Raw genomic sequence first — 115,343 nt, forward strand, 5'->3', positions numbered from 1 at the left:
AAAACAATCAGAATATTAGAATACCTTTGTACCTAACAAATTTACAGGACCGGAGACAATAAGATGGCTAAACAACTCAGTGGCGCAGGATTACGTGGTCAAGTTGCAGGTAAAACTGCGTTATCAACCGTAGGTGTTTCAGGGTCTGGCCTGACGTACCGTGGATACGACGTAAAAGACTTGGCAGAAAACTGTCAATTTGAAGAAGTGGCTTATCTTATTTTGAAAGGCAAGCTGCCTACTCAAACTGAGCTCAATGAATACAAAGCATTGCTCAAGGGCATGCGCGGCCTACCCGACGCACTCAAAGACGTGCTAGAGCGCATTCCAAAAGACGCTCACCCTATGGATGTACTGCGCACCGGTTGTTCCATGCTTGGTAATCTTGAAATGGAGACTGACTTCGCTCAACAAGGTGATGTTACTGACCGCATGCTTGCTTGCTTCCCTAGCATCATTTGTTACTGGTACCGTTACAGCCACGACGGTATTCGTGTGAACGTAGAAACAGACGACGACTCTATCGGCGCGCACTTCTTACATATGCTTCACGGTGAAAAGCCCAACGAACTTCACGAACAAGTGATGCACGTGTCGCTAATTTTGTATGCTGAGCACGAATTCAATGCTTCGACTTTTACCGCACGTGTTTGTGCTTCAACCCTATCAGATATGCACTCTTGCGTAACTGGTGCTATTGGTTCATTGCGCGGCCCACTGCACGGTGGTGCTAACGAGGCAGCCATGGAAATGATCCAAGGCTTCACTTCTGCAGATGACGCCGAAGAAAAAATGATGGGTATGCTAGAGCGCAAAGAAAAAATCATGGGCTTTGGTCACGCTATATATTCTGAGTCAGATCCGCGTAATGAAATCATTAAAGGCTGGTCAGAAAAACTGGCAGCAGATGTGGGCGACGAAGTGCTTTATCCGGTATCGGTTCGTTGTGAAGAAGTCATGTGGCGCGAGAAGAAACTCTTCTGTAATGCCGACTTTTTCCATGCCTCTGCCTACAACTTCATGGGCATTCCAACTAAGTTGTTCACTCCAATTTTCGTTATGTCTCGCCTAACAGGTTGGGCAGCTCATGTGATGGAGCAGCGCGCTGACAACCGTATTATTCGCCCATCAGCCGAATACACGGGTGAAGACTTACGTTCAGTCCCCCCTATTGCTGAGCGCGGTTAGTGAGCAATGACAATGAATAACGATTTCAGAAAACCACTACCTGGAGCGGGGATCGACTTTTTTGACACCCGTGAAGCCGTAGATGCGATTGAGGCTGGTGCTTACGCCAAATTGCCATATACATCACGCGTATTAGCGGAAAATCTTGTACGCCGCTGCAATCCAGACACATTGAACGATTCGCTCAAACAACTGATTTACCGTAAACGGGACCTAGACTTCCCGTGGTTCCCTGCTCGAGTGGTGTGTCACGACATTTTAGGGCAAACCGCTTTGGTTGATTTGGCAGGTCTTCGAGATGCTATCGCCGCCAAAGGTGGTGACCCAGCGAAAGTGAATCCAGTGGTTCCCACCCAATTGATTGTTGACCATTCACTCGCCGTTGAACACGCAGGCTTTGAAAAAGATGCCTTCGAGAAAAACCGTGCGATTGAAGATCGCAGAAATGACGACCGATTCCACTTTATCAACTGGACAAAAACAGCCTTTAAAAATGTGGATGTAATACCGCCTGGCAATGGCATCATGCACCAAATCAACCTTGAGCGCATGTCTCCAGTCATTCAAGCCAGAGATGGGGTTGCGTTTCCCGATACGCTTGTTGGCACCGACAGTCATACACCACATGTTGATGCTTTAGGTGTTATCGCCATTGGTGTCGGAGGCCTAGAAGCAGAAAGTGTTATGCTTGGGCGTGCCTCTTATATGCGCCTGCCTGATATTATTGGTGTTGAGTTAACCGGCAAACCCCAGCCGGGAATTACTGCCACTGATATCGTACTCGCACTCACTGAGTTCTTACGCAAAGAAAGAGTAATCTCTTCCTATCTGGAATTTTATGGCGAAGGTGCCTCGCACCTTACATTGGGAGATCGTGCAACCATATCCAACATGACTCCGGAATACGGTGCTACTGCCGCCATGTTCTACATCGACCAGCAAACCATAGACTATCTGCGTTTAACGGGTCGAGAAGAAAAACAGATTTCATTGGTTGAGCAATACGCGAAGCACACGGGTTTGTGGGCAGATGATTTACACACCGCGGAATACGAAAGAGTACTCACTTTTGATTTATCTTCGGTAGGAAGAAATATGGCGGGGCCATCGAATCCTCACGCGAGATTAGCAACGAGTGATTTAGCCGCCAAAGGCATCGCTGGTGAATGGCAAGAAGAAGCGGGTAAGATGCCAGATGGCGCTGTCATAATCGCGGCCATTACCAGTTGTACTAATACCTCTAACCCACGAAATGTTATCGCTGCAGGGTTACTAGCCCGCAATGCCAACAAGCTCGGATTAACTCGAAAACCTTGGGTAAAATCATCACTCGCACCAGGCTCGAAAGCCGTTAAGTTGTACCTCGAAGATGCCAATCTCATGAGTGAACTTGAGCAACTTGGTTTTGGCGTAGTAGCCTTTGCCTGTACTACGTGTAATGGTATGAGTGGTGCTTTAGATCCTATGATTCAGCAGGAAATCATAGACCGCGATCTTTATTCAACGGCGGTACTTTCGGGTAACCGTAACTTCGATGGACGTATTCACCCATATGCCAAGCAAGCATTTCTTGCATCACCAGCATTAGTAGTGGCCTACGCTATTGCAGGCACCGTGCGTTTTGATATCGAGAAAGACGTGCTAGGTACCGATGCAAACGGCAACTCTGTTACCCTAAAAGATATCTGGCCTAGCGACGAAGAAATCGACGCCATTGTTGCGCAAAGTGTCAAACCAGAGCACTTTAGAAAAGTGTACGAGCCAATGTTTGATATTCGAGTTGACGAAGGCACCGCACTTAATCCGCTATACGACTGGCGCGGAATGAGTACTTATATCCGTCGCCCGCCCTACTGGGAAGGTGCTATGGACAAACCACGTACGTTACACGGTATGCGGCCACTGGCGATTTTGGGTGACAATATCACTACCGATCACCTTTCGCCATCCAATGCAATTTTAGCGTCTAGCGCCGCAGGCGAATACCTCGCAAAAATGGGCTTACCAGAAGAGGACTTCAACTCATACGCTACCCACCGTGGTGACCATTTAACTGCCCAGCGTGCGACACTCGCCAACCCTAAACTGTTCAACGAAATGGTTGTAGAAAATGGCGAAGTGAAGCAAGGTTCACTGGCTCGCGTAGAGCCAGAGGGCAAAGTGGTTCGTATGTGGGAAGCTATTGAAACCTACATGAACCGTGCACAACCACTGATTGTGGTTGCGGGTGCAGATTACGGTCAGGGCTCGTCGCGAGACTGGGCAGCTAAAGGTGTCCGTTTAGCAGGTGTTGAGGTGATTGTAGCTGAAGGTTTTGAGCGCATTCACCGTACTAACTTAATAGGTATGGGCGTATTACCATTGGAATTTGTTAATGGTATGACTCGTATCACATTAGGTTTGGATGGCACAGAAACCTATGATGTAAAAGGCACGCCATCACCAAGCGCAGAACTGACACTTGTGATCAATCGCACGGATGGCACTACAGAAGAGGTAGTCGTCAAGTGTCGACTAGATACCGCAGAAGAAGTGTCTATCTACAGTGCTGGCGGCGTTCTTCAACGCTTTGCCAAAGACTTTTTGGAAGCTGAAGCCTAATGAGTAAGCACAAACCCCAACTTCGAATTCCCGCTACCTACATGCGTGGCGGCACCAGTAAGGGTGTTTTTTTCAGTCTTACTGATTTGCCAGAGGCTGCTCAGCAGCCAGGCGAAGTCAGAGATGCTTTGCTCCTTCGAGTCATTGGTAGCCCAGACCCGTATGGCAAACAAACCGACGGCATGGGCGGAGCGACGTCTAGTACCAGCAAAACAGTGATCATTAGCAAAAGTGAACGAGTAGGTTTTGACGTTGATTACCTGTTCGGTCAAGTTGCTATTGATAAAGCTTTTGTGGATTGGAGTGGTAACTGCGGTAACCTCACCGCTGCCGTTGGCGCTTTTGCCATAAACAATGGCTTGGTCGACCGTGAAAAACTTCCCGAAAACGGTATTGCTGAGGTAACTATTTGGCAAGCCAATATCGGTAAAACCATCATTGCGAAAGTGCCAATCACCGATGGTGAAGTGCAAGAGACAGGCGATTTTGAGCTCGATGGAGTTACTTTTCCAGCGGCAGAAGTGGAAGTAGCATTCGTTGACCCGGCTGATGGCGAAGGCGATATTTTCCCTACGGGTAATAAAGTAGATGCCTTGGAAGTCCCAGGCGTAGGTACGCTAAACGCCACCATGATAAACGCAGGTATTCCTACCATATTCGTCAACGCAGACGATATAGGTTTTAGCGGCACCGAACTACAAGATGATATCAATAGTAACCCTGACACCCTAGCGATGTTTGAGGCAATCCGTGCTCACGGCGCCGTGGCAATGGGATTGATAAATCATGTAGACGAAGCCGCGAATCGCCAACACACCCCAAAAGTTGCCATGGTTGCTGCGCCGCAAAATTACGCAGCTTCAAGTGGTAAGGTGATTAGCACTAAAGATACAGACATACTGGTTCGCGCTATGTCTATGGGTAAGTTACACCATGCCATGATGGGTACAGCGGCTGTAGCCATTGCAGCAGCATCAGCGATTCCTGGCACACTGGTAAACCTTGCCGCCGGCGGTAAAGAGCGCGATGCTGTGACCTTTGGACACCCTTCAGGCACGTTGCGTGTAGGTGCTAAAGCCAATCAAGCAAGCGGCGCATGGAAAATCGAACAAGCGGTTATGAGCCGAAGCGCTCGCATCTTAATGGAAGGCTGGGTTCGAATTCCAACACTCTGATTTAAGAGGGGTTCTTTCCCCTCTCGTTTCTCTCACATTTTATATCGTTCTGATTTTACTGAGAAAGCGCTTCCTTCACGTTTACATACAATCCCCACCTTAGACATAGGTTTAAATTTGCCCCCGTACTAAAGCAATCTAGAACTTTTTTTTGTATTCTTTGATGAAACGCAGTAGTTGAAACCTAAAAATGCAAAAAGTTTTGGTCATTGAAGACAGTTCCACTGTCCGCAAAGTACTCACAAAATTGATCGGGGACAACCCCAATCTTCACTGTGTTGCTTGTGCGAATTTAGCCGAAGCGAAGGAACAAATTGCCAAGGATAAAGACTTTTTGGTAGCCATCGCGGATCTAAATCTACCCGACGCTCCAAACGGCGAGAGTGTGGAATTAATGTTGAGTCATGAAATTCCTACCATAGTACTTACGGGTAACTTTGATGAGAATCTCCGTACGTCATTGCTCAACAAAGGTGTTATTGACTACATTACTAAAGAGTCTCGCTATTCCTACACACAAGTAGTCAACCTAGCGGACCGACTACGCAAAAACCTCACTACAAAAGTGCTTGTGGTTGAAGACTCTAAAACCACCAGCGCGTACATCTGTAATTTGCTCAAGAAGTTTCATTTTCAGGTCATCTCAACCACTGACGGCTTAGAGGCACTAGACCAGCTAAAACAACACCCTGATGTAAAACTTGTCATATCCGACTACCTCATGCCTAACATGGATGGATGTGAACTAATTAAAGCCATTAGACAAAATAGAAATCTGCAAGATTTGGTGTTTATAGGTCTATCTGCTGCAGGTGACAGCGTACTATCAGCCAAATTTATTAAAAGCGGTGCAAACGACTTCCTCACTAAGCCTTTCTATCACGAGGAATTTTTCTGCCGAGTGCTAAAGAATTTAGAATCACAGGAAATGATAGAAACAATAAGAAAATCTGCGTATCTAGACCCGCTAACTCATATATACAATCGGCGTTTTCTTTTTGAAGAGGGCGAGCGAATTCAAAGAACGCATAGCACTAGTGACAACTTTATGGTCGCAATGTTTGACGTTGATAACTTCAAGTCAGTTAATGATACTTACGGCCATAAAATTGGAGATCACGTTCTCCAAGAAATGGCTGCAATTATGCAACAAAAATTTCCAAATGACCTCGTTGCACGGTATGGTGGCGAAGAGTTTACCGTGTTATCCACGCGTGATGAATCGGCGTTCTACGATGATCTAATATTGTTCATGGAAAAGGTAAGAACAACTCCATTTACACAAGAGCAACTAGCGTTAACCTGTAGCGTGGGTGTATCTGGTGAATCAGCAGATCAACTAGATCATATTATTGATACTGCTGATAAGCACCTTTACACAGCTAAAAACACAGGTAAAGACAGAGTCATATTCAACGGCGAAGAAGATTGAAAAGCCGCTAAATTTACATCCACGAGCGGCGTGTGGATTCAACACTGTACGCCGTCTTGTTGATGAGCGACCATACATAGTCCTCGGGTAAAAAAGGCACAGTGATCGCACCAGACGCCATGATAAACTTCACACTTGCCAGTCCCCTTCGTTTCATGAACCAGCTCTGTCTAATCACCACTTGTTGCACTTTAAAGCGTTGGAAGCACTTGTAGTCTATGCCCACTCTTCCACTTCGAACATAAATGTAGTCACCGTCCTCAGCAATACCCCAACGCCACCATCGCAAGACTATAATCCCCGCAATGGCCGCAGTTACCGCTAACGTACCTGCAATCACGTCCCAATGTTGTCCAACAATGCCAATAGTCATTGCGATAGCAAATGGAGCGAGTAACCCAACAAGAAAACAATGCCATATATATCTTCGGTTTATGCTTCTGTAGTCGTCTCTGTAGAGGTTACAGTCTGGTAGTACTTCTTGAGCTAATGTGGCAGTTTCTTCTACCGTTACCGACGGTACAATGAGCCTATTCGATGACATCAGCTCTGGAGCGCCGTGATCCAAGCTGGCGTTTTGCTCAAAATACAAATTCACTCGTTTGAGAATTTTATCCAACCAATCTTGTTTTGCTGAAACCACTTGTATGCGCGTTGCACGCATACTGACTTCTTGCTTATTCAACAAGCCACTACGGCGGATATAGCGATCAGCGGTTTTCGACAAGGTATAACCGTAAAAAGTAAACAGTGCCCCACCAACGCTAAGCAATGCGAGTAAGGCCATCAGCATCATCACAATGGCAAATGCATAAAGACCGAACTGCCACCATGCAATGGTTTGCTCACCGACAAGCTGATCGAGCTGTAAACCTTTTGAAGTAAGCCAACCTCCAACGCGCTCCACAAGCGTATCGTAAAATGGCGCTGCCGCGCCAAGTAAAATCCATACGCGATTATTGGTAAAACCGTGGATAACAATATCGCCAATACTGCGGCGATTGATGACAGTTTCGTCCAAAGTATTTAGGTGCGAAGTGTCGTTTTTTTCGACCTCTACCGCTTCACTCGTCGCAGTATTGCTTGTCTCAGATTTTTGATGGCTCAATACCTGGCTTTTGAGCGCTTCTGCATATTCTGTGGTGACTGCGACAATATTAGCTTCCTCTTTCGCACTTCCCGCGGTATCAAGCACCACAACTGAATAGCCGAAAGGCCGATAATAAAAAGGGTGTTCAATCTTAACGTTTTGAATACGCCAAAAAGGCAAATTGATATGCGCGCGCTGGAAAACACCGCTTCGAATCTCTACATGTTCATTGTGTATCCGAAAGCGATACATCAAAAAACTCACCAAGCCACTCACACTCAATACGGTCACTGCGCCAAAGAGCACTAAATACGAGAGTGGTGACGCGAGCATGTCGGTGACGTTTGCCGTGATAGCTAATGCAGGTACTGCATAAATAAGTGTTTGCGCTGTTTTAAATATATTCTTAATGGAAAAGTAACAATCGCGATGTAAGACAGCATCCGCCACTCACTGCCCGTCTCAACCGCTACAGTTTGCACTTGTGGAGACATGGGCTCGGTGCCTTGGGAAGACATTAAAACTGCCCTTCGCTTAGTGCTTTGTGATCAAGAATAAACTGACGTAACTGCTGAGCAGTATCATCTTCAAGCCCTGGAATTTGAAACGTATGCAATGCGCCGCCAGCAGAGAAAACATGCAGGGCACTCAATCCAGCAAGACGCATTAAGGGACCGCGCTTAACTTCAACATGTTGGATGCGCAAAATAGGCTGACAAGAAAGACTTCTGAAGATGAGCCCTTTCTTCAAACTAATGTCTTGTTCTCGCAAACAATAGCCTATCAGTGGGTCAGCAAAAAAATGATAAACAAAAGACCATACCCCCAAGGCGAATACAATGGAGACGCTGAAGGGATAGGCTAATATTAATCCATGGTTGAGCTCAAAAAATGGTTGGAATCGAATCGCACTGAGAATACCTATGATGACGACAACTGCAATGCTAGTCACCAACAGGTTTAGTCGTCGATATTTGGGTGATATATCCACCATAGGCTGGGACTCTAACTTAGGTAAATCAGCAACGCTCTGATTGCTAAAATCTTCATTCAATTCCATAAATAAACTCCTTTTTGAAATTGTTGTTCCCAGCCCCCTGGAGGACTATGACCTATCTTTAGTCATCAACACGCTGTTGATTAAGCCATTGGTGTAGAGACTTCATATCGGTCTCAACAGCCATCTGTAACTCTTCAACCCAGTCATGCACATTCTGCCACCAAGCAGGGTGATCGCCTTGTTGAATCTGATTTGCGATGCGCTGCACCCTCGCTAAACCAACAGAACTCGCCGCACCTTTAATTTTATGGGCCTGTGAGCAAACTTCTGATTTTTCGTCAGCGCTCAAGCTCAGTTGAAGAATTTCCATATACTCAGGCATTTTTTCTTGGAATACCTTCACACTGGCACGCACCATTTCATCCCCTATGGTATCTATCAACATCTGCAACAAGTCCATATCTAAAATGTTACTTAATGTTTTACTCGGTTCTGAACGTTGTATTTCGCCGTCGATTTCTAGCGGTGCCGGAGGTGCATGGAAGAGCTCATTGAACACTTCAATCACGCGAGACTTTTTGACAGGTTTAGCAATAACGTCATCCATACCATTCTCAAGGTATTCATCGCGTTTTTTAATAACGTTTGCTGTTAACGCAACAATCGGCGTTTGCATCACAAGGTCTTCCTCATGTAGCGTGCTTGCCACGTCGAAGCCTGTCATGTCAGGTAATTGAATATCGAGTAATATCAGGTCGTATTGTGTCTCTCTCGCTTTATCTATGGCTTCTTGACCTGTCATCGCAACATCGACTTTCTGACCAAGCTTTTCCAATAATGCTTTAGCTACCATTACGTTGAGTTCGATGTCTTCAACGAGCAAGATGTTCAACCCTGTGACTTGCAGCTGCGCCACTTGCATAGGTTGCTTCGAGATTTGCAACGGAAGGTCAATTTCAAATCGGGTTCCCTTGCCTACCTGACTAGCCACTTTAATTTCACCATCCATGAGATCCACCATCTGCTTGCAGATAGCAAGTCCGATACCGGTGCCAGTTGCAGACTGATGGTCTGGGTGATCAACTTGGTAATACATGGCGAAGATTTTGTCGATGTCGTCTTGTGGGATCCCTACTCCCGTATCTTCAATCACAAAACGCACCATGCATAGATCATTGTCCGTTTGCTTTGAAGACACCGTTAAGCTCACGTACCCTTTTTGCGTAAACTTCACTGCATTAAACAAAATATTCCAAAGAATCTGACGCAAACGGGTTCCATCGACTTCAATAAGACGAGGCAAGGGCTCTTCAATGGTCGTTTTCAGTTCTAACTGCTTATCAACAGCGAGTAACCTGATAATACTGCTGAGTTCCTCAGTGAAGTCTTTCAACGATACCGTCTTCAAGCTGAGCTCGAGCTTATCACGGTCGAGCTTATCAAGGTCGATAATATCGTTGAAAATATTACCTAACGTAATTGCACTGGCGTAAATCGTACTTACCCAGTTGAACTGTTCTTCACTAAGCTCTGTGTCACGTAGCATGCGGCTTAAGCCAACAATGCCATTAAGTGGCGTTCGCAACTCGTGGCTAATAGTAGCGATAAAACGAGTTTTATCTGTGCTCGCTTTCGCCGCTGCATTTTCAGCTTGTTTGCGTTCAGTCATATCACGACCAAATGATAGCAAGCCCAAACGATTACCATCTCTGTCGAAAAACGGTACACGTTTCATTTCAAAGTAACGCCTGCGACCGTCGGCAAAGCGCAGCCACATTTCTTCTGTAATGCTAGCGTTCGTTTCTAACACTTCGTGATCACTAGCGACAATTTGACGCGCGATATCTTCTTCATAAACGTCTTGCGGGGTCAGCCCAAGTAACTCTTGTTCCGACTTACCCGTCATTAGCTCTGCGATTCGATTACAACCAGCAAAACGACCTTCTTCATTTCTGTAGTAAATAAGATCTGGCGACGCATCAATAATGGATCGTAGTAACGTAGATAGGCGTCTCGCTTGAGACTCTTTTTCAGACTTGTCTTGGATCTCTTTTTCTAAATCCTTAAACAACGCTTCTCGCTCTTCTTGCGCTAGTTTGCGTTGCTCAATCTCATGATTCAATTGACGAATATTAGTTTGCAACTCGCGGTTCAAGAACACATCCTCTTCCCGCAAACGTTCTAGCTGATTAACCACTTCTTTTAAATTGGTACGCGAATTTTCTAGCTGCTTTATTAGCTCACTAAAAAAGTACAACACCCAGGGTGCTGAAAGCATAGTAAGCACAACGGCGCTAATAAAGTCATCGGGCTGCACTTGGCTTCCCATACTTACCCGTATGACGTAAGAACCGCCAAGAGTAAATACGAGTGAAAGTACAACGAATAGAATACTGAGTTTTAAGGTACCAAAACGCTGCACAAATTGTGCGAAGCGGATAGCCCAAGAATCATTTGGAGAATCTGAATGCATTAACATTGAATTGTATTGTTATTTTAACAGTATCCTAACAGGCTTTACCGCTATAACAAAAGTCCAATCTGTTGCGCATAATTCATCATATTAATGACTAAATTTTGGGATTTTATTCTCCTAGAACCTAGACCGCATGGTCAGTTTTAGTGAATTTCTAACAAAGAGACTTCATCTTACCCCCCACAAATACTAGGGGAATTGTACATTTGTGCTCATGTGAGTTAAAAAACCATCTACACGCCGATTGTTCCAAATGATTATCAATAAGAACCAAAATAGAATATTATTTCATTTTGACAGCATCATTATTCATCCAAACAGAGCTACTTTATACTAAAGAGGGATTTACCAGAGTTTGTAATTACGAAAAGCCTTTCATTTCTTCAAAAATAACATTTTTATTACAACTCACCACCAACAACCCTAACTCATTGATTGTTATATATTATTTAAAATTTTTAATAATTTAAAAATCACAAAGCCAGATTACTGTTTGATTTTACAAACCAATGTGGGTATTTTGTACGGCCCGCAAGTTATCAATGCATAAAAATGCGGTAATCGACTGGAATCCTCTAATAATAATATAACGACAAGAAAAGACGCATGGAGTAAGGTAATTCTGCCTACTCAAAACAAGACGTCTACTTATGTTGTGATACGCATATCCTAAGCGCATCTACACACACAACAGGTACTACCTTGCCCCAGTCAAAGGTTGAAGGAGTTAAGAGATGAGTTTATATAATCCCAATGATTCTCGGGACAACTGTGGGTTTGGCTTAATTGCGCATACCCATGGCGAAGCTAGTCATGAACTGGTGACTACCGCTATTCACGGTTTAGACCGTATGCAACACCGTGGTGGTATCGCTGCCGATGGAAAAACCGGTGATGGTTGCGGCTTATTGCTGCAAAAACCCGATGCATTTTTCCAAGCAATTGCTGACGAAAACGGCTGGAAATTGGCCAAAAAGTACGGCGTTGGCATGGTGTTTCTCAATCAGGACAAAGCACTTGCACAAGCAGCAAGAGAGATCGTCAACGAAGAGTTAGAAAGAGAAACGCTAACAGTCGTTGGCTGGCGAGAAGTGCCTGTTGATAACAGTGTTCTTGGCGAATTAGCGTTAACGGGCGTACCACAGATAGAGCAAGTATTCGTTAATGCTCCTGCCGGTTGGCGTAAGCGCGACCTAGAGCGCCGCCTATACATGGTTCGTCGTCGCGTAGAAAAACGCTTAGAAAGTGACCCAGATTTTTATATTGCTTGTTTGTCTAACTTGGTTACTATTTACAAAGGCTTGGTCATGCCTAAAGACCTGCCTGCGTTTTATCTAGACCTCGCGGATGAGCGTCTTAAAAGCTCTATTTGTGTATTCCACCAACGTTTTTCTACCAACACTTTGCCTCGTTGGCCGTTGGCTCAACCGTTCCGCTTCCTTGCACATAACGGTGAAATTAACACAATTAAAGGTAACCGCGACTGGGCGATGGCTCGTGCTGCGAAGTTCGCTACTCCGCTTATCCCTGATCTCAAAGACGCAGCGCCTTTCGTCAATACGGAAGGTTCTGACTCTTCATCGTTAGATAACATGCTGGAACTGTTCCTTGCTGGCGGCATGGATTTATTCCGCGCCATGCGTTTGTTAGTTCCACCAGCCTATCAAAACAATGAAACCATGGATGACGAACTCCGTTCATTCTATGAGTTTAACTCCATGCACATGGAACCATGGGATGGCCCAGCGGGTATCGTTTTAACTAACGGCCGTCACGTTGCATGTAACCTTGACCGCAATGGCTTGCGCCCTGCTCGCTACGTAATTACCAAGAACGGTTTCATCACGCTTGCTTCTGAAGTAGGTATTTGGGATTACGAGCAAGAAGACGTTATCGAAAAAGGACGTGTAGGTCCGGGTGAAATGTTAGCGGTTGATACCTATACCGGCAAAATCTGGCGTTCAAACGAAATCGATGAAGATTTAAAAGCCCGTCACCCCTATAAAGAGTGGTTAGATAAGCACATTCGTCGTTTAACGCCCATCGAGAAGCTCGATGCATCCTTAATTGGTCAGCGCGTTTTCAATGACGACACAATGGCGGTCTACCACAAGCTATTTAACTACAGCTACGAAGAAATTCAGCAAGTAGTTAAAGTACTCGCAAAAGATGGGCAAGAAGCCGTGGGTTCGATGGGTGACGATACGCCAATGGCGGTAATGTCATCTAAACAGCGCACAGTTTATGACTACTTCCGTCAACAGTTTGCACAGGTAACCAATCCGCCAATCGATCCATTGCGTGAAAACCACGTTATGTCGCTAGCAACCTGTATTGGTCGCGAACAAAACGTATTTAGCGAAACTTCTGGTTACGCCGATCGTGTACTGTTCGATTCACCAATACTCATGTATACCGACCTCAAACAGCTTCGCGAATTCAACCCTGAGAGTTATTACTCAGAAGTCGTTGAGTTGCAATATAAGCAAGAAGAAGGTCTTAAGTCTGCCATTGAGCGCGTGTGTAACGAAGTCGAGGACTTGGTTAAGCACAAAAATGCGGCATTCGTGATTCTTTCCGACCGTCAAATTGACAGTGATAGCCTGCCTATTCCGGCGGCTATGGCGGTAGGTGCGGTTCAACGTCGTTTGATTGACAAAGCGCTGCGTTGTGACGCTAACATCGTGGTTGAAACTGCTTCTGCTCGTGACCCGCATCACTTTGCGGTGCTGATTGGTCTGGGTGCTACTGCGATCTATCCTTTCTTGGCATACGAAACTATCGAACAACTTGCATCGAATGGAGAGCTAGACATCACTCCTATGCAAGCCATGTTGAATTACCGCAAAGGTATCAACAAGGGTCTATTCAAGATCATGTCGAAAATGGGTATCAGCACTATTGCCAGTTACCGTAGCTCTAAACTCTTCGAAGCCGTGGGTGTCAACAGTGACGTTATGGAACTGTGCTTTAAAGGTGTTACCTCGCGAATTCAAGGCGCTGGTTTTGAAGACTTCGAACAAGACATTATTAACTCAAGCCGCGTAGCGTGGCTAAAACGCAAGCCAGTTCAACACGGTGGTTTACTGAAATACGTTCACGGTGGTGAATATCACGCCTACAACCCTGATGTAGTTAAAACGCTACAAACAGCGGTAGTCACTGGCGAATATAGCGACTATCAAGAATACGCTAAATTAGTTAATGATCGTGCGCCATCACATATCCGTGACTTACTTGCACTTAACCCTGCTTGTGACCCGGTAGATGTGAGTGAAGTTGAAAGCGCTGATAAGTTGTTCCCCCGCTTTGACACCGCGGCAATGTCTATCGGTGCATTGAGCCCAGAAGCTCACGAAGCACTGGCCATTGCGATGAACCGCTTGGGCGGTCAATCTAACTCTGGTGAAGGTGGTGAGCATCCTTCTCGTTTTGGTACTGAGAAGAATTCAAAAATTAAGCAAGTCGCCTCTGGCCGTTTTGGTGTTACGCCACACTACCTTGTGAATGCTAGCGTCATTCAAATTAAGGTAGCTCAAGGTGCTAAGCCTGGTGAGGGTGGTCAGTTGCCTGGTGATAAAGTTAACAAGTACATTGCTCAGCTTCGCTTCTCTGTGCCTGGTGTAACGCTAATTTCACCACCACCACACCACGATATTTATTCTATCGAAGATTTAGCACAGCTGATTTTCGACTTGAAGCAAGTCAATCCAAAAGCGTTGATATCGGTTAAGCTCGTCTCTGAGCCTGGCGTTGGTACCATTGCCACAGGTGTTGCGAAAGCTTATGCCGACTTGATTACCGTATCGGGTTACGACGGTGGTACAGGTGCTAGCCCGCTTACGTCGGTAAAATATGCAGGTAGTCCGTTCGAGCTAGGCTTGTCTGAAACGCAACAAGCGCTGATTGAGAACGGCCTACGTCACAAAGTACGCGTTCAAACCGATGGTGGTTTGAAAACTGGCCTAGACGTTATCAAAGCAGCCCTTTTAGGTGCAGAGAGTTTTGGTTTTGGTACCGGCCCAATGGTTGCATTGGGTTGTAAATACCTACGAATTTGTCACTTGAACAACTGTGCAACAGGTGTTGCAACTCAGGATCAAAAGCTACGTGATGATCACTTTATTGGGCTGCCAGAAATGGTAATGAACTACTTTAAGTTCATTGCACAAGAAGTACGTGAACTCATGGCTGCACTTGGTGTAACTAAGTTCGATGACTTGGTAGGTCGTACCGACCTGCTTAAAGTCGTTGAAGGTATTAGTGCCAAGCAAAATCGCTTAGATTTATCGCCGCTATTGGTACGTCCAGAAGCGGGTGATCATACTAAGCTGTTCTGTTCGCAAACCACCAATGAACCAGTTGATAAAGGTGAGTTGAACGCACAAATTCTTGCAGACGCTAAGTCGTTTGTGGCGAGCAGCAAGTCAACTACACTGCGCTACCCAGTGCGCAACACAGACCGTTCTGTGGGTGCATTGCTTTCTGGTGAGATTGCGAAGCATCACGGTAACCATGATTTTGAAGACACTCCAATTAAACTCGAGCTTACCGGTACCGCCGGACAAAGCTTTGGTGTTTGGAATGCAGGCGGCCTTCACATGCACTTGATTGGTGATGCCAACGATTACGTAGGTAAGGGTATGACTGGCGGTAAGCTAGTGATTAATCCACCTAAGAACATCACGTTCAACGCCCACGACAGCGCTATTATGGGTAACACCTGTTTGTATGGTGCTACAGGCGGTAAATTGTTTGCTGCGGGTCGTGCAGGTGAGCGTTTTGGCGTTCGTAACTCAGGTGCAATTGCAGTGGTTGAAGGCATTGGTGACAACGGTTGTGAATACATGACTGGTGGTATTGTTGCAGTACTTGGCCCTGTAGGCGTTAACTTTGGTGCCGGTATGACAGGTGGTTTTGCCTACCTAATGGACGACAATGACGACCTAGACCAACGTGTGAACGCCGAGCTTGTTGAAGTTATGTCTATTGAAGACAAAGTGATTCTAGCCGAACACCTCCGTGGTTTGATTAACCAGCACTATGAAGAAACAGGTAGCGAACACTCACTATCACTTCTTACCAACTTCACCGACACGTTGAAGCGCGTTAAGTTAATAAAACCAAAAACCAGTGATGTGAAGAACCTTCTAGGCCACATCAGCCGCTCTAGCGCTGAATTGCGCGTTCAAGCGCAATAATAGGAGGACGTAGTAAATGGCAAAGAATGTATACCAATTTGTTGATGTAGAGCGTATCGATCCGCCTAAAAAGCCGATTATGGTGCGTAAGCAAGAGTTTGCTGAAATCTATCAACCCCTTTCACAGTCGCAAACCGAAGGACAAGCTGACCGCTGTCTAGACTGTGGTAACCCCTACTGTGAATGGAAGTGTCCAGTACACAACTATATTCCTCAGTGGTTAAGCCTCGCTAATGAAGGGCGTATTTTAGAAGCAGCTGAACTGTCGCACAAAACCAACAGCCTTCCAGAGGTGTGTGGTCGCGTATGTCCACAAGACCGCTTATGCGAAGGCGCTTGCACATTGAACGACGATTTTGGCGCGGTCACCATTGGTAGTATTGAAAAATACATCACAGATACCGCCTTCAAAATGGGTTGGCGCCCAGACATGTCTGACGTTGTGTGGACTGACAAAAAAGTCGCTATCGTTGGTGCCGGACCTGCTGGCTTAGCATGTGCTGATATTCTGGTACGTAATGGTGTTAAGCCTGTTGTTTTTGATAAGTACGAAGAAATTGGCGGTCTACTAACGTTCGGTATCCCGTCGTTCAAACTAGAGAAAGACGTTATCAAACTACGCCGCGAAATTTTCACTGAGATGGGTGTTGAGTTTGTACTTAACACGGATATCGGTAAAGACATCGCATTCCAAACCTTAATCGATGAGTACGATGCTGTCTTCTTAGGCATGGGTACGTACAAATCAATGCAAGGTGGGTTTGAAAACGAAAACGTTCACGGTGTTCACGAAGCGTTGCCGTTTCTCGTAGCGAACACCAACCGCGTGATGGGTCTAGAAAAAGATCCAGCAGACTTCATTGATATGAAAGGTAAACGAGTAGTCGTGCTTGGCGGTGGTGATACCACTATGGACTGTGTTCGTACTTCTATTCGTCAAGGTGCAGATCGCGTAATTTGTGCGTACCGTCGTGACGAAGAGAGCATGCCGGGCTCACGCCGTGAAGTCGTTAATGCCAAAGAGGAAGGGGTAGAGTTCATGTTCAACCTACAACCTCTAGACATTGCCGTGGATGAAAACGGTAAAGCCTGTGGGGTTAAGCTCGTGAAAACCGAAATGGGACCACCAGACGCACAAGGTCGTCGTCGTCCTGTTGAAGTGGAAGGCTCTGAGCACGTGTTAAAAGCAGACGCAGTAATTATTGCGTTCGGTTTCTCACCAAGCCCTGCACCATGGTTTGGCGAGTTTGGCATTATGCTAGATGAAAAAGGTCGTGTTCGCGCGCCTGCCAATGGTAACTTTGCGTATCAAACCTCCAACCCTAAGATTTTTGCTGGCGGCGACATGGTTCGCGGCAGTGACTTAGTGGTTACCGCTATCGATGAGGGCCGTAAGGCTGCCGATGGCATTATGGATTATATTGGCGTTTAAGCCTTATATTCCAATATGTTGAAGATTCAGCCCGCTATTTTAGCGGGCTTTTTTGTATTTAAAGCAGCATACCTTCATCCCATACCATATACCCAACCGAACGTTTTCCGTATTGAGCTTAGTAGTTCCTAACACTACACTGAAACTAGGTACTGCAGCCAACTGGGAAACTAATCGTGACGTACAATGTTGCTAATTGGCACAAAAAATACGTAACTCTGGTGTTGATAACGTTTTTATCTACCGTGTCATTTGCCGATACACTAGACGTTGCCAAAGATGCATCGTATTCGGAAACAAGGGCATGTACAGAAAATTTTCATGGGGTGCCCATTGCCCCTGATGCAAAATATTGCCAGTCTTTCGACGGTAATCAACCGGTAAGCCTAGTGTACTTTTCGCCCAACCCAGTAACCGAAGTTGTAAGTTTTTACCGAGATACTGGCGGCAACTATACCGAAACAACAACGGTTCAATCGCGTATAGTGCTTACGCCATCTGACGCGAATCACCGCCTCATCGTCTCGCAAGATAACACTGGAACTCAGGTGGATATTTTAGTTTTTAACTAAAAAAGATCCCTTAATCTCTGTTGGCATTACCTTTGCAAAATCGTTAGTACGTTTTGATAAGTGTCAAAAGTCCGTCACTTGAGGCGTAGTAATTTTTGACCAGACTTTGCGAGGGAACCCATGGAATTTGCCATCGTACTGATGATGTTACTCATCGTTGTAGCATTAGGCGCCATAAAATTGTCAGATAGTGGCGTCGCTTTTCCGTTTCGTAGAAAACCACAATTGTTCACCCCTGTTGAACACTCGTTTTTAAACTTAATCGAACAAGCAATGGGACATGAGTTCCGTATTGTCAGCCGCGTTCGACTAAACGATATTGTTTCCGTTCGTCAGTCTGCGAACAAGAAAACTGCCAGTCAGGCGTTATCACGAGCATCTGCGAGGCAACTCGATTTTGTTTTAGTCGATAAGCGAGATATGACACCAGTATTGGCCATCGATCTTGTTCACAACAAAGGGCAAGACGGTTACAAAGCGCAGAAAGACTGGTTTGTTACAGGTGCGCTAGACGCAGCTGGAGTGCCGCATGCGCGTATCAAAGTAAAATCAGGCTACAGCGTTGACGAAATTAGAGAGTGCTTAGAGAACAAGCTAATACCACTGCGTCGTCTTCAGCAGCGCAAAGCATCTATGCCCACACTTAATCCAGAGCCACCTAAACGCCCAACACGCCCGGTGCGCTCAAGCCGACCTGCGGCTGCATAAGGTTTATCACTTACCCCGCCTTTGCTGCTATCCAACCCGGTAGCAAAGGCTTTTTCCTATGCGTTTTATCGGTTTGTCGCTACAATCTAGCCATCTCTACATTCAAAGTCACAATGCCCTATGTTAATTGGCTTGTGCCTCTCTACTTACAATCACTACAGTAGATATTGTTGGAACATCATAGACTATGAAAAAACTCGGTATTTTAGGTGCAATGGACGAAGAAGTTGCCCTGTTAAAAGCTTCACTATCATCACTCAAAGAAACCCAATATAAACACCTTACGTTTTACGAAGGCTCACTTCATGGATTAGATATAGTCTTAGTGAAGTGTGGTATCGGTAAAGTGGCGGCAGCATTGGCAACAACGGTATTAATAGAAAAGTTTTTACCTGACGCTGTGGTCAATACGGGCTCGGCTGGCGGATTTGATAAGCAGCTAACCATAGGTGACCTAGTTATTGGCGACCGCCTCATTCATCACGACGCTGACTTGACTCACTTCGGTTATGCCTTAGGGCAATGTGCAGGAATGCCGGAGCATTATGCAAGCGATGTGGCATTGATAGAAGCTGCAAACGCTGCGGCACTAACCATGCCTCAGCTACAGTCAACCACCGGACTTATTTGTACGGGTGATGCATTTATCGGATCCGACGAAGCAGTAGCAGAACTACGTGAAAAATTCCCAGATATGAAAGCGGTTGAAATGGAAGGCGCAGCCATTGGGCAAACCTGCTTTATGTTGGGTGTGCCTTTCTTGGTTATTCGCTCGCTCTCTGACATTGCGGGTAAAACGTCTACTGTTTCTTTTACCGAATACTTAGAAACAGCGGCGAAAAACTCTGCACAGCTAGTTATGGCAGTGGCCAAGCACCTAGCTAACTAATCAAGGTGGACTTTCTTTTATCCCAACCAGCGTTTGGTGCTTTACTGGTACTCTGGCTCGCCGTACTCGTTGACGTAAGTTGGCAATGGCCCCTTCGGAGTCACCCGTTAACCTTAATGCGCTATCTGGTTAAACAAATGGGGAAGAAAGTCCTACCGTCAACAGACTACGGTCCATCTCAACACTATATTTCCGGCGCGTTAGCAGGTTTGGTACTTCTGTCCCCACTGGTAGTTTGCTTAGGTATTTTGATATATATGGCAGAATACCCGATATTTTTTGAAGGTATTTTACTCGTCGCTTTGTTGGATTTTGGCTATCAACGGCGGCAATATAAAAAAGTGCTGAGCACCGTTGGTAAGAATAAAAAAGTACTTACTCGAGAATGGGTAGCCAAACTCGTCGCCAGAGACTGCAGTACGCTCACAGACGTTGGTGTCGCAAAAGCTGCAATAGAGTCATTATGGTTAAAGTTCGTATACCTATTTTGCGGCGTGTTACTGTACTTTGTATTGTTTGGTCCTATTGTCGCCTTGATATACAGACTCGTACTACTAACTTCATGGGAATGGCATTACCGAGACCCTAAAATGCGCTATTTTTCCCGTCCTGCCCGACTGCTTTGTTCTTTGTTTCTATGGTTGCCTACACTCTTTGCTGGACTAGTATTAATGCTGGTATCAAATCCACTTAACACCATAAAGTCAGCAATACAAAGCCCCGCAAAAGACAGAACATCACGCTTGCTCGCGATGTTTGGTAACGCATTAGATATTCAGCTTGGTGGGCCGGCCATTTATCATTCGATAAAGTATCGATACCCCAGAGTAGGTGGCAGTAAACAAGTCAAATTTTCCGATATGGTATATAGCTACCAACGTATTTCTAGTGCTATGGCAGTGGCAGTCGCTCTATTTTCAATTTTACTTATCGCTGTTTCTCAACCCACTTAAATTTTGACTCACAAAACGCTTTCGGTCTGATAGACTCTGTTTTTTCTGTTGTTCAAGAACCACCATGATTATTGATATCGCCACGCCTGCAATGCTGTTCCCTGCAATTTCATTATTGCTTTTGGCTTACACAAACCGATTTTTAACACTGGCTACGGTGATCCGAAACTTCTCTAAAGAAGAGCGAGACGAGAACACACAAGCGCAAATTAAAAACCTCAGGCAACGTATTCAGCTCATCAAACGAATGCAAATTGCGGGGGTGGGAAGTTTTTTTCTATGCGTAGTTTCTATGCTAGCGATTTACCTCACCTATCAACACGTGGGTAATTGGATTTTTGCTGCTAGTTTGGTCTCATTGTTATATTCATTGTGGATGTCAGTAAGAGAGATCCTAATTTCGGTGGAAGCATTGGACGTTCACCTTGACGGAATGAAAGAAAGTGATGACAACGATTAAACCCAGCGATATTGTCTATACGACGTTCCAACCACGTCACTTTCACCAGGTAATATCCTTAGGTAACCAAGTGCATGGTGATAACTATCTTTCCCCGACTACGCTACAAGACATCTACAACAAAGGATGGAAAGACGGTATCAACTGTAGTTTTGTCGCTTTACTGAACAATAAGATCGTAGGCTTTCGGTTAACTTATGCACCTGAGCAATGGCACAGTGATAAATGGGTGACTCCATCCTTATGGCCTGTCAGTAAGTCTCAGATGGCTTATTTCAAATGCAATACCGTAGCACCAGAAATGCAAGGCTTGGGCATTGGCAGTCAGTTACTGAAGCATTCAGTGAAGAAATCCAAAAAACAAGGCGCTAAAGCTGGTTTAGCACATATATGGTTAGCCAGCCCGGGCAATAGCGCATATAAGTATTTCACTAAAAATGGTGGAATACTGTTAAAGATACACCCTAATAAGTGGCAAGGCCTTGCACTTTACGAAGGCTATGTGTGCCCCGTGTGCCCGGGAATTTGCGAATGTGCCGCTGGTGAAATGATGCTAACCATAGATTAAGTACTTTCACGTAATGAGCGAGCATAACTACGATCCTCTAGTACAAACAGGAATTACTCCTTCTCTAGAAACACCTCAAACCTATTGGCACTCGACCCACCGGTGCAAAAGTCAGCCCTCACTTTCTCAACAACACACTTGTAACTACCTTGTGATCGGTGGTGGCTACACTGGACTGTCAGCTGCCATAACCCTTGCCGAGCATGGTAAAGACGTTACCTTAATTGATAGCCACCAGCCTGGCTTTGGATGTGCGGGGAGAAATGCAGGTTTTATTTTGTCAGGCAGTGGAAGACTCTCACTTTCTGCGATTGAAGACAAATGGGGTAAAGCCATTGCCCAAGGTATGAGTAATGAATTCGAAGCGGCGGTATCACTACTGAGAAATCGAATTGATCAGTACGATATGCAGGTAGATCTTGCTACTGGACCATACGTCAAACTTGCTCATTCAACCAAGCACGCTCGTCAATTATTAAAAAGCGCTGCAATGGCACAGGACAATTACGGTATACCCTTCACACCATTAACTCAGGGTACAGTAGAATCGCGATTCGGCATAGAGGGTATGTTTGGTGGAGTAGAGGTTAGCGGGGCATGCCTTCATCCGCTGAAACTCGTGGACGAATACACTAAAGTTGCAACCTCGGCCGGAGCAAACTTGTTTTACAACACACCGGCATTATCCTTATCTGAACCAACGCAAAAAAACGCACCTTCAATGTTGTAACGCCAAACGGCGAAATAAATGCGCAAAACATATTAATTGCTTCCAACGCCTACACCCCAATGGGTTTTCACCATTCAGTAAATGAGCGTCAATTCCCAGTACAATCCAGTATTTTCGTTACCGCACCATTAACCGACGAACAGATAGCCCGCACTGAGCTATGCTCCCCGGTGAGTTTTATGGACACACGAATGATGAAATACTACTACCGCGTGTTACCTGACGGCAGGCTACTGTTTGGTGGCAGAGGTGCAGTGGCAGGTAAGAACGCCAACAGCAGTAGTGAAAAACAACGACTGTATAAAGCGATGCTTCAGAGCTTTCCGGCACTTAAAAATATCGACGTTGAGTATTTTTGGAGTGGCTGGGTTAGCGTGTCTCTAGATTCGCTACCACGTATCTTCACGCAAATCGACAACCGAATAGGTTATGCCATGGGCTACTGTGGTTCAGGGGTAAGTTTTGCAGCATATGCAGGCCATCAACTCGCAAAGCGAATGCTCGACCAACCCGTTAACGACCAACTCCCAATCTATAAAACGCCCTTACCAAAATACCCATTCCCACAGTTAAGAAGAACCGCATTGCGCGCACTATACCAATGGGCAAGGGTATTCGAATAACCCGCAAATACAAAAGCGCCCCAGTAGCCAAAGAATGCGCTAACAAGTTTGTAACGACATCGATGAGGGAAAGCGAGGCACTTTTACGGCACGCCGCAAGCCCATCCATGGGGGCTCGGCTTCGGCATCCATGCCTCAGACGGCCTTAAAAAGTGCCTCACTGTCCCTCGTGTGTCACAAACTTCTCAGCTGGCTGGTACTATTCAGCTAAGGGGACGTTTCGGGCTGTATTTGCCGTATATCTTTTTAACCTAGCGTAATGCGAGCAAACTTACGTTTACCTACTTGATAAACGTTGGTGCCAGCTTCAGTAAGCGTAAGACGAGTATCTTCTACTTTTTCGCCGTTAATCTTTACTGCGCCTTGCTTAATCATACGCATAGCGTCAGAAGTAGAGCCTACTAACTTTGCTTCTTTGAGTAAGTTACCAATCGCAATACCTTCATCACCCAATGCAACATCAAGTTCTGGCATGTCGTCAGGAATAGCGTTCTTTTGGAAGCGCTGAATAAAGTCTTGATGCGCTGCTTCTGCGGCGGCTTCGTCGTGGAAACGTGCGATAATTTCTTTCGCTAGCAGGATCTTGATATCACGAGGATTTTCACCCGCTTCCATACGCGCTTTTAACGACGCAATTTCTTCAAGTGGGCGGAAGCTTACTAGGTCATAGTAACGCCACATCAAGTCGTCAGAGATTGACATCACTTTACCGAACATTTCAGTAGGCGAGTCAGTAATACCAATGTAGTTGTTGAGTGACTTAGACATTTTTTGCACGCCGTCCAAGCCTTCAAGTAACGGCACCATCACGATAGATTGCTGCTTTTGACCTTGGTCTTTTTGTAACTCGCGGCCCATTAACAGGTTGAAGCGTTGGTCAGTTCCACCCAGTTCTACGTCAGATTCTAGGGCTACCGAGTCCCAACCTTGTACCAATGGGTACAAGAACTCGTGAATTGCTATGGGCTGGCCATTTGAATAGCGTTTTTTAAAGTCATCACGCTCTAGCATACGCGCAACGGTTTGGCTGGCAGCTAACTTGATCATGCCTGCAGCGCCCAGTTGCTCCATCCATTCTGAATTGAAGCGGATCTGAGTTTTTTCTGGATCAAGAATTTTGAATACCTGCTCTTGGTAGGTTTTCGCATTCTCGAGTACCTGCTCTTTACTAAGCGGCTTACGAGTAACATTTTTACCGGTTGGGTCACCAATAAGGCCCGTAAAATCGCCAATAAGAAAGACCACATTGTGACCTAACTGTTGGAAGGTACGGAGCTTATTGATAAGCACTGTATGACCTAAATGAAGATCTGGCGCGGTTGGGTCAAACCCAGCTTTTACAGTTAAAGGTTTGCCCGACTTTAGCTTTTCAATTAAATCGTCTTCGGGGAGTATCTCATCAGTGCCCCGTTTAATTTCAGCTAGCGCTGTTTGCCAATCTTTCATTAGTTCGTTAACACTCTCAATTTTATAACCAATTTCTGGGTCAGCATTCTATAACAAACCAGGTGGATAAGTAATCACTTATCATGGACCTAGCCGTTTTTATGGGTTTCAGATGAACCAAACTCACAAACAAGGGTCGAAACTCGCGCTACAATAGGTTATGTTTAGGCCAATGTTGTAGATAAATTTCGCACTAAGACGAAAATTTACTCGGGCAATGCCCAACTGATGTAATCAATGCGCTAAATCACCTGAGTTACATTAGCATTCAACCAGAGCATAGGATTCTGGCTGGACAGCTTTGCGCTTAGGTTAGGTAGTCTTATGAATATTAGAAATAAAGCTAAAGAAACCATAAATTTATTCAAACAATTACCGAAGCATCATCAAACTGGTCTTGCGGTGGCTAGTGCATTTATTTGTGGCCTACTACTATTTCCTTCAGAGTCCGTCGAGGCTAGCCGTCACAGTGACGTATCAATGCTAACCCCTGGTGTTCGTCACGCGCTTGATATAGAGATTTCGCCATCCAGCGAAATTATTGACTTTGAAGATACCTCTCAGTGGAAAACCTTTACCGTACGTAGTGGCGATACACTGGCAAAAGTTTTCAGCCGCGCAGGATTGTCCGCTCGAGATGTATATAACGTAACGCAATTAGGAGACGTAGCTAAACCTCTCATTGCATTGCGCCCAGGGGATGAAATTGCCTTCTTAACGGGCGAGGATAATGCCTTTGACGAACTTAGATACAAACTCTCTTCCACTGACACGCTGATTGTTCGTGCGTCAGGCGTGAACGGCGCTTTGGAAGCCGCCATCGATACTAGAGATATTGATATTCGTCACAATTTTGCTCAGGGTGAAATTGACTCAAGTTTCTGGAATGCTGCAACAAAAGCAGGTTTAACCAGCAACCAAATCATGAATCTAGCCGGTATTTTCGGTTGGGATATCGACTTCGCCATGGAAATACGCGAAGGCGATACCTTCAATGTAGTTTTTGAAGAGCAATACATTGAAGGTGAATTTGTTGGCTATGGTGACATAGTCGCCGCAGAGTTCGTTAACCAAAACGAGACCTTTCAAGCGGTGCTTCATGAAGACGGTAACTATTACACACCTGAAGGTCGCAGTATGCGCAAGAGCTTCTTGCGTGCACCAATTAATTTCAAGTATGTAAGTTCTAACTTTACCAAAGCGCGTTTCCACCCTGTTCAAAAACGTTGGAAAGCACACCGAGGTACTGACTATGTGGCTGCGGTTGGCACCCCTGTCATGGCTGCGGGTGATGGCAAAGTGATTAAATCAGGCTACGACAGATTTAACGGACATCACGTGTTTGTTCAACACGGTGAAACGTACACCACCAAATATCTTCACTTCAAGAGTCGTGCAGTTCGTGTTGGTGAAACCGTTCGTCAAGGACAAACCATTGGTTATCTTGGTAGCACTGGTATGGTTACTGGTGCCCACCTGCACTATGAATTCTTAGTCGATGGTGTACACAGAAACCCCCGAACTGTAGAGCTGCCGAACCCACTGCCAATAGCTGAAGAAGAACGAGCAGCCTTTATGGCCATTGCGGAAGTTCGTGTAGCACAATTGAACAACAACAAGCGTATTATGCTAGCGATGCGTTAAAGCTATGGCGTATTACATTGGCCTTATGTCAGGAACCAGTATGGACGGCGTTGATGCCGTACTTTGTGACATAGGGCCGGACTATTGCCACACGCTAGAAGCTTACACAGAACACTACTCAGCCGAACTTTTAGAAAGACTTCACAGCCTTTGTCGCGCAGGACACAATGAAGTTAACTTGGTCGGTAGCGCAGAACGTGCAGTCGCCCAATATTTTGCCAAAGCCACCCATGGTGTGCTGGAAAAATCCGGTGTCGATGCTAGCCAAATTAAAGGGTTGGGCTCTCACGGTCAAACGATTAGGCACTTTCCCGATGGGCTTTCAAAGACGGTTGACAAACCCAACTCTCGTTCAGAATTAGACCTTGGATTTACCACACAAATCGGCTGCCCACACACATTAGCAGTGTTGACGGGCATTGATGTTGTAAGCGATTTTAGACGCAAAGATGTTGCTTTAGGCGGTCAAGGAGCACCTTTAGTGCCGGCCTACCACAACGCTGTTTTTGCTCACAACGACGCCGCTCGCATTATTGTTAACTTAGGCGGTATTGCAAACATTTCAATACTATCACCGACTAATGCCTGCAAAGCTCCCTTGGGTTATGACACAGGTCCAAGCAATACCTTGATGGACGCTTGGTGCAAACTGCATACGGGGAAAAGCTACGATACTAACGGTGAGTTTGCCCAAAAAGGCACCGTGCTCAAAGCGCTATTAAATGCCTGTCTAAACGACCCATATTTCACTTTACCATACCCTAAAAGTACGGGCAGAGAATATTTCAACCTTGCATGGCTCGCTAGCAAGGGCGAATCACCTCTTGAGAACTATAAGCCTGAAGATGTACAAGCTACCCTATTACAACTCACCGCAAAAAGTGTGTGCAATGCAATAGTGCAACACAAGTTACTCCCTAATACAGATGTGATTCTTTGTGGTGGAGGGGTGTTTAATTCTGTATTGGTTGATGCCATTAGAGAGCAGCTACCTAACTTCAATGTGTTTAGCAGCCAAGTATTAGGACAACACCCTCAACATATTGAAGGCGCAGCCTTTGCCTGGTTAGCTTACGCTTATGACAATAGTATCCCCGGCAATGTCCCCGCCGTGACAGGAGCAAGCCGCTCCTGCGTGTTGGGTACTAAAACGCTGGCAACTTAGTTGACAACTTCAGGACGAAATGAGAGTTGAGCGAGCTTTTCTAGACAAGACATCCAACCGTATTGATGTTGGTCTCGCTCTTGCTCATTCATAAAACCCGAATGAACAAGAGTAACCTCTACTGATTCCTCGTTCACCTCTTTAAAAGTGATATCCACGTGAGTCATTATCGATTCTTCTTGGTTGTCTTCCCACGCCCAGCTAAACACTAGCTTTTCATCTTCAGCAATAGCAACATACTCTCCAGTGAGTGACATCTCGCCCCCGGTAGGTTCGAGCATTTTAATGCGATAGCGGCCACCCTCAGCAAAATTATTTACGACTTGCGATACCATACAATCGCCCGGTGCCATCCACTCAAAGAGTAATTCAGGATCGTGAAACGCAGCATAAGCAATAGTCGTAGGCATGTTTAAAACAAAGTTAAGCGTGAACTGGTGCATGGTAAAACCTCAAAAGTAAGTGGCCAAATAACGCCATTGTTTTATTTTATCGGCCACTTCAGAGATTTACTTAAATCAGATCCTATTTGGAGTTTGTCCCTAATTCATCCAGTTCATGCTTAATCTTCATTGCCGAGTAGCGTTGACAAACTAGGCGTGCTTGAGAAGTGCTGAGCACAGACCTTTTCAGTAATACTAGTGTAAAGTTTATCTAGCTCGTCACTGTTCATAAATGCATTACAAAATCCCGGCTCATGAGGCTCGATAATCGCTTTGGCTGCTAGTACAAATTGAGCGATTAAGGTTTTCACGTCGTCGGTGCCCATGGCAATACGCATTGTTGTTAGCGTGATCCCTGCCTTTTCTTGCTCTCCAGTACTCAACTCAGAATGAGACGTCAACGCAGGACAAAGAATAATGGTGTTGTTTTGCCCAATACTGACTTGATGACTAAACGCAGGCTCAAGCGCATCAAAAAAACGAGTAAATACATCTCGAGACAGGTTTGCAGGTGCCATATCTACCGTAAACAAATTACATGGCCAACCATGAGTGTGCTGCTTTTCTCGAAGCGCTGCGTTGTCATGATGCGGCAATGCGTGACAATTCACTCGAACCTTGGGATGAGACGCCAAAAACGCAGTAAATACCTGTGTGTTGATAACCTTATTCATCATGCGTTGCGACAGGGTTTTCATTCCATTAAGTACGTCGAAGGCTTTTTCTGAGTCGAGAAAAGCACCTTTGATGTAGTACACATCCCAAAACAAAGTGCGGGACCAATCTACACCATCAACGCTACTACCCTTGGGTTGAAACATTCGGTGCATTTCTCCGATCACCACACCCGCTGTGGTTGCCCCGCTTCCACATATATCTTTAGTGTAGCTATGAACGACATAGTCAGGTCGACAGGCTTTTTCGGTATGTTGCAAAGGCGTATGGAGCACAGGAGTGGCTAAGGTAGAGTCCAGCATCACTAACGCTCCGTCATTGTGCGCAAGCTGGCAAATTCCCGGTACGTCTAGTACAAAGCCATGGGGGTTACAGGGTGATTCAAGGTAAACATGCAGATTAGCGCCACCGGCCAGCCTTTCTGCATGTTTTTGTTTAGTCTCTTCAAGGAAGACGTCAAACTCAGTAGTCTCGTATCCATCGAACCACGCGATTTGAATGTCCATTCGGTGTGACTTGGCAAAGTAATCATGCAGTAGCTGGTACACTCCCCCGTAGACATTTCGAGAAACGATAAGCACATCACCATGATGCAAAACGTTCGACAACAAAGCATCTATTGCGGCCATACCAGAGTTAAAATTCCACGCCATGTAATCGGCTGCATAGGGGCCAGCTTCCATATCTACAATGGCATTTGCCAGAGAAATATTAGTGGGGTTCAACAAGCGCGAGTATATCTGATGAGTAAATTCTTTACCTTGAAACGCATCGTCTACCCATTCTGTACAGGCATAAACATAAGTGGCAGTGCGGACGATAACAGGCGTAGCCGAAAACAGCGCAGTAACATTGTCAAACAACGGATAATGCGCTTGCGTGCCGCTTCCCCCTGATAGGCTCTGATAGGTCGCTCTAAAGGGGTTTTGTAACGTATCGAGTATTTTTGCTATTTGGAAAGAGAGAAACTTCTTAGCGTTGAAATAAGCTAATTTATCCTCTTTGCTCAGCGTTTTCAGCGTGCTGCTGGTGATGTCCCAAAGCTGCATCATATCTGTCTGTGCGTGATATAAGTGATTCGCTGTATTGGCGAGTGCTGAGCCATACTCAGAGTCTTGCTCAATACCAAAATGGCTCAACTGCTCTGCAACGAGATCCTCGATGTTTTCAGCATTCGAGGTATTTCGTCGTGGTGAAAGACGTTTAGCATGTTCTATTGAACCGTTATTGTGTAGGGTATTACTCATGGAATACTTCTCCTCTTTTGTTACGAAAATGTAAATTCAATCGATACGCTTTTGAATACCTAGGGCAATGACAAGCACCTAAACAAGAGGAAAGAAATGTTTACTAACAGCGAAGTTTATGAGCGAATTCGACACATCAAATAGCACACTGACCATTCTAAGCAGAGATGCCAAAGCCCTAGAGCATTGGATTAATGCGCATGAAAGCCATAGCGTAGCGAGTAGTCTGCCGATAGTGCAATGCACTGATAACCCTAATGCAATCGACAAACAGCGAGTGAGTGTGCTTCTTTCTGATCCTGATCTTGCCGTTCAAATTATTCCACAATGCAAAAATCTACAGTGGTGCCAATCCACGTGGGCGGGGAATGCGCCCCTACTCGCCCTTGAAAAAAACGACTATCAACTCACGGGTATCAAAGGCATTTTCGGCAAGTTAATGCGGGAATATGTGTTTGCCCATTTACTTTATTTTTCGCGAAATATTCCAACCTTTCAGGCAAACCAAGCACAATCCCCGCCTGTCTGGTGTGGATCTACACGGTCCCCTCTTATCGGTAAAACACTGGGCGTACTTGGTGCCGGAGATATAGCGAAAAGCCTTATCCCCGTAGCACAAAGTTTTGATATGAAACTTGTTGGACTAACTCGCTCAGGAGCACAACAAGCAGGATATGAGCGAATCTATTCAGTAGATGAGCTAGAGCGGTTTGCATCGCGATGTGACGCTGTTGTTAACCTAATGCCCGACACGCCTGGGACTCGGGGAATACTAAATCGAGTATTTTTCAGGGCGTTGCCTGAAAATGCCATATTGATAAACGCTGGAAGAGGCAGTGCAATTGTTGAGTCAGCACTACTTGAGGCATTGGATTGTGGCAGGTTGAAAGCAGCCATTTTAGATGTATTTGATATTGAACCTTTGCCCAGTAATCACACTTTTTGGCATCATCCCAATATTATGATCACTGCTCACACAGCTGCCGAATCTAGCCCAGAGGACGTTGCTTCAGTGTTTTGCACTAACGCGAAACGCTTTTTAAACAACGAACCTCTGATGTACCAGTTTGATTTTGCTAAAGGCTACTGACGAGGATCGGTAGCAGTTAGCTCTATACGATCCTGATGCTTCTCATGAAACTCTAACAGTGTTGGATAGGAAGCGAAGTCGTGTAACTCTCGGAAAATACACCAATCCACCATAGTGTATAAACATATCTCTGGATAACTCCATCCAGAAAAGCCACCCTCTAACAACTGAGCTTCCAATGTAGAAAGCACCGCTTCAATACGTTCATTCTGTAAACGGAAATACAACTTCTCATCGTTAATATCGAACTCAGAACGCTGTAATATGAGAAGCTGTACAAAAGAGTCGTTAGCAGCATCGATTAAGGTGAGTAGATTTTCTTCTTCCCATGTCAGCGGGTCAAGATTGAGCTTTTCAGACAAGTAGCTGTGAATAACTCGAGAATCGAAAATCATCTCCCCTTCATCTTCTAAACAGGGGACTTTTAATGTGGGGTTTCTTGAGGCGAGTAACTCTCGATCTTTACCCCCAAAAATCTGTAGGTCAATAAACTCATGGGGAGTTTGTGCCAAGACAATCCGAATGCGTCGAACATATGGCGATGTGGTAGAACCGTATAGTTTCATGACTACTTCCCTTCTTTGTATGAATATGTGCCAGTGTAGGCATAAAGCGACTTACAAAGAAAGGGAAATAGAAAGTACTGATATAACCGAGAGCTAGATGCTAAAGCTGGAACCGCAACCGCAGGTTGTCGTCGCATTTGGGTTTTCCACCAAAAAACGAGCGCCTTCTAGGCCGTCAACATAATCAACAACACCACCAACGAGGTATTGAAGGCTCATAGGATCTACGACCAAGGTAACGCTGTCTTTCTCAATGGTCATGTCACCTTCGTTAACTTTCTCGTCAAACGTGAAGCCATATTGAAAACCAGAGCAACCGCCACCCGTTACATAAACCCGTAACTTTAACTCTGGGTTTTCCTCTTCCGTGATGAGCGCTTTCACTTTACTTGCCGCAGCATCTGAAAATTCGATGGGCAACGCTGTTTCTACAGACATACCTTCCTCTCGCACTACACGTGCTATCAAACAAAACTGCGGAGATTATCTAATACCTGAGTAAATCAATCAAGTATAGCGAAAGGAAAGCGGCATAGTTTAATGGGGCAAGTGGCTAACTTCGCCATTAGTCTAAATTTGTTTAAAAAAAGCTGCATAAAACCACTCAACTATTTACCCTCCAAAAACAATTAAAACAAATCATTAACAATCTTTAACAACTAAAAATAATCAAAATAACGCAGAATTGCGCCCATACATGGCCAAAAACCTTGAGTGACTGGTCGAATAAAGAGGAAATAGGAGAACGTATGAAAGTTAAAACACCAGCAAAGCTATTCAACACAGTAGTCAGTATGGCTGCTGCGGTAGCATTGAGTTTTGGTCTTTCAGGTAACGCGACAGCAACAGAAAATAGTTGTACCGCTAACCCATTTAATCCGGCAAGTGGAGATGTTGCAGGCTTGGTACAAGCACTACAACGCGCAACCAACACAGGACAGGCCGTGACAATAACAGGGACGTTCACTATTGATGAGCCTATTAAAATCGTTGTACGACGAGATTTGACGGTAGATGCTACAGGTGCGTCATTTCGTGCAGCCGAAGGACTCAATGGCGATATGTTCAGTCTAGACGTAGTTGAAACTAGTTCTGATACTTGCCGTTACAGTGATGGGCGTAACGCTAATGTGACTTGGACCGGGGGTAACTTTGAGTTTTCAAAGGCACTGAACTCTACCACCGTCCCCATTCAAAGCAGAGTACCAGCATCAAGACAAGGTACTGAAGCCACTGCAGATGCTTTATCTATCAGAGGGGCCTGGAATAACGGACCTCAGCGTATTGATAATGCCATAGTTAATAACGTGCTCATGAGAGGTACCATTGGTGCGGGGAAAACGGCTTTTGACGCTGGTGGTGACAGTGGAGTGTTCATGAGTTCGGTTAAACGTGGAGAGGTGAATAATAGCCAATTCTACGGAATTAGAGATGCCGCAATATACGTGTCTGCAAATAATTCTGACGCAACCATGCGAAGTGAATTTCACCTTGTTAACAACATTATTAAACGCGTGTATGACGGGATCTCGAGCAAGCGAGGTGCTGACGGTATTGTAATGCGACTTAACTATGTTGAAGACAGTGCTGTGGCATTAAGCATTAAGGAAAATATTTCCGGTCGATTAGCGTCTAATATCACTATTGACGAAAATCAAATTGTTCGCTCAGTGCGCGGGATTTTGTTAGAAAACACGCGCAACACTCGTGTAACGAATAATACACTGCGAAGCTTAGGCGGATTGGTTGCAGGTTCAGAATCTCCATTAGGTGGTGGAGGTAAATATCGTGGTGTCATTTTTGAGGGTTTAGGCGGCACTGACAATGAATTAATTGACAATACGTTTAATGGTGATGGCTCAACCGCTGCACGCCAAGCAAAAACCGTAATAGCAGTATCCAATACATCGCTAAACGGAAAAACGAACGCGCCGTATGTTAGTTCTGGAAACACCTTTAATACATACATCGACCAGCAACTTATAAATGAATAAGGCATACTACTTTTTAGCTGCAACCCTAACCGCAAGCCTCGTGCTTGCGGTTAGATTTGTTATTCAGCTTGAAGTTGAAGCTCCGCGCACATCGCTTAATAACAACTCAACACACTCTGAAGAAAAAAATGAAGCCGAATTTGCTACTAGCCTATATCTAACGCAGAGTGCTTCAAAGGTACCTGTATCATTAAATTCTTCCACTTCTACACACGTCATTCACCCCGCTCAAAGAGCTCAGAGTGTAGAACAATGGCTAGACATATTGGCTGGTGAATTAACAGAAGATACTATTGCCAACTTTCCTAGTGCTGCAAGTCATACCCTTGCTGAAGCAGCTGCTAACAGCGATAGTGTCTATTACCAAGTCTTGCGATTGTTTACAGAAGCTAAGGCTGGTGAAAAGAAGTATTTTCTTCAAGCAATTCTAATGCAAGGCAATTCATTACAACGAATCGTTGCAATCGACAGCTTGCTTTATAGCGAACAACAAAGCGACATCAACGCTGCGATTGATCTGACGTTTTCACTAGAAAACCATCAACTTCTGGCTGATTACGTCAACGATATTTTTACGTTGGATTTGAGGGCGATGCACTACGAACGGCTTTTTAAACACTTATCAAAAACAGAGCATAAAAACTTAGCACAACATTTTTCTGATGATATTTTTCGGGTTTATCAAATGTCAGACAACAATACCTTGCAATATCAAGCGCTCAAGGTATTACTTAAAAACACAGATGCTCGAAGTATAAATATTCAACAACTACTTCTAGAAGCGCCTGCCGCTAACATCGCCTCTTTACTGAAGTTGATTCGAAGGTTGTTCTTTTCTGACAAGAGAAAACTTGGTGATATTTCTCTGCTAGCATCTACCATCAATAGAATTGCACAAAACCAAAACCTATCAGGCGACGAACAAGCACTAGCAGAAGAGCTAATTTCTATCCTCAAGTTGCCGTAAGATCTTCGGCAATGTTAAAAAAACCACTTTGATGTAGCACAAAGTTTTGCCAATGGATGCTTGTACCTGACCAGTGGAATAAGCTACAACCATAATTTGTATTATGAATTACTCTGTATTTGCCTATGTTTGAACACGCGGTTTCCTCCATTGAGATAAATTCAACTCCCCTGATGCTCCCTCAGAGTGGAAGCGCGCCAAAGATTGCTGATAAGAAGCAATACCGCAGTGAGCTAAAAATATGGCAAGAACAACTCCTTCACGTACAGCAAGCGTATTATCATCAAAATCGAAGGGCTATCATTGTATTTGAAGGGTGGGATGCAGCAGGTAAGGGCGGAGCGATTCGCCGCGTTACAGAGCGTTTAGACCCAAGGGGAGTTAGAGTGTATCCCATTGGCCCACCTACCGAAGACGAACAAAGCCGACATTACCTCTATCGATTTCAGAACAAACTGCCCCCTGCAGGTACACTCGCCATTTTTGATCGCTCATATTACGGCCGAGTCTTGGTAGAGCGTGTCGAGGGATTAGCAAGTGATAAAGAATGGCAAAGGGCCTATCAAGAGATTAATGAATTTGAACGCTTGTTAATTGACGATGGTGTGAGGGTTATCAAGATTTTCCTCAACATCTCTCAGGAAGAGCAGCGTAATCGTTTTGAGGAGCGACTACACAACCCTTACAAACGATGGAAGCTTACCGAGGCCGACTTGCGCAATAGAGCCATGCGCCCGCACTACGAGCTAGCGATTAACGATATGTTCAAATACACTCATACCGAACAAGCGCCTTGGCAACTGATTAATGGCGAACACAAGTGGTACGCAAGAGTAGCGGTTCTCAGAACTTTAGTAGCTCAACTTAGCGAAGGGGTTGACGTTAGCCCTCCCCCCATAGACGAGTCTTTAATAGCGTTAGCTGAGCAACAATTAGGGATTACCGCTATACAAACAGCAACAAAAAACAGCTGACCTAGCTCTCTGGTAATGTAACGTTTAACTCCAAAACACTGCAATCGTCGCTATTTTCCAACTGTACTGAGACCTGATCATCTGCAATGCTGACGTACTTTCGAATCACTTGGATGATTTCTTGTTGCATCATTGGCAAATAATCAGGTTCCTGGCGCTTGCGTCGCTCATGGGCAACAATAATCTGTAAGCGCTCTTTAGCAACAGAGGCAGTACTCGGTTTTTCTTTCTTTTTTAGGTAATCAAAAATACCCATTATTTACCTCCAAGCAAACGCTTAAAGAAACCTTTTTTCTCAGCTTCTAAGAAGCGGTGTTCTACCTCGTCACCCAATAGTCGCGCTACAGCATCAGAGTAGGCTTGTCCCGCATTGGCTTCGTCATCAAGAATGACGGGTAACCCTTGGTTGGACGCCTTGAGTACCGATTCTGACTCTGGTATTACCCCAAGCAATGGTATCGCAAGAATTTCCTCAACATCAGCGACACTTAACATTTCAGCATTTTCTACGCGCTCTGGGTTGTAACGGGTAAGTAGCAAATGCTCCTTCACCGCTTTACCTTGCTCCGCTCGTAAAGATTTGCTTTGTAAAATGCCTAAGATTCGATCCGAGTCACGTACCGAAGAAACTTCTGGGTTTGTCACCACAATAGCTTCATCAGCAAAGTATAGTGCCATTTGCGCTCCCTGCTCGATACCTGCCGGAGAATCACAAATGATAAAATCAAATTCTTGCTTTAACTCTTCTAATACCGCTTGGACGCCCTCAATTGTCAGTGCGTCTTTGTCGCGAGTTTGAGACGCAGGTAAGATAAACAAGTTGTCTGTGCGTTTGTCTTTAATTAGCGCTTGCTTCAGCGTAGCTTCTTTATTGATTACGTTGACGAAGTCGTACACTACTCGTCGCTCGCAACCCATAATAAGGTCGAGGTTACGCAGGCCCACATCAAAATCGATAACGACCGTTTTGTTGCCCTTAAGTGCTAGTCCCGTACTTATTGCAGCACTTGAAGTAGTTTTTCCTACTCCGCCTTTACCTGAAGTTACAACGATAATTTTTGCCATGTTTTTTCCTCAATGAAGATAATCAGTTATGCAAGAGCTTCTATCTGCAGAGTGTCATCTTCTAAATAGATTTGTGCGGGTTGTTTCCAACATTTACTTTTGATGGTGTCGTGCATGACGAACTGACCAGCAATAGAGATAAGTTCAGCGTCTAACGAATGGCAAAAAACGCGCGCATTCGTGTTTCCTTTAGCGCCGGCGAGCGCACGTCCGCGCAGAGTGCCGTATACGTGAATATTGCCATCAGCAAGTACTTCTGCTCCCTCGCTCACGGCTGCAGTAATGACCAAGTCACATCCGTCTGCATATATCTGCTGACCAGAGCGAACAGGACGGTTAACTACCTTTGCAGGCTTTAGTGTTTCCACAGTTACCGTTTTCACTACTTCTTGAGGTTCTGGCTGAGGTGCAGTTTTTTGCGCTGGCTTTTGTGGGCTTTTTAACGCACTGTCGGTGAATTTACTTTGACTGACATCCGCCAAACCCAAGTCATTAATAATACCTTTCAGGCCCTGAGTTTCGCCCTTTACGGCCATAGGCTGTAGTTCGAATTGGCGACATAAAGCAACAAGTAATTCAAACTCAGTGGCAGAAAGTGGTACTGCTAAGTGAAGAATTAATGAGGAGCGCGTAAAAAATTGTGGTGCGCTTTGCACCTTATCAGAGAGCTGTTGTTTGAACTCGTCTGGCGCAAAACGATGCACCTCGACAACAATACTGGTGAGTGTTGTCCCTTTCATGCGAAAGCATGGATCTGTCATTGCTGTTACCTGCAAGAATGTGTTAGCGCGATTGCCCAGCTTTTTACTGAGTCTTGTAATTCAACTGTATCAAATTACGCTCTTACAGCAATAGATATGTGAGTTAAACCTGAGTATGTGAGTAAATATCAAACATCTATGTGATAGGGATGAATGGCGTGAGTGAAAACAACGCCAGAAAGTCCCCTTTCCAGCGTTGTTGATATTATTTAGGCAAGCTCACTTTTGGGGTTTGGCCCAAAATTATTACCTTCATCTTTACTGTCTTGAGCAAAGAAGATAATGAGAATAATCGGTCCCAACAGTGGAATAAGCACTAATAACAACCACCAGCCAGAACGCGCTGTGTCATGTAGTCTTCTGACACCCACCGCAATAGATGGCAACAATAACGCCAGACCATACACAAGGCCAAGAACTGCGGTTCCTGCAACGGTATCAACAACGGTTAGTGCGATACTAATTAGCGTATTAATCAGAAAAAACATCCAATATTCTTTACGGCGCGCTCGTCCAGAAAAACCAACGTAGTTTTTTACTACCTTTAAATACCAATCCATTTTCTTATCCTTATTTCCCCACTAAACTAATCAGGCAGCTTAGGAGAAGTTCAGCTGCAAGATATCAAAAGCACCCACTCTCTAACAATTTGATGTTACATAAAATTAACAATGATGCAAGTGACTATTATTGTGAGTCTAACAGTGCTTCATTCCAATCATATGACACCTCATAGACTCCAACACGGCGTTGATATTGATAGACGGTCGTTGAGAATTTTATCTCATCAATAACAGCGCCGTCGGGAAGAGTAAACTCGAGATTCACCGCCTGAAAGTATCTAAATCGATATGCTATCGGTGATTCCACAAAGTCAGCATCTCCTGTGGTCAAATCGAAGGTTTCGCCATCATTTGTACCTTTCAGCGTTACAGACAGGTTGCCATTTACAACGGCGCGATTTTGTTTTTGTTGAAGCAAAACAAACCTCAGCCCAAAGGCACCGTTGGGAGTATTTTCAACCAACACGTCATCAACAATAAAACCTTCTTGAGATTTTTCTGGTGAGACTACACGCTGATAAAACGCGTTTTGTTGCTCAAGTTCTACCATTTCCCCTTTGAGCATTGTGATTTCACTGAGTAAACTTTCTTTTTCCATGCTAACGACAGATAAGGCAACCTCTAACTGGTTTACCTGTGTAGTGAGTTCACTATTTTCTTGATCAAGCAGCGCTAAGGTTGTCTCGGCCGCATCCAAAGCTTGCAATTGATAACGTTCCTCTAAGTGCGCAAGCTTATATCCAAAGCCCAACATTAAAATCATAGATATACCCACGAGCAATGACCATTTGTGATTGCCGAGGAAGTGTTTTAACTGATCTGTCGTCATGCCTTTACTGCCTGATGGTTGAACCACTCAATATATATTTTAGTTAACGTTATGAAATGCAAGTGATTGTGATAAGCTGGTAGCTAGAATTGGACTACTCTATCACATCATGCGCACGCAAGCTCTACGACAGGAAGTTGCCACTCCCAGAACATCTATACAATTGTGTTTACTGGGCATTGTTGGTGGTACTTGCGCCGCACTTCTTATCATTCTGTTTCGTCTTTGCGTGGAATGGCTACAGTCTTCTGGGTTCGGTAGCCTTAAAGCTTGGTTTAACAATGAATGGCCTGCTTGGTTGCTTATGCCCCTTATTAGCGTCATGGTTATTCTTGTTATTGCCTACCTAACAGGGTTTAAGCACTATCGCATGGGTATCCCTTTTGTTATTCATCGCGTTAAGTATCACTACGGTCATATTCCTATTCGCACCACAATTAATCAGTTTTTTGGTGGCATGTTGGCGTTAGCTGGCGGCTTTGTAGTAGGTCGTGAGGGGCCTTCTGTGCATTTAGGAGCTTCAGGAAGTAGTTTCTTAGGTCAATGGTTACGCCTTCCCTACAACAGCATTAGAATTCTAGCAGGGTGCGGTATTGCAGCCGGTATTTCTGCTTCATTTAACACGCCTTTTGCAGCGGTAATTTTTGTCATGGAGGTGGTGTTGCGAGAATACAAGATTCACATCTTTGTCCCTATCATGCTCGCTGCGGCCTGTGGGTCTGTGCTCACCCGTATGGTGTTTGGCGAAGGTAATGAACTAGCGTTTCTGTCGTTTAACGCGTTCAGTGAATGGATGTATTTGTACCTTATCTTGTTGGGTGTATTGCTTGGGATGCTAGCAACCCTTTTTAATAACCAACTTATGCGAGTAATGACCTTGTTTAGGCCAGTTCCTATGATTTGGCGTCTCATTCTCGCAGCATTGATTACAGGTACAGTGGGTACCATTTTACCCGAAGCGCTCGGCGCTCAATTTATCGATGTAGAGGCTCTGTTTAACAGCGATCCAGGTACTTTACTACTCGTGGCAGTATTAGTGTGTAAAGTAGGACTAGCCGTGTGTGCTATTGGATTGGGTGTTCCCGGTGGTATTATTGGGCCAGTAATGGTGATAGGTATGCTAGCAGGTGCCGTACTATTATTGCCATTGTCGATGTTTGTTGATGTTCCTGAATTTACCAGCAGCTTTGCACTACTCGGTATTGCAGGAATGCTGACTGCAGTATTACACGCACCGTTAGCAGCACTTTCTGCGGTAATGGAGCTTTCGTACAGTCCAGAGATCATATTACCGGCCATGCTGGTTATTGTTCCCGCTTATGTAACCTCTACTCAATTTTTTGGTAATCGCTCTATATTCATCCGGCAGCTGGATTATCAAAACCTGCCCTATGCCATATCTTCGATTAGAGAAGCTCTTGAGAAAACCGGCGTGCTGGCTGCAATGCAAACCGACTACAAAATCTTCTATGACGCTCCAGAGAAAGCAATGGAAGAGTATTTATCTCACAACCCAACCCATATCGTAGTTCAAGCTTCGGTATTTGAAATAGGTGTGCAATATCGCCTAGTGCAGTACAATGTGAGTCTTGAGCACGACGCTCACCCTCTGATTTATCACGAAATGGAAGGCTTGAACTCTCAGTCGACCTTGCATGAAGTTCATGAACAACTAAAGCGCTCTCGACTAGGGGCAGTTTATATTTATGACCAGGAACCCCAGGACATCATAGGGGTGGTTACCTGGAGTACGTTACAGAGTTATTTGCAAAAGGCACATTACTAACAATGGCTATTCTTTGGTTTAAAGCACTACACATTTTTTTCATGGTTGCTTGGATGGCAGGCATATTTTACTTGCCTCGGTTGTTTGTTTATCACGCCTCAACTGACTCTCAAGACGTCAAAAATGAATTTAAAGTAATGGAGCGTCGTTTGTGGTTTTTTGTAACGCCCTTTGCAGTGTTAACCCTTGTTTTTGGTGGACTATTAATTCACAGCTACGGGTTGGCATGGTTTAAAGCATCTCACTGGCTACATGTAAAGTTGGTCCTGCTACTTGCAGTTTACGGGTATCACTTCTATTTATTTAAGTTGTTAAAGCAGTTTGAAAGAGACGAAAACACACACAGCTCAAAATTCTATCGCTTTTTAAATGAAGCCCCTGTATTGGTTTTACTTGCGATAGTCGTTTTGGCCGTTGTAAAACCCATGTAAATCGATATATATTTGCAGTTCAAGGACGTTATCGGTTTAACCGAAAGGAAAAGGAAAGGATATGGAGAACAGTAATATCCATTTAAAGTCGTTACTGTTAAAAACGGATATAGCATTCAAGGCGCTCATGCAAGAGCCCAGTTCAGTTGAGCTTAACGAAGCTTACGAACAAGCCAAAACAGAACTTGATACCTACATGGTATCTCTGCGCAACTCACTAACTCAGCGGCAAAAATTACGTTAGTTACTGTGTCTAACTTTGAGTAAAAGACTCAAATTGATTGGGCAGTGCCTGAGCAAGGTCTCCTGCCAACGACACATAGTCTTTCAATATCGAAGGTAGTTGTTTCCAAAGTAATGGAACATTTTGTTGCAACGCTGCAGCATTGCTCTCAGACCTTTGAGCCAACGCTAAGTCCAAATCAGCCAATGTAGAGAACAACTTCAAACATCGAGCCAATCGGTCCTCTGGCGCTTCAACACCGGCGAGGACTTTTTCCTTTTTTGCTCCAACTTGGCACACCGCTCCCAAGCATTTTTCCAAACGGGTTCTAAATGTTTATGTCCAATTAACAGGCCATTGAGCCAGTGGGCTAGTGAATTTGGTAATTCGACTTGTCCTTCAATAAAAACACAAGGATTAGGTAGTGCAACTTTGTCATCCCGCATCCATTGAAGATGCCCACGTAAACCATTCATTAAACAATCTGCAAGTTCGTTCACTTGATGGTTAACTAAACGATTTGCGCTATTGCGGATAACCCATGGCATCCATTGCTCGGGCATGGGAATTTCAGGTGATGCTGCCACTGCAAAAATGATCCCATCCATCTCAAATTGATCGGGCAGTAAAGACGACAGCGCTCTATCTTCATAGAGCGCATTAAAAACAGCGATGGGGAGGGTATCACCTGTCATATTAATCAATCACTGTTGTTTAGCTATGCTGACAGGCGAGACAAAATCTGCTGCAACATCGCTTCACTGCAACCGCAATTAATACGGAAGTGGTCTTTTTGTTGGAAGTCTACACCCGGTGAAGGACCAACACCTTTAGATTCAGCCCACTCCATGACATTTTCCACACCCAGTTTACTTGCGTCTATCCAAGCTAGGAAGGTTGCTTCTGGTTTCAACATACTTAAACCTTCAATACTATTAATAGCGTCAAAGACCATATCGCGATTGTCTCGCAAATAAGCCAGTTCTGCGTCGTGCCAATCATCACATACCGTAAATGCAGCTTCTGTCGCCACCAACCCCAAAATAGTTACCCAAGGAACAATACCCGCAGAGGCTTGTGTAAATTCAGCGCGCAACTTGCGATCAGGTATAATGGCGAAGGAGGTTCCCAAACCAGCGATGTTGAATGTTTTACTCGCCGCCATCAGAGTGATGCTATTGTTTGCTAACGCATCTTCTCTTCCAGCGGGAAGGTGCTTAACGCCAGGCTCCAAAATCAAGTCACAATGAATTTCGTCAGAGCACAGCACCACGTCATTCTCGTTACAAATACTAGCGATGCGATCTAACTCATCTTGAGTCAACACTGAACCTACTGGATTCATCGGGTTGCACAAAATAAGCAAGGTACATTTAGGGTCGGCTGCATTACGCTCTAGGGCATCAAAATCAAGGGTGTAACGCCCGTTTTCGATAACGGTGCCAATATCCACACGTTCCATTCCGTTAATTTTAGGTGCAGCCAATAGCGGCGGATAATTAGGGGTTTGTACAATCACTTTATCACCGGGCTTACAGTTGGCTTTTATTGCCACGTTAAAAGCAGGAACAACACCAGGCGTCCAGACTATCCATTCCTTCTCTATCTGCCAATCGTGCTTGTCTTTCAACCAACGTTGTACCGCGTCATTCGCAGGCTGGTAAGCAGACGGCAAGTAATAACCTAAATTACCGTGGGCTGTACGGGCTCCCACAGCATCAAGAATAGGCTGGGCCACTTTAAACTCAGTGTCAGCCACCCAAGCGGGAATAATGTCTTTGCCTTTGTATTTTTCCCACTTCAGTGAAAACGTCCCTTCCCTATCGGGGGTTTGATCAAAGTTAAAACTCACGATGGCATCCTATTTAGCCTTTGTTTCATGGGCTTACTCTAATCAATTGCACCTTACTGCACCAGTGCAAACACAGAATAATTTAGAACGTTTCTGCCTTTATCATTACCGAGTAGAGCCGCTAGCTAATGAACACACTGAAGATACTTTGTCTACCAACTCGCTCATTACGAGTGGTTTGGCCAAGAAGCCGCTAACGCCAAACTTTCGAGCAGACATCACCAGCGCTTTGTTAGGGTCTGCCGTAATCATTAAAAAACGGCACACTAAGCTTGGCATAAAAGCAGGTTTGGAGAAGACTAATGCCGTCAAAATCCGGCATGATTTGGTCGCTGATAATCAATTGAAGAGAGTCTGAATTTTGTTGCAGTAAAAACTCTCGCGCTACCTTACTACGGTTGAAAGGGTATACCGTTGCACCGAGCGTGTTTTCCAAGGTATTTGTAATCATATCAAGGGTAATAACATCATCTTCAATCACGGCTACCGAAAACACGTTCTTCTCCATTTTGTATTCGCGTCATTTGATAATAGTGTGACCTCAAACACATCGCCACTATGTACATTTATTCCACGCACAAAAAAGCCAGCTAATTAGCTGGCTTTTTGAATATACATCGATTGTTCGATATTACTTTTTCTCGCGTGACGCTCGCTTACGCTCGTTTTCAGTAAGAAGCTTCTTACGAATTCGAATTGACTCAGGTGTTACTTCTACCAATTCATCATCATCGATAAACTCAAGGGCTTGCTCAAGAGACATCACGATCGGTGGTACAAGACTTTGCGCTTCATCAGTACCGGATGCACGTACGTTAGTCAGTTGCTTACCTTTAAGTGCATTTACCGTTAGGTCATTATCACGACTGTGAATACCAATCACCATACCTTCATAAACTTCAACACCATGACCAATAAACAAACGACCGCGTTCTTGAAGGTTAAACAATGCGTTAGTTAACGCCTTACCATTTGCATTGGCGATAAGTACGCCATTTTTACGCTTTCCAATAATGCCACCTTTATAGGGACCGTAGTGGTCGAATGTATGGTAAAGCAAGCCAGAACCAGACGTTAGTGTCATAAAGTCAGTTTGGAAACCAATTAGGCCACGGCTTGGGATGATGAAATCAATACGCACTCGACCTTTGCCGTCTGGCGACATATCTGTCATTTCAGCTTTACGAAGACCAAGCTGCTCCATGATAGAACCCTGATGCTGCTCTTCACAGTCAACAGTAAGCGTTTCGAATGGCTCGAGCGTTTCACCGTCTTCTTCCTTTAAGATTACTTCTGGGCGAGATACCGCTAACTCGTAACCTTCACGTCGCATGTTTTCAATTAAGATACCTAAGTGAAGTTCACCACGTCCAGATACACGGAACTTATCTGGGTCAGGCATTTCTTCTACACGCAGAGCAACGTTATGAACGAGCTCGTCATTTAGACGATCTAAGATGTTACGTGAGGTAACATACTTACCTTCTTTACCTGCGAACGGCGACGTATTTACCTGGAACGTCATGGTTACGGTAGGCTCATCAACCGAAAGCGGAGGTAGTGCTTCTACTGTGTTGATATCGCAGATAGTGTCTGAAATTTTAAGTTCGCCCAAACCTGTAATCGCAATAATGTCGCCAGCGTTAGCCTGTTCAACTTCGTGACGTTCAAGCCCAAGATAGCCATATACCAAGCCAACTTTACCCGTGCGTGTTTTTCCGTCGGCAGTTGCAACAGTCACTTGCTGGTTAGGTTTAACCGACCCGCGGCTAACTCGACCTACACCAATTACACCCACATATGAGTTGTAATCAAGCTGAGAGATTTGCATTTGGAACGCACCATCTACGTCAGCATCTGGCGGAGATACTTGGTCCACAATAGTTTGGAACAACGCATTCATGTCTGTGGTTTCTTCGTCAGCGTCTAGTGACGCCCAGCCGTTAATCGCTGATGCGTAAACCACTTGGAAGTCCAGCTGTTCATCGGTTGCACCAAGGTTGTCGAACAGGTCGAAAACTTGATCCATTACCCAATCAGGACGCGCGCCTGGTTTGTCGATTTTGTTGATAACAACAATTGGCTTCAATCCCTGAGCGAATGCTTTTTGCGTTACAAAGCGAGTTTGTGGCATCGGACCTTCTTGCGCATCTACGAGCAGCAATACTGAGTCAGCCATTGACATTACACGCTCTACTTCACCACCAAAATCGGCGTGTCCTGGGGTATCTACGATATTAATACGGTAGTCATTCCAGTTAATTGCTGTGTTCTTAGCAAGAATGGTAATACCACGTTCTTTCTCGATGTCGTTCGAGTCCATTACACGGTCTTCGTGCTCACCGCGCGTCTCAAGAGTACCGGATTGCTGTAACAGTTTATCAACCAGGGTTGTCTTACCGTGGTCAACGTGGGCGATAATTGCGATATTACGCAATTTACTAATATCAGTGGTATTCATGCTTATAGCCTGTGTCATTCGCTACTTGATGTAGCGCCTTGCAACTAAGAATGATGCAAAAAGTCGATAAAAATTTGCGCGGATTGTACAGGGTATTTAGCCCTTTAGCGAGTGGCAATTGCGGTGAGCTTGCTCAAAAAGCAATCAAGGCTTAGTTTTCTGGTGTGCAACAGACATTTATGACAGAGATATTATCAAGAGCCCAGCGATTTAGTGCGTTCTCAATGAGTCTATCGCTGATAGTGTCTGACGCAGTATTTGCCAATTCGAAGACTATTGATGGATCTTCCATCACATCATTGAGTCCGTCGGAAGTGAGAATAAACTGATCAGTGTTGTGCCAGTCAACCGTGATATGCTCAAGTTGCAAGGACGCATTCGTACCTACCGCCCGAGTGATAAGTCTGGAACCTGGGTGACTGTTAGCTTTTGACCGTGCTAACAATCCATGAGCAACTAACTCTTCGGCTTGATTGTGATCTCGTGTTAAGCACTCTAGCGCACCGTTGGAATATCGATACACTCGGCTGTCACCCGCCCACAAAATATGCGCACAATCATCTTCAATAAACAATACAACAACCGTACTGCCGACCTTTTCTTTGAGTTGCTTGGAAAGTTCAATAACTTCGGTATTGGCTTCCTGTATGGCCGAAGTAATTGACGCGACGGATAACGATCGCTGATTGTGTATAATCGAGGCCAATTTTTCCACAATCAAAGCGCTCGCCACATCTCCTTTTGAGTGACCGCCCATACCGTCTGCCACACACCAAAGCCTAGCGTTTGGCTCGCTGAGAAATGCATCCTCATTAACTGCGCGTATACTGCCGCGATGACTAGCTGCGGTGGAAGTCCAAGCGAGGGGTTTCATTACAAATCATCCGATGTTAGCTTCAATACGTACAAGGTTTTTTACGGGGTAATATATAAACAACTTCATGATAACACGCTATTTCTTGTGTGAAACATGCAATGTTGTTTTGTTTTACGCTAGACTCACAAAAAACATCAATAAGACATAAATGTAATGCTTAAATTTCAGCAACCTTCTAAAGAATATAGCAACATTTATTTGGACGATACCGATCGCCCGTTACCTGAAACACTGAACCCAAATACGCGCTATATGTTTTTGGGTAACATAGCCATGGGCGGAAAGTCAGAAATACGCAGCTGCAAAGATCTGCATTTGTCTCGTATTGTCGTGTACAAAACCCTTCGAAAAGAGTTTAAAAACGACCCCATTGAGCAACGCAGATTACTCCGCGAGGCACGAGTATCGGCGCTGTTACAGCACCCTAACACAGTACCTACCTACGAAATTGGCCGCGATAGAGAGGGCAACTACTACTTCACAATGAAGCTGGTGCATGGGTATACGCTTAGAGAGATCATGGATTATCGTGATCGCTACGATTTAACTCAGTTAATACATGTGATTGAACAAGTAGCGCAAGCACTAAGTTATGCCCACGCTCACGGTGTAGCTCACCGAGACATTAAGCCCGAGAATATTCTTTGCGGCCCTTATGGTGAAGTGCTCCTTTTGGACTGGGGATTAGCAAAAGTATGGCGCAAGGATGGGTCTGTCGAGGATGACATTGATGACTCACTGATTATCAATAAAAATCAGATGATGAACAAGGCCAACAAATCTGTTACCGGCCTTGGTCAACTGCAGGGCACGCTGTGCTATATGTCACCCGAACAAATACGTCGTGATCCTGACATCAGCTTTAGCACCGATATATATAGCCTAGGTTCAGTACTCTACGAGTTACTCACTGGACAAACACCTTTTGACGGTGAAAGAGCGTATGAAATCTTAGATGCAGTTGAAAACGACACGCCACCAAAACCATCAGACGTTAGTAAGTATCCCGTTCCAAAGTTACTTCAAGAGTTAGTACTGGCTTGTTTAGAGAAGGACCCAAGCAACCGGCCCGCAAATTTTCACGAGTTTTTAGGTGTGCTTCAAGAAGACTGGGCGAGTGATTTGGCAAAATAACAAATCAGCACTACACTTTGCACCATTATCGTGCGATAAATTAAAGCATTACAGCAAAATGCACCAAAACAAAGCGAGAGCATAAGCTATTTTGAATGCTCAATGCTGTTACAGTACTGGTATTCATCATTGCCTGTACAATTTTCAATCAGTGTAACTTACTGAAAAATTTGAGTCTTTTTTCAAAAAGAAAAATTAAGCAACTGATTTATATAGCTTTAATAAAGGCATATTTGGGTAAAAATATTATTTTTCTGCATATTTTCCCAAAACGCATTAGTTAAAACAAAAGAAACTTTTCACATTTCCCGACATGGCATGAAATGTGTTTACAATCTTTCTACATATTATTCCGCTAGTTAAAATCGGCATTAACCCTGGAAGTGATGCCTTAACTTTTTCACATGATTGGAGAACTAAAAGAATGAAGAGTAAGTTGGAATACATCTGGCTAGACGGCTACAAGCCTACTCAGAGCCTTCGCAGCAAAACTATGGTACGCAGTGACTTTAGCGGTAAGCTAGAAGATTGCCCAATGTGGTCTTTTGACGGTAGCTCTACAGAGCAAGCAGAAGGCAACGCGTCAGATTGTCTTTTGAAGCCTGTTGCAATCATTCCTGATCCAGGTCGTTTGAACGCATACCTAGTAATGACTGAAGTGCTAAACGCTGACGGCACTGCTCACGAGTCTAACGGTCGTGCAACTATCGATGACGATGATGATGATTTCTGGTTCGGTTTCGAGCAAGAGTACTTCCTATGGGATCCAGAAACAAATCGCCCACCGGGCTTCCCAGCTGGCGGTTACCCTGAGCCACAAGGTCCTTATTACTGTTCTGTTGGCGCGAAAAACGCTTTCTGTCGCGACCTAATCGAAGAGCACCTAGACCTATGTCTTGAAGCTGGCCTTAACGTTGAAGGTATCAACGCTGAAGTTGCTGCTGGTCAATGGGAATTCCAAGTATTCGCTAAGAGCGCAGCACGCGCTGGTGATGAAATCTGGTTGGCTCGCTACCTACTAGAACGTACTGCTGAGAAGTATGGTCTTGCTATTGAGTATCATCCGAAGCCTCTAGGCGACACTGACTGGAACGGTTCTGGTATGCACGCTAACTTCTCTAACGGCGCTATGCGTGAAGCAGGCGAAGAAGCAGTATTTACTAAGATCTGTGAAGAGTTTGGTAAAAATGTTGGCGCATGTATCGACGTATACGGTGCTCACAACGAACAGCGTCTAACTGGTAAGCACGAAACTCAGTCTATCGACCAGTACAGCTATGGTGTTTCTGACCGTGGTGCATCTATCCGTATCCCAATCAGCACTGTAGAAGATGGTTGGAAAGGCCGTCTAGAAGACCGTCGTACTTCTTCTAACGCTGATCCGTACAAAGTAGCGTCTATTATCATCAAGATTACTAAGCAAGCACTTGCTTAAGATTTAATGTTAATCTTGCCAAAAAAGGGAAACATAACGTTTCCCTTTTTTATACCCTAAATTTTAACGCAGCAGTATCTTACTCAATACTACTCACCTAATTCCTACCATCCACCAGTATACTTCTACGGCAGATATCACTATAAACGGCAAGTTGCAAAGTAGGTATCAGCTTTTATACATCACTGTTAGTAACCCACTTTTATTCCATAGCTCGATTACCTATTATTTAATCCATAAAGTAAACGCAGGACCAACTCAAGTAGAGGATGTAAACTCGTGAAGTCAAAAGCAAGCCGTGCTCTCTCACTACTTTACCTTACGGTTTCTACTGCATCGGTGTGCGTAGCTCAGGACAAAACCATATATGAAGTTGTCAATGACGACGGCACAATTATCTATACTGATGTACATCCAAACTCCAGCGCTGTCTCCGTATTTGAAGCGAGCAGCAATACAGCCAATCAATCGGCTCCACTGTCCGCCCCTCAGGTATCCTCGGCACCGATACAAAGCACTGAACGGCAATACTCACCTTTAGAAATTGCCTATCCTGCACCAGAAGCAACCATTCGAAGTAATCAAGGAGATATATCTATTCGCGTAAAACCCGTGGAAACAGTTTCAAACCCTAGTTATGGATTGCTATTCGACGGAAACATGGTGCAAAAAAACACCACGGGAATTTTTACGCTATCCGGTGTAGACCGCGGCACGCATACTTATCTAGTTATACTTATGGACAATAAGGGCAAGACTCTTGCATCTAGTCCTGAACAAACACTGTTTTTACACAAAGCATCAGTGTTAATTAACAATAACTAACGTTCTATCGTAGCGCAGCCCTCGCACCAACGCAGTTCACGACAAAAGTGACATGTAAATTACAGTGCGCCCGTTTGCGCAAGATAGGGTACAATGCACCATTATCGTGCAACGGAGTAGTGCTCGGCATGCAGCCAACCGAGTCTGAAACTAAATATTTGCTCAACAGCCTTAATACCGCACTTGTTGCCGTAGACGAAAAACTCAATATTGTTTACGCCAACCACGCAGGAGAGGCACTATTCGAAACAGGGTATAAACAACTCTGCGGACATCCGCTGAGCGATTTCTTCTTGCCTACCGCCATAGATACTAATCGTCTTAGAGCCGCACTTCGCCTTGGTGAAGACTTTACCGAGAATGAGATTCGACTCAACTTTCGCGATCACAGATCGGTGCTTGTAGATTTAACTGTGACTAACCTTCAAACAATCTCTGGTCCGCAATTAATGTTTGAAGTTAAAAAAATAGATCAGCAAAAGCGTATCTCCAGAGAAAACCTTCAGAATGCTCAGCATTACGCCGCTAGAGAGCTAGTACGTGGATTGGCTCATGAGATCAAGAATCCACTCGGCGGTATTCGAGGTGCAGCACAGCTGCTAGACAAAGAACTCGATGAACAACACCGCGAATTTACGCGCATGATTATCGAACAGTCTGACAGGTTGCGGAGCCTAGTAGATAGACTTTTAGGCCCCAATGCGTTGCCAAGGTTTCAACAGTGCAATGTTCATCAGGCATTGGAAGCTGTGCGAGGTTTAATGCGAGTTGATTCAGATACACCGGTCACTATAGTTAAAGACTACGACCCAAGCATCCCCGATGTATTTATCGACCCAGATATGATTCAACAGGCCGTGTTGAATATTGCTCGCAATAGTATTCAGGCCTTGGTTGAGAGCAACACGCCAAACCCCAAAATAACACTGATGACGCGGGTTGAGCGACAAATGACCATTCAATCGAAGCGCCACGCATTGGTCGTGAAAATCACTATTGTCGATAATGGTCCTGGTATACCAGCAGAAATCAAAGACACATTGTTTTATCCCATGGTGAGTACGAAACAGAACGGTAGTGGATTAGGCCTGTCTATTTCACAAACACTGATTAACCACCATGGCGGAAAAATTGGCGTAGATAGCCACCCCGGGCATACAGAATTTACTATATTTCTACCTATTGATCGTAAGGAGTCGAGCAATGACGAATGAATCGGTATGGATTGTCGACGACGACAGTTCTATTCGTTGGGTGCTTCAAAAAGCCTTACAAGCAGCTGATATTGGTTGCTGCTGTTTTGAAAACCCTCAAGACTTATTATTACAGCTTCAAAGAGGTCAACCACCAGAAGTCATTATTTCAGATATTCGTATGCCCCAAATGGACGGCATGACCTTGCTCAATGAGGTGCACGCAAGTTATCCAATGATACCGGTGATCATTATGACTGCGCATTCTGATTTAGATAGTGCGGTCAATGCCTATCAGAAAGGTGCTTTTGAGTACTTACCAAAGCCGTTCGATATTGATGAGGCAGTGGCATTAACACAAAGAGCACTGGCCCACTCCCGTGAGCAATCTAAGAGCTCTCAAGTGCCTGTGGAAGAAAATGTAACCGAAATCATCGGTGAGGCGCCAGCGATGCAGGAGGTGTTCAGAGCCATTGGCCGCCTCTCACGCTCGTCTATTAGTGTACTCATCAATGGGCAATCTGGTACGGGTAAAGAATTGGTCGCTCAGGCGCTTCATCGCCACAGCCCTCGTTCTAGCCAGACATTTATAGCGTTGAACATGGCGGCTATTCCAGCAGACTTGGTAGAATCTGAACTGTTTGGTCATGAAAAAGGCGCCTTTACTGGGGCACAAAATGCCCGACAAGGGCGATTTGAACAAGCCGATGGCGGTACGCTCTTTCTCGATGAAATCGGAGATATGCCCCTAGACGTTCAAACTCGATTATTGAGAGTGTTGGCCGATGGACAGTTTTATCGGGTTGGCGGACACCAGTCGGTATCAGTGGATGTGCGTATTATTGCTGCAACTCACCAAAACCTAGAGCAACGGGTAGCGGAAGGAAAGTTTAGGGAAGATTTATTTCATCGTCTGAATGTTATTCGTGTTCACTTACCTTCGCTAGCAGAACGCAGAGAAGATATACCACTACTTGCCAGACACTTCTTACGTCGTGCAGCGACAGAACTCGATGTGGAAGCAAAGACATTGAGTAAAGAAGCTGAAAAAGTCATGGCACAGCTAGCGTGGCCGGGAAATGTGCGCCAGTTAGAAAACGTATGTCGTTGGCTAACCGTAATGGCGAGCGGCCAAGAAGTGCTTCCAGGTGACTTACCCCCCTGAGATCCACAACACGGCGAGTGTAGACACACCAATTACTGAGCAAGGTGATTGGCCCGAACTGTTGGCGAGTTGGACCGACAAACAGTTACGAGATGGTCGTCAGAATATTCTCAATGACGCTATTCTAACTTTTGAAAAAATCATGTTGGAGCGAGCGCTACATCATACTCACGGCCATAAACAAGACGCTGCAAAGCGTTTGGGCTGGGGGAGAAATACCCTTACCCGCAAGTTAAAAGAACTGGGTATCAATTAAAAGAACAGGGATGGCCACAGCTGCCATCCCCATTCCCTACTCACTCTTTAAATAACCCCACCAATTGGCTATTAAAACGCTGCAAAAACCAACCCCAGTAAAGTCAATTGGGTAAGCAATCCAACCATGTAAAAGTAGCTTCGTGGACTGGGGTTTTTATTCGTAGCTATGGCATAAAACAGCACCATATGAATCGCTCTAGCACCAGTGAAAACTGCTGTTGACCAGAAAAGTGCCTCCGCACCAACGCCCGCCGCCATTGCCAACATGGCAGTTAATATGAATACAGGAACATTTTCCAAAGAGTTTAAGAAGGTGCGGTGACTTCTAAACACAAATGAGTGGTGATCTAGTTCGCTAGCTACCACACCCGGAATGTACTGAGTTTGCTTTCTGTGAGCCCCCGTTGCAATAATAGCTTGAATAACCACCATAGTTAGCAACAAGGTTAGGGTAAATAATGTGCCTGAATATTCTACCATCTTTCCACTCTCTCAATTCAATATAGTTTGTACACAAAATAATATAAACAAAAAATACTTTGCACGCAATATAAATTACACACTTATCTTATGGGTTGAGTCTTGTAAGAAGCTCAGCCACAATGCTGTCATCATAAGAAATCCTCAACAATAAGAAGAGCCTATGAACGACGTTAGTACCCACACCGCAGCGCAAGACGATCGCAACGATCATATAAAAATTTACGTCAACGGCGACATTGTCCCTAGAGCCCAAGCCAAAGTGTCTGTTTACGACAGTGGGTTTATGTTGGGGGATGGTATTTGGGAAGGTCTGCGTTTGTACAACGGTAAGTGGGCCTTTTTAGATGAGCATATGGATCGCTTATTCGAAGCTTCTCTTGCCGTAGATATGGATCTTCAAATGTCTAAAGCGCAGGTTATCGACGCCCTTGAGCAGACTCGTCTAGCTAACGATATGCACACCGATGTACACGCGCGCTTAATGTTTACTCGAGGAATAAAAAGTAAACCTTTTCAACATCCTGCGTTGTCTCAGCAAGGGCCAACATTAGTTATCATTTGTGAGCACTCAAAAGCTTCCATTGCCCGCCCAATCAAGCTGGCTACTGTGCCTCACCTGCGCGGATTACCAATGACTCAAGACCCTAAGCTCAATAGCCATAGCAAACTCAATTGTATATTAGCGTGTATTGCCGCAGAGAAATGTGGTGCAGATGAAGCCCTAATGCTCGACATCAATGGCTTTGTGAATACAACCAATGCCTGTAACTTTTTTATTGTTCGAAAAGGTGAAGTCTGGACGTCAACGGGCGATTACTGCATGAACGGAATAACGCGACAAAAAGTTATTGATGTTTGCCGAGCTAATGGCGTGGTTGTCAGAGAAAAAAATTACTCACTAGTCGATACTTACGGCGCCGATGAAGCTTTTCTCACCGGGACATTTGGTGCTCAAACACCAGTCTCTCATATTGATGGTCGTAAAATTGGTGCTGATTATCCTGGGCCTATGACTCAGAAGATTCGCCAGTGGTACTTTGACTTGGTTAAAGGAGCACAATAATGCGTATCGCCATGTGGTCTGGACCTAGAAACTTATCAACAGCCATGATGTATGCCTTTGCTGCGCGTACTGATTGTGCCGTGGTAGATGAGCCGTTTTACGCCGCGTATCTTACCGCTACAGGTTTAGAGCATCCTATGCAAGAAGAGATACTCAACGCACAGCCCAGCGAGGCTAGCACCGTTATACAGCAGTGTTTAGGCGATACACCCAACGGAAAGTCACTGTTTTATCAAAAGCAAATGACCCACCATATGGTCGAAACTTTCCCACTCGACTGGTTATCTTCGCTCACCAATGTATTTTTAATCAGGCACCCTGCCCGTGTGGTGGCAAGTTACCAGCAGAAACGTGAAAACCCAACGCTCAAAGATATTGGATTTGTCCGCCAATGGGAGCTTTTGCATTATGTAAAAAACACCTTGGGCAAAACTCCTATTGTGATTGATAGTGATGATGTTTTGGAAAAACCTGCTGCCAAGCTAGAGGCATTGTGTGAAGCCATTGGAATAGCCTATCAACCAGACATGCTACACTGGCCATCTGGCGGTAACAAAGACGATGGTGTATGGGCTCCACATTGGTATGGTTCTGTTTGGAAAAGTACGGGACTGGAAGCGACACCTAAAAAGCCTCTTCCCTCTCTACCATCAGACCTTGAAGCTGTTGTAAATCAAGCCATGCCCTATTATGAAGAAATGGCAGCCTTGAAACTGTAGCTAGAATAAAAACGGCGATAGATCATCGCCGCTTTTACTTTAATTAAGCTTACCCTGCCGCAGGGTAAACATAGCTAGACTGCAGACCCAAAGGTAAACCTAAGCCCCAGTACAATAACAGGAATGCCGTCCAGATAATCAAAATAGTCACAGTGAAAGGCAGCATCAACGACAACAAGGTGCCAATGCCTGTGCTCGTTACATAGCGTTGGCAGTAAACCACTACCAATGGGAAATACGGCATTAGCGGTGTGACAATATTAGATGATGAATCTCCCAAACGGTAGGCCGCCTGTGTTAAGTCAGGCGAGATACCTAGTTGCATAAGCATGGGTACAAAAATTGGTCCTAACAGCGCCCATTTTGCCGACGATGAACCTACAAAAAGATTCACAAATGCCGTTAGAAAAATAAGCCCAACAATAGTCACCATACTCGGTAGTTGTAACACTTTAAGGAACTGTGCTCCTTCAATGGCAAGTAAGGCTCCCAAATTAGACTTACCGAAAGCATCAATAAACAAAGCACAGAAGAACGCCATTACGATGTAATAACTCATGCCTTGCATAGCTTTCGTCATGCTATCTATCATGTCTTTACTGGTAGAATAGGCACCCGACATAAAGCCGTAAATCACACCAGGGAGCAAGAACAGTAAGAAGATTAGCGGTACTATTGACTGCATAACGGGCGCTGCAAAAGACGTTAATTGTCCGTCAGGTGCGCGCATGGGTGAACTATCGGGGACCAAAATAGCAATAAGTGCTGCAATCCCCAACAGCATGACGATAGTGGCTACTCGCAACGCTTTAGTTTGCTTTGGATTCAGTTCTTCAAACTTAGGAATATCGGCAGGGTCACCGTCGACCTCTACATCTTTTAAACGGGGCTCAATGACTTTATCGGTTAGATACCAAGCGATTGAAATAATAACTAAGCTAGACGCTGAATTAAAAAACCAGTTATTTAAAGGGTTAATTTGAATATCAGGGTCGATGATCTGTGCCGCCGACTGAGTAAAGGATTGCAATAATGGATCTATGGCTGAGGGAATAAAGTTGGCGCAAAAGCCCCCGGATACACCAGCAAACGCCGCCGCTATGCCCGCCAATGGATGACGACCCATGGCGTAAAATATCACCCCAGCTAACGGGATCACCAAGACATATCCAGCATCGGTAGCAGTGTGGCTAACGATAGCCACAAGCACAACCACTGGCGTTAACAACGCTTTGGGAGTCCAGTCTAGCATGCGTTTTAAACCCGCACTAATAAAGCCGGAATGCTCAGCAACCCCAACACCTAACATAGCGACTAACACTACACCCAACGGTGCAAAACCAGTGAATATTTTTACCATGCGAGAAAGAAAGTCAGCGAGTGAATCGCCAGTAAGCAAATTATTTACAACGACTGCCTCACCTGTCCGCGGGTCAATCGTGTCAAAGGACACTTGTGAAAGCGCCGCAGATAACCCCCACACCACGAGCAAGCACACGAAAAATATAATCGCCGGATCGGGGAGTTTGTTCCCGATTCGCTCTACTTTATCCAAGGCTCTGGTAGCCCAAGACGATTGGTTGACTGTCATAGGTATCCTTTATTTCTTGTAATTATGAATATGATTTAATTCCCAATAGTAGAGTGTGACACTACAACGCGCTAATCAAGTGCAGAATTAAAAATTCAAAAAGTTAGTGTAAAGAGGATGAGATTAAATGGCGACTTTAGCTATTTACAAACCTTTTACACCCTGATACTTTGTTAACAATTAACCAAATAAATAATTTTCAATGAAACGAAAACTGCTGTTTCTGTTGAGCTGCCTACTCGTTCATATTCCATTTGCTCTGGCACAATCAGAGGCTAAAACGACTCGTATTGTTCGCTGGGCACACGTGTATGAACAATCGCACCCTCTACATAAATGGGCGCTTTGGGCGAGCGACGAAATTTATTCACAAACCAATGGTCGTTATAAAATAAAGGTTTTTCCGTCCTCGTCTTTAGGTAAAGAAGCTCAGATTAACCAAAGCATCAGTATTGGTTCGATAGACATTATTTATACGGGAGTTAGTTTTGCTGCACAGGCCCACCCGCCACTTGGGTTGTCGGAGATGCCGTATATTTTTGAAGACTATTCCCATTGGCAGCGTTTTGTCGCTTCAGAATTGTTTACCCAGCTCAGCAAGGAATATCATGAGAAGTCCCACGGTAATCACATCATGGGGTCAAGCTATTACGGTGAACGGCATTTAACCGCCAACCGGCCTGTGCTGTCCCCAGAAAATATCGAAGGTCTTAAAATAAGAGTTCCCGGTGCGGCAATTTATCAAATATTCCCTCTTGCGCTTGGTGCCAAACCTAGTCCTATTGCTTTTTCAGAAGTCTACTTAGCTATTCAACAAGGTGTTGTTGATTCTCAAGAAAATCCATTGGTAACTATACAAGCCAAGCGTTTTTACGAAGTGCAAGAGCACATCAACCTTACTGGGCACATACTGGGCTCAATCTTAACGGTTATGAGCGATGACTTATTAACAGCCTTGTCTTCCGACGACAAAAATACCTTTTCTGAGGTATTGAAACAGGCAGCACAGCAGGCTTCGCAAGAAACAAGAGAATACGAAGCTAAACTGTCGCAATGGTTTGAAGAGCAAAACATTTCCGTGAATTCTGTCGACCGCGCTGCATTCAGAAACAACGTCTTACGTTTTACCCAAAATATCATTCCACTCGAGAGCAGAGCCACTTATGACCGCATCCAAACGCTCTAATACCGACACTAAAAATACTCAAGAAATTGATTGGGACGATGTCGAAGACAACACGCCGGTTTGCTTACATACAGAGGACTACTTTGCTATTGCTCTGTTCTATTTACTTGCCAGTACATTGGTTTTGCAGGTACTTAGTCGATATCTACTCAATGCGCCTCTTGGCTGGACTGAAGAAGTCGCTCGATATCAGTTGATTATCTTCACCTTTGTGGGTGCCAGTATGGGGTTCAGAAAGCACTCTCACATTGGATTTATCTACTTTCAGCAAAAATTGCCAACCCAACTTCGAAAGTGGGCTGAGCTAGGGGTAAAACTCGTGAGCGCCTACTTCTTAGTGTTTCTCATCGTTTCCACCATAGCTATCTTACCTCACCTGACTACACACAAAATGACATCTATCGATTTGTCACTCACCGCGCTTTACGGTGCAGTAGGCTTGGCCTTGTGCGCTTGTTTATTGCGAACACTCCAATCTCTTTTAATCACTTACCACAACTCTCAATAAAGGCCGAAACATGGTTATCTTGGTACTTTTTGTCGCACTGTTTATTCTTGTTGTCTTGGGAGTGCCCATTGCTTTGTCACTTGCCATTGCGTCGCTTCTCGCAATATTGGTGGAGGGCAGCATTCCCAGTCTTGTGGTGCTTCATCAAATGGTAAGTGGCATGGACAGCTTTCCATTACTTTCCATTCCGTTTTTCATTCTTGCCGGTGCCCTCATGAATCAAGGTGGCATTACCAAACGTATCTTTGATTTTGCAGAGGCACTTTCTGGATGGATGCGAGGTGGGTTGGGTCACGTAAATGTTGGCGCGTCTATCCTATTTTCTGGCATGTCCGGTGCTGCTGTTGCCGATGCAGGAGGACTCGGCGCCATCGAAATTAAAGCAATGCGAAGTCGAGGATACGATGTAGGGTTTTCTGTGGGGTTAACGGCGGCGTCATCCACCATTGGGCCAATTATTCCCCCGAGTTTACCCATGATCATATATGCTGTCTTGGCTGGTGTCTCCATCGGTCAACTCTTTGCCGCAGGCCTAATTCCAGGGTTGCTGATGGCAGTATCGCTTTCGCTCATGGTGGCTTACTTTGCACGCAAGCGCGATTACCCCAAAGACGCTTCATTTTCCCTCAAGCGAATTGTAGTTACCTTCAACAAAGCCTTCTTATCACTCATGGCCCCTGTCATTATCGTCGGCGGTATTTTAACGGGGTGGTTTACTGCCACCGAAGCTGCTGTTGTGGCGTGTGTTTACGCATTCATTCTGAGCGCGGTGGTGTATAAAACACTTACTATTAAAAAACCTATTGAAAGTGTCTTCTGAAACCGTCGAAACCACCAGCATGATCATGCTGATTATTGGCGCGCCGCGGTGTTTTCTTGGGTACTCACCAGTCAAGGCGTAAACGACGTTGTGGCTAATGCATTAACTACTGTGGGAGCAACTAAATTTGGTTTAATGGTAGCCATTACCCTCGTACTATTTGTGATCGGGTGCTTTATGGAAACCATTGCCGCTATCACTATTCTAACGCCAATATTACTTCCGGTTGCCACTGCCGCAGGTATTGATCCGATTCAGTTTGGCGTGATTATGTTGTTGAATCTAATGTTGGGATTGCTGACACCTCCTTTAGGTATGGTGTTGTTTGTGTTGTCGAGAGTGTCCAAGATGTCAGTCGAGCAATGTGCTAAAGCAACACTGCCCTTTCTGTTGCCCTTGGGTATTGTTTTGGTACTCATCATGATGGTGCCAGCATTAACCCTGTGGCTGCCTAGCGTACTCTACTAATCATGAATAAAGTTGCCTCCCAAACACTAGCTACCTATGGTAGTTAATATAGGAACCTCTATTATGGAAGTGATAAATAAAATGAACCAACGCCGCTTAACATTTGTTATTTCTTTGATATTCCTGTGCTTTTCGTTTGCCTCAAAGGGCTCACAAAACGCAGAAGATACTTTCGAACAACTGTGCGCATCATGCCACGGTAAAAATCTTTCTGGTGGAATGGCCGGTTCACTACTTGATGATCAATGGATTGTTGATGGCTCGCCAGATGCTTTAACAAAGATCATCGCTGAGGGCCTAATTTCCCGGGGTATGCCAGCGTGGCAAGATGCGCTGTCGGCTGAGCAGATTCGCGCACTGGTTATTTATATTAATGAACAACGATTTAAAGCTAGCCGTAGAGTTGTCCCTGACGAAACGCAGCCATCAAGAGTAACGTCCCTCGGACATACCTTCGATATTACTGAGGTTTATATAGCGCCAAGTATTTTGTGGGCGTTGGAATTTCTACCTGATGGTAGCTTTATCACCACACAAAGAGACGGTGCGCTTTATCACCTATCTGCCGACGGCGAATTAATTGGCGACATACAAGGGCTTCCTGAAGTATGGCAACAAGGGCAAGGTGGATTGCTCGACGTTGCCCTTCACCCAAACTATCACAACAACGGTTGGGTATATTTGGCCTATTCTTACTCAACCGACGGTGAAGTCGGTGGCTTAGCCATTGCACGGGGAAAAATAAATAATCACCGGTGGGAAGATCACCATGTACTCTTCGCATCAGATCCCGCTTCACACTCTAAATCAGGCCGCCATTTTGGCTCTCGTATTGTGTTTAACGACGGCTACCTATTCTTCACTATGGGTGAACGGGGTATTCGCCCAAGTGCACAAGACATGACAATTCCTAACGGAAAAGTCTTGAGGTTACACGACGATGGCCGTGTTCCAACCGACAATCCATTTGTGAATACCCCTGACACGCTAAGTGCAATTTGGTCATTTGGCCACAGAAATCCACAAGGCATGGATGTTGACCCAACCACGGGACTCATTTGGGAAGCAGAGCACGGCCCTAGAGGTGGCGACGAATTAAATGTAGTAACAAAAGCGCGCAACTATGGTTGGCCGATCATCACTTACGGTATGAATTATGATGGCACACCCATGACGCATTTAACTGCAAAGGATGGCATGGAACAGCCAAAACACTATTGGGTTCCGTCAATCGCGCCAGCAGGTATTAGCTTCTACAACGGCGACATGTTTAGCGAATGGAATGGCAAACTATTAGTGGGTGGTATGGCTATTCAAGACTTGCAACTTTTCACCATAGATGGAGACACAATAACAGCAAAGGAAATCGTACTGTCAGACAGAGGCAGAATCCGCGAGGTTAAAGTAGCACCTGATGGAAGCATTTATCTCATTGTTACCATCGATGGCAAAGGGCATGTATTGCGTTTGTCTATCAGTGATAAGACAACTTAAATAGATGCTTACATTTAAAACAATGCGCTGAAAATGGATATTTGTATGATGAACAAAACCAACATTGGAGAGTTTGGGCTCATTTATGTTCAAAGCAGTATTTGTGAAGCTATGGTTGGCAATAGCACTTTGGGGTGCGTTCGTCTGTCAAACCTTTGCCGAAAATAGCACAGAAGATATTTTTCCCGAAGAAGTTTGGTCTCGCTATGAGCAGATGGAACAAGCTGGGTTTATACCCCATCGTTTAAATAGAGTCAGAAAATTTTATGACCGGAAACGTTTTGCTGGGCTTTTGGTAGTAAAAAACGGCGCGGTTGTTGTTGATTGGGGAGAAAATGATCGTCGTTTCCTCGTACATTCAATTCGAAAAAGTATGTTAAGTACGCTTTATGGCATCCACTATTCTAATATTGATCTCACTGCATCATTGGCTGAATTGAATGTTACCGAAGGTGAGCTACTCACCGCTTCAGAACTATCAGCAACTCTGTCCGATATATTGGCATCTCGATCCGGGATCTACTTGCCTGCAGCTGCTGAGGGAGGGCAAATGATTAGTAGCCGACCTGAACGTGGCAGTCACTTGCCTGGCACCCATTGGTGGTATAACAACTGGGACTTTAATGTCGCGGGCAGTATTTTTACTCAGCTAACTAATGAAGAAATCGCAGAAGCATTCAAGCGCCATATTGCCGAGCCCATACAGATGCAAGATTTCAGAGAATTTGATAGTTACTCAGTAAGCGGAGATTCAGAGCATCAGGCTGTGCAATTTCGCATGTCTTCGCGTGACCTAGCGCGATTGGGGTTACTCTATGAGAGAAACGGAAATTGGCAAGGCCATCAACTTATTCCTAGCGAATGGGTATCAAAAAGCACCCAAGCAATGAGTGAAACCAATATGGGCGACAAATATCCGCCTTTTTATGGCTATATGTGGTGGGTTGAGGAAGACGGTAGCTACAGTGCTCGCGGGGCCGGGGGACATATTCTAGCAGTCTACCCTGAACGCGACTTAGTTATCGTTTTACGCGTCAATACCTACTTGGAACATTCAGTTTCAGCTAAAGCTATTAAAAAAATACTTGAGGGTATTATCTCAGCTTCTGAAGGTGAGGTTTCATTATCTCCAGAATTGACTCAGTATGAAGAGAACCAAGCCGCTAAAGATAACCTACCGATTTGGTATCAAGATAAAACATTTGCATTGTCTTTGAGTGATGGTCAGATAGTGACTTTGCAATCTACTGGCAGTGCAATGTTTGTTAATTTGGGCTCTGGTGAACTTGAGTTGAGTTACGAGAAAGAAAACCAGTTCACCATTATCGACCGCAAAGAGCCTTTGGAGATTACACTTGGCGATAATGGAGAAGTGACAGCGCTAAGAACTCCGCGCTTGTTCTATCTATACGCCGCAGATGCGGCTCAAAATGGAGAGCTGAACGAGGCGCTTCAGTGGGTTAAAGAAGTCATTGCTATGCAGCCTGATTCAGCTATGGCATATACCAATATGGCTAAAATCTACATCGCTCAGAATGATATTAAAAACGCAAAAATAATGCTTGATGAAGCATTACATTTCGATCCCAAAAACAAACAAGCCAACGCATTAACGCAGACTCTTTTTGTTAAGCAATGGTTGTTACCAGTAGTTTTTACAATTGGGTTAGCCATTTTCTTATTTGCATTTCTAATAGTTAAAAAGCGTAAAAATAAGAAATAGTGATTTACAGAGGGACTATTAGTGGATTCAGATAGTCCCAATACTCAATTTAATCACGCAATTCACCAGTCATTCTTACTGTAATCTGGGTGCCTGCTTGCTCTTGATTCCCACTCTCAATAGTCAATGCCCAACCTTGATGTTCACACAAGCGCTTTACAATAGATAACCCGAAACCAAAACCTGTGCTTTGCTTACCTTGAACACTAGGCTCAGTGACCTTGTCAGTTATATCTGATTGTATACCCGGGCCGGTATCAGACACGGTTAATTTGCCATGTTCATAGTTGACGCTAACCTCACCCTGCTCTGTGTACTGAAACGCATTGCTCAGAAGGTTGTCTAGCAAGACTTTGAGCATACCTTCTCTTACCTCAATTTGTGAGTTACAGCTATCGCTTATTACAACCTCAATGGGCTTACCTTTGAGTAACCCACCGTTGTCGATAACTGCTCGTTCTACAATGCTCAATAAGTTCACTACCACTTTAGGGCTTTGTGCACTTTCCTCTCTGGCTAAGGTCAACAGTGTATGTACAGTTTTGTCCATGCGCTCGGCGGCATCTTCAATACGTTTTACTATCTCTTCGGACTGCGCTTTTGATATGTCTATGCTCCGGTGCAACTCAGCAGCATTTTTTATTACGGCAAGTGGCGACCGCAATTCATGACTTACGTCTCGGGTGAACGCAGCTTCGCGAGAAAGCGCTTGGTTAATGCGAGAGAATGTATGTTCAAGTGCATGGGATAACACACCAATTTCATTCCTAGGGTATTGATGAGCAAATTTAGACGGTATTTGGTTAGGCGCTACGCCATCAACCTTATCCGCTAATTGTCTTAATGGTTTTGTCATTCTGCGACTTATTAACCATGCGACAAAACACGAAATCGCAGTTAATACTGCGGCAATAATACCAAGAAACTGCATCAAACCAGTGCGTACTGGACGGATCATAAGGTCATTACTGACTTCAGCTAATAAGTAGGTGTCGTTGAATTCTGGGAAGGTGTATAAGTGATAATGCCTGCCACTATCACCATAGAACTCTACTCTTTTCGGTTCAGTGAGTGACACATTGCGCATATCATCTGGAAAAGTCGACTTACTAAAATGCAGACTCATTGAGCCTTGTCTCGGCACTGGCCACTGTCCTGATTTTTGATAGCCCTCCTTTAAAAACTGAGCTTCTTGTTGAATGTTGCGTTCAATAAAACCGTCTTCTAGGTTGTACATCAACATAAACGACACAAAACCATATGCCGCAGAAAGTAATAATGTGAACGCGCAAAATTGAATAACAATACGACGGCTTAAACTGTGAAAGCCTTTGGGTTTGTTCCATCGACTCATGACGTTTTTTCACCTTTATCATCGTGATCGAGCGCGATCGTAAATCCCACTCCAAAGACGGTCTTAATAACGGGATAAGAAAAAGGCTTATCAATTACAGTACGCAACTGATAAATATGCGAACGCATGGCATCAGACTCTGTAGGCTCATCTCCCCATAATTTGCGGCTAAGCTCCGACCGACTCACCACCTGCGGATAGGCTTCTATCAGTATATTGAGAATTTTAAAACCCATAGTACTGAGAGAAAGTACTTGTCCATCACGAACGACGGTTTTTCGTTGCTTGTCGATAACTAACGGGCCAAGGGTTTGAGTCGTTTCTGCCTGCAATCGGTGTCGACGAGACAAAGCAAGGCAGCGTACTTCCAATTCTTGTAGCGAGAATGGTTTAGTTAAGTAGTCATCTGCTCCCACACCAAAACCAGCTACTTTATCTTCGATACTGTCTCTGGCAGTTAACATCAAAATAGGAATATGCCGTTCAGCCTTCTCTCGAAGTTGCTGACATACCTCGATGCCATCCATAGTAGGCAAATTTAAGTCCAGAATGATGAGATCGTAGTAGTTTTCTAACGCGAGGTCACGCCCTTGAATACCCTTGCTAGCAAAATCAAAAACATGGCCTTTGGCTTCCATATATTCAGCAATGTTCGCTGCGATACTTTGCTGATCTTCCACTAACAGCACGTGTAACGAGGCTGAATTATCCATACATCGCCTTTTATTGTTCTGTTGACATGATTAAATCATATTACTTCATTTCAGCACGGCTTCTGACGCTTGCGAAGCTCAACTGTTCGACTGTGAGCAAATAATACATTGATAACTACCACAGAGGGCAATTATCAATGCAAGCTAACTTACAGAGTCAGCGACTGCAACAATGCCCGCGCTGGTTCAAAATCCGGATTGGCTGCAATAGTCTGCTTCAACAACGCCAATGCATTCTCCGAATCCCCCAGCTCATGTTGAGTTTTGGCAATTTGCACATCTAACAAAGGATTGCCAATGGCTTCACGCCCAACCTGCATGAGCGTTAATGCGTGTTGCATAGATTCTGGTGTTTGTGCAGTCTGTAGATAATAGTAACCATACATTCCTACTAGGTCTTGTTGATAGTACTCTGCATCGGAAAGCAAGGTTCGTGCTGCGCTGTCATCTCCAGCCAATACTTCTGCAACAAGTGCAAGTGTTCTGTCATCGCGATATGACGCTGCTGGTTTTGGTGTAATTCCCATCGACTCAACTAGCGCAACCGCTACAGCTACTGTTGATGATGGATTTTGCCCGGTGACTAAACGAGAATCTACCGTTACGTGAGACAGCATCATCGCGCTTGATTCAAATCGACCACCACGCTCAATGAGTTTGTCTTCCAGCATAAAATCAAAATCGCTAAGCCACTTAGAAGCAAACAAGTTTTCTTCAATATTGGTGAAACCATTAACCGCTTTACCAGCCACAAGGTAACTACCGTCGTCAAGTTTTACATCAATCAACGCAGCAGGGCCATGACAAACCGCAGCGACACTTCCTTCGCTCTGATAAACATTGGCAATAATAGATTGAAGAGCAGTGTCTTTAGGTAGGTCGAACATAGCTCCTTTTCCACCCACGATGAAAACACCTTGGTAATTTCTCGCGTCCACATCCGCTGTAGATAGGGTATCATTAAGCATTGCCATAGCTTGCGGGTCATTTAGCACCGCTTGATTAAAATCTCGATTTGGATCGTACTCGTCAGCCACAACCACACCGCCCTCAGGGCTAGCAATATCCACGGCTAAGCCATTTTGTTTGAAAACCACATAAGCTTTCGAAAACTCATCAAACTCAAAGCCCGGAGCTGTTTTACCACCGTCCTCTCCGTAGCCGCTGAGTACCATAAGTATTCGCTGTTGTTCTGACACATTCGCCATGGCCGATAAAGTGAAAAACAATGCCATGTAGCTGGCAACGATCAGTGTATAGCGGGTAAGTTGTTTCATAGGTCATCCTCCTGAATGTTTCATGAAGAATGACCTACAGAGTGTGAAATAGATGTGAAAGACTAGGGGCTGTCGACCTTTGCGGTACACTTTTTGTTCACTCCAAGCGAGTCTCAGACAATAAACGAGGCGCGTAGTTTGGTTATTCCAAAAGAGCAACGAGTGAAGCAGTATGAGGTTCGCTTGGATGAACCTTTCAGGCAGCGATTGTTTGTCATTTATACGGCGTCAACGCTCACTTGTGTAGATGACTACACGGCGTGAGCATTTCCTTGTCTAAATGACAAACACTTCGCTGCAAAAACGTACTGCAAAGGTCGACAGCCCCTAATCTGCCAATAAATGACGCAGTGACTGAGAGAGACTTTTTTTACTCCCATATACACCCAGTGTACCAACAAACGTCATTATCAGTAATAAAGTGCCTAGCAACCAAAGAATGTCTGGCCGATATACTAAAGAGAACTGGGATTGGTAGATAAGAACTCCAGCAATGTAAGTGCTTACTATTGCACCTAATGCTGCAATACCTCCAGTCACAAGCCATTCGATAATATTCAGCTTTAGACACAATTTACGGTCAAAACCAAAGCTTAGAATGATACTGTTTTTCTTTTTCTCATCAGCTTCAAAACCGCGAATTGACGACAGAATCACAATGACCGCCAATACGATAATGAGTATTGAAATACCACTGACTACTTGTGTAACCAAGGCCAAAATGGTGTCAAACCGCTGTGCCATTTCACTTAAAGACACCATGCGAATGGAAGGATGCTGCTGCCATAAATCTCCAAGTCTACCGAATTGCTCCTCTGAGAGTTCAATACTTGCCATAGAATAATGAGGCGCGTCGATATGCGCTATGGCAGAAGCAGGCATTTGTACCCAAAAGGTAATTGATCCGCCACCTGCTCGGTAAACGTGAGACGCAACAATCTCAAACTGCACTGGTTTATCATTGATGTAGAAAACGAGTGTATCTCCCAACGCCAACCCCAAGTCAGTCATCACTTCATCTTCAACAGATACCTGTTGCCAGTGTTGTGTGTCACGCTCCCACCATTGTCCTTCAACCACACGATTATTTGTGGGAACGTCATTACTCCAATGCAAGCGAATTGATTTTTGCAGGGTTTGTAAACTCTCGCTGGGTGAATCATCGTATTGGTCTAGCGACAGTCCGTTAACCTTAACGAGCTGTGCGTACATAAACGATTTATGTTGGCGTACCTCGGCACCTTGTGTTTTTGTCCATGCTCTAATGTCTTGCCATTGAGCCTCACTAGCTTGACTCACTAGCAAGTTTCCGTTGTGCTCTCGGGTATATGAAGTCATTGATGCACCAATGTCTTTGAGCAACATTAATGTGAACAAAAGTAAAAATGTGCACAGTCCAACACCGAGGATCTGGGTACTCTTTACCAGTACTCGCTGACGCATCATATATAAAGCAAATGGGAATATACCCGACAAATTTTGTGTAGCTCGTTCACCCAAATACAACGATAACCAGCTGAGAAAAAGTATCAGTGCAACACAAATCAGCAAGCTGACCAATACCATACCGGTCAGCAATGCATTGTCAGAATATACAAAGGCCACCGCACAAATAACTGAGACGATACATAGCTTTAACAAGCCATTTTTGCTACTGATTTGAAGAGGATGAGTTAAAGCGCGTATTGAGCTTTGTGCAACTGCTACCCAAATTGGTAATTGAAATACACATGCGCCTGCTACTAAACAACACCAGACCTTAACCCACTCCACGCCATGCCATTCCCAAGATAGATCATTGAAGGTAGAGCCTAGCCAATACACCACACCTAAATGGAATAGCATTGATATTACTAATACAATGGGCGTCAGTTTAACTATATGCAACGCCCACTTAACTACAGACACCAAAAGTGCGTTTTGATGAGTTAATCCCAAACTTATACATATGGCGCTAAATACTTGCTCTTTTTTTCTTTGTACTTGCGATAGTTGCTCTATGCCAATGGCTGCCATAAAAAACAGAATAATGGAAGTTAACCCCATGAAGTTTTCTGTGCGTTTCCAGAATAAGGCAAGGGGATGAGCTCCCTGCTTATGAAATACACTAGCGGCGGGTAAATTCGCTTTCTGCCAATCAATAAGCGTTGTTATTTGTTGATTACTTGCTGCAACTAAATAGCGATACGCCATATGTTCGGGGGGTAAACTCAACAGTTTCATAGTGTCGAGATTTATTAAACCGCGCATCTCTACCGTATGACCTTCCATCAGTCGGTCGGGTTCATGAATCAAAACCTTACTTATCTTTAGCGATTCACCAGCCATTGTGACAGTGTCACCAACGACCATATGTAAGCTTGCCAGCGTTCGCCCATCCAGCCAAATTTCACCTATTGAAGGCCCAGATAGGACATGTTCAGTGCTCCCCCCCAAACTAGAAGCTACCACTAACGCGCCTTCAAGCGGGTAGTTTTGTCCAACGGCTTTGAGTTTCACTTGCTGAAAGTGAGAGCCATTGGACAAGGTTGTAGTAGCGCTTTGCGTCGCAACAACGGCTGAACTATGCTGCTCAAGAAATTGAATATGTTCAGCAGAAAGTGACTTTGTATGGCTTACTACAAGGTCAGCCCCTAATAAATTTTCCAGATTCTGCTCAAGATAGTGTTGTACTGACAGACTGCTTTGACTCAGAGTTAGCACAAACACCATGAGTAGACCGAGTACCCAGTGTAAGTAGCGATGATGGGTCTGACGACTTTCTTCCCGTGCCAACTGCCAGGCCAATTGGATAGTATTCTGCATTAAAGACCACTCCTCTTGGTATCGAACTGGCATTGTCCCCGTGACAATACAACCCTGTACTGTGCTCGTGCAGCAAGTGCTTCACTGTGAGTTACCACGACCAATCCTGCTCCCTGGTCTTCGCAGCAACGAAACAACACGTCAGCAATGTCATCAGCGTTATTGCTATCTAAATTACCAGTGGGCTCATCGGCAAAGATAAAAGCGGGCTCAAACACAAGCGCACGTGCAATGGCTACGCGCTGCTGTTCTCCGCCACTCAATTGCGCGGGTTTATGATTTTTCCGATGTGCCAGCCCCACGTTTTCAAGCCAAGCTAAGGCTTTTTCATCCGCGAGTTTTTCGCCCCGAAGTTTAAGTGGTAGCGCCACGTTGTGAAGAGCGGTTAGTTCAGGTAACAAGTGAAACTGTTGGAAGACAAACCCCGTTAAATGACGCATTTTGTTCATTTCATAGGCTTTGTTCTGTTCGAAGAATTGTAAGGTCCCGCTAGTTGGGCTCTCTAGCCCAGCCATCAGCATTAGCAGGCTCGATTTACCAGCGCCAGAAGGGCCAGTAATAGCGTATGAATTCCCTTGCTCAATAGTAAAAGATGCGTCAGTAAACAGCGTCGTCTTTTCATTGTTCAGGCTAAAAGACTGTTCAACACCACACAGCTGTATAAGGCGGCTTAAATTAGAAGACATGGCATTACTCGTTTTATCTACGGTAATGCCAGAATATTGGGGTCCTTGTGAAATAGGTGTGAAATAACTAAGTTACAAATGCCCTTTAGTTAAAAGCGTAGTCATAGCCTGATTAAACAAACGCACCCACTTCATACTGAATTGCCCTTTCGCGGTTTTGTTGATTTCGATAACCGCCTGCTTCTTAGAGTACTGAGTAACGTTGGCATTCGCCCGCGAGTGAGTCATAGCGTCATAAGTATCAGCAATAGCGAGTAGCTTGGCGCCGTCACAGATGTCGTCTTCCTTCAATCCAAGGGGATAACCAGTGCCGTCAGTACGCTCGTGATGTTGCATCACAATTTTGCGCGCCATATCCCACTGGTCAAGATGTTCCAATAGTCGCGAGCTTTTGTACACATGCGAGCGCATCAAATTAAACTCGATATCACTGAGTGAATCTTGCTTGTGCAGTAATTTTATTGGCATAAATGCCATACCAAAATCATGCACATAACAGGCAACCGCCAGTTGGTCTTCTTCTATGGGGTTACCCGCAAGATCGTTGATATACATGGCTAATTTTGCAATACGGTCTCCTCGACCGCCCCAATATAAAGAGCGCTTTTCGATACTTTGCATCATGTCACGGAAGAACAAAATATCGAGCTTCTTCTCGTCACTCACATCTTTAGGAATACCTATAGTAGCGAGTTTGGGTGCTTTGGCAGCGGTATTGGCCTCGTCGTGAGATTCACCACCATCAAAATCAGGGTTTAAGATACGTACCGCATTGACCAGTAGACGTTCATGTTCATCAGAGTTATCAGGCGTGATTTGCGCAATAGCGTCGACGAGATCCGCATTAAAAGCTTCATCAAACTCTGCAGAGCCCTGCCTCATGATGCCTTCGACAAAGGCTTTTACTTTATCCATGGTGAGAAGAACCAAGTCACTCATGGTACTGGTATAAGCAATCTGTCCTTTGCGAAGAAAATCCAACAAGTCTTCAACATGCTGAAGCAGTGGGATCATCGGTGTGAAGTTTACTAGCCCCAAATCACCTTTAATCGTATGAATAGAGCGAAACAGTGCCCGCTGTAGCTCATTGTCTTCAGGCCGTAATTCCAGCTCAATTAACGTTTGCTCACTCGACTCATAAAGCTCGTTAATCTCTTCCATTAAATCGGTAAGAATGTCATCTTCGAGCTCTTCTGGAACAAATGTTTGCATGCTAAATACCTAGCCTGTAATAAAAAACGATGTAGTCATAGTGTAACCACCAATCGGCAACTTTTCCTCATACTAAAGTTAGTATTCTCAAATCACTGTCATAGCCTGCGGTTTTTCGTAACTCCTATGACCACTATTTCTCTAATGAAACTGGATGGGGAATCGGGTACACTCGCCGCACACGTGTACGCTGAAATTTAATCGGCGCACCCATATTTTGTTTTGAGGATACTTTTTTGATTGCGTTAGTTCGCGCGCCTGCGCTGTTGTTAGCCTTTTTAATCATTAACTTTGTGCTACTTATTGTTTGTTTAGCGCGCCCATTTCACCGAGACAATGTACATATCGCAGGAAAGCTCTATGGATTAATGTCTCGAGTAATGGGAATGAAGGTTATTGTTCGCAAAGATCCGAGCGTTGACGTAACAACTCCCTACGTATTTATTGCCAATCACCAAAATAGTTACGACATCATGACTATTTGCAAAGCAGCATTGCCGGGAGTAGTAACGATTGGCAAAAAAAGCCTTAAGTGGATCCCTATTTTTGGCCAAATTTACTGGTTGTCAGGCAATATCCTTATTGACCGTAAAAACTCTGGTCGAGCGCGCGATACCCTAGACGTCGCCGCAAAGCGAATTACAGAAAAACGCGCTTCAGTATGGATGTTCCCCGAGGGTACACGTAGCTATGGACGAGGTTTACTTCCTTTCAAACAGGGGGCTTTTCGCTTGGCAAAAGCGACCAATGAACCTGTGGTAATGGTGACGGCAAGCGACTTACATCAAAAAGTAAAATGGAATCGCTGGAACAATGGCGTTGTGATCATTGATATTGCCGCTCCTCAAGCTATGACTGACGATAAATCAATGAAAGAGTGGATGGCACACTTTCATACACAAATGGAAGAAAAGCTTCGGGAACTTGATTCCCAAGTCGCCGAATTAGAAAAAACACGTTAAACTTGCGAAAAATTTCTTAGAGGCCTTGAGTTGATGAAGCAAATTGACGAAAAAGACGAGTGGTACGCGTTCAATCAGGAAACCATTGACGCATTACTAGAAGATGGTAGCCAAGCAGACGCCGACTACACCATCGAACATCACTTTGCATCAACTGACTTTGACGCGCTAGAAAAAGCCGCTGTTGATGCGTTCAAAGCAGGTTTCGAAGTCACAGATGCAGAAGAACTCGAACTCGATGACGGTGGTGAAGTTTTCTGTTTCGACGCCATCGCAGAACGTAAGCTCTCTCGCGACCCCCTCGACAAAGACGTAGACACACTGTTAGTCATTGCTGACAAACATAACGTTTTTTACGAGGGTTGGGGAACGTACTTCATGCCACGCGGTGAAGACATCGATGATGAAGGCGAGTTCCTAGAAGATTAATCCCCCGCTTATCTGAAGCGAGATTAAGTCTCGCTTCAGCATTGGTTCATCTCTTTCCGTCAACAATGACATTGTCATTTACACTGGAAAGGAAGATAACCATGTTTTACACACCATCTTTACGTTCGCTGGCAGGTATCGCTTTAACGCTTATTGCGAACGCCAGTTTTGCAAACACAACAGACAGCCAAACCCCGCTCGTTCAAAGCAAAGAATTTCGTTATGAAGAGCCATATCAAGCTGCAGTACAAAACTCAGGAAATTCTGACCAGACAGACATCGCTGCGCGACAGTCCACTAGCGTATTACAAGGGTTGAGTGTTGAACAAAAGCAAGAACACCGTGAAGCGAAGTACAACGGTACGTCAAAGCAGCTTGCATCGACCAGTCTAGTCACCACCTCTGATTTTTGGATTTACGACAGCTGGCTGAGCCTTGACCTCGATTTAGATTACGACGGCTATTTTTCAAAATTCACCTTAGAATTTGATGCCGACACCATTTACGCAGATGCACCTGTATACGCCGTAATCTATCTTGGTACTAACGAGCAATACGAATCGATACATGTAACCTCTGAATTCTACATTTATGGTGAAGATGGTTCTGATAGCTTTGTTATTGAAAGTGAGCTTATTCGAGGTTTTCCACCCAGAGATTACGACGTGCTAATAGAGTTGTACGATGCATATTCAGAGGAACTCGTTGCTGTAGCTGATTACTATGCGGATGCAGACCTTTCTTATGTATCGTTAGAAAGTGAAAACTACGAAAGTGTATATGAAGAAACTGTTGTCATTGTAGAGGAACATGGCGGAAGCACAGCGTGGTATTCACTGATAGCATTGCTTGGAATTGTTGCCCTAAAACGTTTTGGCAAATCTGCTTAGCTGATAAATTTCACTTCACTGCGCAACTTCCCTTGCGCAGTGACCATTTCCCCTCCTAAACTCTTAGTAAGCTCTGTGTTCTGTGAACTACGCAAGGGACTGTTCTCATTCCGTTTCGATATTTGTATTCCCCACTTTGATTGAGAACTGACACAAACGTACGCTAAGGGAAAACTATGATTAAGCTTGATCGTCAAGCTATCCGTATCAACATCATTGGACTGATATTAATTACCTTTGCGTTGTTTTATGGCGCATTTTCATATTTCCTCACTGACTTTTTGAATAATGTTGAGGAAAACCTCGGTGTTAAGCTTATTCGTCAGCAGGCCAGTATTACCAAGCAACGGGCACTAAGCTATTTTACTAACGATAAAAGCCTTATTGATCAGAGCTTATTCAACCAGCATTTCCAGCGCTGGATGATAGACCCGACCAACGCTGCTTACCAAGCAGAGGCTATAGATGCTATTGAATCAACGTGCGCTATCATTCAGTGTGAAGGTTGGTTTTTGTACTCTCATGGCACATTGCGAGGATTCGATTGGAACGATACCACGCAAATTATTGAAGATACTCAGATAGTTCTCGAGCGAGACACCTGGTACACCGATATCATCGCTACGGGAAAGCCCTACTTTATTGATGCTAGCGTTCATCCGTTTAATGGAAACGCATATGTATACTTTGATTATTTTGTTCGCCAAAAGGACGAACTCATTGGGCTGGTAGGTACTTATGTATCTACAGATATTGCATTTAACTCTATTCTGGATTACCCATCCGAAGACGTATCCAATATTTTGTTAGACAACAACCAAATTGTGAGAGGCATTGATACGTCGAAAAATAGTGATCTTCACCAAGCACTCGTTGACTACGTAAACGAAAAAAACTGGCAAGTTCTTCTACCAGCACATGTTATCGACGAGTTAGAAAAGCCCATTCCTCCGGGATCCGTTGCCCCCATAATGGTAGAACCACTAGAGATTAATGGAAGAGAGTACATCAGTGCCATTGTTTATATTGAAGAACTCGAATGGTATGCGGTCAGTCTATTAGATAGAGAAATTCTGAACGCAAAAATTGATACCACGCCTTTTTTGATTATCGCTAGTGTCATTCTTTTAGCGATGATGGTGATCACGGTTTACGTTATCAATACCCAGCTAATTGATTCTACGATGCACATGCTAGACGTGGTTACGCGGGTTGCCAAAGGAAGTTACGACGAGAAGGTGAAAGTCAGAAAAAACGACGAACTCGGTGCTCTCGGTCAAGGTATCAATCAAATGACAGAAACCTTGTCTAGTGCACTGGTGAAACTAGAAAACCAAAACGATGCATTAAACAACGCCATTTTTGAAGCTGAAGAAGCAAGCTTAGCCAAATCTCAATTTTTATCCAATATGAGTCACGAGCTAAGAACACCAATGAATGCGGTATTGGGATTTGCGCAAGTAGGTATAGAAGCAAAAGGAGAACATCAAAAAAATGAGTATCTCAGAAAGATTGGTCAATCAGGAGAGCACCTGCTTTCAGTAATTAATGACATCCTCGATTTTAATAAAATAGAGTCCAATACCTTCACACTAGAATCGACATCATTTCGAATTAATCGCTCCCTGCGAAGGGTCTTAGATATGTGCTTAGTTCGTGCAGATGAAAAAGGGCTCAAGGTAAAAGTTCAACTCGACAAAGCAATACCAAAACATCTCATTGGCGATCCATTCCGACTCGAGCAAATCCTGATTAACTTGTTAGGTAATGCAATTAAGTTTACTGATGATGGTTCGGTGTCGATAAAAGTCGACCTTCAGGACAAAACGGATAACGGAGTCACACTAAAAATTGCCGTCACGGATACAGGTATAGGTATCGCTGAAGCCCATTTAGCCCAACTTTTTAGCGAATTTACCCAAGCGGACAATTCCATTACCCGCAAATACGGCGGAACGGGATTAGGGTTAACGATCACCAAGCAACTTGTGGAAAGAATGCACGGGAATATTCATGTTGAAAGTCAACTGGGAAAGGGATCTACATTCAGCTTCACTGCCAAGTTCGAGTTTTCCGACGAGCCTATGATCGAACCTGTAAAAACAGACAATGTTGACCCCTCGCAACTAGTGAATGCTCTGGCGGGTAAATCAGTACTGCTGGTAGAAGATAACGAGATAAACCGCCTCGTTGTAGAGAGAATGCTGGAACCTATCGCTCTTAATCTAGACGTGGCGGTAAATGGGGAAGAAGCCGTCGCAATGGTGAAAAAGAATAAATACGGTTTGGTGCTCATGGACGTACAAATGCCAGTACTTGACGGTATTGACGCCACCCGCGCCATACGCCAATTTAATACCTCGATGGCTATCATAGGACTGTCGGCCCACGCCAATACCGAACACACTAATGTTGCACTAAACGCGGGTATGAATGACTATCTCACCAAACCAGTTGATAAAGACAAGCTCTTTCAAATGCTCTACAAGTTTTTATCAGGGTAGCCTTTTCAGCTTACTCGTCAGCTTGATCTTTGAGTTCTACATCCGTCACTACTTTTTCAACCAACTTAATACGGCCTTGCTTAAGCAAGGCCTCTCGTAATACAAACTCTATTTGTGCATTAGCACTTCGAAGTTCATCATCAGCCCACCGCTGCATTGCTGCCAGCACATTGGCATTTATACGCAGTGGATAGGCCTTTTTCTTTGTCGACATAGTGGACCTCGCTAGTACAAGCTACCGGTGTTTACGATAGGTTGTGGTGCTTTGTCTCCACACAGTGTCACCATTAAGTTGCCGACCATAGCCGCTTTGCGCTCACTGTCTAATTCAAGCATTTCGGCCTCATCAAGACGTTCCAGCGCCATTTCAACCATTCCTACTGCGCCCTCTACAATTTGACTACGTGCTGCAATAACTGCGGCTGCTTGTTGTCTTTGCAGCATGGCGCTAGCTATTTCAGGAGCATAGGCCAAGTGACTGATACGGGCCTCATGAACGGTAATACCTGCTTTGTTTAAACGCGCTTGGATCTCTTCCTGCAAACGGTTAGAAATTTCTACCGGATGACTGCGCAAAGCCACTTCGGCTTGCTCATCGTCACGGGGGTCATACGGGAAGCTACTCGCCATATTACGCAGCGCAGATTCACTTTGAATCAATACAAAACTTTCATAGTCATCAACCTCAAACACAGCTTCAGCGGTATCGGTGACAGACCACACAATAATAGCGGCTATTTCAATAGGGTTACCTTGGTTGTCGTTTACCTTAATACGCCCACTTTCAAAGTTACGAATACGCAACGATACTGTTTTTCGCATAAACAGTGGAATTGTCCAACGCAGCCCATCGCGCTTTTCAGTGCCCACGTAACTTCCAAACAATGTAAGTACCTTACCTTGATTAGGTTGAACCATAAAAAAGCCCGGCCAAAGCACAGCAACCAAAATTACAGCCAACAGTGGAAGCAATCCACCTTGAGCATGCCACCAATACAGCGTAGCTAATTGCGACAGAGGTAGAACCAACAACCCCATGACATAACCACTTATTGAAAATCCTTGTTTCTCTTCCATAATCATCACCTTTTGATATCACTTTGATATCACTATATGCGCACTTTGAATTTTGATCAAGATGAGAGCTGGTTGAGGTTGTTACAAAGTGTGATCGAGACTACTCAATTATACGTCTGTGAATCAATGATTGATGGGAGAGCGCTATTGAGCGAACTTCTCCGCTCAATAGGCTACAAGGTAAATGGTATGAGAGGTAAAAGATGCAGTTCTACAAATAAACCGTTGATGGAACTCTTTACTGAATTAAGTCGTCCATACGATTCTGTGCTATTTCAAAAATACTAAATTGAGTACCTTCTGTGCCTTCAACGAGCACTCTACATTGCCCCCAAGAATCGGGAATTGTCCATAAATGATTTTCAGCAACTGTGTATTTTTCTCTGTGTGAATCACAGCGGACTTCCACAGTATTTAACTGCCCTTGAATGTTGTCGAACAAGAACTGCTGGCGGCTTAAACTGTGAAACTGAGTCGTACGCCCTGACAAATCCATCGCAACCTGAATGTGCTCATCTGAAGCGATAAACGCTTTAACCCGTTCAACGGAATCAGCAACACCTTGATATACTTGCGATTGACTGGTGATACTTTCTAACGATTCAGCTGCCTCAAGCGCTTCTACGTAGTAACCAAAATAGGCGTTAATCTGGAACTGCCTTGAATAAATTTGCGCCATAAAATCATCTTTAAACGTAGCGTATTCTGATGAATGACGGCTGCTACTTGCCACAGCTCTATTCCAACTTGCTAATTCTCGGCGGTAATCTTGCAATTTACCCGCAACTTGGGCGTCAAGACTCCACAACCAAGCGTTTTCGTAGCGATTGTTTGTATCTCGTTCGTGAAGCTCAGCAAGGCCTTCTTGTGCTAGCACCAAATCACCTTCTTGCATGAGCTGATCAATCTCCTTGTATTTGCGCACGAAAGACCTGGCTGCACCAGTCTTACCTTCCAATACAAAGTCCATTTGAATGGATTGACGGCACTGCTGTGTAGGCTTTCCGTCTATCATTGCTGGCTCATACTTCCACTTTTTAATGGCGTTTAACGCAGGATTTCTGAAGTAGCGACTACCGCCAGCGTCTTCAATCACAGGGTCGACTACATTACCCTCTTCATCGATGACATAACTCATCTTTACCCAGCCTTCCGCACCGATTTTCGCAGCCATGACGGGAAATCGAGGATTTGCTCTTTCGATAGGTTTTGCTGGAACAAAAGAACTTAAATGATGGACTTGCTCTAGAGTATTAGCATCAGCTACTGACAGCTCGCTACTATTACATGGAGCATCAGCGTCTTGAGCACTGCCACTAAATGCAACAAGTAATGCAGTAAGCGTAGGAACTAAGGTGAATTTGGTCATTTTTATCTTCCTGATATTATAAAAATCCTCAATTGGCTAATGTAGTTCAAACTGAGGTTCGACGCAAAAAAATCCCCGCCAGTTGGCAGGGATTTTCTAGTTTAAACAATCACGTTGGGGTTAAAGGGCAGCGATAGTATCGTACTGTTCTTTAAGCTTTTCTAACTGCTTTTCGCCTTCGGCAAGCTTAGTGCGCTCTTTTTCAATAACCGCTTCAGGAGCTTTGCCAACAAACTTCTCATTACCTAGCTTACCTCGAGTGCGAGCAACGTCTTTCTCGACTTTGTCCATCGCTTTGGTAATACGGGCCAGTTCGGCTTCTTTATCGATAAGACCCGCCATTGGAATGAGTACTTCCATTTCGCCTACAAGAGCTGTTGCTGATGCAGGAGCTTGTTCACCGTCTTTAAGCACAGTTACCGATTCAAGTTTGGACAACTTATCAAGGAAGGCTTTAGCGTCATCTAACAAACGAGCGTCTTCATCACTCACGTTTTTAAGCAATGCATTAAGCGGCTTATTGGGTGAAATATCCATTTCGCCACGAATGTTACGAATGCCCACAATGAAGGTCTTCACCCATTCAATATCTGATAGTACCTGAGCATCTTGCTTCGCTGCTTCCACCGCAGGGAACGCCTGAGTCATAATGCTAGCATTATCTTCAACTGTCATGGCACTTAGCAGAACCACACGTTGCCAAATGGTATCGGTAATAAACGGCATTAACGGGTGAAGCAAACGCAACAAGTGTTCAAGCACGTTAATTAGCGTATGACGGGTTCCGCGCTTCTGCGCTTCTGTGCTGTTATCGTTGTTAAGTACTGGCTTAGTTAATTCTAAGTACCAGTCACAGAACTGATTCCATGTGAACTCATAAACCGTTTGAGCTGCAATATCGAAACGGTAGTCGGCTAATGCTTTTTCAAATTCAACTAGTGTTTGTTGGAACTTAGCCCAGATCCAACGATCTGCCATACTCAGCTCTAATTCGCCGCCGTCTTTGCCCGTATCGTGTTCTTCCGTATTCATCAGTACGAAACGTGATGCATTCCAAATCTTGTTACAGAAGTTACGGTAGCCTTCTACCCTAGCCATATCAAAGTTGATATCACGGCTGGTCGACGCCATGGCTGCAAAGGTAAAGCGCAGTGCATCAGTACCGTAGGCGTGGATACCTTCTGGGAATTGCTTGCGAGTGCGCTTTGCAATCTTCTCAGCCAGTTGAGGCTGCATCATCCCTGCAGTACGCTTAGCGACAAGTGATTCCAAGTCAATACCATCAATCAAGTCGATAGGGTCAAGCACGTTACCCTTAGACTTAGACATCTTGTCACCATTCTCATCTCGAATAAGACCAGTGATATAAATATCTTTGAATGGGATCTTGCCAGTGAACTTCTTGGTCATCATGATCATACGAGCAACCCAGAAGAAAATAATATCAAAACCAGTAACCAATACTGAAGATGGTAAGAAGGTTTCTAGTTCTGGTGTTTCTTCAGGCCATCCCATAGTGGCGAATGGCCACAAGGCTGACGAGAACCATGTATCAAGCACGTCGTTGTCTTGGCTTAACGCTACGTCAGCGGCTAAACCGTTCTTTTCACGAACTTCAGCTTCTGTGCGACCTACGTAAACCTTGCCGTTTTCGTCGTACCACGCAGGGATGCGGTGTCCCCACCACAACTGACGTGAGATACACCAGTCTTGAATGTTGTGCATCCACTGGTAGTAGGTTTTGTTCCAGTTTTCAGGCACAAAACGAATGTCACCACTTTCAACCGCTTCAATGGCTGGCTTTGCCAGTGATTCAACGGCAACGTACCATTGGTCGGTAAGATAAGGTTCGATTACCGCACCGGTTCTGTCGCCTCGTGGTACTTTGAGTTTGTGTGGCTCTATTTTCACTAGGAAACCAGAATCATCGAGGTCAGCAACAATTTGCTTACGGGCGTCGAAACGATCCATGCCACGATATGCTTCTGGGGCGTCGTCGTTTATCTTGGCATCGTCTGTCAAAATGTTGATCATCGGCAAGTCATGACGCTTACCCATGTCGTAATCGTTGAAGTCGTGGGCAGGCGTGATCTTCACACATCCTGTTCCAAATTCTTGGTCTACATAATCGTCGGCAATGACCGGGATCAATCGGCCGGTAATTGGCAATTTAATTTCTTTGCCAATAAACGCCTGATAGCGCTCATCATCTGGATGAACAGCAACAGCGGTATCACCTAGCATGGTTTCAGGGCGAGTGGTTGCAACAACAAGCTCTCCGCTGCCATCAGCCAGTGGATAGCGCATATGCCACATGCTGCCGTCTTCTTCTTCGTTCAGCACTTCTAGGTCAGAAACCGCGGTGTGCAGTACTGGGTCCCAGTTAACTAAACGCTTACCGCGATAAATGAGTCCTTCTTCATGCAGTTTTACAAATACTTCAGTCACCGCAGCCGAGAGGTTCTCGTCCATGGTAAACATTTCACGAGACCAATCTGGCGAAGTACCTAAACGGCGCATCTGACCTGTGATAGTGCCACCACTATGCTCTTTCCACTCCCACACTTTTTCAACAAAGGCTTCGCGGCCTAGGTCGTGGCGGGTTTTACCCTGAGCGTTCAATTGGCGTTCAACCACCATCTGAGTAGCAATACCCGCGTGGTCTGTACCCACTTGCCAAAGCGTATTGTCGCCTTTCATACGACGATAACGCGTCAGCGCATCCATAATAGTTTGCTGGAAGCCGTGCCCCATGTGCAAGCTACCCGTTACATTAGGTGGCGGAAGAAGAATACAATACGGGTCGCCAGTGCCAGACGCTTTAAATAGGCCGGCTTGTTCCCATTTTTCGTAGCACTGCTGCTCGATGGATTGTGGTTCGAAGGTTTTATCCATTGTTACTCTCAAAAAAGTAGGCGGTGGTTATTCACATTAGTCAGCAGATTTAAACTGCATTTGGCAACCCGCCTGCTGGTATTGTTTATATCGTACCCGAGCTGCTTGTTTAGCATCTTCATCAAGGGGTACAAAATCGATGATTTGTTTATGTTGATGGGCGTTTGGCACCATACCCGAGCCAACATTCACCACCATAGGGCGGCGACTCACTTGCTCGGGGTGCCAGCATATTTCAACCGGCGTGCCTGTTGACGGGCCTTCTCCGAACATATTGTGCGGAACAAAGCGCTTTGCAGGCAATTGCCACAGGTATTCGTCAACACTTTCTGCCTGAGATTGTGTATCGCACAACACACTGACTTTCGCTTTATTCGCATAAGCGTCGGCAATCAATGCACTTGCTCTTGCGGCTATGCTGTCGTCATTGGCAGTAAGCTGGTAAAAAACAACCTGTGGCATATCGTCTTAGTCCTCTTGCTTAACACCAGCTCGGTTCATGATGAACTGAGATAGCATTGGTACCGGGCGACCAGTGGCACCTTTATTTTTGCCACTGCGCCATGCAGTACCCGCAATATCAAGGTGAGCCCAGTTGTATTTCTTAGTAAAACGAGACAAGAAACAGCCCGCAGTGATACTTCCCGCAGGGCGACCTCCAAGGTTGGTCATGTCGGCAAATGGACTTTCAAGCTGCTCTTGATAATCATCCCACAACGGCAAGCGCCATGCGCGGTCTGAACTTTGCTCAGACGCATTCAATAGCTCGTGCGCTAATGGGTTGTGAGTACTCATTAACCCCGTAGCGTGGTAACCAAGGGCAATGATACAAGCGCCAGTAAGGGTTGCTACATCAATAACCACGTCTGGTTCGTAACGTTCAACATAGGTTAACGCATCGCACAGTACCAGACGGCCTTCAGCATCGGTATTCAAAACCTCAACAGTTTGACCCGACATAGTCGTCAGGATATCGCCCGGACGATACGCGTTGCCGTCAGGCATGTTTTCACAGCCCGCAAGAATACCAATCACATTGATAGGCAAGTTAAGTTCAGCAACCGTGTGCATAGTGCCTAGAACACCTGCGGCTCCCCCCATGTCGTATTTCATTTCGTCCATGGCTTCGCCTGGCTTAATCGAAATACCACCTGAATCAAAGGTGAGTCCTTTACCCACCAATACAATAGGTGCTTGGTCTTCTGGCCCACCTTTGTGGTGCATGATACTCATCATAGACTCGTTGTCAGAGCCGCGGCCTACCGCCAAGTAAGAATTCATTCCTAACTCAGCCATCTTTGCTTCGTCAACAACTTCCACGGTGACAGAATCGTATTCTTCACCCACCGCTTTGGCTTGTTCCCAAAGGTAAGCTGGATTACAGATGTTTGGTGGCATGTTTGCCACATCTTTAGTTACCTTAGCGCCTTTAGCTACGGCTAAACCGTGCTCAACAGCGCGCTCACCCACAGGTAACTCACGGCGCGTGGGCACGTTAAAAACAATTTTACGCAAAGGACGACGTGGCTCGCCTTTTTTAGTTTTCAGTTGCATGAAGGTATAAAGCGAGTCTTGCGTTGCTTCAACTGCCTGACGTACCTTCCAATAGGTATCACAACCTTTCACATGTAGTTCGGTTAAGAAGCATACCGCTTCCATAGAGCCCGTTTCGTTCAGTGTCTTGATGGTTTTAGCAATAATCTGCTTGTACTGGCGCTCATCTAATTCACGCTCTTTACCACATCCAACCAACAACACGCGCTCACTCAGTACATTAGGTACATGGTGAAGAAGTAGCATTTGGCCAGCTTTACCTTCCAAATCACCACGGCGCAATAAATTGCTGATATAGCCTTCACTGATTTCGTCTAGTTGCTCAGCCACCGCCGTTAAGCGTCGTGGCTCAAAAACACCTACAACAATACAGGCACTGCGTTGCTTTTCTGGGCTGCCACTTTTTACACTGAACTCCACGATATCACCTCGCTTTTTCGTCGTTTAAGGTTTGCACGATGTATAAATTCACATAACGTTTTGCACTGCTTTGTGTTTTAATACGCAGCCATGACTTGCATGCTCGCTGCGAATGGCGCAATGTAGGCGCTAAAATAGCCTAATGCGACGTAACATCATGCAACCAGTTGTTATTGATTACAGGCAAAACGTGTAAAAACGATAAGTTTACTCAAAATTGTGCTTTCTTTCACTAAAATTCCAAATTTTCAGAAAGGACTGAGATGCTGATATTCCGCTATTTACTTAAGGAAACGCTAAAGTCTCAGTTCGCTATTTTTTTCATTTTAATGGCGATTTTCGTCACTTTGCGTTTTGTTCGCGTGTTAGGTGATGCCTCAGACGGTGACATACCCGCCAGTTTGGTTCTTGGCTTCCTTGGTTTATACACACCTGCACTTGCTTCCTTGGTGCTTCCCATCAGTGCTTATTTGGGCATTATGTTAGCCCATGGTCGATTGTACGTAGACAGTGAAATGAGTGTATTGCGGGCCTGTGGCGTCAGTGAGTGGTACGTCACTCGAGTAATGCTGTTTTTGTCCGTACTAATAATGGTAGTTACCGGTGCCATTACCTTGTACTTCGCCCCCATGGCAGCAGAGAACGAATATCAACTCAGAGAAAAAGCCCGCAGTGAAGCGGGAATATCGTCAATTATCCCTGGTAGATTCCAACAGACCGGTAATGATAAAGCCGTTATCTTTGTACACGACATAGATACAGACGATAAACTTCGACGGGTGTTTTTGTCGCAAAATCAGTCTGATGGCACTAATAACCATGTTCGAGTGGTATATGCGCAAAGTGGTGAAGTCGCCAACAATCCAGACGGAACGCGCAACCTTATTTTGAATGAAGGGGTTCAATACGAGGGGCTGCAATCGCAGAGACAGTATCGCAAAATCGAGTTTGATGAGTATCACATTCAAATTGCTGATAAACCTGCAGAGGCTTCACGCAAAAAGGTGAGCGTACTGCCTACTTCAACCCTTTGGGAAAGTGACGACATTGAGTATCGCGCAGAGCTTCAGTGGCGTATCGCCATTCCGTTGTCGATTCCTTTTTTGGTACTTATTGCCGTGCCGTTGAGTGCCGTTGACCCTAGGCAAGGGCGCTTCGGCAAAATGTTCCCAGCCATTCTTCTATACCTAGGTTACTTCCTGTTGTTACTTGCTAGTCGCAGGGTGCTGGAAGACGGGAAGATGCCGTCTTTCCTCGGTCTGTGGTGGGTACATACGGTGATGCTGATTATTGGTATTACGCTCATAGCCCGCGACCGAAAATCAGGCACCCAGTTTAGAGCATGGATCAGAGGGAGAACCTAGATGTTTAAGATCCTCGACCTTTACATTGCTCGAACACTACTGGGTACCGTATCCGTTACCCTGTCCGTGCTTATTGGCTTGAGTGCGCTAATTAAGTTTGTAGAGCAGCTTCGTAAAATTGGCGAAGGCGACTACGACATGATGGTCGCCTTTTTGTACGTGCTACTCAGCCTACCTAGAGATCTAGAACAGTTCTTCCCTATGGCGACACTGTTAGGCGGACTCATTGGCATGGGTCTACTCGCCAGTAATAGTGAACTGGTTGTCATGCAAGCCGCAGGAATGAGTCGTTGGAATATCATATCTTCAGCAATGAAATCATCAGTGCTGATGATTCTGTTGGTGATGGCTGTGGGCGAATGGGTAACGCCATTCAGCGAATCAAAAGCCAAAGAGATAAGAACAGAAGCCATTACTGGTGGTAGCTTGTTCTCTTCCGACCAACTGGTTTGGGCGAAAGATGGTGAGCAGTTCGTGAGTATTGGGCAAGTTGTCAGTCGAGATAGTTTACAAGATGTAAGCGTGTTCGATTTTAACGACGACCTCTCGCTTAAATCACTCACCTTTGCAGAATCAGCCGCCTTTGACGGCACAGGTTGGTCACTTCAAGACGTAGACATTACCCACTTTTCACCAGAGAGTGTTGAGGTAGAAAACGCAGAAGCGATGCACTGGGATTCAACGCTAACACCGGATAAGCTCGGTATAGTGGCAGTCAAACCAGAAGCTCTTTCAATCACTGGCTTACTGGACTATGTGGCTTACTTGGAGAACAATAACCAAGATCCAGCGCGTTATGAACTCGCACTATGGCGCAAAATACTACAACCCGTCTCAGTGTGTGTAATGCTGCTAATGGCTTTGTCATTCGTATTTGGCCCGCTTCGCAGCGTATCCATGGGCGCTCGTATCATCATGGGCGTACTCACTGGATTTAGTTTCTTCATTCTAAACGAAGTATTTGGTCCGCTGAGCTTAGTGTATCAACTCCCCGCCTTTGCGGGAGCGCTATTACCTAGCATGCTATTTGCCGGAATAGCAGCCTTTCTGTTGCGAAAGTAAAAGCACATTGAGCGAGCTACCACTGCTTGTGGTCGTTCGCTTCTTTAGAAAGCTTTACCACTTCGGTTTGAGCAATGCGATCTTGAAGGGATTGTTTGTTTTTTATATCAAACAACACTAACAAAGTGCCCAATCCACCCAAAGATGAAATCAAGCGTAATACCAAACGAGACCATGTCATCGGCTTATCAACGGTGCTGAAAATACGCAAGCGCCATGCACGCATGCCCAACGTTTGACCGCCTTTTTTCCAAAACCACAAAAAGAATCCAGCAACCCAAGTCCCCACCCAAATTTGGATGAGTAATTTATATTGCCAAGATGATTGAATAAGCTCTGAAGGAGTTTCGAAGCCCTGCATACTGAGCACATCGTTCGACAACAAAATCATTAAAACAACAATGATAACCATAGCACTGCACATGCCCACGGCTACTGCAACGAGCGTATCGTAAATCATCGCGAGTAAACGTTTAAAGAAACTCGCTCGCTCGTGCAAAGGAGTGTTGTCTACTGTATTTTCGCTTTCAACATTGCTCGGTTTATTCTTGGCTCGTGAACCACGAGAGGACTTTTTATTTTGCTTGCTCACAAAACTACCAACGACATGAATACAAAACTCTAATGGCCGTAGTTTGACACAAGATTAAGATACCTCAAGGCAAATCCTTACACTCAAGCTTGTCATTTGATTAAGAATTCCCCATTCAATTACCTTACTGTAATAAATCCGAAAAAAAGACTTGTACCGCGCTGTTTCATCGCTATAATGCGCTCTCACTGATAGCACATCTATCGAAGCCAGAGTGGCGGAATTGGTAGACGCAGCGGATTCAAAATCCGCCGCCTTTGCGGGTGTGCCGGTTCAAGTCCGGCCTCTGGTACCATATCTTCAATACCAATTGTGAAGATATACACAAACCGACGAAAGTCGGTTTTTTGTGCCTGTAGGAAAGCAAATCGGCTCTTTTTCTATTGCCTCGAGCTACTCATCAACTGGCTTCATTCAAATGCTGAAAATGAATCCATTCGCTGGTGCAATATTCTGGCGATCTCTATCCCGGATTCGCTTTGCCAATAATATACAATGTGCTTTTGCGCTGGGAAGCTCTTTGCCTTTTCAAACAATTCAGGTCTATTCCTACCAATATCCGGATTGTTAGCAATTTGAAGGAGCGTCTCGTGCAGAAGTAAAACATATTTCTCAGCTTGAGAGCGCCCCCAATCTTTAATAGTTTTGGCAGAGATTAGTCGTATGTCATCTTAAGCAAGCTCTGATAATCTATAGCTTGCCATCGATTTCCTGGCTCACTTCAGCAAAAATAGCCAGCGCAGACTTATCAGAAGTTTGCCCATTAGACAATTGCTGAAAACCTTTACCAACCTCTTCTCTTAGTATTTCTAGTTGCTGCTGCTTCGATACATCTTTCTCAAACAGCAACCGCAAACCATCCCTGATCACTTCGCTTGCAGAAGTGTAAAGACCTGAAGCAACTTTCTCATTTATACGTTTTTCAAATTCTGAACCTAGTGTGACATTCATAAACACCTCCACATGATATGCCCATATTATGCGCACATTGTGTTCATATTGCTAATCCAAAATTAGTATAAACGGAGTTAGAATCGGGTAAATTTGAACTAAGAATTTTCTATTTGACAGCCGTCAGTCATGAAAAAAATTTATAACGTGTCTTTTTTACTTGCAACCTATTGATTATAAAATGCCAAAGCAGACGCGTACTTTTCAAAATCCTCCGCCTTTTTGTGCCTGAAAATAAGCTAACTACACACCCGAGGTGCGCCGTCCGAGTGTCGGCCCAGTCAAAGCTCGACCTCTGGAGGACATCTATGTTTTACCGATTAAAAACCAACTTTCTGCCAGTATGTATGAGCTTATATATTTACTAATCTGAAAATCAAAATTAAGAGCTCAATATAAGTAAATCCTAGATTAAGATTTTACTTCCTTAAGACCTATAGTCGATACCACACGATAGGAATTAATACCAAATCACGAAGTAACCGGAATTACTATATCTTCATCGTTTACCAAGGAAGTCTGAACATGCCTAGAAAAAGTTCGTCGTTTGTAGACCTTTTATTTGATGCTCCTTGGTGGGTTTCGTTGATAGTGGCAGCTGTTGTTTATTTGATGATTGGCCACTTATTGCCTTATATCGAAACCAACAATCAACTTATCAATATGATGTTTAACGCTTTTGCTATTAACGCACCATACTTCGCGATTTTCATATTACTCATCGCTCCATTTTCTTTTATCAATACTCGACGTAAGGCAAAACAATTAGACAACCAGAAAAGCATTGAAACGATTCGACAACTTCATTGGCGTAATTTTGAAGAGCTAGTTGCCGAAGCCTATCGCAGACAAGGGTATCGAGTAACGGAAGGTGGATATGGTGCCGACGGGGGCATAGATCTGGAATTGAGGAAAGATAGCGAAGTTACACTCGTTCAATGTAAACAATGGAAAACGCAAAAGGTCGGTGTAAATGTGGTTCGAGAAATGTTTGGCGTTTTAACGGCTAGCGATGCAGACACAGTCACAATCATATGCTCGGGTAGATTTACCCAGCAGGCTGAAGATTTTGCATCGAATAAATCCATCCAGCTAATTGCTGGAAATGAATTATTGTCGCTTGTTAAGGATGTACAAACATCACCAAAGATAGATTCTAACAAAGAGACATTATGTCCAAGGTGCGGCAGTGAATTAGTCGAACGACAAGCCAAGCGCGGCAACAATGCAGGTAACACTTTTATAGGGTGCTCAAGCTTCCCCAACTGTCGCTATACCGAAGATTGATGCTAAAAAATGGCGACTCAAGTTATTTCTAACAGCACATGAGATGTCGGCCCAGTCAAAGCCCAGCCTCTGGTACCATCTACTTTATACCCATTGAATTAAAAATATAAGCTCGCGTAAAATCTGCGCGACTTTTTCAGTATTACGGATCCAAACTATGTCGATAGAAAGAATTGAAACCAAACAACGTATGAGCCGTATTGTTAAGCACAACGGCGTAATTTATCTATGCGGACAAGTTTGTGCCGACGCCACTAAAGGCATTACCGAACAGACTCAAACCATGCTAGACAAGGTTGATGCCTTACTTGCCCAAGCAGGCAGTGATCGAGAACATATTCTCTCCGCTACCATCTACTTGAAAGACATGCAGTACTTCGCAGAAATGAATGAAGTATGGGATAACTGGGTGCCCGAAGGTCATGCTCCAGCACGAGCTTGTGTCACCGCCAACATGGCAAGAAACGCTTTGCTAGTTGAGATATCTGTAGTGGCAGCGGAAAAAAATACGTAGTAGGTGTCGAGCGAGTAGATTATATAAAAAGAAAAGCAGCACACATGTGCTGCTTTCTAATTCATCATAAAGACAAAAACTACAAGCTATCTAAATCATAGCTTCCGCTTTCAGCCAACGCTTTGTTCACAGGAGCCACTTGCTCGCCAAACAAAGACTCCAATTGCAGTTTGTATTGCTGCCAAGTACCTTCTAAGTCAGACAATCGCTCTAGCGCTCCGCTTTGTGCCGGTGCGCCGGTACGGTCAAAGTTATCCATTAAAAAGCGTACTTGTCTATCAAGCATATTTGGCCAGTTAATATCATCTTCAAAGGTTTGATGCTTGGGCTGAACCACCAATGCTTCCCATTCATCAATTGCGGCAATAATTTGATCTATTGATTCTGATACGTCGCTGTCCAGCATCACATTATCGCTGGTAATTTGGCTGAGCCTACTGCGAACATTGCGCGCTTTTTGAAGATGCGAGAACAAGTCGTTCAACAGGTTTTCGCTTGCCTGTATGCTTTGTTCAACTATCAAAAGCTGTTCAATTTCGGCGACTTCTCGAGGATCAGCAAGCACTTGGAATCGACGACTCTGCTTGTGCTCACCCACAGTGATAGTCGCTTTGTACTCACCAGGCATCACTCGTGCACCATTCCATCCACCAAACAGCTTCACGTCTTCAATACAGTTGAGCGGCACTCGACGAAGGTCCCATACAAATTCATTGTACCCCTCGTCGGTTGAAGGATGCTTAAAGGTCAACGGACTACGAGGGTCCTCATTCCCTTTAGCACATTGTTCAAACTCCCCTGCTTCGGAAGAAAGCGTGCGTACAAGCTGGTCGTTACTGTCAAAAATATCAATACGCAAACTCTGTTCTTCGTCAGATTCCCCCAGGAAGTAACGGAAGGTCGCGCCGCGTTTTGGGTTGCTTGCTTGAGGTTGGCCATTAGCACCGCCACCAGCGAGTAATCTAATGCCGTCGATAGGGCTATACTGGAACAGGACTTCATCTTCAAGCGATTGAGTCACCTCTCTCAGAGGGGCAATATCATCGAGGATCCAAAAGCCTCTTCCCTGTGTGGCTACCACTAAATCGTTACCTTTAACCTGCATATCAGTGATCGGCACCGGTGGTAGATTGAGACGGAGTGCTTGCCAATGCTCACCGTCATCAAAGCTGACAAACATGCCACTCTCGGTCCCCGCATAGAGCATGCCTTCACGCTCGGTATCTTCACGGACCACTCGAACAAATGCATCTTCTGGTAAACCATCATCTATGCGTTTCCAACGCTTACCGTAGTTTTCCGTTTTGTAAATGTAAGGCTGGTAGTCGTTCAGCTTGTAGCCTGTCACAGCTACATACGCCTTGCCCTCTGCGTGCACGCTAAGCTCGATGGCGTTAACCTGCGCTTCTTCGTCATGAGGGGTTATATCTTTCCAATTTTGGCCTTCATCTCGGGTGAGGTGTAACTTACCATCATCAGCGCCAACCCATAGCTCACCTTGATTTTTGGGTGATTCAGCAATGTAGAAAACAGTGTTGTAGTATTCTGCGCCCGCCTGCTCATTAGTGATTGGGCCGCCATTTAGGCCTTGTTTTTCAGGGTCGTTACGCGTGAGGTCTGGACTGATTTCTTGCCAGTTAACTCCGCGATCTGTGGTTTTTAAAATAAGTTGAGTGCCGTAGTACACGGTATTAGCATCGTGTTGCGACACCAACACAGGAGCGTTCCAGTTAGTACGGTAACGTTGATCTCTCACATTACGACCAAAGACATACTCTGGATAAGGCATAATAGGGCGAGTCAACCCTGTGCTGCGTGTGTACTCAGTTAACGTGCCATTGATTGTGGTCGCATAAATAAGCTCTGGATTGTCAGCATCAAAGGCAATATGCGCGCTTTCACCACCGCCCACTGCAAACTGTTCTTGTATGCCAATACCGCTATCCCATGTGGATGAGGGCGTAGCCATAGTTGTGTTGTCTTGCTGCCCGCCATACAGGTAGTAAGGGGTAAGATTGTCGGTGCTAACGCGATAAAATTGCGCGGTTGGCTGGTTGTAAATACTCGACCACGACTTACCGCCATCAAAGGTTATCGTGGCACCACCGTCATTAGCATTAATCATATTTAAGCTATTGTCGGGGTTGATCCACATATCGTGGGTGTCGCCATGGGGAAGTTTCTTTATCTCAAAGGTTTTACCGCCATCAATCGACTTGTGTAACTGTACGTTCATTACATACAGAGTGTTTTCATCATTAGGATCTACTTTGAGGTGGTTGTAATACCACGCACGCGCCTTAAGAATGTTATCGCCATTCATTAACTTCCAAGATTTACCGGCATCGTCGCTTCGATAAACACCGCCTTTCTCCGCTTCAACTATGGCATACAAGCGCTTCGGGTTAGTAGCAGAAACATCAATGCCCACTTTACCGATTAAATCAGGTAAACCACCTTCTAGTTTGTTCCACGTTTCGCCGGCGTCAGTAGACTTATATATGCCGCCGCCTTCACCGCCAGATTTAACAAACCAAGGCGTTCTTCCATGATGCCACATGCTGGCATAAAGCACTCTGGGGTTTGATGGGTCTAGTACTAAGTCAGCAGCACCTGTGTCACCATTAACTTTTAATACATGCTGCCAAGTTTCGCCGCCATCTGTTGTTTTAAACACACCGCGCTCATCGTTTGGTGCCCAAATATTGCCTTGCACTGCCACCCAAGCAATATCGGGGTTGGTGGGGTGAATTCGAATTTTAGGTATTTGACCTCTGGTATCTAACCCAACGAGTTGCCAGGTTTCACCCGCATCTGTTGATTTATAAACCCCTTTACCGTGGCTTGTAGTAACACCGCGAATTGGCCCTTCCCCAGTTCCCACATAAATCACATTAGGATCTGATGGAGCAACGGCAATAGCACCAATGCTGCCAACGGCAAAGTCTTTGTCTGACAATGGCTCCCATGACAATCCCGCGTTAAGGGTTCGCCACACACCACCGCCTGTCGCGCCCATGTAATACAAATTTGGGTTCCCTTCTACACCAGCGACCGCTACCGAACGACCACCTCTATATGGCCCTACGAAACGGTATTCCATTCCGTCAAAGAGTTCTGGGTTAATCGTATCTTCCAAAGCGTGAGTGGGAAGGGAAGGAAGTAGCAAAGTGCTAACCGTCATGATCAACGCTGTGAGTGAGCGCAGTGATCTCATAATTAAATCCTTGTCGTTGTTAGAGCGAACTCTTGGACGTGTGTTTTTTTGAAGTTGTGGTTTTAGTATATTGATAAACAAAACATAAATTAACAACGAATGACGCAAAATTAAGGCGTTTTAACGTCAATGCTAGACGAGCTTTTTGTCCTGTTATCACAAGGTTACCGTGCGAAATGTAATCTCGACGGTAACCTGTAATGCAGACTCAAAGCTCTATTCTGCTCTCATAAGCATTGATTGCCTCTAATGCTTGAAGGGTTCTTCCAATCTTATCAACTCCGTTCATCAAATTTTGTTTGTGATGAACTTCAATGGAAAAAGTAGCTTCGATGCTTCCACAACTGACCGTTTGTGTGTCTAAATTCACCTCTACCTTTTGGCTCGGGTTGTCACTACATGCTTTCGCTATTTCATCAACGATATTCCCCGGCAAACTTACGGGCAATATTTGATTATTGAGGCAGTTACCGTAAAAGATATCTGCAAAGCCCTTGGCAATAACAACTTTAAAACCAAAATCGGCAATAGCCCATGGTGCGTGCTCTCTACTTGAACCACAACCAAAGTTTTCTCCCGATAACAGTATTTCGGCACCGTCATAGGCTGTGTCATTTAACACACAACTCGGGTTGGATACTTGCTCCTTGTCATCAAGGTAACGCTGATCGTGGAGAAGATGTTTGCCAAATCCAACTCGCGAGATTTCAGTCAAAAATTGTTTCGGCAACAACTGGTCCGTATCGATGTTGTTGTTCATTAGCGGAATGGCTTTTGCGACTATCTTTATAATAGGTTCCATACTTCTTCCCCTCAAAACTGTCGAATATCAACAAAGTGACCTGCTAATGCGGCACCGGCAGCCATGGCGGGGCTGACTAAATGGGTTCTAGAGCCTCTGCCTTGACGACCTTCAAAGTTTCTATTGCTAGTAGACGCACAGCGGTCACCCATACCTAACACATCATCATTCATGCCCAAACACATAGAACAGCCAGGTAAACGCCATTCAAAACCTGCGGCTCTGAATATTTCATCAAGCCCCTCACTTTCTGCTTGTTCTTTTACTTTCACCGACCCTGGAACAACAATAGCTTTAACGCCCTTTGCAACTTTACCCTGTTTCGCAATAGTTGCTGCGGCGCGCAGATCTTCTATTCTGCTATTGGTGCACGACCCCACAAACACATGGGAGATAGGCAGACTGTCTAATGTGGTCCCCTCTTTTACATCCATATATGCCAACGCTTTTTCAGCAGCCTGTTTTTGGTTTTCATTGGCAAAGCTGGAAAGCGCCGGAATCGGGTCTACTACATTGATTACTTGCCCGGGGTTTGTTCCCCAAGTGACTTGAGGTGCCAAATCAGACACATCTAGGATGACTTCTTTATCAAACGTGGCGTTGTCGTCAGTATAGAGCTGTTTCCATTGCGCTACCTTGTCGGTAAATTGTTGTCCCGACGGCACACTTTTTCTTCCTTTGAGATACTCAAAGGTAACCGCATCAGGAGCAACTATACCTGCTTTAGCGCCAGCTTCTATGCTCATGTTACAAATGGTCATTCGACCTTCCATGGAAATAGCAGACATCGCACTTCCCGCATATTCAATAACATGGCCTGTTGCGCCGTCGTGCCCAATCTTACCAATCAGGGCCAAAATCAGATCCTTGGCGTAAATGCCTTTGGGCAATTCGCCTTCAAAAAGTACTCGCATGTTTTTTGCTTTTGTCTGCCTGATAGTTTGCGTTGCTAGCACATGCTCGACGTCGGATGTGCCAATGCCAAAAGCAAGTGTACCCAACGCGCCATGTGTCGCTGTATGTGAGTCACCGCATACCACTGTCATTCCCGGTTGAATAAGCCCTTGTTCGGGCCCCATAACGTGCACAATGCCTTGGTTGCTATCACCCACCGGATACAACACAACGCCGTGTTGACGACAGTTTTCAATCAAGGTTTTTAGTTGAAGCGCATTTTTCGGACCACACGCATCAAGAGACGTTGATTGGGTCGAGATACTATGATCCATTGTAGCCAGCGTAAGGTCCGGTCGGCGTACTCTGCGATTTTTTTGATTCAATCCATCGAATGCTTGTGGTGATGTGACTTCATGAATTAAGTGTTGGTCGATATACAGTAAGCCTTCACCGTCAATGTCGGTAACAAAATGAGAATCCCACAATTTGTCGTAGAGGGTTTTAGTCATTGCGCTTCCTTTAATTACGTAATTAAGGATACAAGAAAGCCTCTCTAGCTATTTACATCATTTGATGTGTAACCCCAGAGAAAAGCTGCTTGGATGTTGTGAGTTATAAAGGGTAGTAACGTCGGTAAAACTACTTACCGTGTTCTAGTACCCGTTTTTTCAGTCGTTAAGTAGAAAGGTATTCATAGGCATCTTCTTTACTTACCACGTATGCATACTTGGCGTGCATGTCGTGTAAATTTGCGTTGTGAGCACTGAGATTCCTGTCGCCACACGCGTCTTTGACAACCCAAGTAGGGTAATCAAACTGTAGGGCATCTATAACGCTAGCACGCACGCAACCACTGGTAGTTAGGCCACAAACCATCAAACTATCAACGTTTTGTGCTCGGAGTTGATGGTCTAAATCAGTGTTAAAAAAAACCACTCGGCCCTGTTTTTTCGAGCACACTCGCCTGTTGTCCCATGGGAAGCCTTGGATCGATTTTAATCCACTCACTGTCGGGTGTGAGAATGTTTAAATCGGGTAGACGGCTTCTGAACACGTGCTGTACGTTGTCGTTGTGGTAAACCACTGTGGAAAATACAACGGGGAACCCATTGTTATAAAAACCTTCCACAAGATCCTTCGTCACCGAAACCTGCGAATCGAAGTTTCCACCCAAAGGACTCTCAGGCGAGGTAAAGCCCAACGACATATCAACCACAATTAGCGCAGGGCGCGTGCCAAATGGCACGTCTCCCTGCGGTAGGTCTTGGTCTTTCACGCTCACTTCGCGCTTCCCACAAAGGTAGGGGATACGGGAGCAGGTAGGCCTGTCTCTTCCAGTGCTCGGGCTTTGATTTCCTCAATAGTGCCACCCCGATTAAACAAGGACACTTCGCCACGCTCAGCTGTTAGCTTCTCACGTAGTGAGGCGGTTGCCGTTTCATCAATTTCACCGCCTTCTACCACTACACCGTAGCGCAGCGCACCAGATTGTGTAATTAAGCCACGTTCAAGATCTTGCAGTACCGCTTCCGGAGATCGAGCATAGGGGTCACCCCAACCGCCACCACCCCAAGTATCAAAGTACAGCAGGTCACCCGCTTTCACTTCAACGCCTTCACACTTGGCTGGCAATACTTCTTCTGTGCCGTCAGCGCGGACTAATCGCTTAGTTGAACGCTTACCTGGCTCTCCGCCATTGACACCCCAAGGGTAAGTGAGCCAACGATCATCGTGAATTGCGATAGCGCCATCACACAAGAATCGATAAGCCACCGACAACCCATTACCACCGCGATGCAAACCTGCGCCGCCCGAATCTGCAATAGTCTCGTAGCTTTCTACACGTAATGGGAAATATGCTTCGACGAATTCGTTGGGCACATTAGTAAATCCGGGCCACAAAGAATGACCGTCTGGACCATCACCCGCTGGACGTCCAGGAATACCGCCAAAGCCAATTTGGAACAACTGGAACCATTCACCTTTGTCGTCGTAACCTGAATAAAACAGGTGTGGCGAGTCAGAGAATCCAGCAGCGTTCATTGCTTCTGGTGCACTTTGTCCCAGCAGGCCACCCATCACATCAAAAATGCGGCCCAAGGCATGGGTTCGACCCGACAGTGCCGCAGGGAAGTTCGGTTTTAATAGACTTCCTTGAGGTATACGCACGTCCACTAAGTCATAAAAACCATCATTAAAGAGTATTTGAGGGTCGACTAGGTTAATCGTGAAAGACCCGAAGAACATCTTGAACATGTCTTCGTTTAAGTAGAAATTGATCGAGCTTTTCGCTTGTGGATCTGTGCCTTCAAAGTCAAAGATGGCTTTGGTGCCTTCGCGCCACATTTTACAGCGAATTTTGTACGGCCCCATGCCAACGCCATCATCACACAAGTAGTCCTCAAACACACGGGGCTCTTCTGGTACTATCATGTTGATAATGGCAGACATAGCAACATGATTACGCTCAAGCATGATTTCCATGGTTGAATAAAACACATCGTCACCAAAGCGTTCTGCGATTTCTTCACAGCGCTTTGCCGCCGTTTTACACGAGGCCACTAAGGCATTTAAGTCAAAACGGTTCCACTGAGGCGTGCGCACATTGTGTAGTATCAATTCCAAAATATCGGCTTGTAGTACACCTTTTTTGTAAAGCTTAGTCGGCGGAATACGAATACCTTCTTGGTAGATAGACTCTGCTTTAATAGGTATTGAACCAGGTACCATACCGCCATTGTCTGACATGTGACCAAACATGGCAGACCATGCGATGTGTCGGCCTTCTTTGAAAATAGGCACAAGCACGATCCAATCAGGCAAATGGGATACTGCGGCATTGGTCATGTAAGGGTCGTTGGTGAGAATAATATCTCCTTCTTCCAATTCACCTTCGTACGCGTCTAAAAAGCCATGAATAAATGAGCCAAATTGTCCCACGACCATTTTGCCGTCTTTATTCGCGATCATGGGGAAACAATCGCCCTGCTCTCGAATACCCGGGCTCATGGCCGTTCTGAATAGCACCGCGTCCATTTCTTCACGGGCATTTCTCAATGCATTTTCAATAATGTCTACAGTTACCGTATCCACGTCAACACGGTTGAGCGGAGCGTTATTAGTTTGCTTAATCTTATTGTTCATCACGTTCCCCTCAAGCCTGTGTTTCTGGTGTTATCAACAAATTCCCTACACTGTCTACATTGGCAACAAAGCCAGGTAGCACCACAGTGGTTGAGTCCATTTCACACACAATCGCAGGGCCAGTTACCACTAAGTCGGAATGCAACTTACTTCGGTCATAAATGACCGCCTCGTGGTATTGTCCCTCGTAGTAAATCTTACTGTGGGTGATTTCGCAGTCTGCGAGAGTGTAGCTACCATCAGGTTGAGGAGGCGTTGGCAATGGTGTACTTTTCGCAGTTGCAATGGCACGAACCATGACCACTTCATGACCTTCTTCAAGGGCAAAAGTGAACAACTGGGTATGCTCTGCATCGAATTGTGCTTTCAGTAAATCAAGCCCTTGTTCATCAAGGTCATTCATAGTGAAAGGCACACACAGCTGGAAGGCTTGGCCGGTATAACGAATGTCTGCTTGGAAGGTAATTTCTTGCTCACTAGCATCTATACCGTCAGCAATGAGCGTAGAAGACGCTTTCTCTGCCAAACTTTGTAGCGTGTCTTTAAATTTATCAATAGACACATCGCTCAATAGTGATACCAATGTTTGCGAGGCTTCGTTGCGCACCTGTGTAGTGGCATCACCATAGGCACATAACACACCTGGACCCGGAGGAATAATCGCAGGCCAGGCTTGCGTAAGAATACCTAGCGCATTGGCATGCAGCGGGCCTGCCCCCCCAAAGCCAACAAGGGCAAATTCACGTGGGTCAAAACCTTGCTCAACAGACACCAAGCGAAGTGCACCAAACATGGCTTCGTTGGCAATTTTAATAATGCCTTCGGCCGCTTCTTCCACGCTGATTTCCATGGCATCAGCCACTTTTTTCACAGCAGCAACAGCGGCATCTCGGTTGATAGACATCTTCCCACCAAGCTGAACATCAGCAGGTAGATAGCCAAGCACAACGTTGGCATCGCAAACGGTGGGCTCTTCTCCCCCCTTCATATATGCCGCAGGCCCTGGTTTTGCGCCCGCTGATTCAGGACCAACACGCAGTGCTTTTGTCAACTCAGGTACAAAGGCCAATGACCCTCCACCCGCACCAACGGTTCTTACGTCTACCGATGGCGCCCGCACGGTGACATCACCCACGCGTGTTTCTCGGCGTACTCTGGCTGTGGCGTTTTGAATCAAAGCCACATCGGTAGATGTTCCCCCCATGTCAAAGGTAAGAATGTCGTCAAAGCCCCCTTGTTTGCAGAAGTGAATAGCACCTGCCACTCCACCTGCGGGGCCAGACATCAATAGGTTTACTGGGCTGTCTGCCGCCGAACGGGCAGACGCTAAGCCACCGTCTGAACGCAATATGGATAAATGCAGGTTATCGCCCATTTTTTCGGTGAGAGCGCCGTATAAGTTATCAACGTATTTGGCCACCTCTGGGCGAACATAACTGTTCACCACTGTCGTTTCGGTGCGTTCATACTCTTGTAGCTCGGGTACCACTTCACACGAAATAGAGATGGGCATATCAGGGAATATCGTCTTGGCCACTTCTCTTGCGCGTTGCTCATTTACACCATTTACGTAGGCGTTGATAAAAGAGATTGTCAGTGCAGTAAAGCCACCCTTTTCCTTGAGTGATTTCAAGGTTTCAATCAGTGCAGCTTCGTCTAGTGACTTTACCACATCGCCTTTCGCATCAATACGCTCATCGGCTTCTACGGTGAGTTCTAATGGTGCCAGCAAGGGCTTTTTAACATAGCTCACCCAACCGCCCAGACCACCGGGGCAAAATGAACGCGCCACCTGAAGGACTTGTTTGTATCCTTTGGTGGTAACCAAGGCGACTTTAGCACCTTTACCCGTTAACACCGCATTAGTGGCTACCGTGGTGCCGTGCATTACACGATGGATATTGGACACAGGCACACCGGATTCTTCACAAATACGATCGATACCGTTTAATACGCCCACCGATGAGTCGTGTGGTGTAGAAGGTACTTTTGCAGTGTAGGTCTGCCCAGTATCCTCATTAATCAGTAGTAGGTCAGTGAACGTACCGCCTACATCAACACCGAGTCTATAAGACATGGTTTTCCCCTTCTCTATTTTTGTTGTTTTAACCAAGCCTTTGCGTGTCCGCCCCGCGCTGTGCCTGTTAATTCTGTCGCTAAGTCAGAGGCTTCGAGCAACTTGCTCATATTGATACCTGTTTCGAAGCCCATTTGTTCAATAAGTAGCACGATATCTTCAGTGGCTACATTTCCTGTTGCGCCTGGAGCGAAAGGACATCCACCTAAGCCTCCAATCGATGCGTCGAATTGTCGAATACCCGCCTCAATAGCCGCATAAACGTTAGCGACGCCCATGGCGCGAGTATCGTGAAAATGACACGACAACTTATCAGCGCCAAATTCCGCCGCCAGCTTACTCATTAAGCTGTGCACCGCGTCAGGGGCAGCCGCACCAATGGTGTCAGCCACAACAATGTGAGACGCACCAGCCTTGATAAGCCCATCAGTTACTTTTAGCACTTCGTCTTGTTGCACAATCCCCTCAAATGGGCACTCCCAAGCAGTCGCCACATATGCCTGAACGTTTCTATTGAGTTCTTTTGCCATGCCAAGAACATCTGACGACATCGACATTGATTGCGCTGTCGTCATCCGGATATTCTTTTCATTCATGGTCGAACTTGCCGCTACCACTAATGACATGAGAGGCACGTTCAATTTAACGCCAGTTTCGAACCCCCGAGCATTGGGGATCAGCGCTGAATAATTTACGCCTTTATCTTTTGGTAATTGCGCAAAAACTTCATCAGTCCCTGCCATTGCCGGCACTGCTTTCGGCGATACAAAGGCACCTACTTCAATAGCCGGTAGTCCCGCCTCAACTAACGCTGTAATTAACGAAACTCGTTCTTCGATACTCAGCGTTTTTGGCTGATTCTGAAGCCCGTCACGAGGACCTACATCATTGATAACAATTTGGTTAGTCATTAGCCCACCACCTTGCTATCAATCAGTTTTTGTATGGCATCATCGCTTAACCCTGCCACCGAACTCAGAACATCTTTCGTGTGTTCACCTAGCTTAGGCGCAGGGCTGTAGCTTTCTTCGCTACTGCGAGACAGCTTGATAGGATTGCCCGGACCTTTAGTGGTGTTTCCATCACCAGAGGTTAGCTCAACCACCATATTTCTGTGCTGTACTTGTTCGTCGCTTAGCGCTTGGGAGAAGCTATTTACCGGTGCACATGGAATGCGTGCGGCTTCCAGCTTATCGATCCAATAGGCCGATGTTTGCTTCTGAAGAACGGTATTTAACGTACTGTCGATAAAGTCTTTCTTCGCCCATCGACCGGGTTGCGTGTCGAACTCTGGTAGGTCAAGAGATGGCTCATTAACCACGCCTTTCAGGTTTTGCCAGAAATTGTCAGTGATCACTGCAATAACAATAAAACCGTCAGAGGTTTTAAAGGTGTTATAAGGCACATGCACAAAATGCGAATTTCCAATAGGGAATGGGTCTTTCCCAGATAGAAAGTACATAGTGGCCATGTAATTGAGTAGAGATATCTGACAATCGAGCATCGAGATGTCTACGTCTTGGCCCTTGCCGCTTTTTGCCCGTTCTAGAAGTGCCGCTTGAATGCCCATGACAGCAAACATACCGCCACCTAAGTCGCCGATAGGGATCCCTGCGCGCACCGGGTTTTCGGGGTCAGTACCGGTAATGGACATACCGCCACCGGTTGCTTGTGCAACTTGGTCGAATGCGGGGCGTTTGTATTTAGGCCCTTCGTTTCCAAAACCTGTAATTGAACAGGTAATAATTGCAGGGTTTATTTTACTTAAATGTTCGTAGTCAATGCGAAGCCGTGTGGGTACACCTGCACCGAAATTATTCACTACCACATCCGCACTTTTGACTAATTCGTAGAACACCTCTAACCCTTCGTCTGACTTGAGGTCGATACATACGCTTTTCTTGTTTCGATTAAGCGTAATAAAATACGCGCCCATACCATCAATGGAATTCTCTGGGTCGGTAGCAAGAAGCTTTCTTGTACCCTCGCCGTGCAGAGGCTCCACCTTGATCGTCTCAGCCCCTAAATCAGCCAATATCATTCCGCAATACGGCCCAGATAACATGTGGGTTAAGTCGATGACTGTTATGCCTGCCAATGGTTTATTCATTTGTACTCTCTAAATTTCAGAAATTACTTAATTCAATTAGCGTTAGAAACTAACGCTAATATCAATACCGTATGCGCGTAGCGCCGATGGATGAATGAATGAGCCACCGAATTCTGGTGCTGGGATAACTTCCTGTAAAAACTGCTCATCGGTTAAGTTTCTTCCCCACAGTGCAACGCTCCACATTTCACCGGCTAACGTAATACGGGCATTCACAGTGCTGTATGCATCACGCGTAGCGTTGGAGAAATTCTGAGGATGTGGACCAGGAGGTACACCGCCACCTAAAGTGCCAAAGAAGTCCCATATGGTAGGTGTTTCTTCACCTTGCAGCGTGTGAAATGGCGTTTCGCCGACATATTGATAGTCAACACGTGTTGATAGTAGTAAATCGTCATTCACCTCGTATTCGTGATTGAAGCCAAAGGTGTATGATTTGTCTGGGGTTTGCGGCGCTTCGTTACCTACAGAGAGAGGTCTATTTCTATTTTCTTTGATTTCACTATCAATAAAGCCAGCTCCACCAAATACGGTGAGATTGTCGGTAGCTCGGTAGTTAAAATCGATCTCAAAGCCCTGTATTTCTAATTCATCAATAGTGGTTACCGCGCGCAACAACCCAAACGGACCGGCAAAGAATTCGAAGAATTGATTGTCATCAACCTGGGTATTGAAAAATGCAGTATTCAGTTTCAGACGGTTATCGAGCAATGTTGCTTTGCTTCCTAGTTCAAAGCTAGTGGTCACTTCTTTTTCGTAGTCATCAGGCACGATCAGTTGTGCGTTAACCGCATCACCTGGCGTACCGTTGCCAGAGGCATTGAACCAAAAATCAAGGGTCGCTTCTGTACCAATAGAGTTAAAACCACCACTTCTGAAACCCACGCCATAGCTGCCGTAGAGGTTTAAGTTATCACTTGCTTCATAGCTAACAGTTACTTTAGGTTGAAACTGACTAAAACTAGCATCTCTATCCGGTATACCATCAGGAGTTACCCCAAATGCTGGGTTAATAGGCCCTACAACACCGTTAACAATGGTATTTACGTTAAGTCCCGAAGCACTCACATTGGGTACATTGTTTGAAACTTCTCGTGATTCATTGTCGTAACGCAACGCCACCGACAATTCCCATGCATCGTTTAAGTCATATTCAATTTGACCAAAGGCTGATAGCACCGTGGTATCGAAGGTATCATTAAACAGCAAGTCAGTAGGGTTTGGTCCCGTAGGTGGAACGTAAGGTTGGCGTAAGAAGCCTTGACCTTGATCGGCACCATAGGCAACCACGACATCACGTTCGATTTGTGCAAAATAAGCACCTGCGATCCAACGCAAGTCTGCGTCAGTATCATTCGAGGTAAAGCGAATTTCGCCACTAAAGTCTCTCTGGCTACGCTCCTGATACTGATAACCGTCACATGAAGACGGGGTATAAGGGCCGTATACCCCAGCAAAATCCTGCCCTGGTGGAAGCACGACGAATGGCGACAGGAAATCACCAAATAAATCACTTCTTCCAGCACCGCCAAGGTCAGTTGGCAGGTTGTTTAACGTTTGACGATCGGTCTGACATTGCGGTGTAACTTCGTAACCATAAAACGACGCGCTAGTACCATCAGACAATAAATACTCTTCTAAGTCGTTGTAAGCCAGCACACCAGTGACATCAAAACTGTCGCCGCTCCAGTCAGCTTTTAACGACAGTTCTGTGGTGTCTTGCTCGTTCTCGCCTGGTACGTTAAACGCGAAGATAAACTCATGGTCATTCACGTCTTTAAAGAATGCACTTTGTCCAAACGCAGTTTCAAAACTAGGTAGTGCGAACACCGCGTTAAAGTTGATTGCGCCGCCCTCTACTGTGCTGTGAGACGCACGAAAATCGAGTGTAAGGTCATCTGTTGCTTCCCAAATTAAACGCCCTTTCACGTTGGTGTCTTCTAAAAAGTCCACAACATCATCACGGCCCAAGAACACGTTCTCGTAGAAGCCGTCGGTTGTTGAATGTGCAACAACTAATCGACCAAATACGTTGTCACTCAGTGGGCCAGTAACCATGCCGCTGTATCGCTGAGTATTGTTGTTTCCCACTCCGGCTTCAAAGCGCGCTTCAAAAATATCTGATGGCGTTTTGGTGGTTACGAGAATGGCACCCGCCACAGCGTTACGCCCGTAAAGCGCACCCTGTGGCCCTTTAAGTACTTCAATCTGCGCAACATCAGTAAGAGTCTCGTTAAAACTATTCGGGTTGGTCTGCAACACACCATCTACGACATAGGCAAAGGTTGATTCAGCATCACGAGTTGAAATAATCCCGCGGATGTTTACTTGAGTATCACCCACGTTAGCTGAGTCTACTATGCTTACATTTGGGATGAGACCAATGAAATCACCCGAGCGTTCAACCCCTGCAGCTTCCAGCTCGTTAGCAGATAATGCAGTGACTGCAATAGGTACTTCCTGAATACTTTCTGGTCGTTTTCGAGAAATACTGATCACTTCGATCAGTTCCTCAGCTGGCGCTGCGGACTCGTCTTGAGCATGCGCATTAGAGACTGCGATGCTGGAACAACCAAATGTGAGCGCTAAAGCGATTTGCTTAGCAAGGTAGTGCCTATTCTTTGTGTGCATAGTTTCCTCCGAACCTTTGTTCGCTATTTTTGTCGTATGGTTTTTAACCTTCGCCACAGTGTGGTGTGGCTGATACCCAATTCTTGGGCGGCCTTGTGCTTATCACCTTGCCACTTGTTTATAGCCGCAAGTATGAGTTCTTCTTCTTGAGTTTTAAGTTGGCCTTCACCACGGTAAGACTGCGTTTGGGTGGGGGCAGAAAACAGTTCTGGTGTAATTTGGTGGAGCATATGTGGAAGACGTTCAATATCGTCCACCGTATGCAAATAGGCGACAATGCGCTCGAGTACATTCTCTAACTCACGAATGTTACCGGGCCAGCGATGGCCATTGAGATAACGCTCTATGCTGTTAAATAGGTCATGGACGCTAATTTCCACTTTGTATCGCTGAATCAGCTTTTTAAGCTTAAAAATCGCAATGTGCTTGATATCTTCTGGGCGCTCGCGCAGTGGCGGCACAGTGATGTTAAAAACGTTAAGACGGTAAAACAGGTCTTCTCTAAATTCGCCACTGGCAGCCATTTCAGACAGTGATCGGTTAGAAGCTGCAATCAGTTTTAGATCAACATCTTTTTCCTGATTACCGCCGAGTGGTCTGAAGCTTCGCTCTTGCAAAAATCGCAATAACTTCGCTTGTTGGTCGAGGGCTAGCTCACTGATCTCATCGAGAAACAGCGCGCCATTCTGCGCTTCTTCAATCAGTCCTTTTCTACCGCCGCGTTTTGACCCGGTGTAAGCACCGTCTTGATGTCCAAACAGTTCGCCTTCAAAAAGTTCTGAGGGGATCGCACTGCAATTCAGCGCAACGAACTTTCCGTCGGCATAGGGGCTTTGCTTATGAATTTGTCGAGCGACGAGCTCTTTACCCGTTCCTGACTCGCCAAACAACAAAACGTTACTCGGCGACGATGCATAGGCTTTGACTTGTTGGGTAACATTTTCGATTGCTTTAGAGACATAAACCAATTCGTGTTTATCACTCTTATGAGTGGCTGTAGGTAAGCTCTGCTTTACTTTTTTGCGATACAGCTGATACACGTACATGGGTTTAAACCCTTGGCCGTGATCAATAGTGTCGAGGTGGAACCACCATTCATTACCATTGATCTCACATTCACCATCGGTCTCTCGCTTCTCGCCAATGGGGTGAATAAGTGCGTCTAAGTCAATTTCAGCTCTGGAACTTAAATTTAAGTGCTCTCTCGCAGCGTTATTTAACGTAAGAGAGTCACCTTTTTCATCAACCATGATGATGGGGGTCTGAGACTGCATCAGTAACCAAGATAGCAGCGCTTGATCTTTTTCTTGTTTACGCCACGCCTTACCTTGCTGAATAGCCTCTTTGATGGTGTCACGGCAAGACTGCTCAGAATAAATCATGAAAGAGGGGATATTTCGACTATTAGCTAAGCCGCAAACCAAACTCGCCCCCACAATCGCGATGTTTTCTCTTTGACTGGCTAAGTAAAATTGCTCTCTTGCTTGTTCTGCGGTGAGATACACCGACTCTGTGATAGTAACGCCAAGCTTTTCTTGCGCAATGTGGGAAGTACAGTGAGCCTCAGAAAATGAGATGAAGTGTACCTCGTCGGTAACTTGGCTAGCTTTTTCGAGCGCATGAAAAATATCCCATTCCGTGGTGATAAGCGGTACTACAGGTATAGGTAGTGCAGACTGTAGATACCTTGCGTTTGACCCAGCACTTACCACAACATCTGGGCTAAAGTCTTCAATATGCCCTTGAATTTCATGTGAACTTCCGACAATAGCATCGACAATTTTGAACTGTGCATCGCCGTCGAAAGACGACAGTACACTACTCATTAGCTGGCTAAACTCGTTATAGCCAAATATGAGTATCTTCAATGCTGAATTGTCGGTTGTCGCTTTATTCACGTCTTTAATGTCCATTTAGATCCTCACTTATCGCTGTCTAACTAGCGGTTGGTGAGAAACACGGTATTTGCAGCTGAAATTAATCCAATATTGGAATACCGGAAAAACACTCATTTGCAGTCACCGTGCCAACGCAGAATAAAAAATCACCAACGCAAGCCAGACAAGGGCTGTATAGAAATTACGCAAGCACAGTGTAAATATTAAACGGGCGTAAATATGAGAAGATCAATTTCAATCTGAAATAAAATTTCATAATGAAAATAAAAAGTTGAAATAAATGAAATGAAGAAGAGAGGTTTTTCAGTATGAAAATTCTCTCTCAAGAAAAAGCAGATGGAGGCCGAAAGAAGGGTAAAGCTGACCATTGCGGAGTGTCGTAACGCCTTTATCAATTAACGAGTTAATTTGTTAGTTGATTTAGACTCACACAATTGAAGTACGACGCCGAAATCATAGCCTGTCTGTATATCTTGAACTTGCCAATCGGCTGCGCCAGCTCTCACGGGCGAAACAGCATCAATAGTAGGCTGCTGCTCATAGTCTTGCCAAAATTCATCAAGGCTCGATACCCCAAACGACACAAGAAAAATCCCCTCGCCTCTCTCTTGTAGATATCGCCCCACGGTACCGGTAGGTGAAGTTGGGGACACGATGACAATGTTAACGCCACCGACATTATACCGACCAGTCATCGCCTCTCTTTGGATGAGCGTTTCAACCTCGGGTTCTTGTTGAAACAAGGTGTTAAACGATTGAGTTGCCGCACTGAAGTCTGCAACAAGAAAGTTGATATGGTGCACCTTGTCGATCATCACTATCTCCTTAGCCTATGAGTGGCAAAAACTGAGCATCGTGACAGACGATACAAATTAGATGCCAAAGTAGATGAGTGCTGCAATTGGGATAGAAATGATATGTTCTAGTGTTAGAATCTTTATCATTGACGTTCTTGGATATAGCCGCGGTGCTCCCTCTTAACGTTACCTGTCCGCTTAGCAATTTAAGAATTTCTACTTGGTTTTACCGAGGGATTGGAGGTATTAATAAATGAACTCACATCCTGCAGTACGCGAATTCATTCGAATACTTGGCTCGGATCATGTCACCGTTGGTGCCAAACAAACAGAACACTACCGCACGGGCTGGCGGTCTGGTGGGGGCAGCGCGCTGGCCGTTGTTTTTCCTCAAGATTTAGTTAGCTACTGGCGCTGTCTCGAGGTCTGCGTTGCCAATGACTGTATCATCATCATGCAAGCCGCGAATACCGGGTTAACCGAGGGTTCCACGCCCAGTGGTGATGACTATGACCGAGATATCATCGTCATCAACACTCTCGCAATGAGCAAACTCTTCGTGCTTGATAAAGGCAAGCAAGTCATCAGCTTTCCAGGTACTACGCTGCACACACTCGAAAAAACGCTGAAACCTTTGAAGCGTGCACCACATTCCGTGATTGGCTCGTCCTGTTTAGGGGCATCCATAGTGGGCGGAGTGGCCAATAATTCTGGCGGCGCCTTGGTTAAGCGAGGGCCTGCCTATACCGAGCTTTCTCTTTTTGCACAGGTCAATGAAAAAGGCGAGTTGCATCTGGTTAATCACTTGGGGTTAGACTTAGGCGACTCACCGGAAGAAATCTTATCAAACCTTGATAACGGCCAATATAAAGTTACCGAAGGTAGTTATGATATTCCCGCTTCGGCTCGAGACTACGAATCAAAAATTAGAGATATAGACGCAAACACGCCAAGTAGATTTAATGCCGATGAAACTAGGCTTTATGAAGCGAGTGGCTGCGCTGGAAAAATTGCGGTGTTTGCTGTTCGGTTAGATACCTTTGACGTGCCGCAAAAAGAGTGTAGCTTCTACATTGGCACTAATGATCCTGCAACACTGACTTTTTTACGCCGAGAGATGTTAAGTCAATTTACGGTATTACCTGACGTTGGTGAATATATTCATCGAGATGTCTTCGATATTGCAGACAAGTACGGCAAGGATACCTTTTTAAGCGTAAAACATTTGGGAACTGATCAACTACCCAAGATGTTCGCTATGAAAGGTAGAATCGACGCATACCTAAACAAACTCAGTTTTTTGCCCAAGTACCTTACTGATCGGGTATTACAATTCGTCTCTACCCTCTTGCCGAATCATCTCCCCGGTCGTATTCGAGAGTATCGTCAAAAATATGAGCATCACCTGATACTCAAAATGGGAGATGAGGGAATAGACCAAGCAAAGGCCCTTTTACAAAGCTTCTTTAGCGGCCATGAGGAAAGAGGCGGCTATTTTGAGTGTGACAGCAATGAAGCTCAGAGTGCTTACCTTCACCGATTTGCAGCTGCCGGTGCAGCTGTGCGTTATCAGACGATGAAGTCAAAATCTGTTGGCGATATTCTTGCGTTGGATATTGCCTTACGGCGCAATGATCACGATTGGGTTGAAACTTTGCCTGATGCCATTAATGAACAAATTGATAAGCGCCTTTATTATGGTCATTTCTTCTGTCATGTATTCCACCAAGATTACATTCTGAAAAAGGGCGCTGATCCCGTCAAAGTCAAAAAGCAGATGCTTGCGTTACTCGATAGTCGGGGCGCTAAATATCCCGCCGAGCATAATGTGGGTCATTTGTACGAAGCCGAGCAGACACTTCAACGTTTTTATAAAAAGTTAGACCCTACAAACACATTTAACCCAGGTGTAGGAAAAATGGATAAGCACAAGCGTAATTGCGCGTGCTGTTCTTAACACAAAAAAGCCAGCTCAGGCTGGCTTTTCAACCTGCACTATTACTTTACAAAAGGTTGCCCTTCCATAGCCTGAAAAAATGTCCAGATGGTTAACCCAACCAAAATTAGACTAGTGATAGATACCGAGAGTATGACATTGCGCTTTTGTCCTTTTAGCAACTTGTCTAACAGCCAACCAAGTAATGTTAAAATCTGCATTAGGTGAGTGGCAAAGAAGTGTGGTACTCGCAGGTCTCCGCCCGTTCTACTCCACCCAAAGATAGGAACGCCATCAGCATCTGTAGGTGGCGTTCCTACCCAATGCCCCGTGGGTAGTGAAGACATATAGCCGGCAATAAGTAGTGTTAGTATGAATCCCATGGTAAGCCCCAATGCTGCTCCCAGTTTTAGTCCAGGTGTCAGTAGGTTAGAGCTAGGCAAAAACCAGTATCTAATACCTAAAATCAATGCTGGAAGCGTCAAAATCACTGCTGCAACGCCCATCATTTGATAAATGCTCACATCTTTTTGAGTACTAAAGTTAAAATGAGAGTGAACGCCACGCATAGCCTGCATATCAATGAGAAATACCTCAAAAATGGTCGCAGCTGCAGAAACAAAAGCAAGCACAGCTAACCATTTAGCCGTTCTTTGCGGCTCTGGCATCAACCTAACGAGTAATGCAAAAGTGGTCAGGTGTAGCGCCGCAGAAAAATGGAACTTAAGTGGCTTAGTCCACAAAGCAATATCATTTAACGTGCGTGTGTCTATGTAGTATGAAATAAGAATGATAGGGACAGGAGCTAGTAAAAAAATAGCGGTTTGTTGCCACACTTTTTGGGCATATGCAGTCATGATTTACTCCTTGTCGATGCAAGAATGTGATTGGCGCCAAAACAAAAGAAAAAGAGTACTAACCCCATAGGGCCGAACATGAAGGTGCAAAGTAAGATGGGTACTTGTATAAGCCTTAATATGCCGACTTTGTCGGCGTAGTAGGCAATGCATGTTCCCACTAGCAAGTCGAAACATAGATAGTGTGACCAACCAGCAACAAGCACGGGCTCGCTACCAAATAACGCCCTCACTTGATTCAGTGAAGCATATCCACCACCCTCGACACTGGCAAAATTAACCAGCATAAGAACGCCATAAGCTGTTCCCAAGATAGTTGGAATAACGATGCCGGTTACAATGAATACCCAATTCCATCGTTTAGGAGTGAAAATAAGGAGAACCCAACCAGCCATTGCCAATTGGTTTAACCATGAAAATAAAACGTTGTAGTCCATAACTCTCTGACATCGAAAATTAACAATGGAATGAGCCTATACGAACTAGGCAATGGAGGTGTGGTGAAATACGTGAGGCTCTTGGAATATTTCGCGAAATGCATTAGTTTACAGTTCGCGAATCGTAAACTGCAGGACAAAAATGACGCTAATAAACAAGTACTTTAAGCATGGGTTACTCTTGTCATTAGTTCTCGGCGCCTTGTTTACCTTTTTGGGTGTTTACAACACGAGTTCCCTAACCTATTTCAACAGGTTTGTGTTTTGGACAGCCACCATGATTGTGGGTTATTTAGCGACAGGGCTATCTGCCCCTTGGATTTTCAACAAGCTGCTTCCTGGCCGCCCGGTCGTATTCCCTCTGATTACATTAACACTGTTTATATCTATCCCTGTAACACTGGTGATAGCAGGTTTTGACCACAATTACGGATTAGATTGGACAGGCTACGTTTGGTTACTTCAGTATCGCTACGTAGTAGTCATATCTGCGATATTGATTTTTGGTGGTTATTACGTCGTTAAAACTCAGGGGTTAATCCCCACTGAAAAAGAGAACGCTGCTGAAAAATTCATGCAACGTTTACCTAACGAGTATCGACAAGCACAGCTGTACGCCATCTCATCTCAAGATCATTATTTGAATGTAATCACCGATATGGGTAGTACGTTAATTCTAATGCGACTATCTGATGCCATGAAAGAACTAGAGACCGTTTCAGGTATACAAACACATCGCTCGTGGTGGGTGGTAACATCCTCAGTAACGACGACCAAGCGGGTCAGCGGCAAGCTGCAATTAGAGCTCATATCAGGCGACGTAGTCCCTGTTTCTCGTACTTATGATAAGTCAGTTAAAGACGCGCTTAAACTTTGATTTAGTGACCAGCGATAGTCTCCACAATCTCCGAAAATCCTTGCTGTAGTAAGATTGCTTCGCCAATGCGCTTGAGGTAACTTTGACCTAAATAAAGACGTGGCTTATTCACCAGTCATTCAGTATAAAGCAAGGACAAAAGTGTCGAACTCATTCTATTCTTACAAAGTGTCAAACGGGCATGGATTACCTCATGATCCTTTTAAATCTATTATTGCTCCACGCCCCATCGGGTGGATTTCCTCAAAAAGCGCTGCCGGTGAAGTCAATCTAGCTCCCTACAGTTTTTTCAACGCATTCAACAACGCGCCTCCTATCATTGGTTTTTCCAGTGTGGGCTACAAAGACAGTGTGAAAAATATTGAGAGCACTGGTGAGTTTTGCTGGAGCATGGCGACTCAACCTTTAGCCGAGGCAATGAACATCACTAGTAAGCCTGTGGATTCAGGAGTGAATGAATATGAACTCGCAAAACTTGAAGCCGGTTCGCCTGATGAGGTTAGCGTTCCCTTTGTCGCAGCTAGTCCAGTATCTATGGAGTGCAAACTCACTCAGATTGTTCAACTCAACAATGTGTCCAAAGAACCATTAGACACTTGAGTGGTGTTCGGAGAGGTAGTGGCGGTACATATTGCTACAACTCACCTTGAAGATGGCCAATTTCAATTAGTGGATGCCAAACCCATTATGCGAGCGGGTGGCCCCGGTGACTACTTTACCATTAGTAAAGAAGCCGGTTTCTATATGGGGCGCCCGACCTAATTCGTATTCAATTTACTGAGAGTAGATGAGCCGATATCCTCGTCCACGCATAGTTTCGATGATAGGTGCGTCAGCACTGTTGATTGCCGATGACTGCTCCGCCATCTTCTTGCGCAAACGATTTATGTATACGTCTACTACGTTGGTGAGCGGATCGCTTTGAGTGCTCCAAACCTGACTTAATATGCGTTCTCTGGAGAGTACGGTCTCGGAGTGTTCAATAAAGAACTTTAACAAGAGAAATTCGAGAGTCGTTAGCGTTAACTCGTGATTGTGCAACCATACTCGCTGCTTTATGGGTTCTAACTTCAATTGATGATATTGCACATAATCTTGGCAACTTTGCTTTGTGGGAAGCCTCCTGAGCAAAGCATCAATACGGGCGAGTAACTCATCAAAATCGAAGGGTTTTGACAAATAATCGTCTGCGCCCAAGCGCAATCCCTCGATGCGCTCTTCTGTGTCACCAAGAGCCGTCAGCATTAGAAACAATAACGATGGATGTCGTTTACGCCACATCCCTACACTATATAAACTGTCGTCAGTACCTATCATACGATCGATCAAGGCTAGATCAGGTGATACCGATTTTATCATCTCACTCATTTCACTGATCGAAGACGCGTGGTGACATTGATGCCCTTCTGCAGAAAGACCGCGCAGTAAAAAACGAGCTAACTTTGGTTCATCTTCGAGTATGAGTAAGGTCGCCATTTATACTGTTCCCGTGGGTAATTCAACGGTAAATCTACAACCAGTAGGAGCCACATTGGTCGCACTGATGGTACCTTGATGGGCATCGACAATAGCTTTGGCAATGGCTAAACCAAGTCCGTTCCCCTGCCCAGATCGGGAATCCGATGCGCTGAAATAGCGTTGAAATATTCGTTCTATGTGCTGCTCATCCATCCCGGGGGCCACTGTCTGTCACAGTGAATGTGAGTGCAGCGTTATTAGACATTACGTCGACATTAATCTGGCTATTGCTAGGAGAGTGCTTAATTGCGTTGTCTAGCAAAATTAGCAACACCTGACTGATACGCTCATCATCAAAAACTGCTGTTTCCATGCTGATATGAGTATTTAAAGCAATCTGAATGGGTTTGCTAGCTACCATTGCATTGCTACGCTTTTGTACCTCAGCAACAAACTCATGAATATCGTGCTTAGCCGCAGAGACACGCAAATTGCCAGACTCAGTTCGGGCGACAAAAAGTAAGTCGTCAACCAGCTTACTCAACGCCAGCGATTGCTCCAGAACTATCTCAAGAGTTTCTCTGAGTGCGTCATTGTCAGCTTGCTGCCGCAGGGTAACTTGCGACTCCCCGCGTATAATCGTAATTGGAGTGCGAAGTTCGTGACTAATGTCAGCTAAGAACTCACGCCGAGCCGACTCGTTTTGTCGTAGTTGGTTGTTAGCCTTGGTCAAATCTGTGGTTCGCTGACTCACCTCAAATTCCAACTGTTGTTGGTACTGTTTTTCTTGCTGTTTCTGCTGGTTTAACGCTTCTGCCATGGTATTAAATGCCGTTGCAATATCGTCAAACTCTTTATCAAAGCCGCGAGGAATTCGATAGTCATAATTGCCTGTAGCTACTGACTCTGCGGCCATTCGAATAGATTGTAACGGCTGATACAAAATCCCTAGCAGCCAATAGCACCCGTATATGACTACAGGAACCGAAAGCGTAGCAAGTATAATGGAGTAAATGAGTATCGACTGGTTGGTAGCCTCTATTTTGGCATCAAGATACGTCACGACTGTGGACTGACGATTGACGGCGGCATTGATGGCCTCTCGAAACTGATTGTCTATAGTCACCTCTAATAGGTATTGGAGACGGCTCTCTTTTGTCAGATCGCTCTGGTTATGGTCGGTGATAATTGCTCTAAAGTCCCTAATAATGCTGTCGAGCAACTGTTCTAGCGCTTGTGTGTCCTCCACCGAACCTTTAGTCACTTGCTCACCTAAAGCCTCTCGTTGTTTAGTTTCAAGCTCAGTAATTCTCAACAATGACGCTTGAATAATCTTACGTTTATTGCGAACTTCGGCTTGATTGGCACCTGCTCCAAAAATGAGCTCGTCAGTGAGCTGTTTGAATAGTCGATATGACACACTCGATAACAGCAAGTGCTCCTGAAGGAGTGATTGGGCAATTGCATTTTGCGTGAGGTTGGCCCGGGTGGTATATGAAGACACCGCCACCAACGCAGAGGTTGCGACTAACAAAGACGCCATAATTATGGCAAAAATAGCGAGCTTCTTTTTGTACATTTCAATCCAATCGCGACGGACAATTTATCCGTCGCGCTACAAGAAAATTGCCTATTCACTGTAAGGTAACGAAGAGTGATGCAATACAATCTTCACGTCACCTGACTCGTCCAGCCGATAACCAAAAGTATACTCAACTTTGACTTCTTGGTTGTCGATAGTGGTAAAGAAGTAGTTCCCCATGGCCAGTGCGATATCATCCATAACAAGTATGTCGTGATTATCAAAGCGTACATTTGTCCATGGGTTTATGGCAAAGCCGTCGTCTTCATTGACCACACCAGTAACAAAATACGAATGGGCTTCATCAAAAGTTTCACGGAACTGGTCATATTTTGCCTTGGTAGGCTTGAAGAGCACACCAGATTGATCGTAATCGTACAACTCATTGATCAGTCTCTCTGCGTATGCACCGTAATCTCTGTCGTTTAGCTTCGCATCACCAATCGACACTATCCCCTGAGCCCATTTGCTCTGTGCCTCGGTAATCATTTCCACAGTAATTTGTGAGGCGCTAGCTTGTGTTGCCATAAAAGCTGTTGTGGTAATTGCAGTAGTCATTAAAAAGCGTTTCATTGTGGTATCTCCGTTTTCAAGGTACGGGCAAAGAATAGAGTTCCTTCAATGAAAAAGGCTTTTAAGCAAGATTAACAGAAGATTAAAAAGGCCAAAGTTTCGATAAAAATAGCTAAGATGAGGTAGGAATAAAATACGTTGAGTAGCCATTAGACTCTTCACATATATAGTAGTATTACGGTGTAAATATATAAAACAAAAAGGATAGTTAAATGTCTCGATGCATACGTTCTGCATGGTCAAAGTCTCTAATCGCCTTGTCTATAATTACGTCTACGTCTTCGTTAATGGCTGAAGAAACCGATGTATTGCAATACAAAGATGCATTTAACTTAGAATTCCCTGCATCCATGCAGTTCATTAACGATGACACCCTAATCTATAGTCGTCAGAGCATGGATATCATGACTGACGGCCGCAGCACAAAGCTGTGGCAAATCGATTTGGACACCGGCGCTCATACACCGTTCTTAACCAATGAGGGAAACATTGGGCAAGCGACCTTATCGCCAGATAAATCAAAACTCGCTTATACACGCAGTGTTGATGGAAAAAGCCAATTATTTGTTTACCACATCGCGCTGCAAAAGAGTGTGCAATTAACTAATGTGGATGCTTCTCCGAGAGATATCACTTGGTCGAACGACAGTACTCAACTTGCGTTTTCACTATTTACACCCAAGAGTGCTAAGTCTTTGTTTACCGGAATGCCCGCCAAGCCCAAAGGTGCCAATTGGGCTGATAGCTCAAGGTATATAGACTCCACCCGATATCGTGCCGATGGCGCTGGTTTTCTCCCAGGGGGCTTCAATCAAATATTCATTCTACCCGTTGATGGTGGCACGCCTCGCCAACTGACCACAGGTGACTTCCCCAACGGGGGAACATTGAGCTTCAGCAAAGATGACGAATGGATTTTTTATTCGTCGCCAGGCAACGAGGATTACTCACTCAACCCACTGGGTGCAGACATATTTAAAGTCAATACTGCGTCAGGTGATGTAAAACAGGTCACCTCTCTTATGGGTCCCGAATCCTCACCAAAACTCAGCCCTAACGGGAAATGGCTGGCTTTCACCCACGTGAATGATCGCAAACTCGCGCACCAAGTTTCTACCTTGAACGTATTGAATCTTGAAACTAACGATATCACAGTGCTAACTCCATCATTAGACAGAGGAATCGGCCAATTCGAATGGCAAGACAACAGCAAAGCACTGGTGTTCTCTTATGAAGATCACGGTGATGTTAAACTAGCGAATGTCACCGTTTCAGGTAAATTGTCGCCGATAGACGTGTCTATTGGTGGGCAATCTTTTGGTCGCCCATACACGTCTGGTGAATTTGCGTTAAGTGAAGATGGCGACATTGTCTATACGACAGCATCTGTATCTACGCCTGCCGATATCGCTTTGTATCGCAAAGGCAAAGAAGACAAAGTACTCACACAACTCAATAGCGACGCACTTGGTCATTTAACTTTGGCCAGTGTTGAAGCAATTTCAGTAAAGTCGAGTATTGATGATCTCACCATAGATGCATGGGTGGCTTACCCTCCTCATTTTGACAGCAGCAAAACCTACCCACTCATTTTAGAAATACACGGTGGACCTCATGCAGCATACGGCCCTCACTTTTCTACCGAGATACAACTCATGGCTGCACAAGGGTATGTGGTGGTTTGGGCAAACCCAAGAGGGAGTTCTTCTTACGGTGAAGACTTTGGTAATTTGATTCATCACAACTATCCATCGCAAGACTACGATGACCTGATGGATGTTGTTGATCAGGTTATTGCTAATGGCTCCATAGATGAAAAGAATCTGTTCATTACAGGGGGTTCTGGTGGAGGAACGCTTACCGCGTGGTCCATTGGTAAAACTGACCGTTTTGCTGCCGCCGTTGTCGCTA

Annotated in this window: 99 protein-coding genes, 1 tRNA gene and 3 pseudogenes (1 of these 103 running past the window's edge); 49 read left to right on the plus strand and 54 right to left on the minus strand. The window is 45.0% G+C overall.

The annotated features are described in order from the left end of the window. Window positions 1–63 precede the first annotated feature (63 nt). The 4 genes from prpC to EYS00_RS14285 all read left to right on the plus strand — a co-directional run bounded on the left by prpC (window position 64) and on the right by EYS00_RS14285 (window position 6,396). Window positions 64–1,188: a 2-methylcitrate synthase gene (gene prpC, locus EYS00_RS14270; protein ID WP_130637773.1), complete on the plus strand. Its 1,125-nt coding sequence runs from the start codon at window positions 64–66 to the stop codon at window positions 1,186–1,188. Window positions 1,189–1,200: 12 nt separating this feature from the next. Further along, on the plus strand, window positions 1,201–3,789 hold the full coding sequence (acnD, locus tag EYS00_RS14275) for a Fe/S-dependent 2-methylisocitrate dehydratase AcnD (protein WP_130637775.1): 2,589 nt from the start codon (window positions 1,201–1,203) through the stop codon (window positions 3,787–3,789). Beyond that, window positions 3,789–4,964 (plus strand): 2-methylaconitate cis-trans isomerase PrpF, encoded by a 1,176-nt coding sequence (gene prpF, locus EYS00_RS14280; RefSeq protein ID WP_130637777.1) that lies wholly within the window; start codon window positions 3,789–3,791, stop codon window positions 4,962–4,964. Before acnD ends, prpF begins: the two co-directional genes overlap by 1 nt. 190 nt (window positions 4,965–5,154) lie before the next feature. Then, entirely contained in the window at window positions 5,155–6,396 is a 1,242-nt protein-coding gene (locus tag EYS00_RS14285) for a response regulator (RefSeq protein ID WP_130637779.1), read from the plus strand. 13 nt (window positions 6,397–6,409) lie between these two features. On the opposite strand, the gene EYS00_RS14290 is transcribed toward EYS00_RS14285, so the two are convergent. From EYS00_RS14290 to arcB, 3 genes are all read right to left on the minus strand, one after another. After that, the gene (locus tag EYS00_RS14290) at window positions 6,410–7,936 is read right to left on the minus strand and encodes a PH domain-containing protein (RefSeq protein ID WP_242618781.1); all 1,527 of its coding nucleotides are present in this window, start codon (window positions 7,934–7,936) and stop codon (window positions 6,410–6,412) included. Window positions 7,937–8,003: 67 nt separating this feature from the next. Next, entirely contained in the window at window positions 8,004–8,546 is a 543-nt protein-coding gene (locus EYS00_RS14295) for a PH domain-containing protein (protein ID WP_130637781.1), read from the minus strand. Between the two features lie 58 nt (window positions 8,547–8,604). Continuing rightward, the gene (arcB, locus tag EYS00_RS14300; protein ID WP_130637783.1) at window positions 8,605–10,959 is read right to left on the minus strand and encodes an aerobic respiration two-component sensor histidine kinase ArcB; all 2,355 of its coding nucleotides are present in this window, start codon (window positions 10,957–10,959) and stop codon (window positions 8,605–8,607) included. A 737-nt stretch (window positions 10,960–11,696) separates the two neighbouring features. Here arcB and gltB point away from each other — a divergent pair. From gltB to EYS00_RS21010, 10 genes are all read left to right on the plus strand, one after another. Further along, on the plus strand, window positions 11,697–16,163 hold the full coding sequence (gltB, locus tag EYS00_RS14305) for a glutamate synthase large subunit (RefSeq protein WP_130637785.1): 4,467 nt from the start codon (window positions 11,697–11,699) through the stop codon (window positions 16,161–16,163). Between the two features lie 16 nt (window positions 16,164–16,179). Further along, on the plus strand, window positions 16,180–17,595 hold the full coding sequence (locus EYS00_RS14310) for an FAD-dependent oxidoreductase (RefSeq protein ID WP_130637787.1): 1,416 nt from the start codon (window positions 16,180–16,182) through the stop codon (window positions 17,593–17,595). Window positions 17,596–17,771: 176 nt separating this feature from the next. Then, window positions 17,772–18,167: a hypothetical protein gene (locus tag EYS00_RS14315; protein WP_130637789.1), complete on the plus strand. Its 396-nt coding sequence runs from the start codon at window positions 17,772–17,774 to the stop codon at window positions 18,165–18,167. A gap of 120 nt (window positions 18,168–18,287) precedes the next feature. Beyond that, window positions 18,288–18,875 (plus strand): DUF2726 domain-containing protein, encoded by a 588-nt coding sequence (locus EYS00_RS14320; protein WP_130637791.1) that lies wholly within the window; start codon window positions 18,288–18,290, stop codon window positions 18,873–18,875. A gap of 187 nt (window positions 18,876–19,062) precedes the next feature. Continuing rightward, the gene (locus EYS00_RS14325; protein WP_130637793.1) at window positions 19,063–19,764 is read left to right on the plus strand and encodes a 5'-methylthioadenosine/adenosylhomocysteine nucleosidase; all 702 of its coding nucleotides are present in this window, start codon (window positions 19,063–19,065) and stop codon (window positions 19,762–19,764) included. A gap of 5 nt (window positions 19,765–19,769) precedes the next feature. Then, the gene (locus tag EYS00_RS14330) at window positions 19,770–20,717 is read left to right on the plus strand and encodes a cobalamin biosynthesis protein (RefSeq protein WP_130637795.1); all 948 of its coding nucleotides are present in this window, start codon (window positions 19,770–19,772) and stop codon (window positions 20,715–20,717) included. A 64-nt stretch (window positions 20,718–20,781) separates the two neighbouring features. Continuing rightward, window positions 20,782–21,177 carry a DUF2721 domain-containing protein gene (locus EYS00_RS14335; protein ID WP_130637797.1) on the plus strand — a complete coding sequence of 132 codons (396 nt, stop codon included), beginning with the start codon at window positions 20,782–20,784 and terminating at the stop codon, window positions 21,175–21,177. Then, a complete protein-coding gene (locus EYS00_RS14340; protein ID WP_130637799.1) occupies window positions 21,164–21,745 on the plus strand; it encodes a GNAT family N-acetyltransferase in 582 nt (193 codons plus the stop codon). The genes EYS00_RS14335 and EYS00_RS14340 overlap by 14 nt, the downstream gene beginning before the upstream one ends. A 13-nt stretch (window positions 21,746–21,758) precedes the next feature. Further along, window positions 21,759–22,475: an FAD-binding oxidoreductase gene (locus EYS00_RS21005; protein WP_258313031.1), complete on the plus strand. Its 717-nt coding sequence runs from the start codon at window positions 21,759–21,761 to the stop codon at window positions 22,473–22,475. Between the two features lie 35 nt (window positions 22,476–22,510). After that, window positions 22,511–23,098 (plus strand): FAD-binding oxidoreductase, encoded by a 588-nt coding sequence (locus EYS00_RS21010; RefSeq protein WP_258313033.1) that lies wholly within the window; start codon window positions 22,511–22,513, stop codon window positions 23,096–23,098. Between the two features lie 246 nt (window positions 23,099–23,344). Here EYS00_RS21010 and tyrS read toward each other — a convergent pair whose 3' ends face one another. Next, window positions 23,345–24,544 carry a tyrosine--tRNA ligase gene (gene tyrS, locus EYS00_RS14350; protein ID WP_130637801.1) on the minus strand — a complete coding sequence of 400 codons (1,200 nt, stop codon included), beginning with the start codon at window positions 24,542–24,544 and terminating at the stop codon, window positions 23,345–23,347. 324 nt (window positions 24,545–24,868) lie between these two features. On the opposite strand from tyrS, the gene EYS00_RS14355 reads away from it, so the two are divergent. Continuing rightward, complete coding sequence (locus EYS00_RS14355) at window positions 24,869–26,188, plus strand: OapA family protein (RefSeq protein WP_130637803.1); 1,320 nt, start codon at window positions 24,869–24,871, stop codon at window positions 26,186–26,188. A gap of 4 nt (window positions 26,189–26,192) precedes the next feature. Next, window positions 26,193–27,353 carry an anhydro-N-acetylmuramic acid kinase gene (locus EYS00_RS14360; protein ID WP_130637805.1) on the plus strand — a complete coding sequence of 387 codons (1,161 nt, stop codon included), beginning with the start codon at window positions 26,193–26,195 and terminating at the stop codon, window positions 27,351–27,353. Here the strand turns inward: EYS00_RS14360 and EYS00_RS14365 are convergent. Then, entirely contained in the window at window positions 27,350–27,796 is a 447-nt protein-coding gene (locus tag EYS00_RS14365) for an SRPBCC domain-containing protein (protein ID WP_130637807.1), read from the minus strand. The genes EYS00_RS14360 and EYS00_RS14365 overlap by 4 nt on opposite strands. Before the next feature lie 119 nt (window positions 27,797–27,915). Next, window positions 27,916–29,718, minus strand: a complete 1,803-nt coding sequence (locus tag EYS00_RS14370) for a PLP-dependent aspartate aminotransferase family protein (RefSeq protein WP_130637809.1) — start codon at window positions 29,716–29,718, stop codon at window positions 27,916–27,918. 118 nt (window positions 29,719–29,836) lie between these two features. On the opposite strand from EYS00_RS14370, the gene EYS00_RS14375 reads away from it, so the two are divergent. Continuing rightward, window positions 29,837–30,808, plus strand: a complete 972-nt coding sequence (locus EYS00_RS14375; RefSeq protein ID WP_130637811.1) for a D-2-hydroxyacid dehydrogenase — start codon at window positions 29,837–29,839, stop codon at window positions 30,806–30,808. Here the strand turns inward: EYS00_RS14375 and EYS00_RS14380 are convergent. Beyond that, window positions 30,802–31,374: a glutathione S-transferase family protein gene (locus EYS00_RS14380; protein WP_130637813.1), complete on the minus strand. Its 573-nt coding sequence runs from the start codon at window positions 31,372–31,374 to the stop codon at window positions 30,802–30,804. The genes EYS00_RS14375 and EYS00_RS14380 overlap by 7 nt on opposite strands. 93 nt (window positions 31,375–31,467) lie before the next feature. After that, the gene (gene erpA / locus EYS00_RS14385) at window positions 31,468–31,812 is read right to left on the minus strand and encodes an iron-sulfur cluster insertion protein ErpA (RefSeq protein ID WP_130637815.1); all 345 of its coding nucleotides are present in this window, start codon (window positions 31,810–31,812) and stop codon (window positions 31,468–31,470) included. A 311-nt stretch (window positions 31,813–32,123) separates the two neighbouring features. Between erpA and EYS00_RS14390 the strand changes: the two genes are divergently transcribed. From EYS00_RS14390 to EYS00_RS14400, 3 genes are all read left to right on the plus strand, one after another. After that, window positions 32,124–33,368, plus strand: coding sequence for a right-handed parallel beta-helix repeat-containing protein (locus EYS00_RS14390; protein WP_130637817.1), 1,245 nt, complete (start codon window positions 32,124–32,126; stop codon window positions 33,366–33,368). After that, the gene (locus EYS00_RS14395) at window positions 33,361–34,335 is read left to right on the plus strand and encodes a hypothetical protein (RefSeq protein ID WP_130637819.1); all 975 of its coding nucleotides are present in this window, start codon (window positions 33,361–33,363) and stop codon (window positions 34,333–34,335) included. Before EYS00_RS14390 ends, EYS00_RS14395 begins: the two co-directional genes overlap by 8 nt. A 125-nt stretch (window positions 34,336–34,460) precedes the next feature. After that, on the plus strand, window positions 34,461–35,309 hold the full coding sequence (locus tag EYS00_RS14400; protein ID WP_373995574.1) for a polyphosphate kinase 2 family protein: 849 nt from the start codon (window positions 34,461–34,463) through the stop codon (window positions 35,307–35,309). 1 nt (window position 35,310) lies between these two features. On the opposite strand, the gene minE is transcribed toward EYS00_RS14400, so the two are convergent. From minE to EYS00_RS14425, 5 genes are all read right to left on the minus strand, one after another. Then, window positions 35,311–35,565, minus strand: a complete 255-nt coding sequence (gene minE / locus EYS00_RS14405) for a cell division topological specificity factor MinE (RefSeq protein WP_130637821.1) — start codon at window positions 35,563–35,565, stop codon at window positions 35,311–35,313. Continuing rightward, window positions 35,565–36,374 carry a septum site-determining protein MinD gene (gene minD / locus EYS00_RS14410; protein ID WP_130637823.1) on the minus strand — a complete coding sequence of 270 codons (810 nt, stop codon included), beginning with the start codon at window positions 36,372–36,374 and terminating at the stop codon, window positions 35,565–35,567. Before minD ends, minE begins: the two co-directional genes overlap by 1 nt. Before the next feature lie 26 nt (window positions 36,375–36,400). Continuing rightward, window positions 36,401–37,135, minus strand: coding sequence for a septum site-determining protein MinC (gene minC / locus EYS00_RS14415; RefSeq protein ID WP_130637825.1), 735 nt, complete (start codon window positions 37,133–37,135; stop codon window positions 36,401–36,403). Between the two features lie 209 nt (window positions 37,136–37,344). Beyond that, window positions 37,345–37,695, minus strand: coding sequence for a DUF805 domain-containing protein (locus EYS00_RS14420; RefSeq protein WP_130637826.1), 351 nt, complete (start codon window positions 37,693–37,695; stop codon window positions 37,345–37,347). A gap of 127 nt (window positions 37,696–37,822) precedes the next feature. Continuing rightward, the gene (locus tag EYS00_RS14425; protein ID WP_130637828.1) at window positions 37,823–38,527 is read right to left on the minus strand and encodes a DUF6776 family protein; all 705 of its coding nucleotides are present in this window, start codon (window positions 38,525–38,527) and stop codon (window positions 37,823–37,825) included. 109 nt (window positions 38,528–38,636) lie between these two features. Between EYS00_RS14425 and EYS00_RS14430 the strand changes: the two genes are divergently transcribed. The 3 genes from EYS00_RS14430 to EYS00_RS14440 all read left to right on the plus strand — a co-directional run bounded on the left by EYS00_RS14430 (window position 38,637) and on the right by EYS00_RS14440 (window position 40,988). Beyond that, window positions 38,637–40,313, plus strand: coding sequence for a chloride channel protein (locus EYS00_RS14430; protein ID WP_130637830.1), 1,677 nt, complete (start codon window positions 38,637–38,639; stop codon window positions 40,311–40,313). A 2-nt stretch (window positions 40,314–40,315) separates the two neighbouring features. Beyond that, on the plus strand, window positions 40,316–40,744 hold the full coding sequence (locus tag EYS00_RS14435; RefSeq protein WP_130637832.1) for a CopD family protein: 429 nt from the start codon (window positions 40,316–40,318) through the stop codon (window positions 40,742–40,744). Window positions 40,745–40,805: 61 nt separating this feature from the next. Next, window positions 40,806–40,988 (plus strand): hypothetical protein, encoded by a 183-nt coding sequence (locus EYS00_RS14440; protein ID WP_130637834.1) that lies wholly within the window; start codon window positions 40,806–40,808, stop codon window positions 40,986–40,988. Window positions 40,989–40,997: 9 nt separating this feature from the next. On the opposite strand, the gene EYS00_RS14445 is transcribed toward EYS00_RS14440, so the two are convergent. The 6 genes from EYS00_RS14445 to EYS00_RS14470 form a co-directional block, all read right to left on the minus strand. Further along, window positions 40,998–41,192, minus strand: a complete 195-nt coding sequence (locus tag EYS00_RS14445; RefSeq protein ID WP_130637836.1) for a hypothetical protein — start codon at window positions 41,190–41,192, stop codon at window positions 40,998–41,000. Further along, entirely contained in the window at window positions 41,189–41,662 is a 474-nt protein-coding gene (locus EYS00_RS14450; RefSeq protein WP_130637838.1) for a UPF0149 family protein, read from the minus strand. Before EYS00_RS14450 ends, EYS00_RS14445 begins: the two co-directional genes overlap by 4 nt. 23 nt (window positions 41,663–41,685) lie before the next feature. Further along, on the minus strand, window positions 41,686–42,819 hold the full coding sequence (locus EYS00_RS14455; protein WP_130637840.1) for a MalY/PatB family protein: 1,134 nt from the start codon (window positions 42,817–42,819) through the stop codon (window positions 41,686–41,688). Between the two features lie 232 nt (window positions 42,820–43,051). After that, window positions 43,052–43,315 carry a hypothetical protein gene (locus EYS00_RS14460; RefSeq protein ID WP_242618782.1) on the minus strand — a complete coding sequence of 88 codons (264 nt, stop codon included), beginning with the start codon at window positions 43,313–43,315 and terminating at the stop codon, window positions 43,052–43,054. 135 nt (window positions 43,316–43,450) lie between these two features. Then, window positions 43,451–45,280, minus strand: a complete 1,830-nt coding sequence (gene typA, locus EYS00_RS14465) for a translational GTPase TypA (RefSeq protein WP_130637842.1) — start codon at window positions 45,278–45,280, stop codon at window positions 43,451–43,453. A gap of 151 nt (window positions 45,281–45,431) precedes the next feature. Continuing rightward, complete coding sequence (locus EYS00_RS14470) at window positions 45,432–46,154, minus strand: PP2C family serine/threonine-protein phosphatase (protein ID WP_130637844.1); 723 nt, start codon at window positions 46,152–46,154, stop codon at window positions 45,432–45,434. A gap of 156 nt (window positions 46,155–46,310) precedes the next feature. Between EYS00_RS14470 and EYS00_RS14475 the strand changes: the two genes are divergently transcribed. From EYS00_RS14475 to glnG, 5 genes and pseudogenes are all read left to right on the plus strand, one after another. Beyond that, on the plus strand, window positions 46,311–47,291 hold the full coding sequence (locus tag EYS00_RS14475; RefSeq protein WP_130637846.1) for a serine/threonine-protein kinase: 981 nt from the start codon (window positions 46,311–46,313) through the stop codon (window positions 47,289–47,291). 424 nt (window positions 47,292–47,715) lie between these two features. Continuing rightward, window positions 47,716–48,726 carry a glutamine synthetase beta-grasp domain-containing protein gene (locus tag EYS00_RS14480; protein WP_130637848.1) on the plus strand — a complete coding sequence of 337 codons (1,011 nt, stop codon included), beginning with the start codon at window positions 47,716–47,718 and terminating at the stop codon, window positions 48,724–48,726. Window positions 48,727–49,005: 279 nt separating this feature from the next. After that, window positions 49,006–49,551 carry a DUF4124 domain-containing protein gene (locus EYS00_RS14485; RefSeq protein WP_130637850.1) on the plus strand — a complete coding sequence of 182 codons (546 nt, stop codon included), beginning with the start codon at window positions 49,006–49,008 and terminating at the stop codon, window positions 49,549–49,551. 128 nt (window positions 49,552–49,679) lie between these two features. After that, window positions 49,680–50,765 (plus strand): nitrogen regulation protein NR(II), encoded by a 1,086-nt coding sequence (glnL, locus tag EYS00_RS14490; RefSeq protein WP_130637852.1) that lies wholly within the window; start codon window positions 49,680–49,682, stop codon window positions 50,763–50,765. Further along, window positions 50,755–52,165, plus strand: a pseudogene (gene glnG, locus EYS00_RS14495) (nitrogen regulation protein NR(I)). Before glnL ends, glnG begins: the two are co-directional and overlap by 11 nt. A 71-nt stretch (window positions 52,166–52,236) precedes the next feature. On the opposite strand, the gene EYS00_RS14500 reads toward glnG, so the two are convergent. Beyond that, complete coding sequence (locus EYS00_RS14500; RefSeq protein ID WP_130637854.1) at window positions 52,237–52,647, minus strand: MAPEG family protein; 411 nt, start codon at window positions 52,645–52,647, stop codon at window positions 52,237–52,239. Between the two features lie 163 nt (window positions 52,648–52,810). On the opposite strand from EYS00_RS14500, the gene EYS00_RS14505 reads away from it, so the two are divergent. Both EYS00_RS14505 and EYS00_RS14510 read left to right on the plus strand, forming a co-directional pair. Next, complete coding sequence (locus EYS00_RS14505; RefSeq protein WP_130637856.1) at window positions 52,811–53,713, plus strand: aminotransferase class IV; 903 nt, start codon at window positions 52,811–52,813, stop codon at window positions 53,711–53,713. Continuing rightward, the gene (locus EYS00_RS14510) at window positions 53,713–54,432 is read left to right on the plus strand and encodes an HAD family hydrolase (RefSeq protein ID WP_130637858.1); all 720 of its coding nucleotides are present in this window, start codon (window positions 53,713–53,715) and stop codon (window positions 54,430–54,432) included. Before EYS00_RS14505 ends, EYS00_RS14510 begins: the two co-directional genes overlap by 1 nt. A 49-nt stretch (window positions 54,433–54,481) precedes the next feature. Here the strand turns inward: EYS00_RS14510 and EYS00_RS14515 are convergent, their stop codons facing one another. After that, a complete protein-coding gene (locus tag EYS00_RS14515) occupies window positions 54,482–56,023 on the minus strand; it encodes an AbgT family transporter (protein WP_130637860.1) in 1,542 nt (513 codons plus the stop codon). Between the two features lie 202 nt (window positions 56,024–56,225). On the opposite strand from EYS00_RS14515, the gene EYS00_RS14520 reads away from it, so the two are divergent. From EYS00_RS14520 to EYS00_RS14540, 5 genes and pseudogenes are all read left to right on the plus strand, one after another. Continuing rightward, on the plus strand, window positions 56,226–57,209 hold the full coding sequence (locus EYS00_RS14520; protein ID WP_130637862.1) for a DctP family TRAP transporter solute-binding subunit: 984 nt from the start codon (window positions 56,226–56,228) through the stop codon (window positions 57,207–57,209). Continuing rightward, window positions 57,187–57,717, plus strand: a complete 531-nt coding sequence (locus EYS00_RS14525; protein ID WP_130637864.1) for a TRAP transporter small permease — start codon at window positions 57,187–57,189, stop codon at window positions 57,715–57,717. Before EYS00_RS14520 ends, EYS00_RS14525 begins: the two co-directional genes overlap by 23 nt. A 10-nt stretch (window positions 57,718–57,727) precedes the next feature. Further along, window positions 57,728–59,005: pseudogene (locus tag EYS00_RS14530) on the plus strand (TRAP transporter large permease). A gap of 63 nt (window positions 59,006–59,068) precedes the next feature. Next, a complete protein-coding gene (locus EYS00_RS14535) occupies window positions 59,069–60,499 on the plus strand; it encodes a PQQ-dependent sugar dehydrogenase (RefSeq protein WP_165399392.1) in 1,431 nt (476 codons plus the stop codon). Window positions 60,500–60,602: 103 nt separating this feature from the next. Next, window positions 60,603–62,222, plus strand: coding sequence for a serine hydrolase (locus tag EYS00_RS14540; protein ID WP_207301714.1), 1,620 nt, complete (start codon window positions 60,603–60,605; stop codon window positions 62,220–62,222). Between the two features lie 49 nt (window positions 62,223–62,271). On the opposite strand, the gene EYS00_RS14545 is transcribed toward EYS00_RS14540, so the two are convergent. The 3 genes from EYS00_RS14545 to EYS00_RS14555 form a co-directional block, all read right to left on the minus strand. Beyond that, entirely contained in the window at window positions 62,272–63,576 is a 1,305-nt protein-coding gene (locus tag EYS00_RS14545) for a HAMP domain-containing sensor histidine kinase (protein WP_130637870.1), read from the minus strand. Beyond that, window positions 63,573–64,289 (minus strand): response regulator transcription factor, encoded by a 717-nt coding sequence (locus tag EYS00_RS14550; RefSeq protein ID WP_130637872.1) that lies wholly within the window; start codon window positions 64,287–64,289, stop codon window positions 63,573–63,575. Before EYS00_RS14550 ends, EYS00_RS14545 begins: the two co-directional genes overlap by 4 nt. A 149-nt stretch (window positions 64,290–64,438) precedes the next feature. Then, window positions 64,439–65,566: a type 1 glutamine amidotransferase domain-containing protein gene (locus tag EYS00_RS14555; RefSeq protein ID WP_130637874.1), complete on the minus strand. Its 1,128-nt coding sequence runs from the start codon at window positions 65,564–65,566 to the stop codon at window positions 64,439–64,441. 93 nt (window positions 65,567–65,659) lie between these two features. Here EYS00_RS14555 and EYS00_RS20565 point away from each other — a divergent pair, with 93 nt between their 5' ends. After that, complete coding sequence (locus EYS00_RS20565) at window positions 65,660–65,830, plus strand: hypothetical protein (RefSeq protein ID WP_165399393.1); 171 nt, start codon at window positions 65,660–65,662, stop codon at window positions 65,828–65,830. A gap of 63 nt (window positions 65,831–65,893) precedes the next feature. Here the strand turns inward: EYS00_RS20565 and EYS00_RS14560 are convergent, their stop codons facing one another. The 3 genes from EYS00_RS14560 to EYS00_RS14570 form a co-directional block, all read right to left on the minus strand. Then, a complete protein-coding gene (locus EYS00_RS14560) occupies window positions 65,894–68,371 on the minus strand; it encodes an ABC transporter permease (RefSeq protein ID WP_242618783.1) in 2,478 nt (825 codons plus the stop codon). Next, the gene (locus EYS00_RS14565; RefSeq protein ID WP_130637878.1) at window positions 68,371–69,057 is read right to left on the minus strand and encodes an ABC transporter ATP-binding protein; all 687 of its coding nucleotides are present in this window, start codon (window positions 69,055–69,057) and stop codon (window positions 68,371–68,373) included. Before EYS00_RS14565 ends, EYS00_RS14560 begins: the two co-directional genes overlap by 1 nt. A 72-nt stretch (window positions 69,058–69,129) precedes the next feature. Further along, a complete protein-coding gene (locus EYS00_RS14570; RefSeq protein WP_130637880.1) occupies window positions 69,130–70,269 on the minus strand; it encodes an HD domain-containing phosphohydrolase in 1,140 nt (379 codons plus the stop codon). A gap of 236 nt (window positions 70,270–70,505) precedes the next feature. On the opposite strand from EYS00_RS14570, the gene EYS00_RS14575 reads away from it, so the two are divergent. From EYS00_RS14575 to EYS00_RS14590, 4 genes are all read left to right on the plus strand, one after another. After that, on the plus strand, window positions 70,506–71,231 hold the full coding sequence (locus EYS00_RS14575) for a 1-acylglycerol-3-phosphate O-acyltransferase (RefSeq protein ID WP_130637882.1): 726 nt from the start codon (window positions 70,506–70,508) through the stop codon (window positions 71,229–71,231). Between the two features lie 33 nt (window positions 71,232–71,264). Then, window positions 71,265–71,660, plus strand: coding sequence for a ribonuclease E inhibitor RraB (rraB, locus tag EYS00_RS14580; RefSeq protein WP_130637884.1), 396 nt, complete (start codon window positions 71,265–71,267; stop codon window positions 71,658–71,660). A gap of 101 nt (window positions 71,661–71,761) precedes the next feature. Further along, window positions 71,762–72,550 (plus strand): choice-of-anchor H family protein, encoded by a 789-nt coding sequence (locus EYS00_RS14585; RefSeq protein WP_130637885.1) that lies wholly within the window; start codon window positions 71,762–71,764, stop codon window positions 72,548–72,550. A 176-nt stretch (window positions 72,551–72,726) separates the two neighbouring features. Next, a complete protein-coding gene (locus EYS00_RS14590; protein ID WP_130637887.1) occupies window positions 72,727–75,054 on the plus strand; it encodes an ATP-binding protein in 2,328 nt (775 codons plus the stop codon). 10 nt (window positions 75,055–75,064) lie between these two features. Here EYS00_RS14590 and EYS00_RS14595 read toward each other — a convergent pair whose 3' ends face one another. The 6 genes from EYS00_RS14595 to pepA form a co-directional block, all read right to left on the minus strand. Next, on the minus strand, window positions 75,065–75,268 hold the full coding sequence (locus EYS00_RS14595) for a hypothetical protein (protein ID WP_130637889.1): 204 nt from the start codon (window positions 75,266–75,268) through the stop codon (window positions 75,065–75,067). A gap of 11 nt (window positions 75,269–75,279) precedes the next feature. Next, complete coding sequence (locus tag EYS00_RS14600) at window positions 75,280–76,131, minus strand: SPFH domain-containing protein (protein WP_130637891.1); 852 nt, start codon at window positions 76,129–76,131, stop codon at window positions 75,280–75,282. Window positions 76,132–76,369: 238 nt separating this feature from the next. Then, on the minus strand, window positions 76,370–77,500 hold the full coding sequence (locus EYS00_RS14605; protein WP_130637893.1) for an energy transducer TonB: 1,131 nt from the start codon (window positions 77,498–77,500) through the stop codon (window positions 76,370–76,372). Window positions 77,501–77,620: 120 nt separating this feature from the next. Continuing rightward, window positions 77,621–80,395 (minus strand): valine--tRNA ligase, encoded by a 2,775-nt coding sequence (locus tag EYS00_RS14610; protein ID WP_130637895.1) that lies wholly within the window; start codon window positions 80,393–80,395, stop codon window positions 77,621–77,623. A 36-nt stretch (window positions 80,396–80,431) separates the two neighbouring features. Then, window positions 80,432–80,857: a DNA polymerase III subunit chi gene (locus EYS00_RS14615; RefSeq protein ID WP_130637897.1), complete on the minus strand. Its 426-nt coding sequence runs from the start codon at window positions 80,855–80,857 to the stop codon at window positions 80,432–80,434. Window positions 80,858–80,863: 6 nt separating this feature from the next. Then, window positions 80,864–82,369 (minus strand): leucyl aminopeptidase, encoded by a 1,506-nt coding sequence (gene pepA / locus EYS00_RS14620; RefSeq protein WP_130637899.1) that lies wholly within the window; start codon window positions 82,367–82,369, stop codon window positions 80,864–80,866. Window positions 82,370–82,632: 263 nt separating this feature from the next. On the opposite strand from pepA, the gene lptF reads away from it, so the two are divergent. Both lptF and lptG read left to right on the plus strand, forming a co-directional pair. Then, window positions 82,633–83,733, plus strand: a complete 1,101-nt coding sequence (lptF, locus tag EYS00_RS14625; RefSeq protein ID WP_130637901.1) for an LPS export ABC transporter permease LptF — start codon at window positions 82,633–82,635, stop codon at window positions 83,731–83,733. Then, window positions 83,734–84,795: an LPS export ABC transporter permease LptG gene (gene lptG, locus EYS00_RS14630; RefSeq protein ID WP_130637903.1), complete on the plus strand. Its 1,062-nt coding sequence runs from the start codon at window positions 83,734–83,736 to the stop codon at window positions 84,793–84,795. 16 nt (window positions 84,796–84,811) lie between these two features. On the opposite strand, the gene EYS00_RS14635 is transcribed toward lptG, so the two are convergent. Further along, window positions 84,812–85,387, minus strand: coding sequence for an RDD family protein (locus EYS00_RS14635; protein ID WP_130637905.1), 576 nt, complete (start codon window positions 85,385–85,387; stop codon window positions 84,812–84,814). A gap of 208 nt (window positions 85,388–85,595) precedes the next feature. Between EYS00_RS14635 and EYS00_RS14640 the strand changes: the two genes are divergently transcribed. Continuing rightward, window positions 85,596–85,682 (plus strand) — tRNA-Leu (locus EYS00_RS14640). A gap of 115 nt (window positions 85,683–85,797) precedes the next feature. Here EYS00_RS14640 and EYS00_RS14645 read toward each other — a convergent pair. Then, window positions 85,798–86,052 (minus strand): type II toxin-antitoxin system RelE/ParE family toxin, encoded by a 255-nt coding sequence (locus EYS00_RS14645; RefSeq protein WP_307723751.1) that lies wholly within the window; start codon window positions 86,050–86,052, stop codon window positions 85,798–85,800. 25 nt (window positions 86,053–86,077) lie between these two features. Then, window positions 86,078–86,338 (minus strand): type II toxin-antitoxin system ParD family antitoxin, encoded by a 261-nt coding sequence (locus EYS00_RS14650; RefSeq protein ID WP_130637907.1) that lies wholly within the window; start codon window positions 86,336–86,338, stop codon window positions 86,078–86,080. 525 nt (window positions 86,339–86,863) lie between these two features. Here EYS00_RS14650 and EYS00_RS14655 point away from each other — a divergent pair. Both EYS00_RS14655 and EYS00_RS14660 read left to right on the plus strand, forming a co-directional pair. Then, window positions 86,864–87,625, plus strand: a complete 762-nt coding sequence (locus tag EYS00_RS14655) for a DUF2034 domain-containing protein (RefSeq protein ID WP_130637909.1) — start codon at window positions 86,864–86,866, stop codon at window positions 87,623–87,625. A 157-nt stretch (window positions 87,626–87,782) separates the two neighbouring features. Continuing rightward, entirely contained in the window at window positions 87,783–88,139 is a 357-nt protein-coding gene (locus tag EYS00_RS14660) for a RidA family protein (protein WP_130637911.1), read from the plus strand. Between the two features lie 79 nt (window positions 88,140–88,218). Here the strand turns inward: EYS00_RS14660 and EYS00_RS14665 are convergent, their stop codons facing one another. The 12 genes from EYS00_RS14665 to EYS00_RS14715 form a co-directional block, all read right to left on the minus strand. Next, complete coding sequence (locus tag EYS00_RS14665) at window positions 88,219–91,356, minus strand: glycosyl hydrolase (RefSeq protein ID WP_130637913.1); 3,138 nt, start codon at window positions 91,354–91,356, stop codon at window positions 88,219–88,221. A gap of 208 nt (window positions 91,357–91,564) precedes the next feature. Continuing rightward, the gene (leuD, locus tag EYS00_RS14670) at window positions 91,565–92,158 is read right to left on the minus strand and encodes a 3-isopropylmalate dehydratase small subunit (protein WP_130637915.1); all 594 of its coding nucleotides are present in this window, start codon (window positions 92,156–92,158) and stop codon (window positions 91,565–91,567) included. 11 nt (window positions 92,159–92,169) lie between these two features. After that, the gene (gene leuC / locus EYS00_RS14675) at window positions 92,170–93,564 is read right to left on the minus strand and encodes a 3-isopropylmalate dehydratase large subunit (protein WP_130637917.1); all 1,395 of its coding nucleotides are present in this window, start codon (window positions 93,562–93,564) and stop codon (window positions 92,170–92,172) included. Window positions 93,565–93,730: 166 nt separating this feature from the next. After that, complete coding sequence (locus EYS00_RS21015; RefSeq protein WP_242618784.1) at window positions 93,731–93,991, minus strand: isochorismatase family protein; 261 nt, start codon at window positions 93,989–93,991, stop codon at window positions 93,731–93,733. Then, window positions 93,978–94,337: an isochorismatase family protein gene (locus EYS00_RS21020; RefSeq protein WP_242618785.1), complete on the minus strand. Its 360-nt coding sequence runs from the start codon at window positions 94,335–94,337 to the stop codon at window positions 93,978–93,980. Before EYS00_RS21020 ends, EYS00_RS21015 begins: the two co-directional genes overlap by 14 nt. Beyond that, the gene (locus EYS00_RS14685; RefSeq protein ID WP_130637919.1) at window positions 94,334–96,199 is read right to left on the minus strand and encodes a hydantoinase B/oxoprolinase family protein; all 1,866 of its coding nucleotides are present in this window, start codon (window positions 96,197–96,199) and stop codon (window positions 94,334–94,336) included. Before EYS00_RS14685 ends, EYS00_RS21020 begins: the two co-directional genes overlap by 4 nt. A gap of 10 nt (window positions 96,200–96,209) precedes the next feature. Further along, a complete protein-coding gene (locus EYS00_RS14690; RefSeq protein ID WP_130637921.1) occupies window positions 96,210–98,276 on the minus strand; it encodes a hydantoinase/oxoprolinase family protein in 2,067 nt (688 codons plus the stop codon). A 14-nt stretch (window positions 98,277–98,290) separates the two neighbouring features. Beyond that, complete coding sequence (locus EYS00_RS14695) at window positions 98,291–99,187, minus strand: hydroxymethylglutaryl-CoA lyase (protein WP_130637923.1); 897 nt, start codon at window positions 99,185–99,187, stop codon at window positions 98,291–98,293. After that, window positions 99,187–100,386 (minus strand): CaiB/BaiF CoA-transferase family protein, encoded by a 1,200-nt coding sequence (locus EYS00_RS14700; protein ID WP_130637925.1) that lies wholly within the window; start codon window positions 100,384–100,386, stop codon window positions 99,187–99,189. Before EYS00_RS14700 ends, EYS00_RS14695 begins: the two co-directional genes overlap by 1 nt. A 42-nt stretch (window positions 100,387–100,428) precedes the next feature. Then, the gene (locus EYS00_RS14705) at window positions 100,429–103,017 is read right to left on the minus strand and encodes a TonB-dependent receptor (protein WP_130637927.1); all 2,589 of its coding nucleotides are present in this window, start codon (window positions 103,015–103,017) and stop codon (window positions 100,429–100,431) included. A gap of 23 nt (window positions 103,018–103,040) precedes the next feature. Further along, window positions 103,041–104,930, minus strand: coding sequence for a sigma 54-interacting transcriptional regulator (locus EYS00_RS14710; protein WP_130637929.1), 1,890 nt, complete (start codon window positions 104,928–104,930; stop codon window positions 103,041–103,043). 380 nt (window positions 104,931–105,310) lie between these two features. After that, the gene (locus EYS00_RS14715; RefSeq protein WP_130637931.1) at window positions 105,311–105,730 is read right to left on the minus strand and encodes a hypothetical protein; all 420 of its coding nucleotides are present in this window, start codon (window positions 105,728–105,730) and stop codon (window positions 105,311–105,313) included. A 235-nt stretch (window positions 105,731–105,965) separates the two neighbouring features. Here EYS00_RS14715 and dld point away from each other — a divergent pair, with 235 nt between their 5' ends. Continuing rightward, window positions 105,966–107,669, plus strand: a complete 1,704-nt coding sequence (gene dld, locus EYS00_RS14720; protein ID WP_130637933.1) for a D-lactate dehydrogenase — start codon at window positions 105,966–105,968, stop codon at window positions 107,667–107,669. A gap of 41 nt (window positions 107,670–107,710) precedes the next feature. Here dld and EYS00_RS14725 read toward each other — a convergent pair whose 3' ends face one another. Both EYS00_RS14725 and EYS00_RS14730 read right to left on the minus strand, forming a co-directional pair. Next, complete coding sequence (locus EYS00_RS14725) at window positions 107,711–108,505, minus strand: hypothetical protein (RefSeq protein WP_130637935.1); 795 nt, start codon at window positions 108,503–108,505, stop codon at window positions 107,711–107,713. Continuing rightward, window positions 108,502–108,942: an ABA4-like family protein gene (locus EYS00_RS14730; protein ID WP_130637937.1), complete on the minus strand. Its 441-nt coding sequence runs from the start codon at window positions 108,940–108,942 to the stop codon at window positions 108,502–108,504. Before EYS00_RS14730 ends, EYS00_RS14725 begins: the two co-directional genes overlap by 4 nt. Window positions 108,943–109,084: 142 nt before the next feature. Here EYS00_RS14730 and EYS00_RS14735 point away from each other — a divergent pair, with 142 nt between their 5' ends. Together EYS00_RS14735 and EYS00_RS14740 are read left to right on the plus strand one after the other, a co-directional pair. Further along, complete coding sequence (locus tag EYS00_RS14735) at window positions 109,085–109,819, plus strand: LytTR family DNA-binding domain-containing protein (RefSeq protein ID WP_130637939.1); 735 nt, start codon at window positions 109,085–109,087, stop codon at window positions 109,817–109,819. 141 nt (window positions 109,820–109,960) lie between these two features. After that, window positions 109,961–110,581 (plus strand): annotated as a pseudogene (locus tag EYS00_RS14740) (flavin reductase family protein). Between the two features lie 12 nt (window positions 110,582–110,593). Here EYS00_RS14740 and EYS00_RS14745 read toward each other — a convergent pair. From EYS00_RS14745 to EYS00_RS14760, 4 genes are read right to left on the minus strand one after another with little or no spacing between them, the layout of a single operon-like run. Next, a complete protein-coding gene (locus EYS00_RS14745; protein WP_130637941.1) occupies window positions 110,594–111,295 on the minus strand; it encodes a response regulator transcription factor in 702 nt (233 codons plus the stop codon). Beyond that, the gene (locus tag EYS00_RS14750) at window positions 111,296–111,490 is read right to left on the minus strand and encodes a sensor histidine kinase KdpD (RefSeq protein ID WP_130637943.1); all 195 of its coding nucleotides are present in this window, start codon (window positions 111,488–111,490) and stop codon (window positions 111,296–111,298) included. Further along, on the minus strand, window positions 111,483–112,856 hold the full coding sequence (locus tag EYS00_RS14755) for a histidine kinase dimerization/phospho-acceptor domain-containing protein (protein ID WP_130637945.1): 1,374 nt from the start codon (window positions 112,854–112,856) through the stop codon (window positions 111,483–111,485). The genes EYS00_RS14750 and EYS00_RS14755 overlap by 8 nt, the downstream gene beginning before the upstream one ends. 51 nt (window positions 112,857–112,907) lie before the next feature. Continuing rightward, a complete protein-coding gene (locus EYS00_RS14760) occupies window positions 112,908–113,432 on the minus strand; it encodes a hypothetical protein (RefSeq protein WP_130637947.1) in 525 nt (174 codons plus the stop codon). A gap of 212 nt (window positions 113,433–113,644) precedes the next feature. Here EYS00_RS14760 and EYS00_RS14765 point away from each other — a divergent pair, with 212 nt between their 5' ends. Beyond that, on the plus strand, window positions 113,645–115,343 hold the 5' portion of the coding sequence (locus EYS00_RS14765) for a S9 family peptidase (RefSeq protein ID WP_130637949.1). The gene runs 368 nt beyond the window's last position; the window shows 1,699 of its 2,067 coding nt (coding positions 1–1,699); the start codon lies at window positions 113,645–113,647; the stop codon falls past the right edge of the window.

It is taken from the genome of Alteromonas sp. KUL49, assembly GCF_006538345.1.
Lineage (GTDB): Bacteria > Pseudomonadota > Gammaproteobacteria > Enterobacterales > Alteromonadaceae > Alteromonas.

What these genes read in the sequence shown, in the direction of transcription:
- EYS00_RS14440 (WP_130637834.1), top strand. Translation starts at nt 40,806, where the DNA reads ATGGAGAACAGTAATATCCATTTAAAGTCGTTACTGTTAAAAACGGAT.
- EYS00_RS14390 (WP_130637817.1), top strand. Translation starts at nt 32,124, where the DNA reads ATGAAAGTTAAAACACCAGCAAAGCTATTCAACACAGTAGTCAGTATG.
- EYS00_RS14500 (WP_130637854.1), bottom strand. Translation starts at nt 52,647, where the DNA reads ATGGTAGAATATTCAGGCACATTATTTACCCTAACCTTGTTGCTAACT.
- EYS00_RS14425 (WP_130637828.1), bottom strand. Translation starts at nt 38,527, where the DNA reads ATGACGACAGATCAGTTAAAACACTTCCTCGGCAATCACAAATGGTCA.
- EYS00_RS14565 (WP_130637878.1), bottom strand. Translation starts at nt 69,057, where the DNA reads ATGTCTTCTAATTTAAGCCGCCTTATACAGCTGTGTGGTGTTGAACAG.
- EYS00_RS14285 (WP_130637779.1), top strand. Translation starts at nt 5,155, where the DNA reads ATGCAAAAAGTTTTGGTCATTGAAGACAGTTCCACTGTCCGCAAAGTA.
- EYS00_RS14520 (WP_130637862.1), top strand. Translation starts at nt 56,226, where the DNA reads ATGAAACGAAAACTGCTGTTTCTGTTGAGCTGCCTACTCGTTCATATT.
- EYS00_RS14655 (WP_130637909.1), top strand. Translation starts at nt 86,864, where the DNA reads ATGCCTAGAAAAAGTTCGTCGTTTGTAGACCTTTTATTTGATGCTCCT.
- EYS00_RS14360 (WP_130637805.1), top strand. Translation starts at nt 26,193, where the DNA reads ATGGCGTATTACATTGGCCTTATGTCAGGAACCAGTATGGACGGCGTT.
- EYS00_RS14450 (WP_130637838.1), bottom strand. Translation starts at nt 41,662, where the DNA reads ATGACAGGTGATACCCTCCCCATCGCTGTTTTTAATGCGCTCTATGAA.
- EYS00_RS21005 (WP_258313031.1), top strand. Translation starts at nt 21,759, where the DNA reads ATGAGCGAGCATAACTACGATCCTCTAGTACAAACAGGAATTACTCCT.
- EYS00_RS14710 (WP_130637929.1), bottom strand. Translation starts at nt 104,930, where the DNA reads ATGGACATTAAAGACGTGAATAAAGCGACAACCGACAATTCAGCATTG.
- EYS00_RS14320 (WP_130637791.1), top strand. Translation starts at nt 18,288, where the DNA reads ATGGAATTTGCCATCGTACTGATGATGTTACTCATCGTTGTAGCATTA.
- typA (WP_130637842.1), bottom strand. Translation starts at nt 45,280, where the DNA reads ATGAATACCACTGATATTAGTAAATTGCGTAATATCGCAATTATCGCC.
- minE (WP_130637821.1), bottom strand. Translation starts at nt 35,565, where the DNA reads ATGGGTATTTTTGATTACCTAAAAAAGAAAGAAAAACCGAGTACTGCC.
- lptF (WP_130637901.1), top strand. Translation starts at nt 82,633, where the DNA reads ATGCTGATATTCCGCTATTTACTTAAGGAAACGCTAAAGTCTCAGTTC.
- EYS00_RS14685 (WP_130637919.1), bottom strand. Translation starts at nt 96,199, where the DNA reads ATGAACAATAAGATTAAGCAAACTAATAACGCTCCGCTCAACCGTGTT.
- EYS00_RS14650 (WP_130637907.1), bottom strand. Translation starts at nt 86,338, where the DNA reads ATGAATGTCACACTAGGTTCAGAATTTGAAAAACGTATAAATGAGAAA.
- EYS00_RS14355 (WP_130637803.1), top strand. Translation starts at nt 24,869, where the DNA reads ATGAATATTAGAAATAAAGCTAAAGAAACCATAAATTTATTCAAACAA.
- EYS00_RS14395 (WP_130637819.1), top strand. Translation starts at nt 33,361, where the DNA reads ATGAATAAGGCATACTACTTTTTAGCTGCAACCCTAACCGCAAGCCTC.
- EYS00_RS14610 (WP_130637895.1), bottom strand. Translation starts at nt 80,395, where the DNA reads ATGGATAAAACCTTCGAACCACAATCCATCGAGCAGCAGTGCTACGAA.
- EYS00_RS14560 (WP_242618783.1), bottom strand. Translation starts at nt 68,371, where the DNA reads ATGCAGAATACTATCCAATTGGCCTGGCAGTTGGCACGGGAAGAAAGT.
- EYS00_RS14585 (WP_130637885.1), top strand. Translation starts at nt 71,762, where the DNA reads ATGTTTTACACACCATCTTTACGTTCGCTGGCAGGTATCGCTTTAACG.
- rraB (WP_130637884.1), top strand. Translation starts at nt 71,265, where the DNA reads ATGAAGCAAATTGACGAAAAAGACGAGTGGTACGCGTTCAATCAGGAA.
- erpA (WP_130637815.1), bottom strand. Translation starts at nt 31,812, where the DNA reads ATGTCTGTAGAAACAGCGTTGCCCATCGAATTTTCAGATGCTGCGGCA.
- prpC (WP_130637773.1), top strand. Translation starts at nt 64, where the DNA reads ATGGCTAAACAACTCAGTGGCGCAGGATTACGTGGTCAAGTTGCAGGT.
- EYS00_RS14600 (WP_130637891.1), bottom strand. Translation starts at nt 76,131, where the DNA reads ATGGAAGAGAAACAAGGATTTTCAATAAGTGGTTATGTCATGGGGTTG.
- leuD (WP_130637915.1), bottom strand. Translation starts at nt 92,158, where the DNA reads ATGGAACCTATTATAAAGATAGTCGCAAAAGCCATTCCGCTAATGAAC.
- EYS00_RS14695 (WP_130637923.1), bottom strand. Translation starts at nt 99,187, where the DNA reads ATGACTAACCAAATTGTTATCAATGATGTAGGTCCTCGTGACGGGCTT.
- EYS00_RS14725 (WP_130637935.1), bottom strand. Translation starts at nt 108,505, where the DNA reads ATGACTGCATATGCCCAAAAAGTGTGGCAACAAACCGCTATTTTTTTA.
- EYS00_RS14310 (WP_130637787.1), top strand. Translation starts at nt 16,180, where the DNA reads ATGGCAAAGAATGTATACCAATTTGTTGATGTAGAGCGTATCGATCCG.
- EYS00_RS14570 (WP_130637880.1), bottom strand. Translation starts at nt 70,269, where the DNA reads ATGCAAACATTTGTTCCAGAAGAGCTCGAAGATGACATTCTTACCGAT.
- dld (WP_130637933.1), top strand. Translation starts at nt 105,966, where the DNA reads ATGAACTCACATCCTGCAGTACGCGAATTCATTCGAATACTTGGCTCG.
- EYS00_RS14340 (WP_130637799.1), top strand. Translation starts at nt 21,164, where the DNA reads ATGACAACGATTAAACCCAGCGATATTGTCTATACGACGTTCCAACCA.
- EYS00_RS14420 (WP_130637826.1), bottom strand. Translation starts at nt 37,695, where the DNA reads ATGGATTGGTATTTAAAGGTAGTAAAAAACTACGTTGGTTTTTCTGGA.
- EYS00_RS14550 (WP_130637872.1), bottom strand. Translation starts at nt 64,289, where the DNA reads ATGGATAATTCAGCCTCGTTACACGTGCTGTTAGTGGAAGATCAGCAA.
- EYS00_RS14590 (WP_130637887.1), top strand. Translation starts at nt 72,727, where the DNA reads ATGATTAAGCTTGATCGTCAAGCTATCCGTATCAACATCATTGGACTG.
- EYS00_RS14665 (WP_130637913.1), bottom strand. Translation starts at nt 91,356, where the DNA reads ATGAGATCACTGCGCTCACTCACAGCGTTGATCATGACGGTTAGCACT.
- EYS00_RS14535 (WP_165399392.1), top strand. Translation starts at nt 59,069, where the DNA reads ATGGAAGTGATAAATAAAATGAACCAACGCCGCTTAACATTTGTTATT.
- EYS00_RS14690 (WP_130637921.1), bottom strand. Translation starts at nt 98,276, where the DNA reads ATGTCTTATAGACTCGGTGTTGATGTAGGCGGTACGTTCACTGACCTA.
- EYS00_RS14605 (WP_130637893.1), bottom strand. Translation starts at nt 77,500, where the DNA reads ATGACCAAATTCACCTTAGTTCCTACGCTTACTGCATTACTTGTTGCA.
- EYS00_RS14615 (WP_130637897.1), bottom strand. Translation starts at nt 80,857, where the DNA reads ATGCCACAGGTTGTTTTTTACCAGCTTACTGCCAATGACGACAGCATA.
- EYS00_RS14475 (WP_130637846.1), top strand. Translation starts at nt 46,311, where the DNA reads ATGCTTAAATTTCAGCAACCTTCTAAAGAATATAGCAACATTTATTTG.
- EYS00_RS14400 (WP_373995574.1), top strand. Translation starts at nt 34,461, where the DNA reads ATGTTTGAACACGCGGTTTCCTCCATTGAGATAAATTCAACTCCCCTG.
- EYS00_RS14480 (WP_130637848.1), top strand. Translation starts at nt 47,716, where the DNA reads ATGAAGAGTAAGTTGGAATACATCTGGCTAGACGGCTACAAGCCTACT.
- EYS00_RS14555 (WP_130637874.1), bottom strand. Translation starts at nt 65,566, where the DNA reads ATGAAACAACTTACCCGCTATACACTGATCGTTGCCAGCTACATGGCA.
- EYS00_RS14760 (WP_130637947.1), bottom strand. Translation starts at nt 113,432, where the DNA reads ATGAAACGCTTTTTAATGACTACTGCAATTACCACAACAGCTTTTATG.
- EYS00_RS14595 (WP_130637889.1), bottom strand. Translation starts at nt 75,268, where the DNA reads ATGTCGACAAAGAAAAAGGCCTATCCACTGCGTATAAATGCCAATGTG.
- EYS00_RS14335 (WP_130637797.1), top strand. Translation starts at nt 20,782, where the DNA reads ATGATTATTGATATCGCCACGCCTGCAATGCTGTTCCCTGCAATTTCA.
- EYS00_RS14370 (WP_130637809.1), bottom strand. Translation starts at nt 29,718, where the DNA reads ATGAGTAATACCCTACACAATAACGGTTCAATAGAACATGCTAAACGT.
- EYS00_RS14715 (WP_130637931.1), bottom strand. Translation starts at nt 105,730, where the DNA reads ATGATCGACAAGGTGCACCATATCAACTTTCTTGTTGCAGACTTCAGT.
- EYS00_RS14430 (WP_130637830.1), top strand. Translation starts at nt 38,637, where the DNA reads ATGCGCACGCAAGCTCTACGACAGGAAGTTGCCACTCCCAGAACATCT.
- EYS00_RS14380 (WP_130637813.1), bottom strand. Translation starts at nt 31,374, where the DNA reads ATGAAACTATACGGTTCTACCACATCGCCATATGTTCGACGCATTCGG.
- EYS00_RS14510 (WP_130637858.1), top strand. Translation starts at nt 53,713, where the DNA reads ATGCGTATCGCCATGTGGTCTGGACCTAGAAACTTATCAACAGCCATG.
- minC (WP_130637825.1), bottom strand. Translation starts at nt 37,135, where the DNA reads ATGACAGATCCATGCTTTCGCATGAAAGGGACAACACTCACCAGTATT.
- EYS00_RS14705 (WP_130637927.1), bottom strand. Translation starts at nt 103,017, where the DNA reads ATGCACACAAAGAATAGGCACTACCTTGCTAAGCAAATCGCTTTAGCG.
- tyrS (WP_130637801.1), bottom strand. Translation starts at nt 24,544, where the DNA reads ATGAAAGATTGGCAAACAGCGCTAGCTGAAATTAAACGGGGCACTGAT.
- EYS00_RS14755 (WP_130637945.1), bottom strand. Translation starts at nt 112,856, where the DNA reads ATGTACAAAAAGAAGCTCGCTATTTTTGCCATAATTATGGCGTCTTTG.
- gltB (WP_130637785.1), top strand. Translation starts at nt 11,697, where the DNA reads ATGAGTTTATATAATCCCAATGATTCTCGGGACAACTGTGGGTTTGGC.
- glnL (WP_130637852.1), top strand. Translation starts at nt 49,680, where the DNA reads ATGCAGCCAACCGAGTCTGAAACTAAATATTTGCTCAACAGCCTTAAT.
- EYS00_RS14525 (WP_130637864.1), top strand. Translation starts at nt 57,187, where the DNA reads ATGACCGCATCCAAACGCTCTAATACCGACACTAAAAATACTCAAGAA.
- prpF (WP_130637777.1), top strand. Translation starts at nt 3,789, where the DNA reads ATGAGTAAGCACAAACCCCAACTTCGAATTCCCGCTACCTACATGCGT.
- lptG (WP_130637903.1), top strand. Translation starts at nt 83,734, where the DNA reads ATGTTTAAGATCCTCGACCTTTACATTGCTCGAACACTACTGGGTACC.
- leuC (WP_130637917.1), bottom strand. Translation starts at nt 93,564, where the DNA reads ATGACTAAAACCCTCTACGACAAATTGTGGGATTCTCATTTTGTTACC.
- EYS00_RS14745 (WP_130637941.1), bottom strand. Translation starts at nt 111,295, where the DNA reads ATGGCGACCTTACTCATACTCGAAGATGAACCAAAGTTAGCTCGTTTT.
- EYS00_RS14730 (WP_130637937.1), bottom strand. Translation starts at nt 108,942, where the DNA reads ATGGACTACAACGTTTTATTTTCATGGTTAAACCAATTGGCAATGGCT.
- EYS00_RS14515 (WP_130637860.1), bottom strand. Translation starts at nt 56,023, where the DNA reads ATGACAGTCAACCAATCGTCTTGGGCTACCAGAGCCTTGGATAAAGTA.
- EYS00_RS14700 (WP_130637925.1), bottom strand. Translation starts at nt 100,386, where the DNA reads ATGAATAAACCATTGGCAGGCATAACAGTCATCGACTTAACCCACATG.
- EYS00_RS14545 (WP_130637870.1), bottom strand. Translation starts at nt 63,576, where the DNA reads ATGAGTCGATGGAACAAACCCAAAGGCTTTCACAGTTTAAGCCGTCGT.
- EYS00_RS14375 (WP_130637811.1), top strand. Translation starts at nt 29,837, where the DNA reads ATGAGCGAATTCGACACATCAAATAGCACACTGACCATTCTAAGCAGA.
- EYS00_RS14365 (WP_130637807.1), bottom strand. Translation starts at nt 27,796, where the DNA reads ATGCACCAGTTCACGCTTAACTTTGTTTTAAACATGCCTACGACTATT.
- acnD (WP_130637775.1), top strand. Translation starts at nt 1,201, where the DNA reads ATGAATAACGATTTCAGAAAACCACTACCTGGAGCGGGGATCGACTTT.
- EYS00_RS14750 (WP_130637943.1), bottom strand. Translation starts at nt 111,490, where the DNA reads ATGGATGAGCAGCACATAGAACGAATATTTCAACGCTATTTCAGCGCA.
- EYS00_RS14505 (WP_130637856.1), top strand. Translation starts at nt 52,811, where the DNA reads ATGAACGACGTTAGTACCCACACCGCAGCGCAAGACGATCGCAACGAT.
- EYS00_RS14660 (WP_130637911.1), top strand. Translation starts at nt 87,783, where the DNA reads ATGTCGATAGAAAGAATTGAAACCAAACAACGTATGAGCCGTATTGTT.
- EYS00_RS14295 (WP_130637781.1), bottom strand. Translation starts at nt 8,546, where the DNA reads ATGGAATTGAATGAAGATTTTAGCAATCAGAGCGTTGCTGATTTACCT.
- EYS00_RS14325 (WP_130637793.1), top strand. Translation starts at nt 19,063, where the DNA reads ATGAAAAAACTCGGTATTTTAGGTGCAATGGACGAAGAAGTTGCCCTG.
- arcB (WP_130637783.1), bottom strand. Translation starts at nt 10,959, where the DNA reads ATGCATTCAGATTCTCCAAATGATTCTTGGGCTATCCGCTTCGCACAA.
- EYS00_RS14470 (WP_130637844.1), bottom strand. Translation starts at nt 46,154, where the DNA reads ATGAAACCCCTCGCTTGGACTTCCACCGCAGCTAGTCATCGCGGCAGT.
- minD (WP_130637823.1), bottom strand. Translation starts at nt 36,374, where the DNA reads ATGGCAAAAATTATCGTTGTAACTTCAGGTAAAGGCGGAGTAGGAAAA.
- EYS00_RS14735 (WP_130637939.1), top strand. Translation starts at nt 109,085, where the DNA reads ATGACGCTAATAAACAAGTACTTTAAGCATGGGTTACTCTTGTCATTA.
- EYS00_RS14435 (WP_130637832.1), top strand. Translation starts at nt 40,316, where the DNA reads ATGGCTATTCTTTGGTTTAAAGCACTACACATTTTTTTCATGGTTGCT.